This window comes from Micromonospora sp. NPDC057141 (assembly GCF_042670805.1).
In the GTDB taxonomy this organism is placed as follows: domain Bacteria; phylum Actinomycetota; class Actinomycetes; order Mycobacteriales; family Micromonosporaceae; genus Micromonospora.
In genome coordinates, this window is the sequence record NZ_JBHUVA010000018.1 from 1 (window position 1) to 93170 (window position 93170).

General features: G+C 73.0%; 79 protein-coding genes, 1 tRNA gene and 1 pseudogene. 50 read left to right on the forward strand and 31 right to left on the reverse strand.

Features of this window, described 5'->3' with window-relative positions; genetic code table 11:
- The first annotated feature begins 66 nt into the window (after window positions 1–66).
- Complete coding sequence (locus tag ACFT41_RS12950; RefSeq protein WP_377580806.1) at window positions 67–1149, forward strand: polyprenyl synthetase family protein; 1083 nt, start codon at window positions 67–69, stop codon at window positions 1147–1149.
- 174 nt (window positions 1150–1323) lie between these two features.
- Entirely contained in the window at window positions 1324–2106 is a 783-nt protein-coding gene (locus tag ACFT41_RS12955; protein ID WP_377580804.1) for an IclR family transcriptional regulator, read from the forward strand.
- 57 nt (window positions 2107–2163) lie between these two features.
- Here ACFT41_RS12955 and ACFT41_RS12960 read toward each other — a convergent pair whose 3' ends face one another.
- Window positions 2164–4290 carry a PhoX family protein gene (locus ACFT41_RS12960; protein ID WP_377580802.1) on the reverse strand — a complete coding sequence of 709 codons (2127 nt, stop codon included), beginning with the start codon at window positions 4288–4290 and terminating at the stop codon, window positions 2164–2166.
- 175 nt (window positions 4291–4465) lie between these two features.
- Here ACFT41_RS12960 and ACFT41_RS12965 point away from each other — a divergent pair, with 175 nt between their 5' ends.
- Both ACFT41_RS12965 and ACFT41_RS12970 read left to right on the forward strand, forming a co-directional pair.
- On the forward strand, window positions 4466–5083 hold the full coding sequence (locus tag ACFT41_RS12965) for a sigma-70 family RNA polymerase sigma factor (RefSeq protein ID WP_377580800.1): 618 nt from the start codon (window positions 4466–4468) through the stop codon (window positions 5081–5083).
- Window positions 5080–5778 carry an anti-sigma factor family protein gene (locus tag ACFT41_RS12970; RefSeq protein WP_377580798.1) on the forward strand — a complete coding sequence of 233 codons (699 nt, stop codon included), beginning with the start codon at window positions 5080–5082 and terminating at the stop codon, window positions 5776–5778. Before ACFT41_RS12965 ends, ACFT41_RS12970 begins: the two co-directional genes overlap by 4 nt.
- A 39-nt stretch (window positions 5779–5817) precedes the next feature.
- Here ACFT41_RS12970 and rarD read toward each other — a convergent pair whose 3' ends face one another.
- From rarD to eccE, 4 genes are all read right to left on the reverse strand, one after another.
- Window positions 5818–6759, reverse strand: a complete 942-nt coding sequence (rarD, locus tag ACFT41_RS12975; RefSeq protein ID WP_377580796.1) for an EamA family transporter RarD — start codon at window positions 6757–6759, stop codon at window positions 5818–5820.
- Window positions 6756–7196: a GNAT family N-acetyltransferase gene (locus ACFT41_RS12980; protein ID WP_377580794.1), complete on the reverse strand. Its 441-nt coding sequence runs from the start codon at window positions 7194–7196 to the stop codon at window positions 6756–6758. Before ACFT41_RS12980 ends, rarD begins: the two co-directional genes overlap by 4 nt.
- Before the next feature lie 84 nt (window positions 7197–7280).
- Window positions 7281–7667 (reverse strand): phage holin family protein, encoded by a 387-nt coding sequence (locus ACFT41_RS12985; RefSeq protein ID WP_377580792.1) that lies wholly within the window; start codon window positions 7665–7667, stop codon window positions 7281–7283.
- A gap of 79 nt (window positions 7668–7746) precedes the next feature.
- Entirely contained in the window at window positions 7747–9582 is a 1836-nt protein-coding gene (gene eccE / locus ACFT41_RS12990; protein WP_377580790.1) for a type VII secretion protein EccE, read from the reverse strand.
- A 284-nt stretch (window positions 9583–9866) separates the two neighbouring features.
- On the opposite strand from eccE, the gene ACFT41_RS12995 reads away from it, so the two are divergent.
- The gene (locus ACFT41_RS12995) at window positions 9867–10184 is read left to right on the forward strand and encodes a WXG100 family type VII secretion target (protein WP_377581020.1); all 318 of its coding nucleotides are present in this window, start codon (window positions 9867–9869) and stop codon (window positions 10182–10184) included.
- A gap of 25 nt (window positions 10185–10209) precedes the next feature.
- Window positions 10210–10503, forward strand: a complete 294-nt coding sequence (locus ACFT41_RS13000; RefSeq protein ID WP_007074147.1) for a WXG100 family type VII secretion target — start codon at window positions 10210–10212, stop codon at window positions 10501–10503.
- Between the two features lie 174 nt (window positions 10504–10677).
- On the opposite strand, the gene mycP is transcribed toward ACFT41_RS13000, so the two are convergent.
- Window positions 10678–11895 (reverse strand): type VII secretion-associated serine protease mycosin, encoded by a 1218-nt coding sequence (gene mycP, locus ACFT41_RS13005; RefSeq protein ID WP_377580788.1) that lies wholly within the window; start codon window positions 11893–11895, stop codon window positions 10678–10680.
- 150 nt (window positions 11896–12045) lie between these two features.
- On the opposite strand from mycP, the gene ACFT41_RS13010 reads away from it, so the two are divergent.
- Together ACFT41_RS13010 and ACFT41_RS13015 are read left to right on the forward strand one after the other, a co-directional pair.
- Window positions 12046–15069 carry an SseB family protein gene (locus ACFT41_RS13010; protein WP_377580786.1) on the forward strand — a complete coding sequence of 1008 codons (3024 nt, stop codon included), beginning with the start codon at window positions 12046–12048 and terminating at the stop codon, window positions 15067–15069.
- Window positions 15066–15431 (forward strand): hypothetical protein, encoded by a 366-nt coding sequence (locus tag ACFT41_RS13015; RefSeq protein ID WP_377581017.1) that lies wholly within the window; start codon window positions 15066–15068, stop codon window positions 15429–15431. The genes ACFT41_RS13010 and ACFT41_RS13015 overlap by 4 nt, the downstream gene beginning before the upstream one ends.
- 63 nt (window positions 15432–15494) lie before the next feature.
- Here the strand turns inward: ACFT41_RS13015 and ACFT41_RS13020 are convergent, their stop codons facing one another.
- From ACFT41_RS13020 to acs, 4 genes are all read right to left on the reverse strand, one after another.
- Entirely contained in the window at window positions 15495–16427 is a 933-nt protein-coding gene (locus tag ACFT41_RS13020) for an alpha/beta fold hydrolase (protein ID WP_377580784.1), read from the reverse strand.
- 110 nt (window positions 16428–16537) lie between these two features.
- Window positions 16538–18982 (reverse strand): immune inhibitor A domain-containing protein, encoded by a 2445-nt coding sequence (locus ACFT41_RS13025; protein ID WP_377581015.1) that lies wholly within the window; start codon window positions 18980–18982, stop codon window positions 16538–16540.
- A gap of 331 nt (window positions 18983–19313) precedes the next feature.
- Entirely contained in the window at window positions 19314–22106 is a 2793-nt protein-coding gene (locus ACFT41_RS13030) for an immune inhibitor A domain-containing protein (protein WP_377580782.1), read from the reverse strand.
- 184 nt (window positions 22107–22290) lie between these two features.
- The gene (gene acs / locus ACFT41_RS13035) at window positions 22291–24255 is read right to left on the reverse strand and encodes an acetate--CoA ligase (protein WP_377580780.1); all 1965 of its coding nucleotides are present in this window, start codon (window positions 24253–24255) and stop codon (window positions 22291–22293) included.
- 213 nt (window positions 24256–24468) lie between these two features.
- Between acs and ACFT41_RS13040 the strand changes: the two genes are divergently transcribed.
- The gene (locus ACFT41_RS13040; RefSeq protein WP_377580778.1) at window positions 24469–25215 is read left to right on the forward strand and encodes an oxidoreductase; all 747 of its coding nucleotides are present in this window, start codon (window positions 24469–24471) and stop codon (window positions 25213–25215) included.
- Between the two features lie 29 nt (window positions 25216–25244).
- Here the strand turns inward: ACFT41_RS13040 and ACFT41_RS13045 are convergent, their stop codons facing one another.
- From ACFT41_RS13045 to ACFT41_RS13060, 4 genes are all read right to left on the reverse strand, one after another.
- Window positions 25245–26048, reverse strand: coding sequence for an HAD family hydrolase (locus ACFT41_RS13045; RefSeq protein ID WP_377580776.1), 804 nt, complete (start codon window positions 26046–26048; stop codon window positions 25245–25247).
- A 354-nt stretch (window positions 26049–26402) separates the two neighbouring features.
- Complete coding sequence (locus ACFT41_RS13050) at window positions 26403–27674, reverse strand: tyrosine-type recombinase/integrase (RefSeq protein ID WP_377580774.1); 1272 nt, start codon at window positions 27672–27674, stop codon at window positions 26403–26405.
- Window positions 27674–27949, reverse strand: coding sequence for a helix-turn-helix domain-containing protein (locus ACFT41_RS13055; protein WP_377580772.1), 276 nt, complete (start codon window positions 27947–27949; stop codon window positions 27674–27676). The genes ACFT41_RS13050 and ACFT41_RS13055 overlap by 1 nt, the downstream gene beginning before the upstream one ends.
- Window positions 27946–28467, reverse strand: a complete 522-nt coding sequence (locus tag ACFT41_RS13060; RefSeq protein ID WP_377581012.1) for a replication initiator — start codon at window positions 28465–28467, stop codon at window positions 27946–27948. Before ACFT41_RS13060 ends, ACFT41_RS13055 begins: the two co-directional genes overlap by 4 nt.
- A gap of 65 nt (window positions 28468–28532) precedes the next feature.
- Between ACFT41_RS13060 and ACFT41_RS13065 the strand changes: the two genes are divergently transcribed.
- Both ACFT41_RS13065 and ACFT41_RS13070 read left to right on the forward strand, forming a co-directional pair.
- Window positions 28533–28997, forward strand: coding sequence for a hypothetical protein (locus tag ACFT41_RS13065; protein ID WP_377580770.1), 465 nt, complete (start codon window positions 28533–28535; stop codon window positions 28995–28997).
- 749 nt (window positions 28998–29746) lie between these two features.
- Window positions 29747–30217, forward strand: a complete 471-nt coding sequence (locus ACFT41_RS13070) for an NUDIX hydrolase (RefSeq protein ID WP_377580768.1) — start codon at window positions 29747–29749, stop codon at window positions 30215–30217.
- On the opposite strand, the gene ACFT41_RS13075 is transcribed toward ACFT41_RS13070, so the two are convergent.
- Window positions 30205–30714: an HD domain-containing protein gene (locus tag ACFT41_RS13075; protein ID WP_377581009.1), complete on the reverse strand. Its 510-nt coding sequence runs from the start codon at window positions 30712–30714 to the stop codon at window positions 30205–30207. The two genes, ACFT41_RS13070 and ACFT41_RS13075, sit on opposite strands and share 13 nt — an antisense overlap.
- 830 nt (window positions 30715–31544) lie before the next feature.
- Between ACFT41_RS13075 and ACFT41_RS13080 the strand changes: the two genes are divergently transcribed.
- Complete coding sequence (locus tag ACFT41_RS13080) at window positions 31545–32408, forward strand: hypothetical protein (RefSeq protein WP_377580766.1); 864 nt, start codon at window positions 31545–31547, stop codon at window positions 32406–32408.
- 99 nt (window positions 32409–32507) lie between these two features.
- Here the strand turns inward: ACFT41_RS13080 and tcmP are convergent, their stop codons facing one another.
- Entirely contained in the window at window positions 32508–33605 is a 1098-nt protein-coding gene (gene tcmP / locus ACFT41_RS13085) for a three-Cys-motif partner protein TcmP (protein ID WP_377580764.1), read from the reverse strand.
- Window positions 33606–33692: 87 nt separating this feature from the next.
- On the reverse strand, window positions 33693–34451 hold the full coding sequence (locus ACFT41_RS13090) for a DUF5131 family protein (protein WP_377580762.1): 759 nt from the start codon (window positions 34449–34451) through the stop codon (window positions 33693–33695).
- Window positions 34452–35614: 1163 nt separating this feature from the next.
- Here ACFT41_RS13090 and ACFT41_RS13095 point away from each other — a divergent pair.
- The 7 genes from ACFT41_RS13095 to ACFT41_RS13125 all read left to right on the forward strand — a co-directional run bounded on the left by ACFT41_RS13095 (window position 35615) and on the right by ACFT41_RS13125 (window position 45224).
- Window positions 35615–36577, forward strand: a complete 963-nt coding sequence (locus ACFT41_RS13095) for an endonuclease domain-containing protein (RefSeq protein ID WP_377580760.1) — start codon at window positions 35615–35617, stop codon at window positions 36575–36577.
- Entirely contained in the window at window positions 36564–37217 is a 654-nt protein-coding gene (locus ACFT41_RS13100) for a hypothetical protein (RefSeq protein ID WP_377580758.1), read from the forward strand. The genes ACFT41_RS13095 and ACFT41_RS13100 overlap by 14 nt, the downstream gene beginning before the upstream one ends.
- Entirely contained in the window at window positions 37217–40444 is a 3228-nt protein-coding gene (locus tag ACFT41_RS13105; protein ID WP_377580756.1) for an ATP-binding protein, read from the forward strand. Before ACFT41_RS13100 ends, ACFT41_RS13105 begins: the two co-directional genes overlap by 1 nt.
- Before the next feature lie 223 nt (window positions 40445–40667).
- Window positions 40668–40964, forward strand: a complete 297-nt coding sequence (locus ACFT41_RS13110) for a hypothetical protein (protein WP_377580754.1) — start codon at window positions 40668–40670, stop codon at window positions 40962–40964.
- The gene (locus ACFT41_RS13115; RefSeq protein ID WP_377580752.1) at window positions 40961–41584 is read left to right on the forward strand and encodes an RNA polymerase sigma factor; all 624 of its coding nucleotides are present in this window, start codon (window positions 40961–40963) and stop codon (window positions 41582–41584) included. The genes ACFT41_RS13110 and ACFT41_RS13115 overlap by 4 nt, the downstream gene beginning before the upstream one ends.
- Complete coding sequence (locus ACFT41_RS13120; protein ID WP_377580750.1) at window positions 41571–43472, forward strand: EAL domain-containing protein; 1902 nt, start codon at window positions 41571–41573, stop codon at window positions 43470–43472. The genes ACFT41_RS13115 and ACFT41_RS13120 overlap by 14 nt, the downstream gene beginning before the upstream one ends.
- A 291-nt stretch (window positions 43473–43763) precedes the next feature.
- Entirely contained in the window at window positions 43764–45224 is a 1461-nt protein-coding gene (locus tag ACFT41_RS13125) for an endo-1,4-beta-xylanase (protein WP_377580748.1), read from the forward strand.
- A gap of 57 nt (window positions 45225–45281) precedes the next feature.
- On the opposite strand, the gene ACFT41_RS13130 is transcribed toward ACFT41_RS13125, so the two are convergent.
- Window positions 45282–46160 (reverse strand): hypothetical protein, encoded by an 879-nt coding sequence (locus ACFT41_RS13130; RefSeq protein ID WP_377580746.1) that lies wholly within the window; start codon window positions 46158–46160, stop codon window positions 45282–45284.
- Between the two features lie 464 nt (window positions 46161–46624).
- Between ACFT41_RS13130 and ssd the strand changes: the two genes are divergently transcribed.
- The 9 genes from ssd (at window position 46625) to ACFT41_RS13175 (ending at window position 54477) form a co-directional block, all read left to right on the forward strand.
- Window positions 46625–47680: a septum site-determining protein Ssd gene (ssd, locus tag ACFT41_RS13135; RefSeq protein WP_377581007.1), complete on the forward strand. Its 1056-nt coding sequence runs from the start codon at window positions 46625–46627 to the stop codon at window positions 47678–47680.
- A complete protein-coding gene (locus tag ACFT41_RS13140) occupies window positions 47677–48927 on the forward strand; it encodes a TadA family conjugal transfer-associated ATPase (protein WP_377580744.1) in 1251 nt (416 codons plus the stop codon). The genes ssd and ACFT41_RS13140 overlap by 4 nt, the downstream gene beginning before the upstream one ends.
- Entirely contained in the window at window positions 48924–50045 is a 1122-nt protein-coding gene (locus tag ACFT41_RS13145; protein ID WP_377580742.1) for a hypothetical protein, read from the forward strand. Before ACFT41_RS13140 ends, ACFT41_RS13145 begins: the two co-directional genes overlap by 4 nt.
- The gene (locus tag ACFT41_RS13150; RefSeq protein ID WP_377580740.1) at window positions 50045–50782 is read left to right on the forward strand and encodes a type II secretion system F family protein; all 738 of its coding nucleotides are present in this window, start codon (window positions 50045–50047) and stop codon (window positions 50780–50782) included. Before ACFT41_RS13145 ends, ACFT41_RS13150 begins: the two co-directional genes overlap by 1 nt.
- A gap of 50 nt (window positions 50783–50832) precedes the next feature.
- Complete coding sequence (locus ACFT41_RS13155; protein WP_077935702.1) at window positions 50833–51000, forward strand: DUF4244 domain-containing protein; 168 nt, start codon at window positions 50833–50835, stop codon at window positions 50998–51000.
- 17 nt (window positions 51001–51017) lie between these two features.
- The gene (locus ACFT41_RS13160; protein ID WP_377580738.1) at window positions 51018–51446 is read left to right on the forward strand and encodes a TadE family type IV pilus minor pilin; all 429 of its coding nucleotides are present in this window, start codon (window positions 51018–51020) and stop codon (window positions 51444–51446) included.
- A gap of 35 nt (window positions 51447–51481) precedes the next feature.
- Window positions 51482–51934, forward strand: a complete 453-nt coding sequence (locus ACFT41_RS13165) for an Rv3654c family TadE-like protein (RefSeq protein WP_377580736.1) — start codon at window positions 51482–51484, stop codon at window positions 51932–51934.
- Window positions 51935–52120: 186 nt separating this feature from the next.
- On the forward strand, window positions 52121–53494 hold the full coding sequence (locus tag ACFT41_RS13170; protein WP_377580734.1) for a DUF4157 domain-containing protein: 1374 nt from the start codon (window positions 52121–52123) through the stop codon (window positions 53492–53494).
- 32 nt (window positions 53495–53526) lie between these two features.
- A complete protein-coding gene (locus ACFT41_RS13175; protein WP_377580732.1) occupies window positions 53527–54477 on the forward strand; it encodes a transcriptional regulator in 951 nt (316 codons plus the stop codon).
- Between the two features lie 108 nt (window positions 54478–54585).
- Here the strand turns inward: ACFT41_RS13175 and ACFT41_RS13180 are convergent, their stop codons facing one another.
- From ACFT41_RS13180 to ACFT41_RS13190, 3 genes are all read right to left on the reverse strand, one after another.
- Window positions 54586–55164 (reverse strand): hypothetical protein, encoded by a 579-nt coding sequence (locus ACFT41_RS13180; RefSeq protein WP_377580730.1) that lies wholly within the window; start codon window positions 55162–55164, stop codon window positions 54586–54588.
- Between the two features lie 61 nt (window positions 55165–55225).
- On the reverse strand, window positions 55226–55432 hold the full coding sequence (locus ACFT41_RS13185; protein ID WP_377580728.1) for a hypothetical protein: 207 nt from the start codon (window positions 55430–55432) through the stop codon (window positions 55226–55228).
- Between the two features lie 153 nt (window positions 55433–55585).
- A complete protein-coding gene (locus ACFT41_RS13190; RefSeq protein ID WP_377580726.1) occupies window positions 55586–58063 on the reverse strand; it encodes a DEAD/DEAH box helicase in 2478 nt (825 codons plus the stop codon).
- 132 nt (window positions 58064–58195) lie between these two features.
- On the opposite strand from ACFT41_RS13190, the gene ACFT41_RS13195 reads away from it, so the two are divergent.
- The 7 genes and pseudogenes from ACFT41_RS13195 (at window position 58196) to ACFT41_RS13225 (ending at window position 67352) form a co-directional block, all read left to right on the forward strand.
- Entirely contained in the window at window positions 58196–58552 is a 357-nt protein-coding gene (locus tag ACFT41_RS13195) for an STAS domain-containing protein (protein ID WP_377580724.1), read from the forward strand.
- A complete protein-coding gene (locus tag ACFT41_RS13200; RefSeq protein WP_377580722.1) occupies window positions 58552–58986 on the forward strand; it encodes an ATP-binding protein in 435 nt (144 codons plus the stop codon). The genes ACFT41_RS13195 and ACFT41_RS13200 overlap by 1 nt, the downstream gene beginning before the upstream one ends.
- Before the next feature lie 376 nt (window positions 58987–59362).
- Window positions 59363–61747: a sodium-translocating pyrophosphatase gene (locus ACFT41_RS13205; protein ID WP_377580720.1), complete on the forward strand. Its 2385-nt coding sequence runs from the start codon at window positions 59363–59365 to the stop codon at window positions 61745–61747.
- Window positions 61748–61892: 145 nt separating this feature from the next.
- On the forward strand, window positions 61893–62435 hold the full coding sequence (locus ACFT41_RS13210; RefSeq protein WP_377580718.1) for a hypothetical protein: 543 nt from the start codon (window positions 61893–61895) through the stop codon (window positions 62433–62435).
- A pseudogene (locus ACFT41_RS13215) lies at window positions 62399–63121 on the forward strand (hypothetical protein); the annotation flags it as partial. The gene ACFT41_RS13210 and the pseudogene ACFT41_RS13215, both read left to right, overlap by 37 nt.
- Window positions 63122–63438: 317 nt before the next feature.
- Window positions 63439–66282, forward strand: coding sequence for a type I DNA topoisomerase (topA, locus tag ACFT41_RS13220; RefSeq protein WP_377580716.1), 2844 nt, complete (start codon window positions 63439–63441; stop codon window positions 66280–66282).
- 104 nt (window positions 66283–66386) lie between these two features.
- On the forward strand, window positions 66387–67352 hold the full coding sequence (locus tag ACFT41_RS13225) for a DUF559 domain-containing protein (RefSeq protein ID WP_377580714.1): 966 nt from the start codon (window positions 66387–66389) through the stop codon (window positions 67350–67352).
- Window positions 67353–67427: 75 nt separating this feature from the next.
- Here the strand turns inward: ACFT41_RS13225 and ACFT41_RS13230 are convergent, their stop codons facing one another.
- On the reverse strand, window positions 67428–68744 hold the full coding sequence (locus ACFT41_RS13230; protein ID WP_377580712.1) for a D-arabinono-1,4-lactone oxidase: 1317 nt from the start codon (window positions 68742–68744) through the stop codon (window positions 67428–67430).
- Between the two features lie 226 nt (window positions 68745–68970).
- Here ACFT41_RS13230 and ACFT41_RS13235 point away from each other — a divergent pair, with 226 nt between their 5' ends.
- On the forward strand, window positions 68971–69555 hold the full coding sequence (locus tag ACFT41_RS13235; RefSeq protein ID WP_377581004.1) for a TetR family transcriptional regulator: 585 nt from the start codon (window positions 68971–68973) through the stop codon (window positions 69553–69555).
- Between the two features lie 94 nt (window positions 69556–69649).
- On the opposite strand, the gene ACFT41_RS13240 is transcribed toward ACFT41_RS13235, so the two are convergent.
- Window positions 69650–70858 carry an amino acid deaminase/aldolase gene (locus tag ACFT41_RS13240; protein ID WP_377580710.1) on the reverse strand — a complete coding sequence of 403 codons (1209 nt, stop codon included), beginning with the start codon at window positions 70856–70858 and terminating at the stop codon, window positions 69650–69652.
- A 179-nt stretch (window positions 70859–71037) separates the two neighbouring features.
- Between ACFT41_RS13240 and tmk the strand changes: the two genes are divergently transcribed.
- From tmk to ACFT41_RS13270, 6 genes are all read left to right on the forward strand, one after another.
- Complete coding sequence (gene tmk / locus ACFT41_RS13245; protein WP_377580708.1) at window positions 71038–73323, forward strand: dTMP kinase; 2286 nt, start codon at window positions 71038–71040, stop codon at window positions 73321–73323.
- Window positions 73324–73406: 83 nt separating this feature from the next.
- On the forward strand, window positions 73407–74618 hold the full coding sequence (locus tag ACFT41_RS13250; protein WP_377581001.1) for a DNA polymerase III subunit delta': 1212 nt from the start codon (window positions 73407–73409) through the stop codon (window positions 74616–74618).
- A 123-nt stretch (window positions 74619–74741) separates the two neighbouring features.
- Entirely contained in the window at window positions 74742–75071 is a 330-nt protein-coding gene (locus tag ACFT41_RS13255) for a YbaB/EbfC family nucleoid-associated protein (protein WP_377580706.1), read from the forward strand.
- A 1-nt stretch (window position 75072) separates the two neighbouring features.
- Window positions 75073–75378: a hypothetical protein gene (locus ACFT41_RS13260; protein ID WP_377580704.1), complete on the forward strand. Its 306-nt coding sequence runs from the start codon at window positions 75073–75075 to the stop codon at window positions 75376–75378.
- Window positions 75378–76043: a hypothetical protein gene (locus ACFT41_RS13265; RefSeq protein ID WP_377580702.1), complete on the forward strand. Its 666-nt coding sequence runs from the start codon at window positions 75378–75380 to the stop codon at window positions 76041–76043. Before ACFT41_RS13260 ends, ACFT41_RS13265 begins: the two co-directional genes overlap by 1 nt.
- Before the next feature lie 54 nt (window positions 76044–76097).
- Complete coding sequence (locus ACFT41_RS13270) at window positions 76098–76937, forward strand: stage 0 sporulation family protein (RefSeq protein ID WP_377580700.1); 840 nt, start codon at window positions 76098–76100, stop codon at window positions 76935–76937.
- 6 nt (window positions 76938–76943) lie between these two features.
- Here ACFT41_RS13270 and ACFT41_RS13275 read toward each other — a convergent pair whose 3' ends face one another.
- Complete coding sequence (locus tag ACFT41_RS13275) at window positions 76944–78698, reverse strand: metallophosphoesterase family protein (protein WP_377580698.1); 1755 nt, start codon at window positions 78696–78698, stop codon at window positions 76944–76946.
- Between the two features lie 154 nt (window positions 78699–78852).
- On the opposite strand from ACFT41_RS13275, the gene ACFT41_RS13280 reads away from it, so the two are divergent.
- Window positions 78853–78926, forward strand: a tRNA-Thr gene (locus ACFT41_RS13280).
- A gap of 187 nt (window positions 78927–79113) precedes the next feature.
- Here the strand turns inward: ACFT41_RS13280 and ACFT41_RS13285 are convergent.
- Together ACFT41_RS13285 and ACFT41_RS13290 are read right to left on the reverse strand one after the other, a co-directional pair.
- Window positions 79114–79455, reverse strand: a complete 342-nt coding sequence (locus tag ACFT41_RS13285; protein ID WP_377580696.1) for a hypothetical protein — start codon at window positions 79453–79455, stop codon at window positions 79114–79116.
- A 6-nt stretch (window positions 79456–79461) separates the two neighbouring features.
- The gene (locus tag ACFT41_RS13290) at window positions 79462–79890 is read right to left on the reverse strand and encodes a hypothetical protein (protein ID WP_377580694.1); all 429 of its coding nucleotides are present in this window, start codon (window positions 79888–79890) and stop codon (window positions 79462–79464) included.
- A gap of 646 nt (window positions 79891–80536) precedes the next feature.
- Between ACFT41_RS13290 and ACFT41_RS13295 the strand changes: the two genes are divergently transcribed.
- Window positions 80537–81460, forward strand: a complete 924-nt coding sequence (locus ACFT41_RS13295) for a hypothetical protein (RefSeq protein WP_377580692.1) — start codon at window positions 80537–80539, stop codon at window positions 81458–81460.
- Between the two features lie 56 nt (window positions 81461–81516).
- Window positions 81517–82056, forward strand: a complete 540-nt coding sequence (locus ACFT41_RS13300; RefSeq protein ID WP_377580690.1) for a DUF4240 domain-containing protein — start codon at window positions 81517–81519, stop codon at window positions 82054–82056.
- On the opposite strand, the gene ACFT41_RS13305 is transcribed toward ACFT41_RS13300, so the two are convergent.
- A complete protein-coding gene (locus ACFT41_RS13305; RefSeq protein WP_377580688.1) occupies window positions 82057–82542 on the reverse strand; it encodes a GNAT family N-acetyltransferase in 486 nt (161 codons plus the stop codon).
- Between the two features lie 294 nt (window positions 82543–82836).
- Window positions 82837–83454, reverse strand: coding sequence for a pyridoxamine 5'-phosphate oxidase family protein (locus ACFT41_RS13310; protein WP_377580686.1), 618 nt, complete (start codon window positions 83452–83454; stop codon window positions 82837–82839).
- Window positions 83455–83670: 216 nt separating this feature from the next.
- Here ACFT41_RS13310 and ACFT41_RS13315 point away from each other — a divergent pair, with 216 nt between their 5' ends.
- Genes ACFT41_RS13315 through ACFT41_RS13325 form a run of 3 tightly spaced genes read left to right on the forward strand, consistent with a single transcriptional unit; the run spans window position 83671 to window position 85934 of the window.
- Window positions 83671–84177, forward strand: a complete 507-nt coding sequence (locus ACFT41_RS13315) for a DUF2231 domain-containing protein (protein ID WP_377580684.1) — start codon at window positions 83671–83673, stop codon at window positions 84175–84177.
- Window positions 84174–84788 (forward strand): Hsp20/alpha crystallin family protein, encoded by a 615-nt coding sequence (locus ACFT41_RS13320; protein ID WP_377580682.1) that lies wholly within the window; start codon window positions 84174–84176, stop codon window positions 84786–84788. Before ACFT41_RS13315 ends, ACFT41_RS13320 begins: the two co-directional genes overlap by 4 nt.
- 12 nt (window positions 84789–84800) lie before the next feature.
- On the forward strand, window positions 84801–85934 hold the full coding sequence (locus ACFT41_RS13325) for a glycosyltransferase family 9 protein (RefSeq protein WP_377580680.1): 1134 nt from the start codon (window positions 84801–84803) through the stop codon (window positions 85932–85934).
- Between the two features lie 80 nt (window positions 85935–86014).
- On the opposite strand, the gene ACFT41_RS13330 is transcribed toward ACFT41_RS13325, so the two are convergent.
- On the reverse strand, window positions 86015–86932 hold the full coding sequence (locus tag ACFT41_RS13330) for a glycosyltransferase family 2 protein (protein WP_377580678.1): 918 nt from the start codon (window positions 86930–86932) through the stop codon (window positions 86015–86017).
- Window positions 86929–88917 carry a D-glycero-beta-D-manno-heptose 1-phosphate adenylyltransferase gene (gene rfaE2, locus ACFT41_RS13335; protein WP_377580676.1) on the reverse strand — a complete coding sequence of 663 codons (1989 nt, stop codon included), beginning with the start codon at window positions 88915–88917 and terminating at the stop codon, window positions 86929–86931. Before rfaE2 ends, ACFT41_RS13330 begins: the two co-directional genes overlap by 4 nt.
- A gap of 86 nt (window positions 88918–89003) precedes the next feature.
- On the opposite strand from rfaE2, the gene ACFT41_RS13340 reads away from it, so the two are divergent.
- Complete coding sequence (locus tag ACFT41_RS13340) at window positions 89004–90674, forward strand: MDR family MFS transporter (protein WP_377580674.1); 1671 nt, start codon at window positions 89004–89006, stop codon at window positions 90672–90674.
- 73 nt (window positions 90675–90747) lie between these two features.
- Here ACFT41_RS13340 and ACFT41_RS13345 read toward each other — a convergent pair whose 3' ends face one another.
- A complete protein-coding gene (locus ACFT41_RS13345; RefSeq protein ID WP_377580672.1) occupies window positions 90748–91239 on the reverse strand; it encodes an NUDIX domain-containing protein in 492 nt (163 codons plus the stop codon).
- Between the two features lie 71 nt (window positions 91240–91310).
- Here ACFT41_RS13345 and ACFT41_RS13350 point away from each other — a divergent pair, with 71 nt between their 5' ends.
- Complete coding sequence (locus ACFT41_RS13350) at window positions 91311–92945, forward strand: fatty acid--CoA ligase (RefSeq protein ID WP_377580998.1); 1635 nt, start codon at window positions 91311–91313, stop codon at window positions 92943–92945.
- Window positions 92946–93170 lie beyond the last annotated feature (225 nt).

Consider the following 93170-nt stretch of genomic DNA (forward strand, 5'->3'; position numbering starts at 1 on the left):
GGTACGCGACAGCGTGCCGGCCCCGTCGCCGCATCCCCGCCCCGGAGCAGGTCGAACGGGTGTGGCATGGTGGATAGCGTGGTGAATCCGGCTGGCGAGCGTTCAGGTGCCACCGGCTCCGCTCGGCGGGGTCGGGAGAGCACGGGTCAGTTCGGCGCGCTCGGCCTGCACCTGGCCGATGCCCGCGTCGAGGCGTCCGTGCTGGGCCTGTTGGAGTCCGTCGAGGCGGAGCTGCGGGCCACTGTCACCAGCGCCGACCCGCTGGTGACCGAGGCCTCCCGGCACCTCGTGGAGGCCGGCGGGAAGCGGTTCCGCCCGCTGCTGGTCGCGCTGGGTGCCCAGTTCGGCGATCCGGCCGACCCGCGGGTCGTCTCCGCCGCCGTCGTGATGGAGCTCACCCACCTGGCGACGCTCTACCACGACGACGTCATGGACGAGGCCGCCGTGCGGCGTGGTGCCCCGAGCGCCAACTCCCGCTGGACCAACTCGGTGGCGATCCTGGTCGGCGACTACCTCTTCGCCCGCGCCGCGGACCTCTCGGCCGACCTGGGCCCGGAGGCGGTGCGGTTGCAGGCGCGCACGTTCGCCCGGCTGGTGCACGGCCAGATCGCCGAGACGGTCGGCCCCCGGGAGGGGCAGGACCCGGTCGCCCACTACCTGGGCGTGATCGCCGAGAAGACCGGCTCGCTGATCGCCACCTCGGCCCGCTTCGGCGGCCTGTTCGCCGGGGCGTCCGCCGCGCACACCGAGGCCCTGGCGGGGTACGGCGAGACGATCGGCGTCGCCTTCCAGCTCTCCGACGACCTGCTCGACATCGCCAGCGAGTCGGTGCAGTCGGGCAAGACCCCCGGCACGGACCTGCGCGAGGGAGTGCCGACCCTGCCGGTGCTCTACGCACTCGCCTCGGACGACGCCGACGCCGCCTCGGTGCGGCTGCGGGAGATCCTGGCCACCGGCCCGCTCGTCGACGAGGACCTGCACGCCGAGGCGCTCGGCCTGCTCCGCGAGTCGCCGGCGCTCAAGCGTGCCCGGGAGACCGTCCGCAGCTACGCCGAGGACGCGCGGGGGCAGCTCGCCCTGCTGCCGGAGACCCCGTCCCGCCGGGCGCTGGAGTCCCTCTGCGACTACATCGCCGACCGCACCGGCTGACCACCGGCCCGTCCCGGGGCGGGCTCTGCGGCCTACGCGAGCCCGCCTCGGACAACTCACCGTGTCGTTCGACGCACTGACCGTTTAGGATGATCTGGCAGCGTCGACCCGAACAGGCATTTCGCCGGACGCCTGGATTTCATATGGTGTAAGTCCCCGGCGGCGGAGGTGGTTGTGCGCGACCCCTTGGCGGAACCTTCGGATCTCATCCGAAGTGTGTCCCGCGCGCTACGCGTGCTCGAATCGGTCGGTCGCGCCCCGAAGGGGCTGACCGTCAAGCAGATCGCGCGGCGCTGCGAGCTGACCGTGGCCACCACCTACCATCTGGTCCGCACGCTGGCCTACGAGGGCTACGTGATCCGCCGGGAGGACGGCACGTACATCGTGGGGCTGGAGATCGCCGACCGCTACCGCGAGCTGGTCACCGCGTTCCGCGGGCCCGCGGCGGTCGGCGAGTGCCTGCGCCGCGCCGCCCTGGACACCGGCTACAGCCACTACCTGGGGCGCTTCGTCGGCGGCCAGGTGGCCGTCACCGCCGTGGCCGAGGGGCACCGCTCCCCGCACCTGGAGGACATGGTCCCCGGGTTCGACGAGGGGGCGCACGCGACCGCGCTCGGCAAGGCCCTGCTGGCCACCCTCACCGCCGAGCAGCGCTTCCGCTACCTGCGGGAATACGGCATGCGCCCGTTCACCAACGCCACCCTCACCAGCCCCGAGGCGTTCGAGGCGGACGTGGCGGCCGGCGACCGCCGGGGCATGCAGCTCGAGCTCGGGCAGTTCCGGCAGGGGGTGGCGTGCGCCGCCGTGCTGGTCGTCCCCGACAAGGACATGGAACGGCGGATGGTGCTGGCCTGCGCGCTGCCGGCCAGCGAGATGATGACCTCCGCCCGGGTGGTCCGGGCCAAGCTGCTCACCGCCGCCCGGGCCATCGCCGACGCCGCAGCCGCCGAGAGCTGAGACGGGGACGGGCCCCCTCCCTGGTGGGGAGAGGGCCCGCCGCGACGCCCAGCGGACTCAGCTGCCGATCGGGCCGCCGTCCAACCGCCAGGTGACCACCACGCCGGGCTTGGCGTAGTCGCCGTCCGGCCAGGTCGAGGCCGGGTTCTCCACGGTCGCCCCGGTGATCTCACCCGGGTGCTGCACCGCCACGAACACCGAGCGGTTGTCGCCGGTGATGAACGGGCCGCAGGTCTCCGCGCCCAGCGGCACCGTCATGAACTGCTTCAGGTGCCCCCGCTCCGGGCCCTCGACGGCGGTGGCGAACAGGCCGTCATTGCTGCCCAGCGCGTTGCCGTCGGTGGAGATCCAGAGGTTGCCGGTGGCGTCGAAGGCGACGTTGTCCGGGCAGGAGATCGGGGAGACCTTCGCCTTGTCGTACCCGGCGAAGTGGGTCGACGGGTCGGTCGGGTCACCGCAGACGATCGGCAGCGACCAGGCGAACGTCTCGGCGGCGTTGTCGTTGCCGTCCTCGACCAGCTCCAGGACCTGGCCGTGCTTGTTGAGGTTGCGCGGGTTGGCCTCGTCGGCCGGGGCCTTGCCCGCCTTGCCGCGGTCGGTGTTGTTGGTCAGCGCCACGTACACCTTGCCGGTCAGCAGGCTCGCCTCGACGTCCTCCGGGCGGTCCATCTTGGTCGCGCCGACCTTGTCGCCGGCGAGCCGGGTGAAGGTGAGCACGTCCGTGGCGGTCATCCCGTCGACGTACGAGCGGTTGCCGCTGACCAGCTTGATCCAGCGACCCCGGCCGTTGAACGCCCCGTCGGCGGGGAGCTTGCCGGAGCCGTCGATCTCGGCCGCCGAGTTGCCCTCGAGCTGCGCCACATACAGGGTGCCCGACTCCAGCAGGGTCAGGTTGTTCTTGCGGGCCACCCACGAGTCGCCGGCCATGAACTTCTTGTCCGAGACGAACTTGTAGAGGTAGTCGAACCGCTCGTCGTCGCCCATGTACGCCACGACCTGGCGGCTGCGGGCGACGATGACGTTCGCGCCCTCGTGCTTGAACCGGCCCAGCGCCGTGTGCTTGCGCGGCCGGCTCTCCGGGTCGAACGGGTCGATCTCGACGATCCACCCGAAACGGTGCGCCTCGTTCGGGTTCTTCGCCAGGTCGAAGCGCTCGTCGGCGCGGTCCCACTTGCGGTTGCCGCTCGGGTACCGCTCGGTGGTGTTGATGCCGTACCGGGCCAGCTTCGGCTTCAGCTCCTCCGGTGCGGCGTCGCCGCCGACGAAGTACTGGTTGAAGTTCTCCTCGCCGGAGAGCACCGTGCCCCACGGGGTGACGCCGCCGGCGCAGTTGTTCAGCGTGCCGACCACCGTCCGGCCCTTCGGGTCGGCGGCGGTACGCAGCCACGCCGAGCCGGCGGCCGGGCCGGTCAGCTCGAACTTCGTGGCCAGCGCGGTGACCCGCCGGTTGTACGGCCGCCGGCCGCCCTCGACCGGCCGCCACTGTCCCGTGCCGTCGACCCGCTCCAGCTCGACCACGGACATGCCGTGCGCCGCCATGGCGATCTTCACCTGCTCGACGGTGAGCGCGTCGAGGCTGGTGAAGCCGGGGAACATCAGGTCCTCGTTGGTGTACTCGTGGTTGACCACGAGCAGCGCCCGGCGGCCCCGCTTGTCCAGCGGCAGCACGCCGACGAAGTCGTTGTTGTAGCCGAACTGCCTGGCCTGCTTCGCGGCGGTCTGCGCGTGCAGGTCGAACTCCGGCGCGCCCGGCACGACCGGGTCGCCCCAGCGGATCACCACACTGTGGTCGTACCCGTTGGGCACGACCAGGGTGTCGAGCTTGTTCGGCGGGATCGGCCGGAAGGTCAGCGCGCCGTTGCCCACGCCGCCGGAGGGGCGGCCGAACCCGGCGGCCACCGGCACGACCGGGGCGGCCGGCGCGGCGGACGCGGCGCCGGCGCCGGCCAGCGCCCCGGCGGCCGCGCCGCCGAAGCCGAGGACGAGCGCCCCGACCGCGCCGGCCCGGACCACGCCGCGCCGGGACACCTCGGCGTCCACGATGTCGCCGAGGTACGGGTTGGCGGAGGTGTTGGGCACCGGGTGGTCACAGGCGTTGCCGCACCGGTAGAGACAGGTCATGGCGTCACGGCTGCCGTGGCGGGTGGCGCCAAGCAGGGGGAGCAGCCGGGGTCGGTCGCTCATCGGGAGGTGCCTCCAAGGAAGTCGGTGCACGCCGGGGTCGACCCTCCGACGTGCGTACCCGGCGGACGCTAGGAGGGCGTGGTGAGCGCGGGTCGGCCCGAACATGAACCGGGTGTGAACACCTGTGCCGGCACCGCCTCGCCGACCTGCGGATGACCTCCCCGCCGACCTGCGGATGAACCGTTCGGCGGCACCGTACGTACTGTCGGGCGAACGCACCGCTGGACGCGTTCGACAGCGGGAGCCGCTGGACTCCGGCGACAGCGAGGAGGTCGTCATCAGCGACCACGACGCCCAACTGCTGCGCGCGCTGCATGACGAGCATGCCGACGCGCTCTACGCGCACGCCCTGCGGCTGGTCAACGGCGACCGTACCCGGGCCGAGGACCTGGTGCAGGAGACGCTGCTGCGGGCCTGGCGGCACCCGGAGTCACTCGACCCGACGCGCGGATCGGTGCGGGCGTGGCTGTTCACCACCGCCCGGAACCTGGCCATCGACGCGTGGCGGCGGCGCTCCACACGGGTCGGCGAGATCTACACCGACGAACTGCCGGAACCCCCGGAGACGATCGACGAGGCGGAGCGCGCGGTGGAGGCGTGGACGGTCGCCGAGGCGCTGAACCGGCTCAGCCCGACCCACCGCGAGGTGCTGATCGAGTGCTTCTACCAGGGGCGTTCGGTGGCCGAGGCGGCGGTCCGGCTGGGCGTACCGCCGGGCACGGTCAAGTCCCGCACCCACTACGCGCTGCGCTCACTGCGGTTGGCGCTGGCCGAGATGGGGGTGACGGGGTGACCCGCTGCGAGTTCGCGCACGACGACGGGGCGTACGTGCTGGGCGCGCTCGCCCCCGCCGACCGGGCCGCCTACGAGCGGCACCTCGGCGGCTGCGCCTCCTGCCGGGACGCGGTGGCCGAGATCGCCGTGCTGCCCGGCCTGCTCGGCCGGCTCGACCCGGCCGGGCTGGAGCAGTTCCTGGAGCCGCCCGCCGAGATATCCCGGGTGCCCACGCTGCTCGACGCCGCCCGGCGCCGCCGGCGCCGCGAGCGGTCGGCCGCCCGCCGACGGTACGGCCTGACCGCGCTGGCCGCCGCCGTACTGGCGCTGCTCGCCGGCTTCGGCGCGGCCACCCTCCGGCCGCCCGTCGAGGTCACGCCTACGCCCACCCCGCAGGTCGCGCTGGCGGCCATGAGGCCGATCGCCGGCACGGTACCGGTGCACGCCGAGGTGGGGCTGACCGGCACGCCGTGGGGCACCGAGGTCACCATGCGCTGCGGGTACGACCGGCGGGCCGGGCACCGCGAGGCGTACACCTTCCGGCTGGTGGCGCACGGCCCGGACGGCGCGACGGAGCAGATCGGCTCCTGGCTTGCCGCCCCCGGCGACGAGCTGAAGCTGACCGCCACCACCCACTTCACCGACGGCGAGCTGGTCCGCCTGGAGCTGTTGAGGGCCGACGGCACCCCGGTCCTCGCCTACGACGCCCGCTAGCCTCCGCGATCTTGCAGTTGCGGCCCCAGCGAACGGGGATCAATGCCGTGAAACGGGGGCCGTAACTGCAAGATCGGCGGGAGGTTCGGGGGGCGCGGGGGCGTGGGGGTGGTGGGGGTGGTGGAGGGCGTCGGCGGTGAAAGTTAGCAGGGCCAGCCAGACCAGGGCGAAGCCGGCGAGCCGGGCCGGGGGCATCGGCTCGTGGAAGATCAGCACCCCGCAGCCGAGCTGGAGGATCGGGGCGAGGTACTGGAGCATGCCCAGCGCTGTCAGCGGCAGCCGGTTCGCGGCACCGGCGAAGAGCAGCAGCGGGATCGCCGTGGCCGCGCCGGCCAACACCAGCAGCGCGGTGTGCCCGGCCGAGACGTGGCCGAAGGTCAGGCCGCCGGCGGCGGCGAGCCAGCCGAGGTAGCCGAGGGCGGGCAGGGCGAGCATCGCCGACTCCACGAACAGCCCTTCCGCCGCCGGCAGCCCGAGCCGCTTCTTCACCAGCCCGTACGCGGCGAAGCTGACGGCCAGGGTGAGCGCGAGCCAGGGCAGCCGGCCGTGGTCGACGGTGAGCACGGCCACCGCCGCCGTGCCGATGCCCAGCGCCAGCCACTGCCCGGGGCGCAGCCGCTCCCGCAGCACGGTCACCCCGAGCAGCACCGACACCAGCGGGGTGATGAAGTAGCCGAGGGCGGTCTCCACCACCCGTGCGGAGTTCACGCCGTAGATGTAGGTGCCCCAGTTGACCGCGATGAGCGCGGCGGCCACGGCGACGCCGGCCAGCGTCCGGGGCCGGCGCGCCAGCGCACGCAGGAAGCCCACGTTGCGCAGCGCGGCGAGCAGCAGCGCGACGAAGAGCACCGACCAGACGATCCGGAGCGCCAGGATCTCCAGCGGGCCGGTCGGCCGCAGCGCCCTGAGGTAGAGCGGGAAGAAGCCCCAGAGCAGGTACGCGCCGAGGCCGTAGAGGTAGCCGAGGCGGAGCGGGCTCACCCCTGCCCCCGCCCGTCGTACTCCATCCAGCGGCCGGGGTCGACCGGGGCGAAGCCGACCTTCGCGTATACCCCGTGCGCGTCGAAGGTGGCCAGCACGATCCGGCGTACGCCCAGCGTGGCCAGGTGGTCGCGGACCGCACCGGCCAGCCAGGTGCCCAGCCCGCGTCCCCGGGCCGACCGGTCCACGTAGACGTCGCAGAGCCAGGCGAACGTCGCGCCGTCGGTCACCACCCGGGCCACCGCCACCTGCCGGCCGTCACCGGGGCGGTAGACGCCGTACGGCAGCGAGCCGGCGAACGCCCGCCCGAAGGTCTCCCGGTCCCGCCCCAGCGCCCAGTACGCGTCGGTGGAGAGCCAGTGGTGCACGAGGTCGAGGTCGAGCCGGGCCGGATCGGTGCTGAGCTGGTGGCCGTCGTCGCGGGTCATGGTGAACACCCTGCGACGCTAGCGCGCCCGCCCCGTGACGCGCGCCGTGTCTCCGCCCACCCCGCGCCGATCGCCGATCGCAGCGGGGCGGTCTCAGTCGCGGTCGAGGACCGCGCCGAGCAGCCAGGTCACGACGCCGACGAACAGGGCGCCGAGCACCGCCTCCGGCCAGAAGCCGTCCACGTGGAACGGCAGCCCGGCCTCGCCCGCGATCCAGCTCGTCAGCAGGAAGAGCAGGCCGTTGACCACGAGCGCGATCAGCCCCAGGGTCAGCAGGTAGAAACCGCAACCGACGGTCTTGACGATCGGCTGGAGCACGGCGTTGACGACCCCGAAGATGACCGCGACGAGGAGCAGCGCGGTGACCGCCTCGGTGGCCGAACCCGTGTCGAGCGTGATGCCCGGGATGAGCAGGGTGGCCAGCCAGAAGGCCACCGCCGTGCTGCCCAGCCGGATCAGAAGACCCTTCAGGAAACCCATGGTCACGGATCGTGCCACGGACCCGCCACCGGCGGAACCCGCCGACCGGCCCGGTGCCGTCAGCCCCGGCCCGGCTGCGTCAACCCCGACCAGGGCGGCCGATCAGCTGCGACTCGATGGGGGTCGGCGACAGCAGCGCCCAACGCAGCGCCCGGCGGTTCACCACCGCCACCATGTCCTCCCGGATGCGGGTCAGCCACTCGGCCGAGCCGCCGAGGCCGAGCGCGACCCCGGCCAACGCGGCCTCGGCGGGACGCAACGGTTGCAGCACGACCAGGTCGGCCCGGCCCAACTGGTCGACGTCGGACGCGGTGAGGCCGTCCCGGACCACCAGGGTGGACCGCCAGGCCGGCCCGGGATCGGCGTCGGCCGGCACCGGGCCCGCGTCCACCACCAGCAGCAGCGGACGCAGCGGCGAACCGGCCGCTCCACCCACCGCGCGGCCCGGCGGCAGCACCGGAATCGGCCCGTCGGGCGTGGCGACGCCCCGGACGAAGGGCTCCCAGGCCCGGGGCCGGGTCGTCTGGACCGCCACCCGGGCGCCCAGCGCCAGCGCCCGCAGGGCCAGCAGTTGGGCGGCGCGCACCCCGCCGACCAGCATCAACCGGGTGCCCTCCGGCCGGAACAGCCGGATCGTCACCGCCGCCCCGCGCCGGTTCGCGCCGACCATCAGCCCCGCGTCACCGACCGGCAGCTCCAGCTCGTCGAGGACCGCCGGGTCGGCCGTCGCGCCGGGGACGGCGAGGGCGAGGGGCAGCGTGCCCGCCAACGCGGGAAGCTGCTGGCCGTCGAGCCGGTCGAGCTCCGCGCCGGCGCCGTCGGCCAGTCGCCGCAACGCCTGCGCCGCCGCCGCCAGCTCGGCCGGGGTCCAGGCGGCCAGTCGTACGGTCAGCTCGGCCGGCACGGTCACGCCGCCGGCACCGGCGCGTGGCCCCACGCAGAGCGAGACCGTGGTCGCGGCGGCCGGCAGGGTGAGCAGTCGGGGCACCAGCCGCCGCCCCGCGTCGGTCCCCGGGTCCGGCCCGCGCCGCACCCGGAAGGTGGTCTGGAACAGCGCCCCGGTCCGCACGGTCGGCCAGGCTTCCAGCACCGGCCCGCCGCCGTCGTGGTGGGCCAGTTCGGTGAGTACGCGTGGCGCGGCGTGCTCGCCCAGCGGACGGGCGGTCACGGGCCCCAGCCGGCGCACGATCCGCCGGACCACCCCCGAGAGGGCGACCCGCAGGTCCTCGTCGGTCCACCCGTCCACCCGCAGGACCCGCACCGCCAGCAGCACCGAGTCGCGCCCGGCCAGCTGCCCGTCGGTGAGCTGCCGGTACGACGTCGCCACCGTGCTCCCCCCGGCCGTGGCGGCCGGCGCGGGAGAGCCGCTGATCAGCAGCTGGAGCCGGACCGGGGGCAGCTCCGGGGAGACCGGGGGCAGCAGCGTCGACGGCGCGGGCAGCGCCCGGGGCCCGTCGCCGAGCAGGTCGCCCGGGTCGCCGACCTCCAGCACGGCGGTCAGGCCCTCGGCGTCGTCGACCACCGCCGCCGGGCCGCCGGCCAGCTCCGCCGCGCGGATCACCGCACCGGGATCGAGCAGCCCCAGCAGCGCGCCCGGGTCGGTGGTCGACGTCAGGGCGCGCCGGCGGGACAGGTGGCCGCCGGCGACGCCGAGCCAGGAGAACAACCAGCGCCCCCGCACCCGCACCCAGGTGCCGGCCAGCAGCGGCGCGGCCACCGCGACGGCGGCCACGGTCACGGCCGCGCCGCGGCCGATCCCGGCGGCGACCAGTGCCACCGCCGCCTGCGTGGCAACCACCTGACCGACCCGTACCCCGGCCGACCCCCAGGCGGTGGTGGTGGTGGGGATCCACTGTGGTGGCAGCGGCTGTCGGTGCGCCGGCCGGGCCGGGGCCGTGGTCGTGTCGGCCGTCACCGCGCCTCCTCAACGCTCGCCCGGGAACGCCGCCGTGGCCCGGGGTGTGGCTGCGGTCGGTTCCGCAGCGTCATCGTATGGTTCCACCCCGACATCGTGGGAACCGCGGTTGTCCACAGGGGAACAGGGCGGGGTAGCAGAACCGCCATTGGGCCGCTACCGTCAGCGACGAGTTGGCCGACCTCCTCCCGCCCCGGCGCTGCCGCCGGGACAGGCGGGCGGCGCGTCCGCCGCGGGCGCGTCCGACGGCCAGCCACGATCGAGGAGACGAGGTGACGTCCGGAGTGTCCCAGACCCAGGCAGAAGCCGCGGTGATGCAGCAGACCGCCGCGAAGTTCGAGCAGGTGGACCAGTCCCTGCAGTCCATGCTGACCAGCCTGCTGGCCGAGCTGGAGGTGTTGCAGCAGGCCTGGCGGGGTGCCGGCGGGCGCTCGTTCGAGCAGGTGAAGCGGCAGTGGTCGCAGGACCAGGCGGCATTGCAGCGGGCGCTGCGGGAGACCGCCACCGCCATCCGCACCACCGGCCAGCAGTACGACGTGTCCGACAACGAGGCCGCCAGCCGGGTCGCCGGCACCAACCGCGGCATCCAGCTGCCGCTGTAGCACCTCCCGGAAAGGGGATCATCCGATGGACCATGGGGTTCTGGTCGTCAACTTCGCCGCGTTGCAGCAGGCGGGCGCCGACATCCAGCGGGCGTTGAACACGCTGGACAGCCAGCTCGGCCAGCTCGAACGCGACGCCGCCCCGCTGGTGGCGAGCTGGGACGGCGAGGCCCGGCAGGCGTACGAGCAGCGGCAGGCCCGGTGGCGCTCCGCCTCGCAGGACCTCCAGGCGATGCTGCGCGACATCAAGCTGGCGGTCGACGACTCCGCGTCCGACTACCTCGACACCGAGAAGCGGAACGTCAACCTGTTCCAGTGAGCGGCCACCGCCTGTTCCGGTGAGCCAGGCACGGCGGCGTCGGGCGGCAACGCCGGGCGCCGCCGCCGGGGTGCGCGCGTGCACGCTGAGCGCGCCTTCGCGAAATGGCTGAGCGGCAGCGCCCGCGAACGGTGCGCCCGTGCACGCTGAGCGCGCCTTGGGCGGCGCAGGTGGTCAGGCCGCCGGGCGCCAGCGGCGGCGACCGCCTCGGGGCAGCACCACCGCCAGCAGCACGGCGCTCGCCACTGCCGCCCCGGCGACGGCTGCGACGACCACCGCCCGGTCCCGGGCCGCCGCCCGACGGGCCTGGCGGGCGACCAGCGCCGGGTCGACCTCGCCCGCCGCGAGGGCCACGGCTCGGCGAGCCGGTCCCACCGGGCCCGCCCCGGTCTCGGTGACCGCCCGGTACGGGTTGAGCACGCCCGCGCCGTACCCGCCGCCGGAGCCGTTCCCGGGCGCGGGGTCGACCGTGGCGAGGATCTGCCGCGTCACCTGCGCAGCCGTCAACTCCGGCCGATACTGCCGGACGAGGGCGGCGGTGGCCGCCACGAACGGGGCCGCGTAGCTGGTGCCCTCGGCTTGGCGGTGGCCCTGCCCGGGGGTGGCCATCAGCACCTCGCCGCCCGGGGCGACCAGGTCGACGTACGGGCCGGTCTGGGAGAAATCGGCCCGCCGGCCGTCGGAGCCGATCGCACCCACCCCCAGCACCCCGTCGTACGCGGCCGGGTACGGCCGCGGATCGCCGCTGTCGTGCAGGTTGCCGGCGGCGGCCACCACGACCACGTCCCGCTCGACCGCGTAGCCGACCGCCGACCGGACGGCCGGGTTGTCGGTGTACAGCACGACGGAGAGGTTCAGCACGTCGGCCTCGTGGTCGACCGCCCAGCGGATCGCCCGGGCGAAGTCGACGGCGCTGACCGTACGCCCCGACTCGCGCCCCTCGACCACCTGCTGTTCGCTGACGCGTACCGGCAGGATGCGGGCGCCCGGCGCGAGCCCCTGGAACGCGACGCCGGGGCGGGGCTCGGCCGCGATGATGCTCGCCACACCGGTGCCGTGCCCGGCGCAGTCGCTGCTGCCGTCGCCGCCCGGGTCGAGGAAGTCGGTCCCGGCGCTGACCCGCCCGACCAGCTGCGGGTGCCGGCGGTCCACGCCCGAGTCGATCACTCCGACGGTGACGCCGGCCCCGCTGGCCAGCGCGGCGAGCCGCTGCGGGGCGTACCGCTGCTGCGGCCACGGGGTGGCCGCGACCGGTCGGGCCGGGGCCGGCGGGGCGGCGCAGCCGGGGTCCGCGCGATGCGCGCCGGCCGCCTGCGCCGGGGTGGCGGGAAGCACGGTCAGCAGGGCCGCGGCCGCTGCGGCGAGGGCCGGACGCGCGGTGGGCCGGGGCATCGTGCCTCCGTATCGTGTCGGCTTCGAAACCGGATGTTATCCGCTTCCGGATTGTCCGGCGGGGCGTCCCCGGCCAGCCATTGTGATCTTGTTACCACCTTGTAGGTTGTACGCGATGCCTATGGCCTGGTGGCGGGAGGAGAGGTGGCCGTGACCGACTGGGAGCCGGCTACCGAGGCCGAAGCGGCGATGCGGGACGCCCTCCGTGCCAACGACCAGGAGCTCTACTTCCGGATCCTGGCCCGCAGCGACCTGCTGCTGCCGGTCTCCGCAGAGGCGCTGGCCGGGCAGGTCCCGATGGGGTGGGGCACCTGGACCACCGGCGGCCGGACGCACGTGCTGGCCTTCACCTCGCCCGCCGCGCTGCGGGCCTGCCTCGGCGGCAGCCCCGCGCCCAGCCGCCGCAGCGCGTACGCCGACCTCGCCGGCGACTGGCCCAACCACGAATGGTGGCTGGCGGTCAACCCGGGGCTGCCGATCGAGGGCTACCTGCCCGCCTGGTTCGTCTCCCAGCTCTCCAGGGGCGATGTGCGGCTGCCGGGCCGCACCCTCGGCGCCCGCGCCCGCCTGGACCGCGTCGAGTCCGCCGCGAAGGCCCGGGCCACCGCGGTGGTCCCCGGCCGGGACGGGCCGGTGTCGCCCGCGCCCGGCCCGGTGACCGTGGGCCCGCTGCCGGGCACCCCGACCACCGGGCCCGCCGACGCCGGTACGCCCACCACCCGGCTCACCGCGTCGCCGACGGCCCCGCCCCGGCCGCCGGGGGCCGACGAGCCCTCGGCCCTGCCGCACCCGGACGGACCGGCAGGTGGTCGCGCCCGCGACGCCGGTGCCGCCCCCGCCGCCCCCGCCCCCGTCGGTGCGACCGACGGCGAGTCGACGCCGGGCGGCTCGGCGTGGCTGAACGTCCCCCGGCGGAGGCCGCCCGTGGAAGCCCCGCCGGGCGAGGCGGCGGCGATCGGCAACACCCCATCCGCCGCCCCGCCGGGGCCGCCCCCCCAGCCCACCTCCTTCTTCGAGCCGGCGTCCGGTCGCAGCCGCGCGGCCCGGGTGCTCGGCGAACCCCGCCGCCCCGCCGAGCGGCCGGCCCCGCAGACCCGGGGCTTCGCCGGCGGTGGCCAGCCCTTCCCCCGGCGGCGTCCCGCGACGGACCCGCTCGCCGAGCAGCCGACCCAGGCCTTCCGTCCCGCCCCCGCCCCGGCCCCCGCCCCGGAGCCGCCGACGGTGCCGGTCACGCCGGCCGGGGCGGCGCCGGCCGAGGCGCACGGCTCCGCCTCGGCCCACGACGAGCCGACCCGTCTCCTGCGTCCCGGCGGCGTCGTGCCGCCCGTCGTGCTGCCCCGGACGGTGCCGGCGGAGGAGCCGACCAGGGCCTTCCGGGCCGTGCCGCCCGGCGACGAGCCGACCCGTCCCTTCGCGGCGGCCGGCGGTGCGACGGCTGGACTCTTCGGCCAGGCAGGTGGCGTGGGCGCGGACGAGCCGACCCGTCCCTTCGGCACGGCCGGTGCCGGGGTGGCGGAGGGACTGCCGCGTCGGGGCTCCGGGCCGGGGACCGAGCAGGCGTTTCCGCGTCCCCGGCCCGGGGTGGCCGACGAGGAGCCCACCCGGATCCTGCCGGAGCGTCCCGACCCCGCATCGGTCGAGGAACTGGTCGAGGAGTTGCCCGTCTCGATCGCCGAGCCGGTCTCCGGGCCGCCCGCCCCCCGCCAGTCCTTCTCGCCGATCGTCATCGAGGGCACGATCATCGAGGCGCGGGATCTACCCGCCTCGGAACCGGCAACCCCGCCGGATCCGGTCATTCCGCCGGCTCCGCCGGTTCCGCCGCACCCGGTCACTCCGCCGCACCCGGTCACTCCGGCGGACGCGACGGTTCGGCCGGACGCGACGGTTCCAGTGGACGCGACGGTCTCACTGGACCCGATCGTTACGCCCGGGCCGGTCCCCGACCCGGTCGGGGTCGACCCGTCCGCCGCCGGGCCCGCCGACCCGGTGACCGTGCCCATCACCCTGGCCGGCTCCGCAGCCCCCGCCCCGCCCGTCGGCACCGCCGACCCGGAGGCGACGGTGTCCCTGTTCACCCCGTCGACGCGGCCCGCGACCGACCCGTCGGCCGGCGGCGCCGTCGTCGATGCGGATCCGGGGCAGGCGCCGGAGCCGGGCCTGGCGCTGGAGCAGGCCCCGGATCCGGCCGCGTCGCCCGCCCCGGAGTTCCAGCCGGCCAACGATGTCGAGGAGGACCTGCTCGCCGCCGCCGGCACCGGCAGCACCGACACCTTCCTCTCCACCTTGCTGCTGGCCCGGGTGCTGCTTCCGACGGCGCCGGACTCGGCCGACGGCAGCCGGCCCGGCGAGCCGGGCTTCGTCTGGCGGACCGAGCGGCTGGACGGCGAGCGGTACGTGGTGGTCTACACCTCCCCGGAGCGGATGGCCGACCACGTCGAGGATGCGGTGGAGACCGTGTCGGTCAAGTTCGCCCAGCTGATCCGCCGCTGGCCGGACGACGCCTGGTCGTTCGCGGTGAACCCGAACACCCCGGTGGGCGCGAAACTGCCCGGGGAGCAGATCGTCGCGCTGGCGAACTGGGCCGCCGACGTGGGGCTCGGCGACGACGTCGAGAGCGAGCCGGAGCCGCGGCCGGCGACCGGCGTGTCGACCGGCGCGTCCCGACAGGTCCCGCCGCCGGTCGACCCGAACCGGCCGGTGGTGATGCAGAAGGCGGTCGCCCCCAGCCAGCTCTCCTACTACCTGGAGCGCGGCTACGACCGGGTCTCCGGCTTCGTGCACCGGGCCAGCGAACTGGCCCACCTGAACACCCCGGCCCAGCTGCACGACGCGCTCGGCCTGGGCCACCCGGGCTCGCCGTTCGCGCGGGACGCGGAGGAGATCTACGTCCTGCGCTGGCCCGCGCACCGGCCGAGCCTCTACCGCATCCCGTACGGCGGGCAGAACGAGGGTGCCATGCGGGCCATGGAGGGGTGGGTGATCGAGCGTCCGCCGTTCCGGGGCAACGGCTTCGCGCCGGGGGACAGCAGCGACGTGGTGGCCGAGTTCAAGGTGGACAGCGCCCGACTGCCGCACGGCGCGCAGCTGTGGCGGATCGGCGCGGGCGGCACCGAACGGGTGGTCGCGACCCTGGACACGGACGCGCTGCTGTGGCGTCGGGTCGGTGACGGCTGATGCGCGACGGCTACGTGGCCCGTTGGCAGGGCCGGGAATACCAGGCCAGCCCCGACGGCGACGACGTGCGGCTCTACCAGCCCGAGCCCGGCGACGGGTTCGAGGAGATCCGCCCCGGCCGCTACGTCCGGGTGCTGCCGGCGGCTGAGGTGGAGGAGTTGGCGTACGTGCGGACCACCTGCACGTGGCAGGGCCAGCCGTTCATCGTCCTCGCCGAGCACGACGGCTGGCTACGGGTCGAGTACACGGGTGGCCGGTGGCCGGTGGCGCAGGCGATGGGGCTCGAGGTCTTCGACTTCGGGGTCTACCAGGGCTGGGCCCCGGCCGGCGCGGTCGCCGACCTGCGCGAACAGCGGCTCTGACCCGTCCGGCGGCCGGCGCCGGGCACCCGTCCGGCGGCCGGCGCCGTGGGCCGGCCGCAACTGTCAGGACTTCGCCCAGCGCAGAATCTCGCCGAGCACCACGTCCCGCGCCTCGACGTGCGGGAAGTGCCCCACGCCGTCCAGCAGCCGCCACTCGTAGGGGGCCGTCACGTACCGGCCGGAGCCCTGGGCGGTGCGCGGCAGGGACGCGACGTCCAACGCCCCGTGCAGTTGGAGCGTCGGGGTGACCAGGGGCTTCTGCATCAGCCGCACGAACCGGTAGCCGTGCAGCCGCAGCACCGAGCGGAACGCCCAGCGGTAGCCCTCCAGGGCGCAGAATGCGGCCTGCGGGATCCGCATCGCCTCCCGGCAGCGCCGGGCGTACGCGTCGAAGTCGGGGCCGCCGACCCACCGGGGGCCGCCCCAGCGACGCAGCATCTCCTCGACGGCCGCCGCGTCGTCGCGGGTGAGCACGTGCTCGTACCGGGGAAGCTGGAACTTCAGGGCCGGTGTGGCGGCGGCGAACTGGCCCCGCGGGTCGGCGAAGATCGCGGCCCGTAGCCGCAGGGGGTGGGGCGCGCCGAGCACGACGAGCCGACGGACCAGTGACGGGTGGAACGAGGCGGCGGTCCAGCCGATCAGGCCGCCGGCCCCGGCGCCGACCACGGTGGCGGAGCGTTCACCGAGGCCCCGGACCAGGCCGGCGACGTCGGCGGCGAGGGTGTAGCCGTCGTACCCCCGGGGTGGCTTGTCGCTGGCCCCGTAGCCGCGCAGGTCGACCGCGACGGCCCGGAACCCGGCGTCGGCGACGGCCGGCAGCACGTCGTGCCAGGCCCACCAGTGCTCGGGGAAGCCGTGCAGGAGGAGCACCATCGGGCCGGTGCCGGCCTCGACGACGTGGAAGCGGCTGCCGTTGGCCCCGACGAACCGGTGCGCCCACGGCCCCTCGGTCAGGACGCAGGACTCGTCGACGGCCCCGCCACGCTGCTCGGTCATGGCCCCAGCCTAGGACCCCGGAACACCAGGGTAGAAAGGGCGACGCCCGGGCAGGTGACCTGCCCGGGCATCGCGGTGGAGCGGTCGATCAGCGCAAGCCGATCGGTGGATCAGGAGAAGCGGACCTTGATCGAGGTGCCACTCTGCGACAACACCTTGATCTTGGTGCCGGTGGCCGGGACCTTGACACCGTGGTTCGGCAGCTCCGGGTACCAGTACTGCTTGGTGTCGTCGAACAGCGGCTGCGCGGCCTGACCCCGGACGTACTGGGCCTGGCCGTTGATGTGCAGCGTGAACGAGTCCGCCTTCTTGGTGCTGAACGGCGCGTCGTACACCTGGACCCGGGCCCGCCAGGGGTTGCCGGTCAGGTTGTAGAGAGGCTGCGGACGCGAGTCGATGATCAGGTTGCGACCCTCGCCCGGGTGGGCGAACGTGTCGTTGTCCGGGAACCGCAGGTTCCAGTACGAGATCAGCAGGCCCTCCTGGTACGCGTAGTGGTCCACGTAGTCCGGGCGGGTGTTGCCGTAGCCGAAGTAGTACGGGCCGGTCTTGAGGTACTGGTCGTACGAGACGTACGACCGGTGGCCGGCGATGTAGTAGTTGTCGAAGAGCCGGGTGTAGGACTCCTCGACGATGCTCCAGCCCTTGGCCGCCCAGTCGCCGGTGCCGCTCTCGGCGCCGTCGCTGGCCAGCGTCTGGCCGTCGGCGGTCACGGTGATGTTGTCGCCGAAGAAGCCGCCCTCGGCCACGCCACCGTCGGTGACGTAGTGGAAGCGGAACTGGATGCTCTTGCCGGTGAGGGCGTCGAGCGGGATGTTGATGTCGGTCCACTCGCCGCCGCTGCTGCCGCTGAGCCCCGGCGTCGGGTCGGTGTTGGACACCGGCGGGACCGGCTTGCCGTCGACGGTGCCGGGCAGCGCGTCCCAGCTGGCCCCGCCGTCGGCCGACGCCTCGAAGAAGAGGTAGTCGTATCCGGACTCGATGTCGAACCGGCCCTTGAGCGACAGCGCCGCCGACGTCTTCCCGGTCAGGTCGATCGCCCTGGTCAGGGTGTTGTCCAGGTCGTCGTCGTTGCCGGAGAAGAACTGCTTGCCGCCCTCGAACGGCGCGCCGTAGTCGAAGGTGTACTCCCGCTGCGGGAGGACCACCACGGCGGCCTGTGCCTTGGCCGTGTTGTATTCCTGCGGGCCGAGCTCCAGGGTCTTCTTCTGGCCGGCCTTGACCACCTCGTAGTCGAGCCAGCCGAGCTGGAGCTTGTTCCAGGCGCCGAGGTCGCCGCCGCGCTCGCCGATGCCGCCGTCGTTCTTGGCGCCGAGCCGGCTCTGGGCCATCAGGGTCCAGTGCTCGTTGTTGTTGTCGCCACCACTCTGGACGTTGTAGTCGTCCGGCAGGCCGAGGTCGTGGCCGTACTCGTGGTAGAAGACGCTCCGGCCGCCGTTCTCCGGCTGGATCGTGTAGTCGCGGATCCAGACGCCGGTGTTGCCGATCTGGGTGCCGCCGATCGGGAAGTTCGCCGGGCCGGTGCGCGAGGTGTTGTACGCCGACCAGCGGTGGCTCCAGATGGCGTCCTCACCCTGGTACGGGTCGCCGTCGGCCTGGTCGCCGCCGGAGTGGACGATCTGGAAGTGGTCGATGTAGCCGTCGGACTCGTTGAAGTCGCCGTCGCCGTCGTAGTCGAACCGGTCCCACTGGTCGTAGGACTGCATGTCGGCCTTGATCTGGGCGTCGGTGCGGCCCTTGGCCTTCTGGTCGGCGACCCACTGGTTGGCGGCGTCGCGGACCAGGTCCCAGGTGCTCTGGCACACGTTGGACGCGCAGACCGCCGGGTCGTTGGCCGGGTTGTCGGTGTCCTCGTCCGCGATCGGGTCGTTGGAGCGGCCGTAGCGGGCAGCGTTGTACTTGACCTTCACCCAGTCGCTGACCTGGCCGTCGACGCTGTAGCGCCCGGACGACTGGGCCTCGTAGTACTGCTTGAGCGACTCGTCGCCCTGCCCGGTGCCGAAGTACAGCTTGCGGAAGTAGTCCGCGCTGTAGTCAGCCTGCCACACGGTCGAGTTGTCCACGGCCCGGTTCGGGGCGGGGATCTCGTTGTGCAGCGGCCCGTCGAACCGGGACGGCCCGGCGACGGCCGGGTTCATGTCCTTGTCCGGGTAGGCGGGGTCCCGCTCGTCGCCGAACTCGGCGAGGATCACGAAGATCTTGTCGGTGCGCTCCCGGGCCAGCTCGACGTACTGGTCCTTCTGGCCCTTCTTGGCGCTGCGCGCGCCGGCCGCGGACGCCGCGCCGCCGGCGGTCTCGCCGACCTTGACGACGGTGCTGCCGTTGATCTTCTGGGCCTTGGCCCGGCCGGAGAGGACCTCGCTGAGGCCCTCCTGACGAAGCGCGCGGCGCTTGTCCTCGAACTTGTCCGGCAGATCGTGATCCGCTGGGGCCTTCTCGGCGGCCGACGGGGCGGCCGACGGGGCGGCCGCCGGGAGCTTCGCGGTCGTCGCCGCGTTGGCGGTCGTGGCGACCACCAGACCCGTCGCCGTCAACGAAAGCCCGAGCAGACCCACTGCGACTTTCCGCACGTGGTACCTCCGGTGTGAGGGAACCGGCCCAACGGGGGTAGGGGCCGGTGAGTCGTCCCGACTGTGGGACCAATGGTGAACATAGAGTCTCCCGGGACAGCTGGGAAGATGCATGCGTCGATTTGTTACAAACTTTTGTTGAGAACGCTTTTCACCGTCACACTGAGCGCCCCCGTCGGCCGGCTGAGCAGCGGGGACGCCCCACGGCGAATTGCAGAGACGAGATTCGATGGGCGCAGTCCGACAAATACGGAAGGGCCGGTGGCGTCGTCGCCACCGGCCCTTCGCTGATCTTCCGATCAGTTGCCGCCCATCGTCAGGGGGTCGCCGCGGTCACCTTCACCGTGGCGATGGAGTTGTCCCACGTGGCCCGCTTCACCGTCAGCGAGACCCCGTAGCCCACACCCGCGTCACCGGGGTTGCCGGTGCCCAGGACGATCGCCCCGCCACCCAGGGTGACCCCGTAGAACGAGGGCGCCGGGGTGCCGTCCGGGTTGACCACCCGGGTGGTGTACTGCGCGTTGCCGCGCGACGGCAGCACCACGGAGGCGTCGTTGTCCCGGGCGTACGGCGAGCCGTCCCGCATCTCGATGCCCGGGTACCAGCCCTTGGCGTCGGTGAACTGCGGCACCGCCGGCTGCGCCGGGAAGCTCGTGCAGTACTCGCTGTACGGCTCGTCCGCCGCCTCCAGGCACTCCTTGAAGGAGTACGTCTTCTTCAGCCCGAACGCCGCGTTCGACGACTGGGGCCGGCTGGGCAGGTTGTCCAGCACCGACGGGTCCTTCTCGGCCGCCGTGCCCTGCCGCCGGTACGGGTCGAAGTGCGAGTCGACGATCAGCAGGCCACCCTTGGCGCCGTAGCTCGGCAGGGCGGTCAGCTGGCCGGTGACGTGGTTGACGTCGCCCAGCGCCGTGTCGCGGTACCAGACCAGCATGCCCGGGGCGTTGTACGAGATCCGGTCGACCTTCCACGCCTCGTGCGAGTACACCGTGTCGTACGCGTACTTCAGGCCCTTGTCGAAGCCGTCGAAGTTGCGCCACTCGGCCAGGTAGTAGTGCGCCCGGACCTCGGTGCCGGAGTTGGCCTTCCAGCCCCCGCCGGTGGTGTCGGCGAAGCTGCCGCCGGTGGCGGTCCAGCCGTTCGCGCCGCCCTCGACGTCGTCGCTCCAGGTGGTGGCGCCGCCGCCGGTGACCGAGAAGTCGTCGGCGAACCAGCCGCGCTCCAGGAACGCCTCGTCGGTGGCCTGCCGCAGCCGCAGCTGCACGGTCTGCCCCGCGTACGCCGACAGGTCGACGTAGTCGTGCCGCCAGCCGCCGGTGGCGCCGGTCAGGCCGTACTTCTTGCCGCCGAAGTCCGCCATCCGGCCGTTCGGGTCGGCGTAGTTGTCCGGCGTGGTGACCACGGTGCCCGAGGAGTCGTAGACCTTCTGCTCGGACCAGGTGGCCCCGCCGTCGGTGGAGAGCTCGACGAAACCGTAGTCCCAGTCCTCCTCGATGACGTAGTCGTTCCACATCCAGAACTTCGCGTCGGCGGCCGACGGGACGCTCACCTCGCGGCTCAGCTTGACGTCCGCCCAGTTCTGGTCGGCGCCGCTGTGCCACATGTTCGCCCCGCTGTGCGGGGTGGCCAGGGTGATCACCTTGTCCGGCAGGTCGACCTTGATGCCGTCGGCGGTGCCGACCGGCGTGCGGGAGGACTGCCCGAGCCGGATGGTGCGCGGGTCGGAGCCGGGGGCGATCGTCACCGGGTCGGCCCAGCCGAGCACCCACTTGTCCCAGATGCCCATGTGGGTGGGCAGCGCCTGGAAGATCTCGCCGCTGTGCGAGCCGGAGGACATCAGGTCCCAGAAGTCCACGTCGGAGTCGGCGTTGCCGGACGTGTCGTAGAGGTCCGGCAGGCCGAGGTCGTGGCCGTACTCGTGCGCGAAGACGCCGACGCCGGCGTCCTCCGGCTGCACGATGTAGTTCGACACCCTCAGCTGCGTGCCGGGGATGGTGTAGCCGCCCGGAACGGTCGAGGAGTGCGCCCAGACCGCGTACACGCCCTCGGCACCGCCGCCGCGGGACTTGCCCTGGCCGGCGTGCACCAGCACCAGGTGGTCGATCACGCCGTCGGGCTCGAAGAGGTTGCCGTCGCCGTCGCGGTCGCTCTGGTCCTCGATGTCGTAGTCGGCCCACGGGAAGCTCGGGTCCATGGCGGCCAGCGTGTCGATCGCGTCCGTGGCGAGCCGGCCCGCCCCGGCCGGGTTGTCCGGGTGGCCGTTCATGGCCTGCTCACGCCCGGCGACCCAGTCGCCGTTCTCGTCCTGGAAGCAGCGCGACGCCGCGTACCAGCCCTCCGAGTGCGGCACCGTGATCCACGGGCTGGCCTGCCCGTCGACCGTGTACGCGCCCTTGGACATCTCCAGGTACATGTTGTGCATGGTCCGGCCGGCGAGGCTGATGCCCTTCTTGCCGTCCGGGCCCTTCAGGTCCTTGCGGACCCGCTCGGTGATGCCCTTCTTCGTGTAGAGCATCTTGTTGTAGTGGGACGGCGAGAAGTCCGGCACCCACATCGAGTTGTTGTCCTCGTGCGGCAGGCTCGCCGGGTCCGGGATGTTGTTGTGCCTGGGCCCGTTCTGCACCGTGCCGGGGACGCACGTCCGGTCCTCGAAGACCGTGTTCGGCACCATCGTGCCGGTGAAGTCGTCGTTGGCCTGGTCGTTGAACTCCACCAGCAGCGTGAGCAGCTTCGCCGTCTGGGTGCTCGGGGCCTGCTTGATCCGCCGGGGGCTCTTCCCGGAACGGATCGACTGGGCCTCCAGCTTCGCCAGCTGCTTCGCGGTCGTCGGGTTGCCGCCGGCGTACTTGCGGTCGTACGCCCGGGCCTCGTCCGCCGCCGTGGTGTACACGCCGTCGGCGCCCTTGACCTCCTTGCCGGCGGTGTCCGGCTGCACCTCGGGCTCGGCGTAGTTGATGTAGTGCTCGTCCGCCCCGATCGTGGCGAAGGCCGGGCCGGACGTCTCGGCCGACGCGGTCCCCGTCACGGTCAGTGACGAGGCCGCGAGGGCGATGGCGGGCAGCGCGACGAGTAGGCGTCGGCGTGACCGTCGTTGCGGAATCATGTGCATGCCGCTCCGTTTCTCGGGCATGGGCGAGGAGCCGGCCGGCGCATGGCAGAGACGCCCGTCGAACCGACCGGTGCGGCTGAACCTAAAGGAGAAAGAACCCTTCCGACAGAGGGCGGCGTCCCCTGTGTCCGTTCAGCCGGTACCCCTCAACCGACCGACCGAGATCCCACCGTCACGCCTGCGGTCAGTCCTCGTCGGACTTGCCGCCGCCCATCCCCGAGGAGATCAGCTCCATCACCGAGGAGTCCTGGAGGGTCGTGACGTCGCCCAGCGACCGGTTCTCCGCGACGTCCCGCAGCAGCCGGCGCATGATCTTGCCGGAGCGGGTCTTCGGCAGCTCCGGCACCAGCATGATCTGCCGCGGCTTGGCGATCGGGCCGAGCGTCCGCGCCACGTGGTTGCGCAGGTCGGAGATCAGCTTCTCGCCCGCCTCGCCCGCCGTGTCGACCGAGCCGCGCGGGATGGCGAACGCCACGATCGCCTGCCCCGTCGTCGGGTCGGTCGCCCCCACCACCGCCGCCTCCGCCACCGACGGATGCGACACCAGCGCCGACTCCACCTCCGTGGTGGAGATGTTGTGGCCCGACACCAGCATCACGTCGTCGACCCGGCCCAGCAGCCAGATGTGCCCGTCGTCGTCCTTCTTCGCCCCGTCCCCGGCGAAGTACATGCCCTCGAACCGGGACCAGTACGTCTCGACGAACCGGTTGTCGTCGCCCCAGATCGTGCGCAGCATCGACGGCCACGGCTCGCGCAGCACCAGGTAGCCGCCGCCGCCGTTCGGCACCGACTGGCCCTGGTCGTCCACCACGTCGGCCACCACGCCCGGCAGCGGGGTCATCGCCGAACCCGGCTTGGTCGCCGTGACGCCCGGCAGCGGCGAGATCATGATCGCGCCCGTCTCGGTCTGCCACCAGGTGTCCACGATCGGCAGCTCGCCCCGGCCGACGTGCTGCCTGTACCACATCCACGCCTCGGGGTTGATCGGCTCGCCGACGCTGCCCAGCAACCGCAGCGACGACAGGTCGTGCCCGGCGGGGATGTCGTCGCCCCACTTCATCATCGTCCGGATCAGCGTCGGGGCGGTGTAAAGGATGCTCACCCCGTACCTGTCGACGATCTCCCAGAACCGGCCCTTGTGCGGGGTGTCCGGGGTGCCCTCGTACATGACCTGGGTGGCGCCGTTGGCCAGCGGCCCGTACACGATGTAGGAGTGCCCCGTCACCCAGCCGATGTCGGCGGTGCACCAGTAGACGTCCGTCTCCGGCTTCAGGTCGAACACCGCGTGCGCCGTGTACGCCGCCTGGGTCAGGTAGCCGCCCGTGGTGTGCAGGATGCCCTTCGGCCGGGCCGTCGTGCCCGAGGTGTACAGGATGAACAGCGGGTGCTCGGCGTCGAACGGCTGCGCGGCGTGCTCGGCCGACGCGGTCTCCACCGTCTCGTGCCACCAGTGGTCCCGCTCCGACCAGGCGACCTCCTCACCGGTGCGGCGGACCACCAGCACGTGCTCCACCGACGGGCACTTCGCCACCGCCTCGTCCACGGTCGGCTTCAACGCCGACGGCTTGCCCCGGCGGTACCCGCCGTCGGCGGTGATCACCACCTTGGCCGTGGCGTCCTGGATGCGGTTGCTCAACGAGTCAGCGGAGAAGCCGCCGAAGACCACGCTGTGGGTCGCGCCGATCCGCGCGCAGGCCAGCATCGCCACCGCAGCCTCCGGCACCATCGGCAGGTAGATCGCCACCCGGTCGCCGGCCACCACGCCCAGCTCGGTCAGCGCGTTCGCCGCCTGGCAGGTCATCCGGTGCAGGTCGGCGTACGTGATGGTGCGGGTGTCGCCCGGCTCGCCCTCCCAGTGGATGGCCACCCGGTCGCCGTTGCCCGCCTCCACGTGCCGGTCCAGGCAGTTGTACGCCACGTTCAGCCGGCCGCCGACGAACCACTTCGCGAACGGCGGGTTCGACCAGTCGAGCACCTGGTCCCACTGCTGCGCCCAGGCCAGCCGCCCGGCCTGCCGCTCCCAGAAGGCCAGCCGGTCGGCGGCGGCCTCGGCGTACGCGTCGGCGGTCACGTTGGCGTTCGCGGCGAGCGCGGCCGGCGGCGGAAACTGCCGCGTCTCGTTCAGCAAGTTGGCCAGTGCCTCGCTCATGCCGTGACTCCCTCGTCGCTCGCGTGACCTGCGTCTCCTACCCCCGCAGAGGTTAGCCGGGCCGACCGGAGCCCGCGACAGCTCCCGGAGACCGCGCGCGCCCAGCGGCCCCCACCACGCGCCGAGCTGTAAGGAAGGGCCCCTTGTTGACGCCTACGGTAGAGAAGGGTCCCCTTCTCACCGCCCGTCCCCCGGGATCGCTAGCGTGGCGGCGTGACCGCTGATCCGCTCGCGCCGCTGCTCGCGCTCGCCGACATCGCCCCCGCCGTCGAGCGGGCCCGCGACCGCGTCGACCAGGCGATGCGGCACCGCGCGCTGCGCCGGCACGGCGGCCAGGTCGCGGCCGAGGTCAGCCTCCGGTCCGCCGTGGCCAGCGCCGCCCTGGAGGGGTACGCCCACGACCGCGAGTCCGTCCGGGCCGGCACTGTCACCGACCCGGTGAGCCAGGGGGCGCTGCGGGTCGCCGGGGCGCTGCCCGGCCTGGCCGAGCGCTGGCCGAAGTCGCCCCGGCAGGTCCTCGCCCGGCTGCACGTGCTCGCCGCCCGGGACGCCGTACCCGAAAATGAGCTGGGGCGGCCGGTGGCCGACCCGGTGGTCGGCGCCCGGCTCGACGGCCTGGCCGGGCTGGTCGCCGGCGGCACCACCGCGCCCCCGCTCGTGCTCGCCGCCGTCGTGCACGGCGAGCTGCTCAACCTGCGCCCGTTCGCCGGGCCGTCCGGGCTCGTCGCCCGGGGTGCCGCCCGGCTCGTCCTGATGTCCACCGGTTTCGACCCCCGGGGGCTCGTCGGCGTCGACGTCGGCCACCGCGAGCGGGAACCCGAGTACGTCGGCGCGGCCGGGGCGTTCGCCACCGGCACCCCCGACGGGCTGCGCTCCTGGCTGCGGCACTACCTGGCGGCCGTCGAGCTCGGTGCCGACCAGCTTACCGCCGTCGGCGACGAGATCCTCGCCGCCGCCTGAACCGCCTTCTGACCCGTCGCGGCTGCCGGTCAGGCCACGGGGGTGGTGCGGGTGCGGCGGTGCCGGCCGTACCAGGCGATGCCGATCGCCACCCCCACGCCGACGCCCAGCGCCGCCGCGGCCACCGGCACGGCAGGGCGCTCCCGCAGCCGGCGGCCCAGCGGGATCGGGTGCCGGAACTCCAGCACCGGCCAGGCGTTCTCGGTGGCCAGCCTGCGCAGCGCCCGGTCCGGGTTGACCACGGAGGGATGACCCACGCACTCCAGCAGCGGCCGGTCGCTCATCGAATCGGAATACGCGTACGAGTCGGCGAGGTCGTAACCGCGCAGCCGGGCCAGCTCGCTGACCGCCTCGACCTTGCTCGGGCCGGCCGCGTAGAACTCCACCTCGCCGCTGTACCGGCCGTCCGCCACCGCCATCCGGGTGGCGATCACGTCGGTGACCCCGAGCAACTCGCCGATCGGCCGGACCATCTCCTCCCCGGAGGCGGAGACCAGCACGACGTCCCGGCCGGCGGCCTGGTGCTCCTCGATGAGGGCCGCCGCCTCGGCGTACACGTAGGGGTTGATCAGCTCGTGCAGTGTTTCCGCGACGATCTGGCGGACCTGCTCCACCTGCCAGCCCTTGCACAGTGTGGCGAGATAGTCCCGGGTCTTGGCCATGGTCTGCTCGTCGGTGCCGCCCAGCCGGAACATCAGCTGCGCGTACGCCGACTTGACCACGTCCCGCCGGGTGATCAGCCCGTCCCGGTAGAACGGCCGACCGAACGCCAAGGCGCTCGACTTGGCGATGACGGTCTTGTCCAGATCGAAAAAAGCGGCACTTCGGCCCACGGCGCGAAAGTCTATCCGGATGGTCTATGGTCGGCGGGTGCCTGGGGTGCGGACACCGGCCCGACCCCTACGGCAACCTCCCCCATCCCTGCCGTAAGTGACGGCGGTCACACTCTCCGAACACGATTTCGCAGGGAGTGGAGGCGACACCACTCGACGTATACCGGTTTGCTCAGGCATGCTTGTGCTTACGACGAGTATTCACATGTAGTACGACAGCAGACTCTCGGCGATCGCACCCCCCGTGACCGCCGAGTCGGTTCGGCTCAACCCCCCCGGAGCCGAACCCCCCGACGACCCCCGTCTCCCCCCGACGGGGGTCGTCCCTTTCCCAGGGGTAGGCGCGACCCCAGGTCACAGGTCGTCTTCCTCCCCGTCGAGGTGGTCCGGAGACGGCGTTTCCCCGGCTGGAGGCAGCAGGAAGGCAGCAGAGCCGTCGAACGTCTCCAGGACGCGCGCCGCGTAGTCGTCCGGGGTGTGGGTGTAGCGGTTGAGCGTCGTCGACGCCTGCTCGTGGCCCATGACCCGCTGCACCAGGTTGATCGGGACACCGTCGGTGACCAGCCAGGTCGCGTAGGCGTGCCGCAGGTCGTGGAAGCGCATCCCGTCGGCGGACCTGGCCGCCACACAGGCGACGGCCTCCCGCTCGGTGGTGAACTCGGCTGACCACTCGACGCCTTCCTGATCGGCCCAGACCGCGCGGTACCGGTGCGGGCCGGTGGTGACGACCTGGCCGAGCAGGCCGGCGCGGACCAGCGACGGCAGCCAGACCCGACGCCGGAAGTTCGACCGTCGCATTGGGCGACCCACCCGGTCACGGAAGACCAGGGTGCGCGGGTCCGGGTCGTCGGCGACGGCCCGCAGGTCATGGAGCTCGGCGAGCAGGAAGCTCGGTAGCGGAATCGTCCGGACCCCGGCGCGGCTCTTCGGGTACGGGCGCAGCACGATTCCGCCGTGGGTCTCCTCGGCCACCTGGACCACGCGTAGCGATGCCCGGTCGAGGTTGACCGACGACCACGTCAGCCCGGCGCACTCACCCCAGCGCAGACCGGCCCCGGCGGCGGTGCAGACGATCGCCCGGTGTCGGGACGGCACGGCGGGCAGGAGCCGCCCGAGGCAGTCTTCCCGGCTGATCGTGACCGGCTTGACGTCGCGGGACCGGTCGCGCGGCAGCTTCACGCCCTCGGCCGGGTTGGTGGCGATCAGCCGCGCCTGAACCGCCGTCCGGAGGATCATCGAGGGGAGCTGGTAGCACTTGGCCACTGTGGAGGGCGCGAGGACCCGACCGAGGCCCGTCACCCACTCCTGTACCGACATGAAGTCGACCTTCCCGAGCGGCCAGTCACCCCACTTCGGCAGGAGGTGCGTGCGGAGCATGGAGACGGTCCGCTCGGTGGTGCGCGCCTCGACGGTCCGGGTGGCGAGCCACTGCTGAGCGAAGTCGCCGAAGCGGAGACGGCCGGCGTGCGGGTTGACGTAGGTGCCCCGGTTGAGGCTCCCCTCGACCTCGGTCAGGTAGGCGCTGGCCTCCCGCTTGGTGCGGAAGCTCTTGGACTTCTGCCCGCCGGCAGGGTCACGCCAGCAGGCGCGGTAGGTGCCGGCCGGAGTCTTGCGGACGAAGCCCATCAGCGCCTCCGTCCGTGCTCGGTGCCGGTGGCGGCGGCCGGTTCCTCGGTGACGCCGTCAAGCCAGGCGTGGAAGCGGGCGCGGGGAATCAGCCAGCGACCACCCAGGCGGGTCGCTGGGATCGTGCCGGCCCGGACGAGGGCGTACGTGCTGCCCAGCGAGATGCCCAGCAGCTTGGCGACCTCCCGGACGGTGTAGGTGACCGGCCCGACGACGGTCGACCCGGTGCGTGGGACGAGCCGGACGACGGGACTCGGGCGGGCGGTGGTGCTCATGACGGATGACCTCCCCAGGTCTGTTCGGATCGGGCGGCAGCCGGCGCGATGCCGGCCGGGGTGGTGCCGAGTTCGTGAGCCAGTTCCTCGCGGCCGGTGGCTTGTCGCTCCCGGGCCATGGCGGCGGCGGAGTTGGCGAGGAGGGCGTCTCCGGTGGTGTGCCAGCCGACCCCGGCGAAGGTGAGGGTGCCGACGATCAGGGTCGTGTCGTCGTGCTCGTCGACGAGCGGGCTGCCGGTGGCCGGGTACGCGTGGTCCTGGTCCTCGCGCTGGCGGTGGTCGCGGCGGGCGTCGCGCAGGGTTTGGAAGGTGACGGAGTAGCGGCGGGCCTTGGTGAGGAAGTGGCCGCCGAAGCCGAGCATGTGCGCCCAGCGGCGCAGTCGGGCGTACGGGTTGGGGCTGGCCGGTCGCGTCGGTTCGGTGTCAAGGGCGGTTTGACGGTGGGCGACGCAGACGGGGCAGGTGGCGGACCGGGCGGCGGCCCGCTCCCCAGAGGGCGGGTCGGCGGCAGACGGGATGGCAACGGCGCGCGGTCTGTGTGTGGGCGTGCCCCCTCCTGTTGGCCTCTCGCTACGGTGGTTCGATGCATCGAGCGTTCGTCCGCAGCCAGTACTCGCAGCTCATTGTCTGGACCGGCGACGATGGGCCAATCCGGGCGAGCGCGGATGCCGTAGGCGTGGAGTACCGGGGGCGATTGGGGCATCCGTCTTCGTACGGACTGCTCGTTGGTCGCGCAGCTCGTGGACATGAAGGCACGTTCTCGCTCGATCCGAAGCCTGGCACTCTGATGGTCGCGGGCGACCACGTCACGCTCGGCCTGACCGAGCCCGAGTATCACGGCGCGCTGGGCGCTGCGAGCGCGCTGCTTGGCGGTGGGCTGGTCATTTCTGGCGCGGCCGAAGGCCGATACGGCTCATCGTCGGTTGTCTTCGCCAAGCTCGCCGCTCTGCTGTCCGTGCTGCTTTGCGCCGGTCCCGATGTCATCGATGAGGCACGGCTATGGGTGACATGGGACGAGCCGTGGCGCGCGTGTTGCGTATCGGGCTGAGTGACAAGCTGGGTGACAACGGCTGTGCACGGTGCTGGACGTTGACGGACGGCGTGGGATGGTTTCAGCAGCTCACGCCGAGAATCTTGCCGGGCCGATGGACTGTGATCGTTCTTTCACACCGAAGCGGTCGCCGTGCCCGACGTGTGCCCGATGCAGGGGTCAGCACCGGCGTTCAGAGGTACTCCCGCTGCGGCAATCTGGACGCTGCGTGCTCGCCTGCAAGGTGGTAGGGCTACCCACGGTGCAGATCGACGCGATTCCCAAGCTGAGAGTGGCTCCGTCAGTCCTTGGGCTTCCACCAGGCCGCGAGCAGCCCTACGACGGCGATGAGGAAGAGGCAGAGAAATCCCGCACAGAGCACCAGGCCGAAGCCGGCGAAGGTCCCGAACTCCACGGGGTCGACTGTAGGTGAACCAGTCTCGATCGGTGCCGCCAGGAGGCGTCCGAAGGTGACGGAGGGCGACGGATCAACGGCTGATGTCAGAGACGTACCGGACGTGCCCCGACGGAGTCCGCAGAGCTTACAAACGAGGGGTCAGACGACGAGGCAGCAAGAAGGCAGCACGAGCGTTGACTCAGGCCGCTCCCGAACGCGAACCGACGACGCTCGGCACCTGCTCGCCAATGCTGGTCGTTGCCCACTGGCGGCAGACGATAGCTACGGACCGCATCCCCCCGACGGGGGGCGTCCCTTTCCCAGGGCGGCGTGCGAAGCCTCAGCGGCGGCGGGGTGGCAGCCTATGGCCGTGGCGAGAACCGAGCACTACCACGATCCGAACGCGCCGAAGGCCAACAGCATTGTCGTGGCCGTCTCCGTCTTCGTGCGTGACGAGGGCGGCTGGGTGCTGCTCATCCAGCGCACGGACAACGGCCTGTGGTCGCTGCCCGGCGGTGGCCAGGAGATCGGCGAGTCGGTCGCGGGGACGGCGGTCCGGGAGGCCCGGGAGGAGACCGGCGTACGGGTCGAGGTGACCGGGATGGTCGGCGTCTACTCCGACCCCGCTCACGTCATCGCCTACTCCGACGGCGAGGTGCGGCAGCAGTTCTCTCTCTGCCTGCGAGCCGAACCGGTCGGCGGCACTCTGACCCCGAGCGACGAATCAAGCGACGTCCGGTGGGTCGCCCGCGACGAGCTGGGCGCGCTCGACATCCATCCGTCGACCCTGCTCCGCATCACCCACGGCTACGAGGACCGCCCCGAGCCCTACATCGGCTGAGCGACGCTGCCGGAAAGCCGGCCCTGAGTCCGCTGCACAGCGGCGACCATCTCCGGCTCCGCACGACAGATGAACCGGGTCACCAGGTGCTCTGGCCCATACCGTGACCGAATCTCGGCGAGTCGCCCCAGCACCTCGAAGTCCTGGCCGTCCGGCCCGGTCGTCATGTCCGAGAAGCAGAGCGCGTCAGTTACCGGCGTCTCTTCCCGAGTGAACTCGGCGGCCAGGACGTCACCGAGCCCACGTTCCTCCGCCTCCAGCCACGCGCACGAGTGGTGAGCTACCAGAGCGGCGATGCGCTCATTGAACCGCTCGCGGCGAAGCCAGCGGCCACCGTCGAGGGAGTGGAAGCCGGTGCCGACCAGGTCGGGGCTGTAGCCCACGTCATGCAGCCACGCCGATGCCACGAGTACCTCCCGGTCCTCGGCCGGGACTGCCCCGCTGACCCTGTCCGCTTTGGCGGCGACCGCCTGGACGTGACTCCACCGCCGAGGCAATGGCGTCTCCAGCAGGTGTCGGGCAGCTTCCCGGGCGGTGTCGACGAGGGCGGCCGTGCCGTCAGGGTGCGGAGCGCACTCGGCCCACGCCATCCCGTGTCCGGACGCCCGGCGAGGCGGGGCCGGCCGGCTGCCGGCGAATTGGTTCAAAGTTTCTGTACGTCTTCAAGGCGGCCCTGAGCGGGCCGCACGCGCCGCCGCCAAGGCGCGTGCCCGTCGCTCCGCTGACGCTTCGACTCCGGTCACGCAACACGCCCGGCGGCTGGCGCGGAGAGCGGGAAGCCCAGGGGCCGCCGCAGACGGGATAGCGGAGGAGAGCGGTGGGATCCGTCGCCGGCAGCCGGCCGCGCCGCGCTTGAGCAGCGCGGCGCAGGTAACGCGCCGCCGGGTCCGCGCGGCAAGCCCCGAGCATGGGGGCGGAGTCCGCCGAGGCATGCCGGTCGTCCAGGAGCCGACACCGCAGCCGCTCACGGTCACGTCAACTGCTCACCTGGGAGGGGGAGAGGTGACCGCCGATGGCCAGCTCCGACCCCAGGAGCCGGGTCCGTACCGGTCCAGGTCAGGTCAACTGCGCCACTGTGGCGGTGTCCGCCGAGGGCAAGGCCCGTGACACGAAAGCCGACTCAGCCCATCCCGGCAGCGTCCGACGTGTCAAGGTCCGCTTGACGCGGCGGACCGGGCGGCGGCCCGCTCCCCAGGAGGCCGGGTCGATGGCAGATGGGATGGTCCGGGCTCGTGACTATTTGCGCCATTCCGACGGTGTATGTGTAGCCCGGATCGGCGTAAAAGCAGAGGTCTATAGGGGCACTCAACCCACTATCCTCGTTTGCGTGACCGACGCCGTCCCCGTAGATCCTCCTTCAGTCGTCAAGCCAGCCCACAGCAGAAGCCGGCTTGCCCTGATGTTCAACTGGCGGGCACTTCCTCATCTGGTTGTCTTGGTATGCGCCGGCTTTGCGATCTGGCTCTGCGTCTTCTTCGTGCAACGTGCAGGTGACGTGGCCCATCCGCTCACCCAGCTTGAGCAGGTGCTCTTTGGAGTCTTCACCCTGTTGGCCGGTGCCGGCCTGTCCTGGTTGACATCGGCCTACTACTCAGCCCAGCAGGCGCGCAGCCAATTTCAGCAGCTCGCCCGTCCTGCGCTCCGACGGGTCACTGCGGCGAGGGACTCAGCCGATGCCCTGCTAGTCGCCATCGATCGCCGCCGTAAGGGGGATCCCGGGTCACAGCATGACCCACTGGAGCACCTTGCCAGCCTTTACGAGTTGGTGGAGCAGCATGCGCGGGTTTTGGATGATGCTATTGAGGACTGGCACGAGGTTTTGCCGGAAGACGTCCAGGCGGTGCATGCGCAAGAGGCTCGGCGCTCCAATCAACTGCTCAATGCGCGATTGGACGATGTAAACGCGAAGCTGACGCTAATGGCAGCCGCTATCGACGGCAAGACAAATCCAGCGAGCATCGCGGAAGAGATCGCCGGCCTGCGGGCGGAGGTAGCCGATCTTCGAAAGACTGCACGTGCCAGCAATGGTGGCCATGTGGTCGGCGGACATTATCTCACGCCGGTTGATCCTGTTATCCGGCGTACGGGCGACGCAAGAATGTATAGGTTGAGAGCGAATAGTCAGGACATTGTTGAAAGGCTGCTGACCGACATGGGGAAAGTCACCTATGAGAAAATGAAGGAGGAGTAGAAGGGCAAGGACGGCCCAGATGTCACGGCCGGAGATGATCCTCCGAAGAAGGATTGATGAAGTCCTTGGTTCGACTCCGAAGTAGAGAATAGTTCCTACCTAGAAAAGGGCCATAGAGCCAGTATGTGATACTCGCGAGCTTCCGATAAGTCGCTTCCCGGTGGGCTCGGCGGCGACGCTACCTTCGTCTATGAGTAGCCGCACGGTGCTCAGTGTCTGACCAGGGCGGAAGATGGTGCTATGGAGCGTGAAGCGGCGTAGCTCGTCCAGCGTGGCGACCTGCCCTGGAAGGGTGGTCAAGTGCTCCAAGATGAGTCGACGTAACGGCCCTAGTTGCGGCTCCGGTCGGATGGGCAGCGTCTCTTGGTTCGGATCTCTGGGGTCTCGGTAGCCGATGCCCTGGTAGGGGTCGACCCGCCAGATTGCGTCCTTCATTTTCTCGAAACCTCTGTCCGAGTTCGTGCCAAAGACGAGATAGAGAAGGTTGTTACGTTCGTCGGCCAATTCGAAGTCCAGTACGTACTGAAATCCAGCCTCATTCAAGACTCGGCGATATTGTGACTTGATGTATTGAGCTTTCTTTTCTTTGGGCTGGGCTTGAACGTCACGCCACACCACTGGACCAAACACTCTGTCTCCGTAGTGCCTTGGGTTGCTCGCAAACCGCCAAAACTGACTGGGCTGTATGGTTACGATCACCTCGCCGGCCTTACTGGAAGCCGTCCGTTTTAGGATCTCGAAATCAACGGCGGATCCCCAGGTGTCGAGAATCAGTAGCAGTGGTTTATTCCAGACCCGGTGCTTATCAAGCAGTGGGAGGAGGTCCTGCCGACAGTTGCCCTGCTGTGGGTCGACCACTAGGCCGCGAGCTACAAGCTTTGCGCTGTCAAGCGTCCCAAGCTCCTTCAAGAGGAGGCCATTCAAATGGTCGACGCGTGGCTGACTCTCCTCTAGGAGGAGGAAGCGACCTTCTCGGCCTGGCCTTGGTGGCGTTTTGCAGCCGAGGGCTGATCTGAGGGCGATGATCGGAGACCCGGGTGACCCATCCTTATATTCCCCGGGGCCGGAAAACCCTTCAGCGTAGGTGACCCCTTTGGAGCTGTAGGCCGACTGGAGCAGGATGGGGAACCAAGCATCGAAGTAACTGCGGTATACGAGGTGCTTTGCGGCTGTGTGCGGGTCTTTGTCCCACAACACGTCGTCAGGCGTCGGCAAGGCTCCCCCTGTCTACGGTGCGCAGTTGTTCGGACACCGTATGACATGAAGCCTTGATCGGCTACCCCGCTATCGGGCGGCTGACATGGTAGGGAGGTCCGGCATCTCGTCCCAGGTCTCGCCATCCAGGTCTCGGCCGCCCGCCTTTGGCGTCCTGCCGCCCCACTGTTTGAAGAAGAAGGCGACTTCGTCTGCTTGGCATTGGTCGCGGAGCTGGCGAACCCATGCAGGGTCTACAGGACGGGCGCCCACTCCTGACTCGCCTCCAGCGATGAGCCAGTCGATGCCGGTGAGGTTGAGGGGAGCCACGGGGCCGAGGAGGGGCTCAGCAGAGATGAACCGGACTGCCGCCGGTACGGTCCTCAGGTCGTCGATCCGGCCGACCTCAGACGAGTCCTCAACGCTGACACCCATCCAGACGTTGCTCGGCCAGGTAAGCCGCGGGGCAAGCTTCGCTAGCCGAGAAGCCCGCTTAGTAAGTACCTGGTAGGTGTGCTGGGGCGTTGCCGCCATGACTTCAAAGACTTGCTCCACGAAGTCGAAGGGCACCCTGGCATGGAACAGGTCGCTCATTGAGTTGACGAACACGATCCGGGGCTCTCGCCAACGCAAGGGGAGAGTCAACTCGGCCTGGTGGGTGGCTACGCCGAAGCCGGGGCCGGAGGTTCGTGGATCGCCATCCGTCTGATACTTGGGCGACCCCATGGCCTTCAGACGCTTCGCAAGCGTCAGGGCGTAGCAGTGATCGCAGCCGCGCGAGATGCGATCACAGCCGGTCGTCGGGTTCCACGTGGCTTCAGTCCACTCAATGGAGCTCTTGTCTGCCATGACCACACTCCCCGGCTGGTTGAGCCGATTCTGTCGAACATGCGTACGGATTGAAAGGTGTGGAGGCGATCTTTCTCGACGGCTAGGTGCGGGAGCCTCACGTCCGTACTCGGCTCAACCAACCTGTGAGAGGCGGCATCGGACGCGGCCAGGCCGTCACCAGGCCGTCGGAGGTCGATCGCGAGCGACCAACGGCGACCACTGGTGACGACGTTTGCCCAGGTGACAAGGTGTGGCCAGCGCGATGACCAGGCCAGCCGAGGCCGCCTTACCTGTAGTTGGTGAACTGATCAGGCTGCCCACCCCGCTCATCCTGTCTGGTCCAGGCCAGGAACGCCGATCCTGTCGCGTTGCAGCCGATGGCGTAGACAGTGGCCAAGACGCCAGAGGCGATCTTGCGAGCTGCTTCACCCATAGTGAACCTCCTCTTGCTCGCTCGTCCCGCTGAACGAGTACGGCTTCTGCGGCCCTCTAGCAGGTGCTTCAGCGGGGGAGCGACGAAGGTCAGAAGACCAACGACTACGAACGTGAGGCCCGATTCGAACAGGCCGCCAGACCCAGACCAGACAGGACGAGGCCGACCGACCGAGTATAGGCCGCCTGTTCTCCCCAGAGCGGCAACTGGCTACCTGATCGGTGGCGGGATGGGGCAGCACGCCGACGAGCACTGGCATGGACCAGGCTCCGAGCGTGCAGCAGTTGCCGGACGCGTACGGACGGGGTGCACAGAGCTTGTAAGCGAGGCGTCAGGCAGCGAGGCAGCAAGAAGGCAGCGCGAGCGCTGGTGCCCACCGCATTCGAACGTCAGCGGCCGACGTCCGGCACCTGCTCGTTGACGCGGGTCGCCACTGGCTGGCAGCAGCCGACAACTTGAGACCGCATCCCCCCGACGGGGGCCGTCCCTTTCCCGGGGCGTTCGCAACTCACGGTCCGAAAGCCGACTCTCCGGCGGTGCCCGAGCGTCCCGCCGCAGGTGGGACGGCCTTTCCACGCCCCTGACACCCCATGCAGCGGCCTAGCGTCACCCGAGGTGCGTTCGTACTCTGTCCGGGACGTGCGTCGATGCTGGGGAGGGCCGGACGCTGCTGGTTGACCGGAGCCTCGCCGACGTCCCCTCCGACCGGGTCGTCGCGCTGCCCGGCGCGGACATCGACGCGCTGGCCATGCTGATCGCGCGCGACCACGCGGAGCTGGCCGCCGTGGTGCACCGCCCGGCCGCCCGGATCGCGCTGCCGGTGGACTTCGTGTACGCCGCGTTGGACCGGCTCGAACAGGTCGCCGTCGAGTTGCTGCCCGCCTGGCTGCCCGAGGCTGCGGACGGCGTACGCCCGGACACGTCCGGGCTGGCGGCGGTCCGGGCCGCCGCTGCGGCGCGGTCCCGCCGCGACCGCTATCCCGGGTCCTTCCTGCCGGACCTGGCCGTCTTCGCGGTGACGGCCCGGCGTCCCGCCGGCACGCAGTTGCCGTTGCGTACCCGGGCGGCCGCGCTGGCGCGGCTCGTCGCGGGGGCGTTCGGCCGGCGACGGGTGGTGCTGCTCGTCGAGCCGGCCGCCGGTGCCGGTGCGGTGACTGCGGCGGGGGCCGCCTGGCTCGTGCAGCACGGCGGCCCGGTCACCTGGCTGCTCGGCTCCGGCGCGGCCGGGCTGGAGGCGGTCCGGGAGTTCTCGGTCGGGCTGCCACCCGTACCGCGCGCCGCGTCGCTCGCGCCGCCACGCATAGCGCGCGACATGCCACCCACGCCGGGGGCGGTGGTGGGCCGGCCGCATCCGGCGAGCGAGGCCGAGAAGAGGCTGGAGGCGGCGCTCGCCGCCGAGAGTTGGGCTGTCGGGCGGAGGTGGAACCAGAGCTACCGGTCCCACGACCTGGCCACGCCGATCCGGCTGGATCTACTGTGGCCCGACGAACGGTGCGTGGTGGAGATCGACGGGCCGGAGCACTGCCGTCCGGTCCACTTCGAGGCCGACCGGCAGCGCGACGTCCAGCTGCAACTGGACGGCTACGCCGTCCTGCGCTTCACCAACGCCCGGGTAACCCACGACGTCGGCGCCGTGGTCCAGCAGATCGGCACGTATCTGCGGGACCGTCGGCGGGACATGGCGGAAGGACGGCAGTATGGCCGGCGATGACCTGACGGCATCCGAGAGCGCGATCCTCGTCGTGCTCATGGCCGAGGCGCGGGAGGTGCTGAACACCGAGCTCCGCGAGCGCTACCACCTTGACGTACGCAAGCCGCAGCGCGACAAGCTCACCCGCCTGCACTACGTCGCCAGCCGCAAGAGCGGATCGACGTACGCCCTCCAGCTCGACGACAAGGGCTGGGTGCGGATGCAGAGCGACCTCGACTTCACGCTCCGGGGCGCATCGGCGCTCGGTGCCGCGTTGACCGCCCTCCAGGCCAACCTGCGGGATCGGGTCCTGGCGCGCAGCGACTGCGCCACGCTGGCCGAGCTGTTCGCCGTGACCGACGTACGCGCGTCGGCTCCCACGGCCGCCGCCGACCCGGCGGGGGCGCTGACGGCGCGTGTCGTCAGCGCGTACCGGGCGCTCGCCGACGCGCCGGGGGCCTGGGTGAGCCTGCGCCGCCTCCGCCCGTTCTTCGCTGACGTGCCGAGGGAGGACCTGGACGAGTCGCTGCGTCGGCTCAGCCGCTCCGACGGCGTCGCCATCGCGCCGGAGTCGAACCAGAAGACGCTCACCGGGGCGGACATCGCGGCCGCACTGCGCCTCGGCGGCCAGGACAACCACCTGCTGGCGATCGGCGTGTGATGGACGAGGCGGAGCGGACCGCGCTGGCGGCCCTGCGGTTCGACTGGGCGCCGGTCCCCGACGACGTGTGGCGTCCGCTGCCCTTCCACGTCGAGGGCCTGCACATCCCGGTCGTCCGGGAGGTGCTCGCCGGCGTGGGCGAGGCCGCGTCGAACCCGCACGGCAGCCCGCTCGGCCTGGTCGTCCAGGGGCAGCGGGGGTCCGGCAAGACCCACCTGCTGGGCGTGATCCGCCAGCGGGTGCAGGAGGCGGGCGGCTATTTCTTCCTGGTCGGCCTGCTCGACGCGGGAAGCTTCTGGGACAACGTGCTCGCCGCCGTGCTGGACGGCCTGGCCCGGCCGGTGCCCGGCAGCCGCGAGACCCAGCTCAAGCTGCTGCTGCGGCGGCTGTCGGCGATGGTGGGGGCACCCCGGACGGCGCGCCGGGCCGTGATGGGCGACACCGAGCTGACCCGGTCGGCGCTCGACGCCTTCCTCACCGGGCTCGGCGACTACGACCGGCACGCGGCCCGGACCTGCCAGGAGACCGCCCGCGCCCTCGCGCTGTCCGCCTCGGAGGACATCTCCCACCGTGACCTGGCGGAGAACTACTTCCTCTCGGGCGAGGAGGTGGTGGCCGGTGAACGCGCGGCCTGGGGGATGCGCCGGGCCCCCCGACCGGCCCAGCAGATCGTGCAGGACCTGTCCTGGCTGCTGGCGCTCACCGGCCCGTCGGTCGTGGCGATCGACCAGGTCGACACGCTGATCGCCCAGTTGGCGATCCAGAGCGACCCCGCTGTGGTGGGCGCCGCCGCGATGCGCCCGGACCAGTCGCTCATGCTGGCCAGGATGGCGGACGGCCTGATGTCGCTGCGGCAGGCGACGCGGCGCACGCTGACCGTCCTCGCCTGCATCCCGAACTCGTGGACGATCATCCGCTCCACGGCCGCCGACACCGTCGCCGACCGGTTCCGGGAGACCCCGGTCCTGCGCCGGATCGACGACGCCGATCTCGCGCGGGCGATCATCGAGAAGCGGTTCACCGTCCGCTACGGCGAGGTCGGGTACGCGCCGCCGCATCCCTCGTGGCCGGTGTCCCCGCGCGCCTTCGCCGAGTCCGGGGCCTTCACCCCGCGCCAGCTGCTGATCGAGATCGACCGGCACATCCGTGGCTGCCTCGCCGCCGACGAGGTGCGGGAGATGACCACGCTGGGCGAGCCGGCCGTCGCGGAGCCCCGGGTGCCCCGGCCCGCCCCGGTCACCGCCACCGTCGAGGAGATGGACCGCTACGACGCCCGCTTCGCCGAGCTGCGGGACGCCGCCGACGTCGTCACCCCGCTCGGGCGGGCGGCGGAGGACGAGGCGATGCCGCCGCTGCTCGCCGCCGGGCTCACCGCCTGGATCCTGGAACGGGGTGACGCCGGTGCGGCGTTCAGCGTCGACCCGCCGCCGAGCACCGATCCGCCGCTGCACGCCCGGCTGCGCCTGACGCTCGACGAGCGCACCGAGGACCAGGTGCACTGGTGTTTCCGGGCGATCAGCGACGACCACCACGGCAATGCGGCGCTGGCCCGGCTCCGCAAGGCGAGTTCGGCGTCCGCCCTCGACACCGGCCCGGCCAAGCGCAGGCTGTTCCTGCTGCGCAACCGCGGCTGGTCGACCAGCGCCGCCACCCGGAGGGCCGTCGCCGCGTTCACCGTGGCGGGCGGGCAGACCATCGGTGTCGACGAGGAGGACCTGCGGATCCTCTCGGCGCTGCGGGTCATGCTCGCCGAGGCCACGATGGACTTCCAGGGCTGGCTGGTCGACCGCCGCCCGACGCGCGACCTGAAGTTCCTCCAGCACGCGCTGGCCGACGTCGACCGCTGGACGGCGGACCCCGCACCGCCGCCGGAACCCACCACCCGCCCGGCCGCCCCGACCCCGACCGCGCCAACCCCGGCCGCTCCGACCCCGACCGCACCGGGCCTAGCGGCCACCGAGCCGGCCCCGGCGGCCACCGTCCCGGCCGAGCCGGCGTTCGTCGTCGGGCACGGGTACGACGACGACGCGCCCGTGCCGCTGGCCCTGGAGGCGCTCCGAAAGCACACCACGATCTTCGCCGGCTCGGGTTCGGGCAAGACCGTGCTGATCCGCCGCATCGTCGAGGAGTGCGCCCTTGCCGGTGTCTCCGCCATCGTGCTCGACCCGAACAACGACCTCGCCCGCCTCGGGGAGAGGTGGCCCGAGCCGCCTGCGGGGTGGCGGCCGGGCGACGCGGCCCGAGCGAAGGACTACCTGGCGCACACCGACATCGTGGTCTGGACGCCGCGCCGCAACTCGGGCCGTCCGCTGAGTTTCCAGCCGCTGCCCGACTTCACCAGCGTGCGCGACGACCCGGACGAGTTCGGTGAGGCCGTCGAGGCGGCCGTCGCGGCCCTCGCGCCGCGCGCCATGGTCACCGGCCGGGCCACCAGGGCGCACCTGGGGCTGGCGGTGCTGCGCAAGGCCGTCGAGCACTACGGCCGGCGCGGAGGTTCCCGGCTGAAGGGCCTCGTCGACACGCTGGCCGACCTGCCGGACGGGATCATCGACCTCGAGGACGCCGACAAGATCGGCCTCAGCCTGGCCCAGAATCTGACCGCGGCCATGGTCAACGACCCGCTCTTCGGGGGCGAGGGCACGCCGATGGATCCCGGTGTGCTGCTCACGCCCGTACCCGGCAGGCGGGCCCGGGTCTCGGTGGTCAGCCTCGTGGGCCTGCCGTCCGACGACGTACGCCAGAGCTTCGTCAACCAGTTGCAGATGGCGCTCTTCGCCTGGATCAAGAGGAACCCGGCCGGCGACCGGCCGCTGCTGGGGCTGCTCGTCATGGACGAGGCGCAGACGTTCGCCCCGTCGGGGGCGATGACCGCCTGCACCCAGAGCACGCTGGCGCTGGCCGCCCAGGCGCGGAAGTACGGGCTCGGGCTGGTCTTCGCCACGCAGGCGCCGAAGGGACTGCACAACCGCATCCCGGGCAACGCGGCGACGCAGCTGTACGGCCTGATGAACAGCCCGATCCAGATCGAGGCGGCGCGCGAGATGGCCCGGGCCAAGGGCGGGGACGTGCCGGACATCTCCCGGCTGACGGTGGGCGAGTTCTATCTCGCCGCCGAGGGCGCGGCACCGCGGAAGATCCGGACTCCGCTCTCGCTGACCCATCATCCCCGCAGCCCGCTCACCGTCGAGGAGGTGCTGGACCGAGCGCGTGGGACGGCCCGGTCCTGAGTGGCGGGCCGGTAGCTGAGAGTTACTTCGGGTGGTGTGCAAATTGCCCCGATGGGATTGTCACGCCCCCTTCGCGCAGCGTCCTGCCCCCACTACTTTGTGCCGTACTGCCAGGTAAAATGCTTGATCATTGATCTTTCAGAACATTGTGGACGCTGCGGCGTCTACATCCGCTTCCCGCCACGGATAGTAGTTGTCGACCAAGAGGTGGCAGGGGGAAACGATGAACGAAGCGCTGGCGGAACCGCTCACCGGCTACCAGGTGATGGCTGTGGCCGTGGCCGTCGTGGGGGTGGTGGCCGGCCTGGTGCGCGCCTGCGTCGCGTACCGGGCCCGGACACAGCAGGAGCGTGAGGCGACGACACGTACCACAGCCCGGGTGACGTGGCTGATCAGGCTCGCGGAGGCCGACCACGACGTGGTGCGGATCGTGGAGCGGGATCGCGACGGGCACCGCGAGGTGGAGCTTGGCGGCCGTGGCCTGCCGAAATCCGAAGCCGACGCCAAGGAGGCGGCGTGATCGAGTTCGAGGGCACCGCCGCCCTGACAGCGGAGCAGGCCGACAGCGAGGCGGCGCGGAAGGCGGAGGCCACCCGCCTGAAGGCCGCGCACGACCAGGAGTTCGCCGAGTTCGTCGAGGACTCCTACCACCAGGTGGAGCGGATCCTCAGGTCGGCGTGCCGGGACCGCGAGGTGGTCGAGGACGCGCTCAACGAGGCGTACCTGCACGGGCGCGTCCAGTGGCCCAAGCTCCGTGCCCACGACCGGCCGATCGGCTGGATCGTCGTCACGGCCCGGTACAAGATCATGAAAGACCGCCAGCGGCACCAGCGGGAAGCCGTGATGGCGCCGGAGGACCTGCCGGCGGTGCCGCACTCGAACATGGCCGACGCGTGGGAGGCGCAGGAGACGCTGCGGGGCTGGTTGCACCAGATCCCGGCGCGGCATGCCGAGGTGTTCCAGATGGCACGGGAGGGCTTCTCCAACCAGGAGATCGCCCGCATTCTCGGGCTGACCGAGAACAGCGTCCGCTCCTACAAGGTCGCCGCAAGGCGAGGGCTGCGCGAGCTGGCCGAGGAGGCCGGCTACACCGGCCCGGACGGCCACCGGCGTCAGGGGGCGAGCCGTGGACCTCGATGACATCCTGGCGCTGGCCGAGACCAGGCCGAGCCCGCTGGAACTCGCCCGCGCGCGCCGTGTCGCACGTGCGGCGCAGAGTCAGTACGACCTCTCGCTCGCCGAGGGCTACAAGATCATGGTCGACGTCGACCCCGTGGACCCGCTGACCTGGGACGTCGACGAGGCGACCAGAGTCGCGCGCGCCGCCCAGTTGTCGAAGCTGGGCACCATCACCTGGGTGGCCGGCGGGAGCGAGGGCTTCGGGCGGCTCCTCTGGTCGGACGAGATGGCAATGATCTTCGGGCATGCGCCGGGGACGTTGCGCCTCACGCCCGAGACGCTGTTCAGGCTCGTCCATCCGGTGGACGCCGAGCGGGTCCGTGCGGCCGTTCGGACGGCGTGGGCGCGGTGCCGGCCGGGCGAGGTCGGCTTCCGGGTGGTCCAGCCTGGCGGCAGCATCCGCCACGTGCACTGTCACCTCGAGATCACCACCACCGGGGGCGAGCCGTCGGGGATCATCGTGACCGGAGAGGACGTCACCGCGCTCGAACTCGCCCGGCAGGAACGTCGCCGGCTCGCCATCCGCAGCCAGATGCTCGGAGCCGACCTGGCCGTGCTGGACGTCCTCACCGGGCTGCCGAACCGCGGCTACGTCATCGACGAGGTCGACCGGGCCCGCCGTACCACCGGCGGAGCCCTGGTCGTGGTCGCGACCGAACCCGCCACCCGGCTGCCGGACGCGCTCACCGACACCGACCGCGACCGGTTGACGGCGGCGGTGGCCCGGCTCCTGCGCACGGTCGTCGGGAACGAGGTGACCGCAGGGCTGGTCGGCTCCGGCCTGTGGGGGGTGCTCCTCGCGCCGGCCGACGAACACGCGGAGACGGCCGAGCGCCTGGCGGCCCGGATCGTGGAGACGTTCCGGAATCATCTGTTCGGCGTCCGGCAGAACACCTTGCGGCTCAGCACCTCGGCGGGCGTGGTGCAGTTCGGCAGCGGCGTCCTCGCCACCGGCTTCGACCTGCTCGTCGACGGCGAGCACGCGGCCCGGGACGCGCGCCGCGACGCCGCCGCCGTCATCGTGCTCGACCAGCCGGTCGCGGACGGCGAGCGGACGGCCCGCTGCCGCTCCCGCGTCCGGCACGCGGTCTCGGCCAACAGGTTCGCCCTCTACGCCCAGCCCATCGTCGACCTCAGCCTCAACCAGGTCACCCGCCACGAGATCCTCCTGCGGGTGCGCAGCGACACCGGTGAGCCGGTCGCGCCGGTGGCCTTCCTCGACATGGCCGAACGCGTCGGCGAGATCCTCACGGTGGACAAGTGGGTCGTCGACCACGCCCTGGAGCTGATCGGCCGGGGCGCCCAGACCTCCCACTACCAGGTCAACATCTCGGGAAAGTCCCTCGCAGACCCGGGCCTGCTCACCTTCGTGACGGAGGCGATCGGCCGGCACGGGGTCGAGCCGGAGCGCCTGACGTTCGAGATCACCGAGACCGCTCTCATCGAGAACCGGAACGAGGCCCTGGCCTTCGCCCGGGGGATCAGGGAGGTCGGCTGCCACCTGGCGCTCGACGACTTCGGCACCGGATACGGCGCCCTCGCGCACCTGAAGTACCTCCCGGTGGACCTCGTCAAGATCGATGGAACGTTCATCGTCGACCTCTGCCGGTCGCCGGCGGATCAGGCCGTGGTGTCGAAGCTGGTGGAGCTGTGCCAGACGCTCGGCATCCGCGTCGCGGCCGAGTACGTGCAGGACGACGAGACCATCGAGCGCCTGAAGAGCTGCGGCGTCGACTTCGCCCAGGGCTACCGGACCGGGCGACCCGAGCCGATCACGGTGAGCCGGGACGAGGTGCAGACGATCGAACTCGAACTGCGGTTCCCACCGCAGCACACCGCCCTCGGCTGAACCGAGGCGCGCCGACCGCTGAAAGTTTCGAAGCGCGGTGCCGCAACACCCACGCCCGACAGGGGTACGCCAACCTGCCGGGTGTTCCGGCGTGCCGCCAGCTCGGAAGGCTGGCGTATTCGCCCCGGCGACGGCCTCGTGCGGCAATCCCCATCGACATTGACCGATCGCGATGTCGCGGGTATGTTGCAATCCAGTTACGACAGTTTCCGAAAGTTTCGAGATCGGGCCCGTAGGCCCGCGCTTCCTCGCCAATCTTGCGCATCATCGTCCGATCTGCAGAGGAGTGTCATGAAACGTCTACTGAGGGACGGTCGCCTCCGCGTGGTGGCCGCCACCGCCGCCAGCGCGCTGGTCCTGGCCGGCGCGGCGCTGGTGGTGCCCGGTCTGGCCCAGGCAGCCACCACGCTGGGGGCCGCAGCGGCGCAGTCGGGCCGCTACTTCGGCACCGCCATCGCCGGGGGCAGGCTGAACGACTCCACGTACAGCACCATCGCCGGGCGTGAGTTCGACATGATCACGGCCGAGAACGAGATGAAGCCGGACGCGACGCAGCCCAACCAGGGCCAGTTCAACTTCTCCGCCGGCGACCAGATCTACAACTGGGCGAACAGCCGCGGCCTGAAGGTCCGGGGACACACCCTGGCCTGGCACGCGCAGCAGCCGGGCTGGATGCAGAACATGAGCGGCAGCGCGCTGCGCACCGCCATGATCAACCACATCAACGGCGTGATGGCCCACTACAAGGGCAAACTCGTCGCGTGGGACGTGGTCAACGAGGCGTTCAACGAGGACGGCAGCCGCCGCAACTCCAACCTCCAGGGCACCGGCAACGACTGGATCGAGGTGGCGTTCCGCACCGCCCGGGCCGCCGACCCGTCGACCAAGCTCTGCTACAACGACTACAACATCGAGAACTGGAACTACGGCAAGACGCAGGGCGTCTACCGGATGATCCAGGACTTCAAGTCCCGCGGCGTGCCGATCGACTGCGTCGGCCTCCAGACCCACTTCACCGGCGGCAGCTCGCTGCCGAGCAACTTCCAGACCACGCTGTCCAGCTTCGCCGCCCTCGGCGTCGACGTGGCGCTGACCGAGGTCGACGTCACCAACGCCTCCACCACCCAGTACGCCGGGCTGACCCAGGCGTGCCTGAACGTCCCGCGCTGCATCGGCATCACCGTCTGGGGCGTACGCGACAGCGACTCCTGGCGTTCCAACGAGAACCCGCTGCTGTTCGACGGCGGGGGCAACAAGAAGCCCGCGTACACCTCGGTCCTCAACGCCCTCAACGCCGCAGGCCCGGGGCCGACCGGCAGCCCGACGGCGACGCCGACCGGCACGCCGACCACGCCGCCGCCGTCCGGCGGCGCCAACCGGATCGTCGGTTCCCAGTCGGGCCGGTGCATCGACGTGCCCAACGTGTCGCAGAGCGACGGCACCCGCGTGCAGCTCTACGACTGCCACGGCCAGTCCAACCAGCAGTGGACGTACACCGCGAGCAGGCAACTGACCGTGTACGGCAGCAAGTGCCTGGACGCCGCCGGCTCCGGCAACGGCGCGGCGGTCCAGATCTACAGCTGCAACGGCCAGGCCAACCAGCAGTGGAACGTCAACTCCAACGGCACCATCTCGGGCATCCAGTCCGGCCGCTGCCTCGACGTGTGGGGCACCGGCAACGGGCAGCAGGTCCAGCTCTACGACTGCCACGGGCAGGCCAACCAGCAGTTCCGGCTCGTAGCCAACGGCTAGCGACCGGGCGGTGGCTCATCGTCGTGGCCGTTGCCGCAGCGGTGGGCCACCGCAGTTTCAGCGCACCACGGCCCGGCGCGTCTCGGCCTCCGGCTGGAAGCAGGCCAGGGCCCAGCCACGATCGTTGGCGACCACCCACGGGTGCCCGACGTAGGTCTGCTGCCGGTACGACTCGCCCGGCCCCAGCGTCCGGTACTGCCGGCGGCGGCCGTCCCAGTCGAGCCAGTACACGACGACCCGCTCGCGCCGGGCGTTGACGAAGTCGACGTACGTCGAGCGGCCGCCGCTGGTCGACCGCAGGCCCGACTCCGCGTACGGCGGAAGCGCTTGCAGTTCCGCCGTGCCGGCCTGGGTGGGTTGCGGTCGGGGCGCGGTGGTCGTCGGGGCGGGCCGGCTCGCGGTCGCGCGCGGGGTCGGGCCGGTGGTCCGGGGCCGGCCGGTCGACGGGCGGCTCGACGCGGAAGCGCGGGCCGGTGCCGAGGCCCGGTTCGACAGCGACCCCGCCGCCGGCGAGAGGGTGGGCGTGGGCGTCGCGCTGTCGGTGGGCAGGCCCACCCGGATGGGCTCCTGGGCGATCGGCCCCGGCTGGTAGGGCTGGTAGGCGTTGAACAGCGGCAGCAGCGTGATGACCAGTGTGGCCACCAGCCCGACCACCACCGAGGTCAGCACGAGAGCCAGTTGTGGTCCGTCGCTGCCGTAGGCCCGCCTGGACGGCGCGGAGGCCGGCTGGGCCGCCGACGGCGACCCCGGGCCCGTCGTGGTCCATCCACCCGCAGCGGGGAACGCCTGGTACGCCGTGGACGGCAGGGACGCGCGCTCCACCGACGGCGGCACCCAGCCACCGATGCGTAGCCGCGCCGCTGTCCCGGTGCCGTCGCCGGTCCCTCTGGAAGTGCCGAGCCTGTGCCGGTCGTCGAACTCGCTTGAGTGGGTCATGGCCCCGATCCGCGCACGGTGCCGCTCGGATGAGCGGCACGGAGGACCGAATTATGCGAAGTGGGTTCCCCAAGGTCAATGGTTGCGGCCGGGAATTTTGCCACGGCCACCCATCAGCGCCTGTGGAGGCGGACCGTCGCGGGCAGCCGGGGAGTGTGCTCGGGCGTCGGGCTGTGCGAGGGATCTGGGGAGTGTGTTCGGGCGTCGGGCTGTGCGAGAGGGCTGGGGAGCCTGTTGAGGCTGGTACCTCTCACCTGCGCGGGGGCCGATCGCCATAGCAGATCCACTCGACCTCCGGGCGTTGTCCACAGTGCCTCCGGTCGTCCACAGGGGAGCCCGGCTGGGCGGCGACCGCGACCGCACCCGGGCACGCTCTCCGGCAGCACCCCCGAGCCCGACTGCTGGAGGCCGCGATGCCACCACCCCGTACCTCACTCCCACCGCGACGCCGACTGCCCTTGGTGGTGACCTCGGACGATGATCTGCTCGACGACCTGCTCCGGCTCGCGGCCGCAGGCGGCACCGAGGTCGAGGTGGCCGCGGACCCGGCCGCCGCCCGGTCCCGGTGGTCACCGGCGCCGTTGGTGCTGGTGGGCCACGACCAGGCACAGGCCTGCCTGCGGGCGCGACTGCCGCGCCGGTCGCGGATGGTCCTGGTGGGCCGGACGGGGCAGCTCGATCCCGGCTGGGAGGTCGCCGAGCTGATCGGCGCCGAGCACGTCGCCACCCTGCCGGCCGCCGAGCCGTGGCTGGTGGACCGGTTCGCCGAGTGCGCGCCGGACCGGGCCGGCGACGGCGTGGCCCGGGTGGTCGCGGTGCTCGGTGGCCGGGGCGGCGCCGGGGCCAGCGTCCTCGCCGGCGGGTTGGCCGTCACCGCCGCCCGGGCCCGGCTGCGCACCCTCCTCGTCGACGCCGACCCGCTCGGCGGCGGGCTCGACCTGGTGCTCGGCTGGGAGCAGCTGGACGGGTTGCGCTGGCCGGCGCTGACCGACGCCGACGGGCGGGTCGACCCGCCCGCGCTGGTCCGGGCCCTGCCCAGTCGCGGCGACCTGGTGGTGCTCTCCTGGGACCGGGGAGACCCGCTGCCGCTGCCCGCCCCGGCCATGGCGGCCACCCTCGACGCGGCCCGGCGGGGGCGCGACTTCGTCGTGGCCGACGTGCCCCGGCACCTCGACGATCCGGCCGTGCTCGCGTTGCAGGCCGCCGACCAGGCGTTCCTCGTCGTGCCGGCCGAGCTGCGGGCCACCGCTGCGGCGGCCCGGGTGGCGGCGGCCGCCGCCCCGCACTGCGCCCAGCTGTCCGTCGTCGTGCGGGGCCCGGCGCCGGGCCGGCTCAAGGCCGTCGAGGTGGCTCGCGCACTGGGGCTGCCTCTTGCCGGCACGCTCCGCCCCGAGCCGGGGCTGTGCCGCGGGCTGGAGCGGGGGGAGGCGCCCGCCGCAGACGGGCGCGGCCCCCTCGCCGCGCTCTGCCAGCGGATCGTCGGCGAGCTGACCGGCGTCCCGATGCCGGGTGCGGCGTGAACGGCCACGCCGACGGCGAGGAGATCGCCAGCCGGGTGCGGCAACGCTTCGCCACCACGGCCGCCCCGGTGACGCCGGCGGCCGTGGTCTCCGCCGTACGCGCCGAGCCGGCGGCGGCGGTCCTCGGGGACACCGCCGTGCTCCGCATCGCCGGCCGGGTGCACGACGACCTGGTGGGCGCGGGCCCGCTGGCACCCCTGCTGGCCGATCCTGAGGTGACCGACGTGCTCGTGAACGGCAACCGGGTGTGGATCGACCGGGGTCAGGGCCTGCACCAGGTCGCGGTGCCGGTCGGCACCGTCGACGACGTACGCCGCCTGGCGCAGCGCCTCGCGGCCGGGGCGGGCCGCCGCCTCGACGACGGCTCCCCCTACGCGGACGCCCGGCTGCCCGACGGTACGAGGCTGCACGCCGTGTTGCCCCCGGTGGCCACCGGGGGGCCCTACCTGTCCCTGCGCACGTTCCGGCAGCGCCCGTTCACCCTGGACGACCTGGTCCGGCAGGGCACCGTGCCCCGGCCGGTCGCCCCCGTGCTGGCCGCGGTGGTGGCGGCCCGGCTCGCGTACCTGGTGGTGGGCGGCACCGGGTCCGGCAAGACGACCCTGCTCAACACCCTGCTCGGGCTGGTCCCGGCGACCGAGCGGATCGTGCTGGTCGAGGACGCCGCCGAGCTGCGCCCCCTGCACCCGCACGTGGTCGGGTTGCAGGCGCGCACCTCCAACGTGGAGGGTGCCGGCGCGGTCGGCCTGAGCGACCTGGTTCGGCAGGCGCTCCGGATGCGCCCGGACCGGCTCGTGGTCGGCGAGTGCCGGGGCGGGGAGGTCGTCGACCTGCTCGCCGCGTTGAACACCGGCCACGACGGCGGGGCAGGGACGCTGCACGCCAACGCGCCCTCGGACGTACCGGCCCGGCTGGAGGCGCTCGGCATGCTGGGTGGGCTGCCCCGGGCCGCGCTGCACGCGCAGGTCGCCGCCGCGCTCCAGGTGCTGCTCCAGGTCCGCCGGGGCGCGCGGGGCCGGGTGCTGGAGTCGGTCTGCCTGCTGCTCCCGGACGGCCCGGACCGCCTCGTCACGGTCGTCCCCGCCTGGGTACGCGGTCACGGCCCCGGCCCCGCCGCGCGGGCCCTCGGCGTGTTGCTGCTGGAGCGGGACGTGCCCGTCCCGGCGATCCTCGGCGAGGCGCGGCCGGGCGGCATCGAGCGGGGCGGCCGGGCCGAGGCCCCTGCTCCCCACGGGGAGCCCACGTGACCACGGCCGAGTGGCTGGTGGCCGCCCTCCTCGTCGCCGCCGCTGCGGCCGTGGTCTGGCCGATGCGCAGCAGCCGGGCCAGGCGGCGCGCGCTGCTCGGGGAACCGCCCCCGCACCCGACGGGAGCCGGCGCGCCGGACGCCGGTCGGCCGGCGCGAGACCCCGTGCCGGCAGGTGCCCGTCCGACCTGGGCCACCGCCGGCCCGTGCACCCCGGGCCCGCCCTCCAGCCGGTCCGGCCCGACCGGTCACCGTCCCTCGCCTGGCCCGACGGGCCACCGCCCTTCGGCCGGCACCGCTGGCGCTTCCGGTCCGGCAGAGCCCGACGGACGGTCCGGCCCGCCCGGTCGGCGTGATCCGCGCAGGCCGGCAGGTGCCCTGCTCCGATCCGAGCCGACCACGCCGCCCCACCCGGGCCCGTCCACGGTTTCGCCGCTCGACGGGGCGGGCGGCGTGCGTGCCAGGCCGTCGGTTGCCGGTCTCCGGTCGCTGCGCGCACCGGCCTGGCTGTCGGCCTCGCCCCGGCGGGCCCCGCTGGTCGGGGGCGTGGCGGGCGCGGCGTCCGGTGCCGTACTGGCCGGGCCGGTGGCGGCCGTGGTGGCCGGCGCGTACGGGGCGCTGGCCATCCGTGGGCTGCTCCGCAGGCGGCTGGCCCAGCAGGCGCAGCTCGCGCGACGGCGCAGCCTGGACCAGCTCTGCGCCCTCGCCGCGGACCTGCGTGCCGGTGTGCCGGTGCTGACGGCCGCCGCCTCACTGCCCGTCGATCCTGCCGCCGCCGACCGGCTCGGGCGGCTGGCCCGCGCGGCGGTTCAGCTCGCCGACCGGACCGGTGCGCCCCTGGCCGACCTGCTGGAACGCATCGAGGCCGACGCGCGGGCCACCGATCGGGGACTCGCGGCCGCCGCGGCGCAGGCGGCCGGGAGCCGGGCCACCGCCTGGCTCCTCGCCGCGCTGCCCCTCGGCGGCATCGGGCTGGGGTACGGGGTCGGCGTCGATCCCGTCGCGGTCCTGCTGCACACGCCCATCGGTGGTGGCTGCGCGGTGGTGGCCGTCGTCCTTCAGCTCGCCGGCCTGTTCTGGGCCGAACGGCTCGGCGCGGCACCGGACGGGAGCCGCTGATGTCCCGCCAGGCGCTGGCCGCCGGCTGTCTCGCCGCGGCGGCCGTCCTTGCCCTGTCCATCGGTACGCGGGCCGACCCCGCCCGGCGGCTGCGCGGCCTGACCCGGCGGAACGAGCCTGCCGGGCGGTCACGCCCGGCGTGGTGGCCCGACCCGGTACGCCTCGGGGCGGGGCTGGCCGGGGCGGCGGTCCTGATCGTGCTGGGCGGTTGGCCGGGCCTGCTCGGCGGCGCTCTCGCCGCCGTCGTGGCGAATCGGGGACTGCGCCGGATCGAGCCGCGCGTCGCCCGGGAGCGGCGGCTGCGGGAGGCCGCCGACCTGCCCCTCGCCGCAGACCTTCTCGCGTCCGCGATGCGGGCCGGGGCACCCGTCGACCGCTCGGTGCTGGCGGTGGCCGAGGCGCTCGGCGGGCCGTTGGGGGACCGCCTCGGCCTGGTCGGCCGGACCCTGCTCCTCGGCGGCGGCTCCGAGGAGGCGTGGGCGCATCTCGCTCCGGTGCCGGGGGCCGAGCGGCTGTCCGGGGCGGCGCTGCGCTCGTCGAGCAGCGGTGCCGCCCTCGCCGGCGCGCTGACCCGTCTGGCCGACGACCTGCGCGCCGACCGCTCGACCGCCGCCGAGGCGTCCGCCCGCCGGGCCGGCGTCCTCATCGTGCTGCCGCTGGGGCTCTGCTTCCTGCCGGCCTTCATTCTCGCCGGCCTGGTGCCGGTGATCGTCGCCGTCCTCGGCGACGTGCTCTGAGCGCCGCCGGCCGACCGGCCGCGCGGCGACAAGTCGAGAAAGGAACACGCATGCGAAAGCTGCTCGTCCGCCTGCGCGGCGACGCCGGGATGAACACCGCCGAGTACGCCGTCGGCACCCTCGCCGCCGTCGCGTTCGCCGGCATCCTGCTCAAGGTGCTGACCTCGGGCAACGTCCAGTCCGCGCTGACCGCCGTGATCGACCGGGCACTGAAGTGACGCCCCGCCGGCAGGCCGTGCGCGATCGGGGTACGCCGGAGCGCCAGCCAGCATCCGGTCGACGTGGCGGCCGGGCGCGGTGGCGTCCACTCGGTACGCCCCGGGAGCGTGGTTCGTTCACGGCTGAACTGGCCGCCGGCCTGCCGGCGTTGCTGCTGCTCCTGCTCGCCGGTCTCACCGCCGTCAACGCGGTGGCGACGCAGGCCGGCTGCCTCGGGGCGGCCCGGGAGGCGGCGCTGGCCGCCTCCCGGGGCCAGCCCGGCGTCGCGGCGGGCGCGGCGGCGGCACCCGCCGGAGCCGATGTCTCGGTCTCGGTGGGCGGCGGAAGGGTCACCGCGTCGGTACGGGCACCCGTGCGTGCCCTCGGCGCTCGACTGCCCCTCATCACCGTGACCGCTACGGCGGTCGCCGCCGTCGAGCCCGGCGCTCCGGGCCCGCAGCCGTGAGGACGCGCCTCGCGACTATGGGCGCACCGGGCCGGGTGGGGAGCGATCCGGGCAACGGGCGACCCGGCGGGGCCGAGGCGAGCGGGGGGATCGTGGGCCGGCAGCGCGGCGATCGGGGCGGGGCGACGGTGGGATGGCGGCGCGGCGGCGATCGGGGCGGGGCGACCGTGTGTCTGCTCGCCGTCGGGCTGGTGTTCGTGATCGTCGGCGTCTTCGGCGCGGCCGTCGAGGCTGCCCGGGTTGCGCGTCAGCGGGCTGCGGTGGCGGCGGACTTCGCCGCGCTTGCCGCAGCGGCGCAGGCGCTCACCGGCGGCGAGGTGGCCTGCGCGTCCGCCGGTGCCGTCGCTCGGGCGAACGGGGCACGGCTGACCGGCTGCCGGTTCGACGGGCTGGACGCCGTGGTGGCGACGGAGGTGACCGTCACGCCGGTACCCGGTCTCACCCGGGTCGCCACGGCGACCGCCCGCGCCGGCCCGGCCAGGGCATGACGCATCGACGGTGGGGCGCGCGCCCTCACGGGCAACAGGTGTGCCCCGGCGGCTCTCGCGGGGCGGCGTCCCGCGCGCTTAGGTGGGATGACGAAGATCGCCCGGCTCGTCCCGGCCGGCTCGTCGCCCGAGAACGGCCCCACCCGTCCGAACCGGTCCCGCGGAGCCCGTCGAACGGAGACGATCATGCACGCACGGCAGGACCCGGAGCGGCAGCGCCCGCCGGGCTCACCGTCCCGGCCGGGACCCGTCCGGGACGCGGAACCGGCGGCAGCGCAGCCGGCCCACGCCGACCTGGGGCCGGAGGCCCTCACGCCGGCCGTGCTGCCGGGGCTCCAGCGCGTCATCGGCAACGCCGAGGTCGGCCGCCTGCTGGCCGGAGAACAGCCGGTCCAGCGGTCGACGGTGCCGGAGGTGCTGCGTTCTGCGGGGGCGCCGCTCGACGAGACGACCAGGGCCGACATGGAGGCCAGGCTCGGCGCCGACTTCTCCGACGTCCGGCTGCACACCGGCACGGCGGCGGAGCAGTCGGCCGGCGAGATCGGGGCACGGGCCTACACCTCGGGCAACCACGTGGTGATCGGCCAGGGCGGTGCCGACCGGCACACCCTCGCCCACGAGTTGACCCACGTCGTCCAGCAGCGCCTGGGCGCGGTGGACGGCACGGATCGCGGCGACGGGCTGCGGATCAGCGATCCGTCCGACCGGTTCGAGCGGGAGGCCGAGGAGACCGCTACCAGGGCGCTGTCCGCGGCACCACCCTCGCCCGCCGCCGAGTCGGAGCAGCACGACGCGGACACAGGTGGGCGCGAGGTCGGGGCGCCGGCAGTCCAGCGGATGATCGCTGCGGGGGACCCGGCGGACCCCACCCTGCTGGAGTCGAACGATGTTCCCACCTATCCGGCGTTCGCGGGCCTTCCCCAGACGATGATCGCCCAGTTGCAGACGTTGGCCGCTGACGACGAGGAGGTCTACCACGTCGAGGAGGCGCTGGCGGTGGTGCGGAACACGCTGACCGGCGGGGTCAACGTGGTCAGCAGGGGAGAGGCCAACTTCCTGCGTGACCTCGCGAGCCAGCGCGGTCAGGTGTCGGCCTACGACCCGGACATGACGCCGACGGCGCAAGCCACGCTTGCGAGCGTCGGCGTGCCCGCCAACGCGGTGACGCTTCACCAGGCATCCATCACCGCGTTCGGCAACCACGTGCCGCACACCGACATCTTCGTGCCGCACCCGGGGCCGTGGACGAAGCTGACGCCGCCGAACGACCTCGCTTCCTGCCTCGACGAGGTGATGGGGGCCGCAAGCCATGCGTATGTGCTGACCGACAACGAGCCCGGCCAGGGGTTCGCGCAGAGCGTCATCGACAGCATCAACAGGGTCAACAGCGGCAACGCCGGCGTGCCCGGTTATGTACCCCTGACCTTCACCGTCACGGAGCTGAACGTGCCGGAGGGCACCGAGGTCGAGCTCGGAAACCCGAACTTCGACCGGACCCGTGTTTCGCTCACAACCCGGCACAGCCCCAACTACCGGCTGATCCACATCTCCCGCGCCTGAACGCCACCCGCTGCCCGGCTGCGAAAGAACCCGTGCTGACCAGATTCCTCGCGATCTGGGTAAACGCTGGGCCTGCCCAGCCGGCACCGGCCCTCGGCGACCTGCGGAACGCGGTCAACCACTCCTGGCTGAGTTTCCAGCACGCCCGGTACGCCGAACTGGTCCGGGCGCTGCCGAAGCTGCTGCTCGACGCCCAGCAGGCCCGGACCGCCCACCCCGACGCCCCGGAGAGCGCACGCCACCTGGCCGAGGCGTACCAGATCGCGTCGGCGGTGATGCGCAAGCTCGGGGTCGACGACCTGGCGTGGCTGGCCGCGGACCGGGCCCTGGTGGTCGGCCAGGCCGCCGCCGATCAGCTTCTGACGGGAGCCGCCGCCGTGCAGCTTGGGTACGCGCTGCTGGCTCAGGGGCAGGCCCGGCACGCGATGGAGATCAGCATCGCGGTGGCTCACCAGATCGCGCCGCCGGACCCGCTCGCCAGCCGCGCCGACCACCTTTCCGTCTGCGGGACGCTGCTCGTCGTGGCCGCGCGCGGGGCCGCCACCCTCGGGCACGTCGACAGCGTCGACGAACTGCTCGGCCAGGCCGGCGCAGCGGCGGAGGTCGTCGGCGACGGGCAGGACCACTATCGGACGTCGTTCGGTCCCACTGCCGTCGAACTGGCCCGGGTGGCGGCGATGGTCGATCTCGGCGCGGGCCTCATCGACTCCGCCGCGCATCGGCGGCTCGTGGCGGGCACCGCCTTCCAGCGGTTGCCGCCGGAGCGCCGGGCGGCCCACCTGCTCGACGCGGCGTACGGGTTCATGCAGGCCGGCGACGTGGCCGGCGCGGCCGAGGCGGTGGTGAGCGCCGACCGGGTGGCGGCGGCGGAGGTCCGTAGCCGGCCGGTGGGGCACGCGTTGGTGGCGGCCGTCCTCCGCCGGTCACCGGCGGCGAGCGCCGACGTCCTGCGCCTGGCCGAGCAGATGGGCGTGGTGGTGTGAGCAGTCCCGTCCCGGCCCCGGCCGCTCAGCGGGGCCGGGACCGAAAGTCGGCGGCCGGACCGGAGGCCGTCGGCCCCGGGGCTCACAGTCAGGCCAGCGGTCCCCGGGTCAGCGGCTCTGGAGGGCGTCCAGGCCGATCGCCATGGCGATGACGAGCCGGCGGTCGATCTGCGGGTTCTGCACCTCGACGACGTACCGGTCGCGCAGGCCCCACTTCTTGATGACCGAGAACACCGGCTGGCCGCCGGCGGTGAAGTCGAAGTGGTACGGCAGCCAGGACAGCGAGTCGACGAACCGGCGCAGCAGCGCCACCGGCATGCTGCGTTCCTGGCCGGTGATCTGCGGCAGGCCGGCCTGCTCGACGTGCCACGTGGAGCGCAGCAGCGACTGGGCGAAGTCCTTGCGGAACAGCCCGATCGGGGTGCCGGCGTGGTCGGTCACGTCGTACGTCGCGCCGAGGTCCAGCCGCTGCCGGGCCTTGAAGCCGAGCAGCGGCTGCTGCTTGCTGTCGTCGGTGTAGATGGTCACCTGTTCCTTGAACGCCAGCCGCTTCTGCTGCGCGAACGCCAGCAGCCCGCCTTCCGAGCCGTCGGGGGCGACGGAGTGGACCTCGTACTGGTTGACCATCATCCGGATCCGCTGCCGGATGTGGAACTGCTGCTGGTGCTGCAAGGTGTCGAGCTGCATGAGAACTCCTCCAAAGGGTCGCCGGAGTCTCGCACAGCCGCCCCCACGCCGCCCGCCGGCGTCAGCGCCCGCCGTCGACGGTCGCCTTGAGCGCCCACGTGTTGAGCACCTGGTGGATGCTGCGCAGCCGTTCGTTGATCTGCTCCAGCCGCTCCGCCTGGGCGAGGGTCGCCATGGCGGCACCGAGGGCGATCTGCTGGTCGGGGGTGAGGTGCTCCTGGTCGATGGTGTAGAGCAGGTCGACGGTCTCGGCGATGGTGTCGGCCACGACTCCTCCTCCGGCGGCTAGAAGGGCGATCTCAGCGTAGTGGGGTGGGTGCGTGACATGGAAGCGTTCCCATGTATCAATGCCCATCGCGGTTGACGGTCATGCACGCTCGCCCCGAAAGGCGGGTCGTCGCCCCGAAAGGCGGGTGGTCGCCTACGACGACGCCCGGTCACCCTGCCGAGGCAGCGCGGCCCCCGAGCTGGCCGGCGCGGGCAGGTTGGCCAGCACCACGTCGAGGACCCGCAGCGCGCCCGGCTTGGACAGCGGATTGTTGCCGTTGCCGCACTTCGGGGACTGGACGCAGGACGGGCACCCCGCCTCGCAGCCGCACTCGGCGATCGCGTCGCGGGTGGCCCGCAGCCACTGGGCGGCCGTGCCGTACGCCCGCTCGGCGAAGCCCGCCCCGCCCGGGTGCCCGTCGTAGACGAAGACGGTCGGGGCCTCGGTGTCCGGGTGCAGCGCCGTCGACAGCCCGCCGATGTCCCACCGGTCGCAGGTGGCCATCAGCGGCAGCAGCCCGATCGCGGCGTGCTCGGCGGCGTGCAGCGCCCCGGGCACGTCGGCCGGCTCGACCCCGGCCGCCGCCAGCGACTCCGGGGAGAGGGTGAACCACACGGCTACGGTGCGCAGCTCGCGGGCCGGCAGGTCCAGCGGCCGGGTGTCGATGACCTCGCCGGAGGAGATCCGCCGCCGCTGGTACGACACGACCTGGCTGGTCACGTCCACCTCGCCGAGGAAGAGCCCGACGGGCCCGGCGTCGACGTACGAGCGGACCGACGCCACGGTGAGCGAGGTGACGTCCCGGGCGTGGGTGGACCAGTCGGGTTCCTCCGGGTGCACCAGCGCGCACCCGTCGTCGAGGTCCAGCGAGTCGACCACGTACGACACGCCCTGGTGCAGGTGAACCGCGCCCTGGTGGACGAGGAAGTGGGCCGAGCCGCCGTCGACGGTGCCGAGCAGCCGCCCGGTGGCCGCCTCGACCACGCAGACCGGGGCCCCGCCCTCGCCGCGCAGGTCCACCTCGGGGCGCTCCCGGTGCCGCCAGTACCAGCCGGTCGGCCGCTGCCGCAGCGCGCCGGCCGCGACGAGCGAGTCGACGGCCTCCTTGGCACCGTCGCCGAAGAGGTCCAGGTCAGCCGGGGTGAGCGGGGCCTCGGCCGCCGCGCAGGCGAGCTGCGGGGCGAGCACGTACGGGTTGGCCGGGTCGAGCACGGTGGCCTCGACCGGGCGGCCGAACAGGGCGTCGGGGTGGTGCACCAGGTAGGTGTCCAGCGGGTCGTCGCGGGCCACGAGGACGGCGAGGGCCTCGCCGCCGGAGCGCCCCGCCCGCCCGGCCTGCTGCCACAGCGACGCCCGGGTGCCGGGCCAGCCGCAGATCAGCACGGCGTCCAGGCCGACCAGGTCGACGCCGAGCTCCAGCGCGTTGGTCGAGGCGAGCCCGAGCAGGTTGCCGTGGAACAGGGCCCGTTCCAGCTCGCGCCGCTCCTCGCGCAGGTAGCCGGCCCGGTAGGCGGCCACCCGGTCGCCGAGCCCGGGGACGGCCTCGTCGAGGGCGCGGCGCGCGGTGGCGGCCACCACCTCCGCGCCCTTGCGGGACCGGACGAAGGCGAGGGTGCGTACGCCGGAGGCGACCGCGTCGGCGAGCAGGTCGGCGGTCTCCCGCAGCGCGGACCGGCGCACCGGCGCGAGGTCGACGCCCCCGGCCGCCTGGTCGCCGCGCCCGGGAACCTGCTGCCCGGCCCCGGGAGCCTGGCCGCCGGGAGCCTGGTCGCCGGGCAGCAGCGGCGGCTCCCACAGGGCGAACGTCACCCCGCCGCGCGGGGAGGCGTCGTCGGTGACGGCCGCGACGGGCAGGCCGGTGAGCCGCCCGGCCGCCGTCGCCGGGTCGCCCGACGTGGCGGAGGCCAGCAAGAACACGGGGGTACGCCCGAAACGCGCGCACTGGCGGCGCAGCCGGCGCAGCACGTGCGCGACGTGGGAGCCGAACACGCCCCGGTAGGTGTGGCACTCGTCGACGATCACGTACGCCAGCCGGCGCAGGAAGCCCGACCAGTGGGCGTGCCCGGGGAGGATCCCGTGGTGCAGCATGTCGGGGTTGGTCAGCACGAACCGGGAGTGCCGACGGATCCACTCCCGCTCGGCGCGCGGGGTGTCCCCGTCGTAGGTGGCGGGGCGTACCCCGTCGAGTTCCAGGCCGGCGACGGCGCGCAGCTGGTCGGCGGCGAGCGCCTTGGTCGGCGCGAGGTAGAGCACGGTGGCCCGGGGGTCGGCGAGCAGGGTGGCCAGCGCGGGAAGCTGGTACGCCAGGGACTTGCCGGACGCCGTGCCGGTGGCGACGACGACGTGCGTGCCCGCGTACGCCAGGTCGGCGGCCTCGGCCTGGTGCCGCCACGGCGCGACGACGCCGCGTCGGGCGAACGCCGCGCGCAGTTCCTCGGGGGCCCACTGCGGCCACGGCACCCGCTCGCCGGGTCGGGCCGGCACCCGCTCGACGTGGGTGACCGGGTCGGCGTCGGCGTCGGAGCCGGTGCGCGCGCGCAGCCGACGCAGCAGCTCGGCCGGGGCCGCGCCGGGCGGGCGGTCGGGGCCGTGGCCTGCGGCTACGGTGGCTGCGGGGGGCACGTCCTGCACTCTCGCACAGTTGTTCGGAGTCGACTGGCGGGGGTCTGGGTAAGGGGGAGCCTTCGCCGGTGACCTCGCGGACGGTTTCGGCGGAGATGGTTAGATGCCCAGGAGAGTTTACGACTCTTGCGAGGAGGACCGATGGAGCTGTCGCTGGCGACCCGTGCCGTGGGGGAGCACACGGTGCTCGAGGTCGGCGGTGAGGTCGACGTCTACACGGCCCCTCGCCTGCGGGAACGGCTCCTGGAGCTGATCGACGGCGGGGCCCGGCACGTCGTGGTCGACCTGGGTCGGGTCGACTTCCTGGACTCCACGGGCCTGGGTGTGCTGGTCGGCGCGCTGAAGCGGTTGCGCGCGGCGGGCGGCAGCTTCGCGCTGGTCTGCGGCAAGGAGCCGCTGCTCAAGATATTCCGGATCACCGCGTTGGATCAGGTCTTCCCGTTGTATCCGACCGTCGACACGGCGATCGGGGCGGGCCCGACCGGCGCCGGCGTCTGATGGCGACGGTCCGGCTCTCCTTCTCGCCGGCCCCGGTGCACGTGCGCACCGCCCGGCTGGTCGGCGTCGCGGTGGCCCGCCGCGCCGGCGTCCGTGAGGACCTGCTCGACGAGGTGCGGCTGGCCATCGGTGAGGCGTGCACCCGGGCGGTGGCCCTGCACCGGCAACATCACGTGCCGGACCCGGTGCTCGTGGAGATGTCCGACAGCGGGGCGTACGCGGTGCGGGTGGTGGACCGCGCGCCGATCGAGGCGAGCATCGGCCTGGCCGCGCTGGACGCCGACCAGCTCGCCAACGAGTCGCTCGACGAGGACGACCTGACCACCGGCGTGGGCTTCGCGCTGCTGGCCGGCTTCGTCGAGGACCTCCAGGTGCGCCCCGTCGACGACGGCGTCGGCACCGAGGTCCGCATGGTGTGGCCGGTGCACCGCTGACCCTTGGCTCAACGACCGCTGATCGCATGATCAGTCACCCGAGCTGACTACGCGCACAGTCCACTGATTCGCTGCTCAGGGCCACACTCCCGCACGGGAGGGTGGCCCGTTCGTCGTGGTCGGGGCTTATATCAGAATTCTTCTCGTAACACAGCGACGAAGATCATCCGGACACGGTGCCCCTCAATGTGACCTCTGGCACTACGGAGGGCTACAGTACGCGGGTTGTCAGCAAGTGATCCTCCCCGCAGCCAGCGGGTATGGGTGTTCATCGCTGGTCCGCTGGAGTGGGTTGGCGCGCTTGCGAGTCCGCATCCAGGCGTCGGTCCGTGCGTCTCCACCGGCCGGCGCGAGTGTTCGGTACAGGAGGACACAGATGTCCGGGACCATGGCCGCCGACGGCGGCGCACTGTCCCTTACCGGAGCCAACCTGACGTACGTCGTCATCGCCGCGGTCATCGCGCTGGTGGCACTCGTCTTCGCCGCCGCCTTGACCAAGGCCGTGCTGGCAGCCGGTAAGGGCACCACCAAAATGCAGGAGATCTCCGGGGCGGTACAGGAGGGGGCCTCGGCCTACCTGCTCCGGCAGTTCAGGACCCTCGCGATCTTCGTGGTGATCGCCGTGGTGCTGCTCTTCCTGCTGCCGGTGCACGACACCGACGGCAGCGAGCTGGCGGTGAAGATCGGCCGGTCCGCCTTCTTCGTGGTGGGCGCCCTGTTCAGCGCGTTCATCGGCGGCGCCGGCATGTGGCTGGCCACCCGCGCGAACCTGCGGGTCGCCGCAGCGGCCCGGGAGGCGACCGGCGGCCGGGAGGGCGCCATGAAGATCGCCTTCCGCACCGGCGGTGTGGTCGGCTTCCTCACCGTCGGCCTCGGCCTGTTCGGCGCGGCGCTCGTCGTCCTGCTGTTCAAGGGCGACGCCCCGACCGTGCTGGAGGGCTTCGGCTTCGGCGCCGCCCTGCTCGCCATGTTCATGCGGGTCGGCGGCGGCATCTTCACCAAGGCCGCCGACGTCGGCGCCGACCTGGTCGGCAAGGTCGAGCAGGGCATCCCCGAGGACGACCCGCGCAACGCCGCCACCATCGCCGACAACGTGGGCGACAACGTCGGCGACTGCGCCGGCATGGCCGCCGACCTCTTCGAGTCGTACGCGGTCACCCTCGTCGCCGCGCTGATCCTCGGCCGGGCCGCGTTCGGCAACGACGGCCTGGTCCTGCCGCTGATCATCTCCACGATCGGCGTGCTGGTGGCGATCGTCGGCGTCTTCATCACCCGGCTGCGCGCCTCCGACCGTAACGGCCTCACCGCGATCAACCGGGCGTTCTACCTCTCCGCCCTGTTCTCCGCGGTGCTGGTGGCGATCGCCTCCTTCGTCTACCTCAAGCCGACCTGGGCCGACCTGCTCGGGCCCGAGTGGCGGGCCAGCCTCGGCGTCGACGGCGGCGACCCGCCGCTGGGCCCGCGCGGGGTGACCATCGCCGCCGTGATCATCGGCATCGTGCTGGCCGCCGCGATCCAGGCGCTCACCGGCTACTTCACCGAGACCAACCGCCGCCCGGTGCAGGACATCGGCAAGAGCTCGCAGACCGGCCCCGCGACCGTCATCCTCGCCGGCATCAGCGTCGGCCTGGAGTCGGCCGTCTACTCGGCGCTGCTGATCGGCGCGGGCGTCTTCGGTGCGTTCCTGCTGGGCGGCGGCTCCATCACGCTGTCGCTGTTCGCGGTGGCGCTGGCCGGCACCGGCCTGCTCACCACCGTCGGCGTGATCGTCGCGATGGACACCTTCGGGCCCATCTCCGACAACGCCCAGGGCGTGGCGGAGATGTCCGGCGACATCGACGAGAACGGCGCCCGGATCCTCACCGAGCTGGACGCGGTCGGCAACACCACCAAGGCGATCACCAAGGGCATCGCGATCGCCACCGCGGTCCTCGCGGCGACGGCGCTGTTCGGCTCGTACACCGACACGCTGCGCACGGCGTACTCGGACGCGGGTGTCGGCGACGTCGGCGCGGAGATCCTCAACTCGCTGAACGTGGCGAACCCGCGCAACCTCGTCGGCCTGATCATCGGCGCGGCGGTGGTCTTCCTCTTCTCGGGGCTGGCCATCAACGCGGTCTCCCGCTCGGCGGGCGCCGTCGTGATGGAGGTACGCCGGCAGTTCCGCGAGCTGCCCGGGATCATGGACGGCACCCAGCGCCCCGAGTACGGCAAGGTCGTCGACATCTGCACCCGGGACGCGCAGCGCGAGCTGATGACCCCCGGCCTGCTCGCCATCCTCGCCCCGATCGCCGTCGGCTTCGGCCTCGGGCCGGGCGCGCTGGCGGCGTACCTGGCCGGGGCGATCGGCGCCGGCACCCTGATGGCGGTCTTCCTGTCCAACTCCGGCGGCGCCTGGGACAACGCCAAGAAGCTCGTCGAGGACGGGGCGTTCGGCGGCAAGGGCTCCGACTCGCACGCCGCCACGGTCATCGGCGACACCGTCGGCGACCCGTTCAAGGACACCGCCGGCCCGGCCATCAACCCGCTGATCAAGGTGATGAACCTGGTCTCGCTGCTGATCGCGCCGGCCGTCGTGGCGTGGAGCGTCGGCGACGACCGCAACGTCGGCCTCCGGGTCGGCATCGCGGTGGTGGCCACGCTGATCATCGTGGCGGCGGTGGTGTTCAGCAAGCGCAAGGGCATCGCGATGGGCGACTCCGACGACAGCGGCGCCGGCACCGGCAGCGCCGACCAGCGGCCGGAGACGGTCAACGCCTGAGCGGTGACACAGCGGGTTCCCGGCCGGTCCACCATCGTCGGCCGGGAACCCGCACACCCGTGGCGGCCGGGGCGGGTCAGGGGCGGGCCGGGAGGCGGCAAACCGACCCGTGGCACAACGGCGCCGAGGCCGTACGCTGCAACGCATGCGCACGTGCCGGGCGGCGACCGCCGGAAGGTTCACGGTGGTCCTCGCCACGCTCGTCCTGGCGCTGGCCGCGTGCGGCGGCGGCCCCAGCCCGCGGGCGTGGGCGGCGTCGGTCTGCGAGGCGCTCACCCCGTGGCGGGCCGAGATCAACAAGCTGACCAGCAGCACCCAGCAGCAGATGACCGCGCAGACCACCCCGGCGCAGGCGAAGGAGAACCTGGTGCGACTCTTCGCCGGCGCGGAGGACGCCAGCGAGACCGCCCGCCGCAAGATCGACCAGGCCGGCGTCCCGGAGGCCGAGCACGGCGAGGAGATCTCGGCCCGCTTCCAGGCGTCCCTGGGCAAGGTGCGCGACGCGTACGGCCGGGCCCGGGACACCATCGACGGGCTGGGCACCGGCGAGGCCACCGCCTTCTACGACGGGGTGCGCACGGCCGTGGAGACCCTCGACAAGGAGTACGACGCCAGCGCGCTGGACACCAGCCGGCTCGACTCCGAAGAACTCCGGCAGGCCTTCGACGAGGTCCCGGAGTGCCGCTGACGTCCCCCGACCGACCACCCGACCCGGTGCGGCAGCTCTCCCTGTTCGGCGCCGAGGCGGCGGACCCGTCCGTCGCCGACCTGGCCGGCCTGCTCGCCGGGCCGGGGGAGGTGTCCCGGATGGGCGGCACCGCCCGGCTGTCGATCGTGCTGGACGCCGCCTGGCGGGTGCACGTGCTCGTCGCCGAACTGTCCCGGCGCGGCGTCGTCGCGACCTGGGAGGCGACCGCCGACGGCCGGCACCTGGTGCGCACCTCGTACGCGAGCACCCTGGCACCGCTCGCGCTGGCCTGGCTGCGCGACCCGCCCTCCGCCAGCCCGCCGCCCTCCGCCAGCCCGCCGCCCTCCGCCAGCCCGCCGCCGTCCGCCGGACCGGCAGCGGGGGAGGTGAAACAGCCGCCCACCGGGTTCCACCTCAACGGCCGGCGGCTGCGGCTCTGGGTGGCCGCCGCCGGGGCCGCCGACCCGCCCGGGTTCCTGCTCCGCCTCGGCGCCGCGGACGAGCGCTGCCGGGGACCGGTCGGCGCGGCCCTGGCCGCCGTCGGCCTGCCGGCGGTGCTGCTCGACGCGCAGGCGGGCGGTCCGGCGTACCGGATCACGGGCCGTCGCCGGCTGGCCCGCCTCGCCGACCTCATCGGCGACCGCCCGCCCGCCGCCCCCGCCGCCGACTGGCCCGCCGCGCCCTGACCGGCCTCCCCCGGGTGTCCGATCAAGGACACTCCGGCCGTCGACCCGCAGCGGCGGAGCGGCTGGTCGGACCTCCACCGAGAGGCGGCCTCGTCACGGTGACCCGCCCGAGGGCCTACCCACGGTGTACGGTGGCGCCGTCCGGCAAGACCGTCGCCGGTGCCCGGGAGGCGCGGTGGGCGGTTTGCCGCCCGCGAGACCCGGAACGCGGGCGGCGCGTTACGTTGGACATCCGGACCGCCGGCGGTTCCGGCGGACCGAGAGTGGTCCGTGCCCCGGATCGGCCGGCCACGAGCAGGAGTGAGGTCGCAGGAGACGTGCCGAGCAACGCCAGGACCACCCGTCTGGTCATCGTCGAGTCACCGGCGAAGGCCAAGACGATCTCGGGCTATCTCGGCCCGGGGTACGTCGTGGAGGCCAGCTTCGGTCACGTCCGCGACCTTCCGCGCAACGCCGCCGACGTGCCCGCCAAGTACAAGGGCGAGCCGTGGGCCCGCCTCGGGGTGGACGTCGACAACGGTTTCCACGCCCTCTACGTGGTCTCGCCCGACCGCAAGCAGCAGATCAGCAAGCTGGTGAAGCTGGCCAAGGAGGTCGACGAGATCTTCCTGGCGACGGACGAGGACCGCGAGGGCGAGGCGATCGCCTGGCACCTGGTGGAGACCCTGAAGCCCAAGGTGCCGGTCAAGCGGATGGTCTTCCACGAGATCACCAAGCCGGCGATCCAGGCGGCGGTGGCCAACCCCCGCGAGATCGACCGGGACCTGGTCGACGCCCAGGAGGCCCGGCGCATCCTCGACCGGCTCTACGGCTACGAGGTCTCCCCGGTGCTGTGGAAGAAGGTCATGCCGAAGCTCTCGGCGGGCCGGGTGCAGTCCGTGGCGACCCGGATCGTGGTCGAGCGGGAGCGGCAGCGGATGGCGTTCCGCACCGCCGAATACTGGGACGTCCTGGCCACCCTCGCCGTGGCGAAGCCGGGCGAGGGGCCACGCACCTTCAACGCCACCCTCGTCGCGCTCAACGGCGACCGGATCGCCGCCGGCAAGGACTTCGAGCCGACCACCGGCCGGGTGCGGCCCGGCGCGGGCGTCGTGCACCTCGACGAGGGCGGGGCACGGGGGCTGGCGGCCCGCCTTGCGGGGCGGCCGTTCACGGTCACCCGGGTCGAGGAGAAGCCCTACCGCCGCCGCCCGTACGCGCCGTTCATCACCTCCACGCTCCAGCAGGAGGCGGCCCGCAAGCTGCGCCTCTCGTCGCAGCAGACGATGCGCACCGCGCAGCGGCTCTACGAGAACGGCTACATCACCTACATGCGTACCGACTCGGTGAACCTGTCGGAGACCGCCATCGCGGCGGCCCGTCGGCAGATCGTCGAGCTGTACGGCGAGCGCAGCGTGCCGCCGGAGCCGCGCCGATACACCGGCAAGGTGAAGAACGCGCAGGAGGCGCACGAGGCGATCCGCCCGGCGGGGGACAACTTCCGCACCCCGGGCGAGGTGGCCAGGGAGCTGTCCGGCGAGGAGTTCAAGCTCTACGAGCTGATCTGGCGGCGCACCATCGCCTCGCAGATGACCGACGCGGTCGGTTCCAGCGTCTCGGTCCGGATCCGGGCCGTCTCCTCCGCCAGCGAGGAGGCCGACTTCGGCGCGACCGGCAAGACGATCACCGACCCGGGCTTCCTGCGCGCGTACGTCGAGTCGTCCGACGACGAGAACGCCGAGGCCGAGGACGCCGAGCGCCGGCTGCCCAACCTGGTCAAGGACCAGCCGCTGACCGCCGACGCGCTGGCCGCCCAGGGCCACCACACCCAGCCGCCGTCGCGGTACACGGAGGCGTCGCTGGTCAAGGCCCTGGAGGAGCTGGGCATCGGCCGCCCGTCCACCTACGCGTCGATCATGCAGACCATCCAGGACCGGGGGTACGTGAGCAAGCGCGGCCAGGCGCTCATCCCGTCGTTCCTGGCGTTCGCGGTGATCGGCCTGCTGGAGCGGCACTACCCCCGGCTGGTCGACTACAACTTCACCGCCAGCATGGAGAACGAGCTGGACGAGATCGCCGGTGGCGACCACGCCGCCGTCGACTTCCTCACCGCGTTCTACTTCGGCAGCGCCAACGGGGCCGGCGACCAGACGATCGCCCACGCCGGCGGGCTGAAGAAGCTGGTGACGGAGAACGTCAGCGAGATCGACGCGCGCAGCGTCAACTCGATTCCCCTGCACACCGACGACGAGGGCCGCGAGGTCGTCGTCCGGGTGGGGCGCTACGGTCCGTACCTCCAGCGGGAGCTGCCCGGCGGCGAGCCGGCGGCCCACGGCGAGGGCGAGGAGGGCGGCGGCCAGGGCGACCGGGCGCCGATCCCCGAGGGGCTGGCCCCCGACGAGCTGACCCCGGAGAAGGTGCACGAGCTGTTCCTCGGCGGGGGCGGCGAGCGAAAGCTCGGCGACGACCCGGCCACCGGGGAGCCGATCCTGCTCAAGTCCGGCCGGTTCGGCCCGTACGTGGCCAGCGGCGAGCGGAAGTCGTCGCTGCTGCGTACGCAGACGCCCGACTCGCTCACCCTCGCCGAGGCGCTGAAGCTGCTCAGCCTGCCCCGGCTGATCGGGGTGGCCCCCGACGGCGTCGAGGTCTTCGCCAACAACGGCCGTTACGGCCCGTACGTCAAGCAGGGCGACGAGTTCCGCTCGCTGGACTCGGAAGACAAGATGTTCACCGTCACGCTGGACGAGGCGCTGGCCCTGCTGGCCGCCCCGAAGACCCGCCAGCGGCGGGCCACCGCGCCGCCGCTGCGGGAGATGGGTGTCGACCCGCTGACCGAGAAGCCGCTGGTCATCAAGGACGGCCGGTTCGGCCCGTACGTGACGGACGGCGAGTTCAACGCGTCCCTGCGGCGCGGGCAGACCCCGGAGGAGCTGACCGTCCAGGAAGCCTCCGAGATGCTCGCCGAGAAGCGCGCGAAGGGCCCGGCCCCGAAGAAGAAGGCGGCGGCGAAGAAGGCCCCCGCCGCGAAGAAGACGGCGACGGCTGCGAAGTCGACGGCGGCGAAGAAGACCACCGCCGCCACGAAGACGACGGCGACCAAGGCCACGGCGGCGAAGACCACCGCCGCCACGAAGACGACGCCGACCAAGAAGGCGGCACCCCCCAAGAAGGCCACCACTTGAGATCTTGGAAGATCTGGGCCCCTGGAGGGGCCGCATTCTTCCAAGATCTCGCCGTTGTCCACAGGGGCAGCGGGGCGGGCAGGTGGTCGGGCAGGGTTCTGTGCGTGGGCTTTGGGGACGGGCGGACTTGGGCGGGGTGGCGGCGGGCGCTGCCGGGCGACGACGCCGACGAGCTGACCTGGCTCCTCTTCCATCAGGAGGAGGTGATCAGCCTCGGCCAGGCGCTGCGGCATCTGTCCCGCAAGGCGATCCGGCACCGTGTCGACAGCCACCGTTGGCGGCAGGTGCACCGGGCCGTGTTCGTGACCCACAACGGCCCGGTGAGTGCTGATCAGCTCCGGTGGATCGCCGTGCTCGCCGCCGGGCCGGCCGCGGTGCTCGGTGGGCTGACCGCCGCCCAGGCAGGGGGACTGCGCGGCTTTCCCGGCAGCCCCGTCCACCTGCTGCTGCCGGCTGCCTGCCGGCGAGGGACGCTGCCGCCGGGAGTCGTGGCGCACCGGACGACCTGCCTGCCGGACGAGGATGTGCTCGCCGTCGGGCAGCCGCGCCGGACGATGCCGGCCCGGTCGATCGTCGATGCCGCGCAGTGGGCTGGCAGCGACGACGAGGCCAGGGCGGTGATCGCCGCCGGCTTCCAGCAGCGCCTGGTCGGGGGTGACGAACTGCGGCAGGTGCTCGACCGGCTGCCCCGGGCCCGCAGGCGGAGGCTGATCCTGCGCACCGCCGCAGACGCGGCCGGGGGCGCGCACTCCCTCGCCGAGCTGGGCTTCCTGGGCCTCGTCCGGCGCGCGGGGCTGCCCGAGCCGACCCGGCAGAAGGTTCGGTACGACAGCACCGGCCGGCGTCGCTACCTCGACGCCTACTTCGACGAGTGGGGGGTGCACGTCGAGATCGACGGTGGCCAGCACCTCGACTCCCGTGCGGCGTGGGCCGACATGCGCCGGCAGAACGCGCTCTGGATCGACGGTGACCGGGTGCTCCGCTTCCCGTCCTGGGCCGTCCGCGACCGCCCCGAAGAAGTGGTGGATCAGCTACGCGCAGCCCTGCGCGCCGCCGGCTGGCCCGGCTGACGCGGTTGAGGAAATCTTGGAAGATTCTGGCCCCTCCAGGGGCCGTTTCCTTCCAAGATCCGCGCGGTCTTCCCGTCAGCGGCCCAGGAGGGTGGTCAGGTGGGGGGTGGCGAAGACCGAGAGGGGGTCCAGGCGGGTGCGGAGGGCCTGAAAGTCGGCGAACTTCGGGTACGCCGGGGCCAGCGACTCCGCATCGCGCCAGTGCAGCTTGCCCCAGTGGGGGCGACCGCCCAGGTCGGCGGCGACCTCCTCGACGGCCCGGAAGTACGGCTCGTACGGCGCACCGAGGTACTGGTGGACGGCGATGTACGCGGAGTCGCGCCCGTACCCGTGGGAGAGCCAGATGTCGTCGGCGGCGGTGAACCGGACCTCGACCGGGAACTGCACCTTGAACGGGAGCCCGTCGACGATGCGGCGCACCCCGGCCAGGGCCTCGGGCAGGGCGGCGCGCGGCACGCCGTACTCCATCTCCATGAAGCGGACCCGGCGCGGGGTGCAGAAGACCGTGTCGGAGCGGCCGGTGTAGGTGCGTTCGCTGAGCGCCCGGGCGGAGGCCGCGTTGATCGCGGGCACCAGGCGCGGCACGGCGCGGCCGAGCCGGCAGAGGCCGGCGAAGACGGTGTTGGACAGGAAGTCGTCGTCCAGCCAGGCCCGCCAGCGGGGCAGCGGCCGGTCGTCGGCGGGCACCCGGTCGTTGGTCTTGAGCTGCACCCGGTCGGTGTAGGGGAACCAGAAGAACTCGACGTGGTCGTGCGCGGCGACCAGCGACGGCAGGTCGGCGAGGACGTCGTCGAGCGGGGCGGGGCGCTCGTGGGCGCGCAGCACGAAGGCGTCCACGACGCGCAGGGTCACCTCGGTCAGCACGCCGAGGGCGCCGAGGGAGACGCGGGCGGCGGCGAAGACGTCCGGGTGCTCGTCGGGGGCGCAGCGCAGCACCTCCCCGGTGCCGGTGACCAGGGTGAGCGCCTCGACGAAGGTCGACAGGCAGCCGTACGCTGCGCCGGTGCCGTGGGTGCCGGTGGAGATCGCCCCGGCGACGGTCTGCGCGTCGATGTCGCCGAGGTTGGGCATCGCCAGCCCGTGCTCGGCGAGCAGGGCGTTGAGGCGGTGCAGCGGCATCCCGGCCGGTACGGTGACCAGGCGTCGGTCGCGGTCGACCCGGACTTCGGTGTCGAGGTCGGCCAACTCCATCCGGCGACCGTCGGCGCACGCCACGGCCGTGAAGGAGTGGCCGCTGCCGACGGGCCGGATCCGCGCACCGTCGGCGGCGGCGGCCTGGACGGCGGCGGTGACGTCGGCGATCGTACGGGGGCGGAGAATGGCGGTGGCGGTGCTGCGCTGGTTGCCGGCCCAGTTGCTCCAGTGGGGGCTCGGCGGGGTGGTGCTGCCCATGGGGCGCTCCTCGACGTGAACGTGAGATGTCTTCATATCAGGAACGTTGTGCCTGGTAAATACCGCAATCCAGGTCCGCTCGTTGTACCGGTAGTCACGTATTCGTGACGTGTAGATATGTTCATCCGTCGAAGGGGGGTGGCGCCGAGTGTCCACACCAGCCGCCACGACCGGGCCGTTGCGCCGGGTGCCGGTCCAGGGTCGAAGCGTCGCGCGGGTCCAGCGGATGCTGGACGCGTGCGCCGAACTCGTCGACGAGGTGGGGTACGAGGGACTGACCACGACCCTGCTCGCCGAGCGCGCCGAGGTGGCGATCGGGTCCGTCTATCAGTTTTTCCCGGACAAGCGGGCGATCGTGCAGGCGCTGACCCTGCGCACGATGGAATCCTACCTCCAGCGGCTCGACGAGCGGTTCGCCTCGGACGACCTGACGCACTGGTGGGACGGCGTCGACGCGGGGATCGACGAATACATCACGATGCACCGTACCGTCCCCGGGTTCCGTACCCTGCACTTCGGCGACGTGGTCGACCTGCACCTGCTGGACGAGCAGCGCGACAACAACGGCGTGATCGCCGACCAGCTCGCCCGGGTGCTCACCGAGCGGTTCGGGATGGTCGACGAGCCGCGCCTGCGGTTCTGCCTGGAGATCGCCGTCGAGGCCGCCGACGCCCTGATCAAGCTGGCGTTCCGCCGCAACGCCGAGGGCGACGAGCGGGTGCTCGCCGAGGCCAAGGCGCTCATCCGCGAATACCTGCACCGGCACGTGGAGGCGTCGGCCGCCGCCGCTGCCACCACCCCCACCTCCTGAGCCGGCGGGGCGGGCGCCACGCCTGCCCGGCGGCTGGCCGGGGGTGGCCGTCGGGCGGCTGGAGGAAGTCGGGCGGCTGCTGGAAGCCCGGCGGCTAGAGGAAGGCGTGGCCCTCCCCCCGGTAGGTGGGGATGGTCGCGACCACCCGGTCGCCGTCGACCAGGTGCAGCTCGTTGACGCGCTCGCACAGCTCGCCGGCCTTGGCGTGCCGGAACCAGACCCGGTCGCCGACGCGCAGCCCGGCGGCTGCCGGGCCGGTCAGCGGGGTCTGCACCTCACCGGCGCCCTCCGCGCCGAGGAGCTTCAGCCCGGCCGGCAGCCAGGGGGTGGGCAGCCGGTTGCCGGCGGGCGGGCCGGAGGCGATCCAGCCGCCGCCGAGCACGGTCGCCAGCTCGGGCGTCGGCCGGCGGACCACCGCGCAGGCGAAGAACGTGGCCGGGGTGGGGCGCCAGGCCCGGTACGCGTCGAACAGCGTCGGCCCGTACAGGCCCGATCCCGCGGTGACCTCGGTGACCGCGGGATCGGCGCTGGTCGCCGCCACGCTGCCGGTGCCGCCGCCGTTGACGAACTCCAGGTCGGCGTGTTCGCGTACCGCTGCCACCGCCGCGCCCCGGCGGGCCAGCAACTCGCGGTACGACCCGCGCTGGGCGGCCCGGATCGCGGCGGCCAGCGCCGCCCGCCCCGGCGGGGCGTCGCCCAGCCCGGCGATCTGCGCCTCGTACGACATGAGGCCGACCAGCCGGAAGCCCGGCCGGGCGGTGATGGCGGCGGCGAGCGCGCCGGCCGCCCGGGCGCTGTGCACCGGCGAGCGGCGCACCCCGACGTGCACCCGCCCGCCCAGGGGTCGCCAGGACGCGTCCAGGTCGATGCAGACCCGCAGCGCGGGCCGGCGGGCCGGCGGGCACACCGCGTCGACGAGGTCGAGCTGGTCGGTCCCGTCGACCATCAGCGTGACCGCCCCGGCGCGTCCCTCGTCGGCGGCCAGTTCGGCGAGCGCCCCCCGGTCGGCCGTGGGGTACGCCACCAGCGCGTCGTCGGTCACCCCGGCGCGGACGAGCCAGCTCGCCTCGGGCAGCGTGAACGCCATCACCCCCCGCCAGCCGGGGCGGCCCAGCACCCGGCGCAGCAGCTCGCGGGACCGGACGGACTTGCTGGCGACCCGGATCGGCTTGCCGCCGGCCCGGGTGGGCAGGGCTGCCGCGTTGGCGTCGAACGCCGCCAGGTCGACCACCGCGTACGGCGGGTCGAGGTGGGCGGTCGCCCGCTCCAGGCGTTCGCGCAGATTGTCGCCTTCGCTGGTCACGTGTGCACGCTAACTGCCGATCGGTCAATTGTGAAAGTGCCTCGCGTCTGCCGGCGTACTTCCTCCCGGCGGCACCCGGGACACGGGCGGCGGCCGGTGGCGTGTGCGGCCTAGGCTCGGCGAGCAGGCACTGTCACGGGCGGGAAGTCCCCCGGCCGGGACTAGAGTGTTCCACCGGGATGCCCAACGTTGGGCCGGCACGTGGAGGTACGGCCATCGAAAGCCAGAACAGCGGCGAGTCGCCCGGCGTTTCGCCGTCGGCCGGCCCACCCGACGGCGAGGACACCGGCCGCACCGACGCCCAGGCGACCGGGCAGCCGGCCGGGACGCAGCCGGCCGACCGGTCCGGGGCCGCCGCGATCCGCTCCGTGCTGCGCATCCGGCCGTTCCGCCGGCTCTGGATCGTGCTCGGCGCCGCCTCCTTCGGCGACTGGCTCGGACTGCTCGCCACGTCGGTCTTCGCCGCCGCCCAGGTCTCCGGCAGCACCGCCCAGGGCGCCGCGTTCGGCACCCTGATCGCGATCCGCCTGCTGCCCGCGCTGATCCTCGGCCCGGTGGCCGGCGTCCTCGCCGACCGGTTCGACCGGCGCTGGACCATGGTCATCTGCGACGTGCTGCGCTTCCTGCTCTTCGCCTCCATCCCGCTGTTCGCGCTCACCGGGGCCAGCGGCGGGCTGGTGGTCGGCTGGGCGGCGATCGCCACCTTCCTGATCGAGACGATCACCCTGCTCTGGATCCCGGCCAAGGAGGCCGCGGTCCCCAACCTCATCCCGCGCGCCCGGCTGGAGGCGGCCAACCAGCTCACCCTGATCACCACGTACGGGCTGACCCCGATCGCCGCCGCGCTCGGCCTCGCCCTGCTCGACCGCAGCGTCCGGGCGGCCACCGGCGGCGAGATGCCGTCCTGGGCCGAGCCGGCGCAGCTCGCGCTCTGGTTCAACGCGTTCTCCCGGCTCGCCACCGCCCTGGTCGTCGCCTTCGGGATCAAGGAGATCAGCCAGGCGCAGGCCAGCGAGGCGGAGCGCACCGAGCAGGGCGTCATGCGCCAGTTCACCGAGGGCTGGAAGTACATCGGCCAGACCCCCCTCGTACGCGGCCTGGTGCTCGGCATCTTCGGCGCGTTCGCCGGCGGCGGCATCGTGATCGGCACGGCCAAGTTCTTCGCCGCCTCCCTCGGCGCCGGTGACGCCGCCTTCTACCTGCTCTTCGGCGCGATGTTCATCGGCCTCGCCCTGGGCATCGGGCTCGGCCCGATGATCGTCCGGGACATGTCCCGGCGGCGGTGGTTCGGCATGAGCATCGTGCTGGCCAGCGCGTCCGTGCTGGTGCTCGCGTTCGCCGTGCACCTGTCCATGGCGATGCTCGGCGCGATCCTGGTCGGCGCGGGCGCGGGAATGGCCTTCCTCGCCGGCACCACGCTGCTCGGCGGCGAGGTCGCCGACGAGGTACGCGGCCGGGTCTTCGCGGTGGTGCAGATCGGCACCCGGCTGGTGCTGATCCTCGCCATCGCGCTGAGCAGCCTCCTCGTCGGCGTCGGCGGCTCCCGCAAGCTGACCATCGCCGACCTCGGCATCTCCGTCTCCTCCACCCGGCTGCTGCTGCTCGCCGCCGGTGCCGCCGGCATCTTCGCCGGCATCAGCGCCTTCGGCCAGATGGACGACAAGAAGGGCGTCCCGGTCCTGGCCGACCTGTGGGGGTCGATCCGGGGCCGCCCGCTGATGCCGGCCGAGCACTTCGTCTCCAGCGGGCTCTTCGTGGTCTTCGAGGGCGGCGAGGGGGCCGGCAAGTCCACCCAGCTCGCCACGCTCGCCGAGCGGCTGCGCGGGCAGGGGCGCGAGGTGGTGGTGACCCGGGAGCCGGGGGCCACCGAGGTCGGCGCCCGGATCCGCGCGCTGCTGCTCGACGCTACCGCCGAGGGCCCGTCCCCGCGCGCCGAGGCGCTGCTCTACGCCGCCGACCGGGCGCACCACGTCGCGACCGTGGTCCGGCCGGCGCTGGTCCGGGGCGCGGTGGTGATCAGCGACCGGTACGTCGACTCGTCCCTGGCGTACCAGGGGGCCGGGCGGACGCTCCCCGTCGACGAGGTCTCCTGGCTCTCCTCCTGGGCCACCGGCGGGCTCAAGCCCGACCTGGTGGTGCTGCTCGACGTCGACCCGCACACCGGCCTGTCCCGGGTCGCCGCCCGCAGCGAGGGGGCCGACCGGCTGGAGGCCGAGTCCGTCGCCTTCCACGAACGGGTCCGGTACGCCTTCCTCGACCTTGCCGCGAACGACCCGAAGCGCTACCTGGTGCTGGACGCGTCCCGCCCGGTCGAGGAGACCGCCGCGCTGGTCGCCCGGCGGGTGGGGGAGTTCCTGGTCGACCCGTCCGGGATCGTGCACCCCCGGCCCGCCCAGGGGCCGGACACCTCGGTGCAGCCCGAGTTATCCGACTCGGAGCTGGTGACGATGGAGCACCGGACCTGATGCCGGGCGCCCCCACCGACGCGCCGGACACTTCCGCCGGAACGCCGGACACCTTCACCGGCACGCCGGGGGTCTCCGCCGCAGTGCCGGGGGTCTTCGCCGACCTGGTCGGGCAGGACGAGGCGGTCGCCACGCTGCGCCGGGCCGCCGCGTCGGCCGCCGCCCAGCTCCGGCAGGCCGCCCCCGGCGAGGATCCCGCCGCCGACCCAGGGGCCGGGATGACCCACGCGTGGATCTTCACCGGGCCGCCCGGCTCGGGCCGCTCGGTGGCCGCCCGCGCCTTCGCCGCCGCCCTCCAGTGCGCGTACGGCACCGGGTGCGGCACCTGCCCGGGGTGTCACACCACCATGGCCGGCACCCACGCCGACGTGCGGCTGGTGGCACCCGAGGGGCTCAGCATCGGCGTCGGTGAGATGCGCGCCCTGGTGCTGCGGGCGGCCAGCACCCCGTCCGGCGGGCGCTGGCAGGTGGTGATCATCTCCGATGCCGACCGGCTCACCGAGGCGGCCGGCAACGCGTTGCTCAAGGCCGTCGAGGAGCCGCCGCCCCGCACGGTGTTCCTGCTCTGCGCCCCGTCCACCCACCCCGACGACGTCTCGGTGACGATCCGGTCGCGCTGCCGGGTCGTACCGCTGCGGCAGCCCGCGCCCGAGGCGGTGGCCGAGGTGCTGGTCCGCCGGGACGGGATCGCGCCGGACGTGGCGCGGTGGGCGGCGGCGGCCGCGCAGGGGCACGTGGGCCGGGCCCGGCGGCTCGCCGGCGACCCGCAGGCCCGCAGCCGGCGCGACGCCGTGCTCGCCGTGCCGCGCCGGCTGACCGGGGTGGGTGCCGCCTTCGACGCGGCGTCGGCGCTGATCGAGGCCGCCGAGGCGGAGGCCGCCGCGTCCGTCACCGAACTCGACGAGGCGGAGAAGGTCGCGTTGCAGACGGCGCTCGGCGCGGGCGGCACCGGCCGGGGCGCGGCCGGCGCGATGCGTGGCGCCGCCGGCCAGCTCAAGGACCTGGAGAAGCGGCAGAAGTCGCGGGCCACCCGGGCCCAGCGCGACGCCCTGGACCGGGCCCTGGTCGACCTTGCCGGCTTCTACCGCGACGCGCTCGTCGCGGCCCTGCGCGCGCCGGTCGCCCCCGTGCACACCGACACCGCCGCGTTGGCCGAGGCGGGCGCGCAGAAGTGGCACGCCGCAGGGGCGCTGCGCCGGCTGGAGGCCGTGCTGGAGTGCCGGTCCGCCATCGAGGCCAACGTCAAGCCGCGCATCGCCGTGGAGGCGATGATGCTGGCCCTCTGGAAGGGCTGAACCGCCCACCCCTGCTCCGTCCACAGGGCATCGACAGGCCCGATTGGTGTGCGGTACGGTCCGGTGATGCCATGGTGACCGTGGCGGCACACTCAGTGAGTGCACTGCCGGGAGGAGTCCGCGATGCCTCGGGGGGAGATCGACGAGGCCTGGATCGAGGAGGCGGTGCGGCGCTACCGCCGCATCGAGGCTCTGCAGGCCGAGTTCGACCAGGCGGTGGCGACCGTGGAGGTCACCGTGCGTTCCCCGGACGGGCTGGTCGAGGTGGTGGTCACCGCCGACGGCCGGATCACCGACGTGCGCTTCCTCGGCCCGCTGCACCAACGCCACCACCGCGACGTCGCCGCCTCCGTGCGCGCCGCCGTGGCCGCCGCCGCCGACGCGGCCCAGTGGGCCCGGGAGAAGCTGCACAACGAGACGTTCGCGGCCTACCGGCCGCTCGCGGGGGCCTGACGTGGACGAGCTGCGCGCCCTCGCCGCCCGGCTGGACGAGGCGAGCGCCACCCTGGAGACGCTGGCCCGTGCCGTGACCGCCACCGACCCGCCGCACCCGGCGTTCGGCGCGCACGTCCCCGGCCGGCCCGGCGAGATCGGCCGCGCGCTGCACCGGCGGTGGACCGACGCCACCGGAGACCGGGCCCGGGAGGCGACCGTCGCCGCGTCCCGGCTCGCCGCCGCCGCGTCCGCCGTGCGCAGCGCCGCCGACCGATACTCGGGCGTCGACGACGCCGTCCGCCGCCGGCTCGGCCGGGAGCTGTGATGGACGCCCTCGACCGCCTCGCCGAGCCGGGGCTCGACCTGCTCGGCCGCGTCGACACGCTGCTCGCCGGCGGGGCACCCGAGGGGCACCGGCTCTGGCCGCTGCTGCGCCGCATACAGGTGCTCCCCGGCGACGCCGTGCGGGGCTTCCTCGACCTGCACCCGGCCCCGCTGACCGGCGCCGGCCACGCGGTGCGCGGGCTCGTCCGGGCGTACGACGAGGTGTGCCGCACCCTCACCGACCCCGCCGCCTGGTCCGGGCCGGCCGCCTCGGCGTACGACCAGGCGCGCGCGGGCCTGCTGCGCCACCTCGACGAGGGCCCGGAGAGCCTGGTGGGCCGGCTGGAGGCCACGGCCGGCTACGCCGACGCCCTCGCCGACTGGGTGGAGGGCAGCCGCCTCGCGCTGGCCCGCGCGCTCGCCGACGTGCTCGGTTCCGCCGAGGCGGTGCGGGTGCGCGCCGCCACCGTCTCGGGCGCCGAGCCCGGCGGGGCGGGGCTGCTCGCAGCGGCCGACATCGCCCACCGGGTGCTGGCCGTGCTCGGCGTGGCGTACGACGGGGCGGAGACGCTGCTGCGCCAGTGGTCGCCGAGCCTCGCGGAAACCACCTGGCGCGGGTCGACGCCCACCGGCCTCTACCACGACTCCCCGCTGCGGGTGCGGTGACCGGCGGTGACGCGGGGGTGGGTGCCGGGCGGCACCGCGTCGTAGGGTGAAGGCATGGGCATGCTCTGCGCGGTCAGCTTCAACCGGTACGGGCGCCTCTACTACCTCGACCCGGGCGAGTTCCGCCCGCAGGTGGGCGACCGGGTGCTGGTCCCCACCGACGACGGCCCCGAGGTCGCGGAGTGCGTCTGGGCCGCGCAGTGGGTCGGCGAGGACACCGACGGCTTCCCCCGGCTCGCCGGCCTCGCCACCGACGACGACCTGCGCCGCGACGAGGTCCTTCGGCGGCGCAAGGCCGAGGCGAAGGTGGCCGCGAAGCGGCTGATCCGCGAGCACGGCCTGCCGATGAAGGTGGTCGCCGTGGACCACGTGCTCGCCACCGCCGACGGTGGCGGGGACCGCACCACGGTCTACTTCACCGCCCCGCACCGGGTCGACTTCCGGTCCCTCGTGCGCGACCTGGGAGCCACCCTGCACTGCCGGGTCGAGCTGCGCCAGCTCTCCGCCCGCGACTCCGCGCGGGTGCAGGGCGGCATCGGCTCCTGCGGGCGCGACCTGTGCTGCGCCACCTTCCTCACCGACTTCGAGCCGGTGACGATCCGGATGGCCAAGGACCAGGACCTGCCGCTCAACCCGCTGCGCATCTCCGGGGCCTGCGGCCGGCTGATGTGCTGCCTCAAGTTCGAACATCCGCTATACCAGAAGTTCCAGGAGTCCGCCCCGCCCGTCGGCAGCCGGGTGTCGACCTCCGAGGGCGACGGCCGCGTGGTCGGCCACAGCGTCCCCCGCGACGCGGTGACCGTGCGGCTGGACGCCGACGGCTCGCGCTCCATGTGCTCCCGCGCCGCCGTCTGCGGCTCCCGCCAGGCCCACGACCAGAGCTACACCACCTGAGGCGGGTCAGGGCTTCAGCACGACGGGCGGCTCGGCCAGGCGTGGGGTCAGCGGGTCGTTCGGGGTCAGCCAGGAGGCGGTCGGGGACCCGTCGGGGTTCAGGCGCCAGTCGCGGACGACCCGGTCCACCGCGACCGGATAGACCGTGAGCGTGCCGTCCGGGTCGATGCGCATCCGCAGGAACGCCTTCGCGTCCTCGATGCCCTGACCGGCGAACAGCTCGTTGACGTTCACCCCGAACGCCCCCGCCACCAGCAGGTACGCCGCCACCAGCTCGGTGGCGAGGAAGCCGATCACCGGGCCGTACAGCACCGCTGCGGCGACCACCGGCAGCGGCCACGGCCAGTCGTGCACAGGCACCGACAGCCAGGCCCAGGTGCCGGCGGCGGCGAGCGCCACCTGCGCCAGCCCGTGCGTGACGCCGAGGATCCAGTGCCGCACGCGCCGCTTCCCGCCCGCGCTCGGCGGCTTCGCGAAGAACGCCGCCCCGAGCATCGTCACCAGCAGCATCGCCACCAGCGGGACGCTCAACAGCCGCTGCTCGGTGCCGCCGGCCCGGCCCGCCGCCACCCCGGCCATGGCGAGCATGAGCAGGGTGTGCACGGTGCCCAGCAGGGTGCCGAAGCCCGGGTTGCGTCTCGGCAGCCGGGCGAAGACCCCCCAGCCGTACCGGCGGGAGCGGGCCCGGTCGGGGAAGCTGGCCGCGAGGTCGTACGGGAGGCTGCGGCTGGCCCGCCGGGACAGGGTGTCGCGCGGGGGCACCTCGATCCGCTCCGGCAGGTGGTGGGTCGGGTACAGGTACGCCCCGCCGCTACCGCAGGTGACGAGCTGCCGGTCCGGGCCGGCGTACCGGGCGTAGTGGTGCAGGTCGCCGGAGACCAGCAGCCGCACCCGCGCCCCGGTCGGCGCGACGATGGTGCGGATGAAATAGTCGATCGAGTCGTACGCCGTGGGATGGTCGACGGCCTTGACCCACGTCGGCGCCGGCACGGCCAGGATCACCCGGCTGCCCGGCCCCAGGCGCTTCGCGACGGCGTCGAAGTAGGTGAGCTGCGGGTCGTCCAGGTACGAGCCGGACTGGTCGTCGAGGCCGAGCAGCCACCAGCCGGCGGGCAGTTCGACGGCGAAGTACGAGCGGGACTGGCCGGTGCGCCAACCGCCGAAGTGCCGGTCCCGGGAGCGGACGAACAGCCGCAGGAACGCGGTCAGCCCGTCGTACCAGTCGTGGTTGCCGGGGATAGCGAACAGGGTGGGCCGCTCGGGCGGCGTGACCGGCAGCGCGGCCTGGTAGGGGCCCTTGCACCGGTCCTCGTACGCCCCGTAGGACGCTGACGGGTAGACCTGGTCGCCGCCCATCACCAGGGTCTGCGCCCGGGGTAGCCGGTGCCCGTCGACGGTCAGCTCCGGCTGGGCGAGCAGGTATGCCACCGAGTAGGTGGCGTCGAAGCCGTCGCCCAGGTCGGCCACGTAGTCCAGCCACAGCCCGCCGTCCGGCCCGACCTGGCGCTCGACGCGGGCCTCCAGCGAGTTCTGCAGCTCCCGCTTGTCCAGGTACGCCCCGAACAACATCGCCAGCAGCGTACGCAGGCCGGTGCTGATCAGCAGGAGCGGCGCGAGCCACGGCACCGGCCTGCGCGGGGTGAAGCCCAGCTCCAGGGGGTCCATGCTGCGCGGCCGGCGGGCCGTGCGGGCGAAGGAGCGCCCGTCGTCGGGCTCATCGAGGGGGGCCGGGCCGTCGACGGGGGTGCGATCGTCGGTCACCCGCCGCAGCGTAGTCCGGGCGGGGCCGATCCGCTGTCGGGTGTGCGCAGGGACGGGCCGGATGTCCGGTCGGGGGTGCGGCCGTCGCCACGGGCTGCCGGGTGGTATCCCGGTGTCGCGGCGGCCGGGGTATGCCGTAGACTCGACGATCGTTGCCGCCTTAGCTCAGTCGGCTAGAGCGACGCACTCGTAATGCGTAGGTCGACGGTTCGATTCCGTCAGGCGGCTCGGAGAGAGGCCCTGACCAGCAGGTTGGCTGGTCAGGGCCTCATTCTCATCGATGTGGTTTTGAATCGCCCCCCGAAAACAGCCAGCATGAGGGCTTCGGCGGGGTCGTTGGCTCGATGTGAAGTTTTCGCGGGGCGCGATGATCTCGAAGGTCTGGTTCGGCCGTCGTGCTCGCCCGCGGTTCGGGTTAGGCGTCGATCCCATGGCTTTTCATCCCTTTCACGAAGGAGCCGTACGACCAGACCGGCGGAGCGTCCGCGATCTCGTGCCGCCAGCAGCAGACCGCGACCCGGTCCACGCCCGGAGTCAGGGGCATCGTGTCGATGAGCGTCTGCAAGGCTCGCGGGGCGGCGGCTTCCACCTGGATACCGAGTTCAACCAGGAGCTGGGCCTGCACCTCCGCCAACGCGTCGTGGAGGCTGAACAGCCCGGCCGGTGAGTCGCCGTTCATCTCCACGACCACCGGTCGCCCGTCACTGATCACCACGTCGGGTCGCGCGATGGTCTTCCAGTCCTGCCAGGGTGCCACCCGCCATCAGTCGCACGGACGCGCGAAGGTTGAGGCGGGTGAGATCCTCGACGACACGACGGTTCCGGTCGCGGCGGTCCACTGGCCTATCTGGTCCGACGGTTCGGAACGCCCCTGAGGATCACCGCCGGTGGCGATCTCGTGTATCGCCGATGCCGGCCGTCGGCGGGCGCTCATCCACGCCTCCAGCGCCGCGTCGCCACGGCCTGCGGCGGTCGACTCCAGGCGGCGGTTCGGCGCCAACTGGAAGGCGGTGTTGGTGCCTCGGAACACCATCTCGATCAGCGCAGGGTCGGACACGTAGACCAGGTTGACCGCCAGCCGCACGACCGGGCCGACGGCCGGGAGTGCGCTCAGGAACCCGAGCCGGTCGGCGTTGTAGGCGCGGGTGAAGGCGCGCCAGCTCATGCCGATCTCCGCCGGCTCCAGTGCCATGTCCATCCGATTGATCGCATCCGGGCACCGTGCCGGTGGCCCGGGCTGATCGGGTCGGTCCAGTCAGGTTGGCGACCGTGGCAGCCCGGATGAGCTGAGGCCCCGCTCCCGGGTCGGGGCGAGGCCGCGTCCTGCCGACCGAGGCACCGTCGGTCCCGGGCTTCGTCGTTTCCGGGATCGGTCCCACCGTCACCCGTGACATGCCGCGGTGCGGGACGGAGAGCCCCGTGTGCCGGTTGGTCCGCCGCCCGATGGGCTGTGTGGGAACCTGTCGCGATGTCGCGTGCCCGCCTGGGTCTGGGTGTCCTCGCTTATGCCCGGAGGCGGCGGCGTTCGACGCCGATGTCGGCCTAGTGGCGGTGTCCCGCCCGCCGGATACCGCCACTGCGCCGACACGGCGCCCAGGCCCCCGCACCCCGATGGAGATCACCCTCCGTGTCGATAGAAGAGGATTCTTCGGGAGATGGTGCCAAGGTAGCACCATCCGAAAGTGGGTCGTTTGAGCTGGTGGAGGCGTGATGGGCTAGCTACTCTTGGGTCGACTGCCCGACGTTGTGCACTACTTGGTCGGGCCTGTGTCTCACGGAGAGTATGCGTACTCGGTGGGTCATCTCGCCCGGCTCCCAGCTACCCGAAGGGAGCGCGCATGACCCGCGCCCCGGCGAACCTGATGGCCGTCCGAAGCCTGCTCCTGGCCCACCTGGACGTCGACCCGAAGACCTCGCGCCCGCAGGACCTGGAGCCGGCGGAGGTCGGCATCGTGGGCGACGCCTCCCACCGGGGCGGCTACCACTGCGGCTCCGACCGGGTGGTGTCCGGCGACTACTCCGTCGTGGAGTCCACCCGGGACAGTTCGGGGTTGACCCTCGACGCGTCCGGCCTGGACGTCGGCGACTTCAGCGTGAAGTCCGGCGGCCGCACCCACGACCTGCGTTCGTTCTCACTCTGGTGCGTGCAGCAGTGCGTCGCCGGAACGGCCGACACACGGGACATCAGGGAGATCATCTATTCCCCCGACGGGACGTCGGTCAAGAGGTGGGACCGGCTCGGCAAGCGCAGCACCGGCGACAGCACCCATCTCTGGCACACCCACCTCAGCTTCTTCCGCGACTCGACCAAGGCGGGCCGGGACCAGACCCCGCTGTTCCGCCGCTACCTGACCGACATCGGGCTGATCAGCCCCCCACCTCCGGAGGACGACATGAGCGAAAAGGCCGAGAACGAGATCCACCAGGTCTACCTAGGCACGTTCTACGGCGGGAGCAGCATGGGCCGAGCCGTCGACCCCGACGGCGCCGGGCCGGCGCAGGACAGCAACAGCCTCGTCGCCAAGCTCGACTACCTGATGGCCCGCCTGGACAGCGTCGCCGGTGGGGTCACCGCCCTGGCCGGGAAGGATTGGACGGACGAGCCGGCCATCATCGCCGGGGTGCTCGCCGGCCTGTCCCCGCAGCGGCTCGCCGAGGCGATGGCGACCGCCGGGCTCACCCCGGAGGCCATCGCGGCTGCGGTGCCGCCGGACATGGCCCGCGAGGTCGTCGACGAGTTGACCACCCGGTTGTCCGGCTGACGTTTCCGCGCCGAAGCGGACGGAGGATGTCGGGGGCACCCGCTAGCCTCCAGCCCATGAGCGTGTCGGTGGACGGTGTCGCGAAGCTGCCCAGCACCGAGGACGAGGCCCGGTTCTGGTCCATGGTGGAGGCCGCGTGGGAGCGGCTGGGCCCCGAGCCGGCGATGCTGCGCCGAGCCCTGCGGGAGCGGGACCCGGCGGCCGGCGACGTCGACCCGTACGCCCTCGACGAGTGGTTGTCTCCGTTCCTCGACCAGCTGCGCGCCCTTGCCGCCGACCTGTCGAGCGAGGAGCTGACCGCGCTGGACCGGGTGGTCGAGCGGAAGCTCTACGACCTCGACCGCGCCGACATCCACGCCGTGACCGACGGCTCCGACGACGGCTTCCTCTATGCCCGGGGCCACATCGTCGCCCTCGGGCGCGAGTTCTACGAGTCGGTGCGCGCCGACCCAGCCCTGGCGGTCACCGACGCCGAGTGCGAGAGCATCTGTTACCTCTTCGCGCACCTGCACGACAAGCTGTTCGGCGACTGGCCGCGCACCGGGTCGGGCATCTCCCGGGAGTCGTTCGGCAACCCCGACGGCTGGCGGGAGTAGTCAGAACGCGCAGTACATGACGTGCAGGCCGACCCGCCCCAGGCCCGGGTGCGCGAACGCGCCCGGCACGGTGCCGACCACCTCGAACCCGAGCCGCCGGTAGACCTCCACCGCCGCGTGGTTCGACTCGGCCACCGCGTTGAACTGCATCCCGGCGTAGCCGCGCCCGCGCGCCCAGTCCAGCGCGTGCCGGCACAGGGCCGTGCCGACCCCGCGCCCCCGGGCGTCGGCCGCCACCATGAAACTCGCGGTGGCCACGTGCGATCCGGGTCCCGGCCGGTTGGTGCCCATCTTGGCCGAGCCGAGCACCCGGTCACCGTCGACCGCCACGACGGTCCGCCCGGGCGGGCGCTCCACCCAGACGTCGTACGCCTGTTCGGCAGTCATCGCCGGGTCGTACGTGAAGGTGTCCCCGGCCCGGACGACCTCGGCGACGATCTCCCACACCTGCGGCCAGTCGGCGTCGGTGAGCTCCCGGATCAGCACGTTCGCGACGCTACCGGAATGCGGGCCAGTGTTCCGCCCCTCAGGGCCGGGGGTGAAGGCCCGCGCTGGGAGGACCTCCAAGGCCCGAGCAGTGCCTTGAACCGGGCGGTTCCGCTGCTCGATGCACTGCTTCACGTCGCTCAGCGGTGCGCCGCCCACGGACCCGGCGAAGTACGAGCCTGACCACAGCTTGTTGGCTCGGTAGTAGTGGCGTACGGGTGACAAGATCATGTCGGGGAGGTGGCGGTATCCGGGGGCGGGGATACCGCCACCTCCCCGACATGAAGTCGATCATCAGCCGTAGATCTTGCGCGCGTACGCCGGGCCGTAGTAACGCTCCAGCTCTGCCAGGCTCTCCGTCGGGGCCTCGAGCTCCTTGGCCAGCCGGGCCCGGGACGGCAGCGCGTCGGGCTGCCAGGACTCCGGCAGCCACAGCTCCGAGCGGAGGAACGCCTTCCCGCAGTGGAAGAAGATCTGCTCGATCTCCACGACGATCGCCAGGACGGGCCGGTGGCCCCGGACCACCATGTCGTCGAAGAACGGGGCGTCGCGTACCAGGCGGGCCCGGCCGTTGATCCGCAGCGTGTCCGTCCGGCCGGGGATCAGGAAGATCAACCCAACGTGTGGGTTGTCCACGATGTTGTGGTAGCCGTCCGCCCGCCGGTTGCCCGGCCGCTCCGGGATCGCGATCGTCGTGTCGTCCAGGACCAGGGCGAAGCCGGGCGGGTCGCCCTTCGGCGAGACGTCGCAGGCGCCGTCCGCACCGGCCGTGGCGACCAGGCAGAACGGTGAGGCGGCCAGCCACTGCCGGTCCCGCTCGTGCAGGGCCTGCCGCTCCTTGGTCACCGCCCGGGGCATCGGTGCCCCCAGCAGCTCGCGCAGCTCCTCGTGCGAGGTGATCTCCACCGTCACGTCAGCCTCCCCGTAACCGTTGACCCCGGTGGCGGCCCGCGGCGGCGCTGCCCGGGCCGTCGGTGTCGAGCCTAGGCGAGCGCCGCGAGCGCGAGGTTTGTCACCCGGCGTCCCGGGTACGGCCACACGCAGCGCCGCCGAGCCGCAACAGCAGCCCAGCTCGCAACAGCAGCCCAGCCCGCAAAACCGTGCACGGACCGACCAACGGAGGCCGCGATGGAGAGCCGACTCAAGGTGCTCGGGCACCCCGTGCACCCGATGCTGATCACGTTCCCGGTCGGCCTGCTGGTCACCGCCGTGATCTTCGATGTCGTCGACACCGTCGGCGGCCCGGGCTTCCTCGGCGAGGTGGCGTACTGGAACATCACCGTCGGACTCATCGGCGGCCTGCTGGCCGCGGCGGCCGGCGCGTTCGACCTGCTCGCCATCCCCACCGGCACCCGCGCCAAGCGGGTCGGTCTCACCCACGCCGCCGCCAACGTCGCGGTGATCCTCCTCTTCGCCGCCGTCTGGGCGGTCCGGCTCAACGCCGACTCCCGGGCCGCCGGCGGCGCGCTGATCGCCATCGAGGTCGTCGCGCTGGCCATCCTCGGCGCGAGCGCCTGGCTCGGCGGCGAGCTGGTCGACCGGCTCGGCGTCGGCGTCGACCGGGACGCCGACCTCGACGCGCCCAGCTCACTGCGGCCCCCGGCGGCCACCCAGCGGATCGGAGACGTGCGATGAGCCAACAGGTCGACGGTCGCGGCTGGCGCGGCCGGCAACAGAGCTGGGACCCGATGGGAGAACTCCATTCGCTGCGCGCCGAGCTGAGCCGCCTCGTCGGGGGTGGCCGGTCCGGCCCGCCCGAGGTGGAGCTGGGCGAAACCGTCGACGGCTGGGAGGTCGTCGTCCGGCTGCCCGGCGTCGCCCCCGAGGAGGTGGCCGTGGAGCTGGACGACCGGGAACTCTGCGTCCGGGCCCGCTCGGAAGCCGAGGTCAACGCCGACCAGGGCGTCCCCGGCGGCTTCGAGACCCGGGGCTTCGATTATCGCGTCGGCCTGCCCGCCCGGGTGGACCCCGACCGCATCGACGCCGTGATGGACCACGGCCTGCTCCGGGTCCGGCTGCCCCGGGCGGCCCGGCCCACGCCGCGCACCATCACCGTCGGCCGCACGGGCTACCGGGGAGCCGGCAACGGCACGGGCCACCGGGGAACCGCCGGCAACGGCACGGGCTTCCGGGGAACCGCCGGCGGCGGCACCGGCACGACGGGCACGCCCGCGACCGTCGACCCGGCCGCCGACCGGGAGCTGCACCACCCGGACACGGCCCTCGACGAGATCGACCGGCCGTAGCGGGTCGCGCACATGGTCACCCCGTCGACGCCCGGCCCGCAAGGCGGTGTCGCCGCACCGGCTGCGCTGGGCGAGCGCGTCCCCGACGTCGCGCGGATCGCCGTGCTGCGCGCCAACGCGCTCGGCGACTTCATCTTCATCCTGCCCGCACTGGAGGCGCTGCGCGCCGCGTACCCGAAGGCGGAGATCGTGCTGCTCGGCGCGCCGTGGCACGCGCAGCTCTGGCGCGACCGGCCCGGCCCGGTTGACCGGGTGCTGGTGGTCCCGCCCGCGCCCGGCATCCGGGAGCCTGGCCCCGGCGAGCCGGAGTCGTCGATGGACGGCTTCCTGGCCGCCGCCCGCGCCGAACGCTTCGACCTGGCGGTGCAGCTGCACGGCGGCGGGGGCAACTCCAACCCGATCGTCGGCGGGCTGGGCGCCCGGGTCACCGCCGGGCTGCGCGCCGAGGACGCCCCGCCGCTGGACCGGTGGATCCGCTACGTCTACTACCAGCACGAGGTGCTGCGCTACCTGGAGGTGGTCGGCCTGGTCGGCGCGCCGCCCGCCGGCATCGTGCCCGCGCTGGCGGTCACCGACGACGACCGGGTCGAGGCCGACGCGGTCCTCGGCCCGCCGGGCCGGCCCCGGGTGGCCCTGCACCCGGGGGCCACCGACACGCGGCGGCGCTGGCCGGCCGCCCGGTTCGCCGAGGTGGCCCGCGCCCTGGCCGGCGACGGCTACGAGGTGCTGGTCACCGGCACCCCCGCCGAACGCGACGTGGTGGACCGGGTGGTCGCGGCGGCCGGCGTGCCGGTGCGCCCCCTCGTCGGAGTGCTCGGCCTCGGCGGGCTCGCCGCCTGCTACGCCGACTGCGCGCTGGTGATCTCCAACGACACCGGCCCGCTGCACCTGGCCGCCGCCGTCGGCACCGCCACGGTAGGGGTCTACTGGATCGGCAACCTGATCAACGGGGGGCACCTGCTGCGCGCCCGGCACCGCCCGATCGCCTCCTGGACGGTGCGCTGCCCGGTGTGCGGCGTCGACTGCACCCCCGGGATCTACCCGCACCGCCCCGGCGACGGCGAGTGCCCGCACCGGGACTCGTTCGTCGCCGACGTGCCGGCGATCGAGGTGCTGGAGGCGGCCCACGACCTGCTGAGCAGGTAAGGAAGGGCCCCTTGTCAACGCATACGGTCGAGAAGGGTCCCCTTCTCACATCCGCGACTACGCGGGGCGCTCGCACCCGCTCAGGCGGGCTGCGCGGCGTCGGGATCGGGATCGGCGAGCACGACCTCCCACGCCTCCACGTCCCGCTCGGTGACGGTCGTCGGCGACTCCAGGTGGTAGGCGCCGCTGGGCAGGACGCCTGCGCCGCCGTGGCGCTCCAGCACGGCGAGCTGGGCGGCCACGTCCTCGCCCTGGTGGTTGCGCTGCACCCGCCGCCAGAAGTCGAAGCCGCCCGAGTCGACCAGCGCCGCCCGGTCGTACAGTACGCACCCGCCGATCCAGGAGACCCGGTACGCCCGCCAGGCCCCCGCCGGCAGGCGCAGCCCCTCGGTGACGTGCAGCAGGTTCGCCGCCGAGTGGATCGACGCCCGCTGCCACTGCGGGGTGCCGGGGCGGACCCGCTCCGGCACCGGCCGGCCCGCCCACTCCTCGTAGTGCCGGTGGGTCTGCGGCCGGACGTCGTCGACGTACGACAGCCCGTGCACCGCGTTGCCGACGAAGCCGCAGCCCAGCTCGCCGATCGCGGTGACCAGCCGGCGCAGGGTCCCCGGCTCCAGCCAGACGTCGTCGTCGAGGCAGAGCACGTACCGGGCGGCCGACCGGCTCAGCAGGTAGGCCCGGTGCTCGGCCAGCCCTCGCCGGGGCAGCCGCCGGGTCAGCAGCACCGGGTGGCCCCGGTGGCGCAGCGCCCGCACCATCGTCGCTGCGGCGGGATGGGCGTACGCGGGGTCCCCGTCGGACTGGTCGCTGACCACCACGCCGAACCCGGCGACGTCCTCCTGGGCGGCCAGCCCGGCGAGGGTGACCGCGAGTTCGGCGGGCCGGTTGCGCGTCGGGATCAGCACGTCGAGCTGCCGTTCCCGGCGGAACTCCTCGGCCGTGCCGAGGCCGAGCGGTCGGTCGACGCCGGCCGTGCCGAGGTCGAGCGGTGGGTTCACGCCGGCCGGCCCGGCACCGGTGCCGTGGAACCGCGCGCATCCACCTGCTCCGGCTCGGCGGAGAGAGCCGTGTGGCCGTGCGCAGCCGTGTGGCCAGCCGTGTGGCCGTGCGTAGCCGTGTGGCCGTGCGCAGGCGTCCGCTGCGGCTCGCCCGGCGCGGCCGCCTGGCCGTGCGACCGGATGCGGTCGATGATCGCGGAGGTGGAACGGTCCGGCACGTACCCGAGGGTGCGGACCTGGCCGCCGAGCCGGCGCACCAGCGGGGCCTCCGGCACCATCTCCGGCGGGTAGTCGCCGCCCTTGACGTACACGTCGGGGCGGACGACCTCGATCAGTCCCGCCGGGGAGTCCTCCTCGAAGATCACCACGTGGTCCACGCAGGCCAGGGCGGCGAGCAGGGCGACCCGGTCCTCCACCGGGTTGACCGGGCGGTCCGGGCCCTTCAGCCGGCGTACGCTGCCGTCGGAGTTGACCGCCACCACCAGCAGGTCCCCGAGGGCCCGCGCCTGCTCCAGGTACCGCACGTGCCCGGGGTGCAGCACGTCGAAGCAGCCGTTGGTGAAGACCACCGACCGGCCCGCGCCGCGCTGGGGCTCCACGATGGCCGCCAGCTCGTCCGGGGCCACCAGCACGGGGTGCCCGGCGTCGTCGCCGCGCGCGCCGAGCGCGTGCAGCAGGTCCTCCCGCCGGCACACGCAGGTGCCGGTGTCCGACACGGTGATGGTGGCGGCGAGCTGGGCGAGCTGCGCGGCGGTCGGCAGGGGCGCGGCGGCGGCCAGGGCCAGCGTCATCGCGGCCAGGTACGCGTCCCCCGCGCCGACGGCGTGGCTCGCCGGGACCGGGGTGCTGTGGCTGCGCCGGGAGGCGCCGTCCGCGCCCCCGACGACCGCGCCCTCGGTGTCCAGGGTCACCGCGACCACGTCCGCGCCGGTGTGCGCGCGCAGCTCGGCGAGGCGGGCCTCGGCCAGCACGGCCCGGTCCACCCCCTCGCCGGCCAGGGCGCTCACCGTCACGCCGGTCCCGGTGACGCTGAGCCCGTCGCCGGTCATCGCCACCCGGTCCTCGCCGGGCGTCGGCTCGCCGGTCCCGCCCGTGGGCCGGCCGAGCGGCATCCCGGTCGGCGGCGGCGCGGCCCCCGGGGAGGCCCCCGGCACTCCGGCCCCCGGGGAGGCGCCCGGCGGGGACCCCTCAGCCGGCGGACCGGACGCTCCCGGCGCGGTGCCCACGCTCAGCTCCGAGGGCCCGTCCGCCGGGTCGGCCGCCGGGTGGTCCAGGTGCAGATGCGAGTCGGTACGCGAGGCGGCGCGGGCGAGCAGCCGGGTCGCCTCCGCGAAGCTCGGGGTGACCACGGTCGGCGCGAGCGTCCGCCAGTCGGCCAGGTCGTGCGCGTCGAGGGCGATCGTGGCGTACCGGTCGCGGGCGGCGACCAGCCAGGCGCGGACGGGTGCGGGCAGCGCGCCCAGCCCGTAGTCGCAGACCACCAGGGTCGGTGCCTCGCCACCGGCGGCGGCCCGCAACTCCTCGGTGGCGCACTCCAGGGCGGTGAGCAGCCGCTGCACCCCGTCGCTGTCGAGCGCGTCGTCGGGGTCGCCGGAGTCCTCGCGCAGCAGGATCTGGTTGCCGGCGAGCATCCGCCGCTTCACCGGGGTGTGCCGGCCGGGCTGGGCGACCGTGCGATCCCAGACCCCGGCCCGGTCGAGGCAGTCGTGCAGCTCGTCCCCGGCGACGTCGGCGCCGACCGGGGCGACCAGCACCGCCCGCCCGCCGAGGGCGGCCACGTTCACGGCGGTGTTCGCCGCCCCGCCGGCCGCCGAGATGCGCCGGCGCAGGGTGAGGACTGGGGCCGGGGCCTCCCGGCAGAGCCGGTCGGACTCGGCGAACCGCCACTCGTCGAGCATGGCGTCGCCGATCACCAGCACGGGGCGGCCCAGCCAGCTCTCCACGACGGTGGCGAGCCGGCGCTCTTCCGCTGCTGCTCCTGCCATGCCACCCCGGGTCCCCCGGGCCTGCCGGATCAAACCTGAGCAGGCTCCGGCCGGCATGATCCGCGCCGGGCGGGAAAGAAGGCGGGATGACCACGCAAGAAAGCCCGGTGCTCACCCCCCGGCAGCTGCGCCTGCTCATGTTCGGCCTGATGACGGGCATGCTGCTCGCCGCGCTGGACCAGACCATCGTCGGCACGGCGCTGCCCACCATCGTCGGCGAGCTGGGCGGGATCGACCACTACTCGTGGGTGGTCACCGCGTACCTGCTCGCCTCCACGGCCTCCACCCCCCTGTACGGCAAGATGGCCGACCTGTACGGACGCCGCCCGGTCTTCCTCTTCTCGATCGGGACGTTCCTGCTCGGCTCGCTGCTGGCCGGGCTGTCGCAGGACATGACCCAGCTGATCGTGACCCGGGGGGTGCAGGGCCTCGGCGCGGGCGGCCTGATGACGCTCGCGTTCACGATCATCTCGGACGTGGTGTCGCCCCGGGAACGCGGTCGCTACCAGGGCCTGTTCGGGGCGGTGTTCGGCATCTCCTCGGTCGCCGGGCCGCTGGTGGGCGGCTACTTCGCCGAGACCAACTGGCGGTGGATCTTCTACCTCAACGTGCCGCTGGCGATCCTGGCCATCGTCGTCTGCTACCACGTCATGCGGCTCATCCCGTTCCACCGGCGGAAGCACACGATCGACTGGCTCGGGGCGGCGCTGCTGGTCGCCGGGGTGAGCTGCCTGCTGCTGGCGCTGAGCTGGGGCGGCAACTCGTACGCCTGGGGCTCTGCGGTGATCATCGGGCTGTTCGCGGCCGGGGCCGTGCTGGGCGGGCTCTTCCTGCTCCAGGAGGCGCGGGTCGCCGAGCCGATCCTGCCGCTGCGGCTGTTCCGCAGCCGGACGTTCGCGCTGGCCAACGGCGCCGGCTTCGTCCTCGGACTGGTGATGTTCGGGTCGATCATCTTCGTCCCGCTGTATCTCCAGATCGTCAAGGGGGCCTCGCCGACCCGCAGCGGCCTGCTGATGCTGCCGATGATGGCCGGCATCATCGTCACCTCGATCCTCACCGGCCGGGCGATGAGCCGGATCGGGCGCTACAAGTGGTTCCCGGTGGCCGGGTCGGCGGTGCTGCTCGCCGGCATGCTGCTGTTCACCCGCCTGGCTGTCGACACGTCGCTGTGGGTGGCGTTCGGCTACCTGGTGGTCATCGGCGTGGGGCTGGGCCTGTCCATGCAGTCGTTGATCCTCGCCGTGCAGAACTCGGTTGGCTCCCGGGACCTCGGTGCCGGCACCTCCTCGGCGACGTTCTTCCGGTCGCTGGGCGGCTCGTTCGGGGTGGCGATCCTCGGGGCGGTGCTGTCGTCCCGACTCGCGGACCAGCTCGCCACCCGGATGCCGGCCGCGATCGCCCAACTCCCGCCGCAGCAGCGGGCGGCGGTGCTGGCCGGCGGCGGGGCGGACATCTCGATCAACGACCCGGCGACGATCCTGGCCCTGCCCGGCCCGGTCCGGGCCGCCATCCAGGCCGCTTTCGTGGAGTCGCTGCACCTGGTCTTCCTCACCACCGGGCTGATCGCCGTCGTGGCGGTGCTGGCGACCCTGGCGCTGCCCAACGAGACGCTGCGCGGGGCCGGGCCGCGCGGCGCGTCGGGCGGGGCCGGTCCGCTGGGCGGCCCGGCCGCCGCCCCGGGCGGCAAGCCGCTGGCGAAGGAGTCGAGGGACGAGGCCGCCGCCGAGATGGAGGCCAAGAGCCAGACGATGCTGTGACGCCGGCCGGCGGCCGGGCCCCGAGGGCGGGCGGCGGTCCGGGCGGCTGGGCCGGTCCGGGAACGACCAACGACTACTTGAGGATCAGGCGGTTGGCCTGCTCGAAGACGTCCAGGTCGGCGAGGGTCTCGGTGACGGAGGCCGACAGCGGGGCGGGGAACCGGTCACGGTGGAAGAAACCCGCGTCGGTGGTCTCGTCGGTGGCCCGGGCCAGCTCGCCGTCCCAGTCCTCGACCCGGAAGGCGACGGTGAAGACCTGGTAGGTGTGGCCGTACATGTTGGTGTTGATCCGGTCGGGGCCCGTGTAGAGGGCGAACGCCCCCACCCGCAGGGCGCGCAGCCCGGTCTCCTCGCGCACCTCGCGCACCGCGCAGTCGGCGATCGACTCGCCCAGCTCCATCGCACCGGCCGGCATGGCCCACTGGCCGTTGTCGGAGCGCCGGATCAGCAGCACCCGGCCGGCGCTGTCGCGGACCACCGCGCGGGCGCCGACGAACATCAGGGTGCGGTCGCCGGCGAGGGCGCGCAGCTGCCCCACGTACGAGTCGGTCCAGGAGATGCTCACCCGGACAACCTAACGGGGGTTCCCAACGGATGACCGGCGACACTAGCTTGTTACCCATGCGTAGCACGATGATGGACGCCCCGCTCCAGGTCGCCCGGATCCTCGAACACGGTGCCACGGTGCACGGCACCGCCGAGGTGGTCACCTGGACCGGCGGCGAGCCGCGTCGCATGTCGTACGCCGAGGTGGGGCGCACGGCGGCCCGGCTGGCCCACGCGTTGCGCGACGAGTGCGGGGTGACCGGCGACGAGCGGGTCGCCACGTTCATGTGGAACAACAACGAGCACCTGGTGGCCTACTTCGCGGTGCCCAGCATGGGCGCGGTGCTGCACACGCTGAACCTGCGGCTCTTCCCCGACCAGGTCGCCTACATCGCCGACCATGCCGAGGACCGGGTGGTGCTGGTCGACTCGACGCTGATCCCGCTGCTGGCCCGGGTCGTCGGCGAGCTGACCACGGTGCGGCACGTGGTGGTGGTCGGCGGGGGTGACCCGGCCCCGCTGGTGGCGGCGGCCGGCGACCGGATCGCCGTACACCACTGGGACGCCCTGCTGGCCGGGCGGCCGGAGGTCTTCGACTGGCCCGAGGTGGACGAGCGCGACGCCGCCGCCCTCTGCTACACCTCCGGGACCACCGGCAACCCCAAGGGCGTCGCCTACTCGCACCGCTCGATCTACCTGCACTCGTTGCAGATCTGCATGCCGGAGGGGTTCGGCCTCGGTCCGACCGACCGTGAGCTGGCCATCGTGCCGATGTTCCACGCCATGTCGTGGGGCCTGCCGTACGCGGCGTTCCTCTCCGGCGCGTCGCTGATCATGCCGGACCGGTTCCTCCAGGCCGCCCCCATCGCCGCGATGATCGCCGCCGAGCGGCCCACCCTGGCCGGCGCGGTGCCGACCATCTGGAACGACCTGCTGGCCTACCTCGACGAGCACGACGTGGACACCTCCTCGCTGAAGGAGGTCATCGTCGGCGGCTCGGCCTGCCCGCCCGCCCTCATGCACGCGTTCGCCGAGCGGCACCACATCGACGTGATCCACGCCTGGGGGATGACCGAGATGTCCCCGCTCGGCTCGGTGGCCCGGCCGCCGGCCGGCGCGACCGGCGAGGACGCCTGGCGCTACCGGTACACGCAGGGCCGCGTCCCGGCCGGGGTCGCCGCGCGGATCGTCGGCCCGCTGGGCGAGCCGTTGCCCGCCGACGGGGCCGCCGTCGGGGAGCTGGAGGTCCGGGGGCCGTGGGTGACCGCCCGGTACGTCGGCGACGACGCCCCGGACGAGGAGAAGTTCCGCGACGGCTGGCTGCGCACCGGCGACGTCGGCACGCTGTCGCCCGACGGCTACCTCACGCTCACCGACCGGGCCAAGGACGTGATCAAGTCCGGCGGCGAGTGGATCTCCTCCGTCGAGCTGGAGAACGCCCTGATGGCCCATCCGGCGGTGCTGGAGGCGTGCGTGGTGGGCGTGCCGGACGAGCGCTGGGACGAGCGGCCCCTGGCCACGGTGGTGGTCCGGGAGGGTGCCGAGGTGACCGCCGAGGAGCTGCGCGACTTCCTGGCGGGGGCGGTGGCGCGCTGGCAGCTGCCGGAGCGGTGGGCGTTCGTCGACGCGGTGCCGAAGACCAGCGTCGGCAAGTTCGACAAGAAGGTCGTCCGGTCCCGGTACGCCGACGGGGGCCTGACTGTCCGGGAGCTGACAACGCCGTAACGCTTTCAGGCGGATCGTCGCCTGAATGGGTGGGGACGTACTCCTGACATCCCTCCCCAAGGGGCGGCCCCGGCGTTCGCACCGCGCCGGGGCCGCCCGCCCAAGGGCGGTTCTCCCGCCCCTCCATTCTTGCGAAACTTGTTCGGCTCTGTCCCGGCGACGGGGAAAACAGCCGGTGAACGCGGCTGGTCGGTGGTCGCCTACTCGGTGGTCGTGACCAGCACC

Excerpts from the sequence above, each read along its gene's own strand:
- ACFT41_RS13325 (WP_377580680.1), top strand. The coding sequence starts at position 84,801 with ATGGTCACCCCGTCGACGCCCGGCCCGCAAGGCGGTGTCGCCGCACCG.
- ACFT41_RS13065 (WP_377580770.1), top strand. The coding sequence starts at position 28,533 with ATGCATCGAGCGTTCGTCCGCAGCCAGTACTCGCAGCTCATTGTCTGG.
- ACFT41_RS13265 (WP_377580702.1), top strand. The coding sequence starts at position 75,378 with ATGGACGCCCTCGACCGCCTCGCCGAGCCGGGGCTCGACCTGCTCGGC.
- ACFT41_RS13050 (WP_377580774.1), bottom strand. The coding sequence starts at position 27,674 with ATGGGCTTCGTCCGCAAGACTCCGGCCGGCACCTACCGCGCCTGCTGG.
- ACFT41_RS13300 (WP_377580690.1), top strand. The coding sequence starts at position 81,517 with ATGAGCGTGTCGGTGGACGGTGTCGCGAAGCTGCCCAGCACCGAGGAC.
- ACFT41_RS13110 (WP_377580754.1), top strand. The coding sequence starts at position 40,668 with ATGAACGAAGCGCTGGCGGAACCGCTCACCGGCTACCAGGTGATGGCT.
- ACFT41_RS13210 (WP_377580718.1), top strand. The coding sequence starts at position 61,893 with ATGCGCACGTGCCGGGCGGCGACCGCCGGAAGGTTCACGGTGGTCCTC.
- ACFT41_RS13205 (WP_377580720.1), top strand. The coding sequence starts at position 59,363 with ATGTCCGGGACCATGGCCGCCGACGGCGGCGCACTGTCCCTTACCGGA.
- ACFT41_RS13125 (WP_377580748.1), top strand. The coding sequence starts at position 43,764 with ATGAAACGTCTACTGAGGGACGGTCGCCTCCGCGTGGTGGCCGCCACC.
- ACFT41_RS13315 (WP_377580684.1), top strand. The coding sequence starts at position 83,671 with ATGGAGAGCCGACTCAAGGTGCTCGGGCACCCCGTGCACCCGATGCTG.
- rfaE2 (WP_377580676.1), bottom strand. The coding sequence starts at position 88,917 with ATGGCAGGAGCAGCAGCGGAAGAGCGCCGGCTCGCCACCGTCGTGGAG.
- ACFT41_RS13095 (WP_377580760.1), top strand. The coding sequence starts at position 35,615 with ATGCTGATCGCGCGCGACCACGCGGAGCTGGCCGCCGTGGTGCACCGC.
- ACFT41_RS13235 (WP_377581004.1), top strand. The coding sequence starts at position 68,971 with ATGCTGGACGCGTGCGCCGAACTCGTCGACGAGGTGGGGTACGAGGGA.
- ACFT41_RS13105 (WP_377580756.1), top strand. The coding sequence starts at position 37,217 with ATGGACGAGGCGGAGCGGACCGCGCTGGCGGCCCTGCGGTTCGACTGG.
- mycP (WP_377580788.1), bottom strand. The coding sequence starts at position 11,895 with ATGCCCCGGCCCACCGCGCGTCCGGCCCTCGCCGCAGCGGCCGCGGCC.
- ACFT41_RS13150 (WP_377580740.1), top strand. The coding sequence starts at position 50,045 with ATGTCCCGCCAGGCGCTGGCCGCCGGCTGTCTCGCCGCGGCGGCCGTC.
- ACFT41_RS13020 (WP_377580784.1), bottom strand. The coding sequence starts at position 16,427 with ATGACCGAGCAGCGTGGCGGGGCCGTCGACGAGTCCTGCGTCCTGACC.
- ACFT41_RS13255 (WP_377580706.1), top strand. The coding sequence starts at position 74,742 with ATGCCTCGGGGGGAGATCGACGAGGCCTGGATCGAGGAGGCGGTGCGG.
- ACFT41_RS13090 (WP_377580762.1), bottom strand. The coding sequence starts at position 34,451 with ATGGCAGACAAGAGCTCCATTGAGTGGACTGAAGCCACGTGGAACCCG.
- ACFT41_RS13290 (WP_377580694.1), bottom strand. The coding sequence starts at position 79,890 with ATGGCACTGGAGCCGGCGGAGATCGGCATGAGCTGGCGCGCCTTCACC.
- ACFT41_RS12965 (WP_377580800.1), top strand. The coding sequence starts at position 4,466 with ATGAACCGTTCGGCGGCACCGTACGTACTGTCGGGCGAACGCACCGCT.
- acs (WP_377580780.1), bottom strand. The coding sequence starts at position 24,255 with ATGAGCGAGGCACTGGCCAACTTGCTGAACGAGACGCGGCAGTTTCCG.
- ACFT41_RS13320 (WP_377580682.1), top strand. The coding sequence starts at position 84,174 with ATGAGCCAACAGGTCGACGGTCGCGGCTGGCGCGGCCGGCAACAGAGC.
- ACFT41_RS13340 (WP_377580674.1), top strand. The coding sequence starts at position 89,004 with ATGACCACGCAAGAAAGCCCGGTGCTCACCCCCCGGCAGCTGCGCCTG.
- ACFT41_RS13295 (WP_377580692.1), top strand. The coding sequence starts at position 80,537 with ATGACCCGCGCCCCGGCGAACCTGATGGCCGTCCGAAGCCTGCTCCTG.
- ACFT41_RS13170 (WP_377580734.1), top strand. The coding sequence starts at position 52,121 with ATGCACGCACGGCAGGACCCGGAGCGGCAGCGCCCGCCGGGCTCACCG.
- ACFT41_RS13200 (WP_377580722.1), top strand. The coding sequence starts at position 58,552 with ATGGCGACGGTCCGGCTCTCCTTCTCGCCGGCCCCGGTGCACGTGCGC.
- ACFT41_RS13030 (WP_377580782.1), bottom strand. The coding sequence starts at position 22,106 with ATGCACATGATTCCGCAACGACGGTCACGCCGACGCCTACTCGTCGCG.
- ACFT41_RS12960 (WP_377580802.1), bottom strand. The coding sequence starts at position 4,290 with ATGAGCGACCGACCCCGGCTGCTCCCCCTGCTTGGCGCCACCCGCCAC.
- ACFT41_RS13100 (WP_377580758.1), top strand. The coding sequence starts at position 36,564 with ATGGCCGGCGATGACCTGACGGCATCCGAGAGCGCGATCCTCGTCGTG.
- tmk (WP_377580708.1), top strand. The coding sequence starts at position 71,038 with ATGCCCAACGTTGGGCCGGCACGTGGAGGTACGGCCATCGAAAGCCAG.
- ACFT41_RS13350 (WP_377580998.1), top strand. The coding sequence starts at position 91,311 with ATGGACGCCCCGCTCCAGGTCGCCCGGATCCTCGAACACGGTGCCACG.
- ACFT41_RS13270 (WP_377580700.1), top strand. The coding sequence starts at position 76,098 with ATGGGCATGCTCTGCGCGGTCAGCTTCAACCGGTACGGGCGCCTCTAC.
- ACFT41_RS13055 (WP_377580772.1), bottom strand. The coding sequence starts at position 27,949 with ATGAGCACCACCGCCCGCCCGAGTCCCGTCGTCCGGCTCGTCCCACGC.
- ACFT41_RS13230 (WP_377580712.1), bottom strand. The coding sequence starts at position 68,744 with ATGGGCAGCACCACCCCGCCGAGCCCCCACTGGAGCAACTGGGCCGGC.
- ACFT41_RS12985 (WP_377580792.1), bottom strand. The coding sequence starts at position 7,667 with ATGGGTTTCCTGAAGGGTCTTCTGATCCGGCTGGGCAGCACGGCGGTG.
- ACFT41_RS13195 (WP_377580724.1), top strand. The coding sequence starts at position 58,196 with ATGGAGCTGTCGCTGGCGACCCGTGCCGTGGGGGAGCACACGGTGCTC.
- ACFT41_RS13155 (WP_077935702.1), top strand. The coding sequence starts at position 50,833 with ATGCGAAAGCTGCTCGTCCGCCTGCGCGGCGACGCCGGGATGAACACC.
- ACFT41_RS13130 (WP_377580746.1), bottom strand. The coding sequence starts at position 46,160 with ATGACCCACTCAAGCGAGTTCGACGACCGGCACAGGCTCGGCACTTCC.
- ACFT41_RS13180 (WP_377580730.1), bottom strand. The coding sequence starts at position 55,164 with ATGCAGCTCGACACCTTGCAGCACCAGCAGCAGTTCCACATCCGGCAG.
- ACFT41_RS12950 (WP_377580806.1), top strand. The coding sequence starts at position 67 with ATGGTGGATAGCGTGGTGAATCCGGCTGGCGAGCGTTCAGGTGCCACC.
- ACFT41_RS13000 (WP_007074147.1), top strand. The coding sequence starts at position 10,210 with ATGGACCATGGGGTTCTGGTCGTCAACTTCGCCGCGTTGCAGCAGGCG.